This window comes from Arthrobacter jinronghuae, assembly GCF_025244825.1.
In the GTDB taxonomy this organism is placed as follows: Bacteria; Actinomycetota; Actinomycetes; order Actinomycetales; family Micrococcaceae; genus Arthrobacter_B; species Arthrobacter_B jinronghuae.
In genome coordinates, this window is sequence record NZ_CP104263.1 from 2402608 (window position 1) to 2517950 (window position 115343).

Annotated in this window: 101 protein-coding genes and 3 tRNA genes (2 of these 104 only partly in view); 41 read left to right on the top strand and 63 right to left on the bottom strand. The window is 66.1% G+C overall.

The features are described 5' to 3' along the window. Window positions 1–303, bottom strand: the 5' end (the start) of a protein-coding gene (locus tag N2K98_RS11295; protein ID WP_255797344.1) for a branched-chain amino acid aminotransferase. Its footprint begins 804 nt before the window's first position; the window shows 303 of its 1107 coding nt (coding positions 1–303); its start codon is at window positions 301–303; its stop codon lies off the left edge, out of view. A gap of 61 nt (window positions 304–364) precedes the next feature. Beyond that, a complete protein-coding gene (locus tag N2K98_RS11300) occupies window positions 365–1429 on the bottom strand; it encodes a 3-isopropylmalate dehydrogenase (RefSeq protein WP_255865253.1) in 1065 nt (354 codons plus the stop codon). A gap of 131 nt (window positions 1430–1560) precedes the next feature. Here N2K98_RS11300 and N2K98_RS11305 point away from each other — a divergent pair, with 131 nt between their 5' ends. From N2K98_RS11305 to N2K98_RS11330, 6 genes are all read left to right on the top strand, one after another. Continuing rightward, window positions 1561–2751, top strand: a complete 1191-nt coding sequence (locus tag N2K98_RS11305; RefSeq protein ID WP_255797342.1) for a sensor histidine kinase — start codon at window positions 1561–1563, stop codon at window positions 2749–2751. A gap of 5 nt (window positions 2752–2756) precedes the next feature. Then, the gene (locus N2K98_RS11310; protein WP_255797341.1) at window positions 2757–3479 is read left to right on the top strand and encodes a response regulator; all 723 of its coding nucleotides are present in this window, start codon (window positions 2757–2759) and stop codon (window positions 3477–3479) included. A gap of 4 nt (window positions 3480–3483) precedes the next feature. After that, the gene (locus N2K98_RS11315) at window positions 3484–3798 is read left to right on the top strand and encodes an MmcQ/YjbR family DNA-binding protein (protein ID WP_255797340.1); all 315 of its coding nucleotides are present in this window, start codon (window positions 3484–3486) and stop codon (window positions 3796–3798) included. A 68-nt stretch (window positions 3799–3866) separates the two neighbouring features. Then, complete coding sequence (locus tag N2K98_RS11320; protein ID WP_255865252.1) at window positions 3867–4637, top strand: ABC transporter ATP-binding protein; 771 nt, start codon at window positions 3867–3869, stop codon at window positions 4635–4637. 2 nt (window positions 4638–4639) lie between these two features. Then, complete coding sequence (locus tag N2K98_RS11325) at window positions 4640–7147, top strand: ABC transporter permease (protein WP_255865251.1); 2508 nt, start codon at window positions 4640–4642, stop codon at window positions 7145–7147. A gap of 111 nt (window positions 7148–7258) precedes the next feature. After that, window positions 7259–7771, top strand: coding sequence for a hypothetical protein (locus N2K98_RS11330; protein WP_255797337.1), 513 nt, complete (start codon window positions 7259–7261; stop codon window positions 7769–7771). A 60-nt stretch (window positions 7772–7831) separates the two neighbouring features. Here the strand turns inward: N2K98_RS11330 and metG are convergent, their stop codons facing one another. The 7 genes from metG to ilvD form a co-directional block, all read right to left on the bottom strand. Further along, complete coding sequence (gene metG / locus N2K98_RS11335) at window positions 7832–9391, bottom strand: methionine--tRNA ligase (protein WP_255797336.1); 1560 nt, start codon at window positions 9389–9391, stop codon at window positions 7832–7834. A 9-nt stretch (window positions 9392–9400) separates the two neighbouring features. Continuing rightward, the gene (locus N2K98_RS11340; RefSeq protein ID WP_255865250.1) at window positions 9401–10135 is read right to left on the bottom strand and encodes a hypothetical protein; all 735 of its coding nucleotides are present in this window, start codon (window positions 10133–10135) and stop codon (window positions 9401–9403) included. An 85-nt stretch (window positions 10136–10220) separates the two neighbouring features. Continuing rightward, complete coding sequence (gene serA, locus N2K98_RS11345) at window positions 10221–11816, bottom strand: phosphoglycerate dehydrogenase (RefSeq protein ID WP_255797334.1); 1596 nt, start codon at window positions 11814–11816, stop codon at window positions 10221–10223. 130 nt (window positions 11817–11946) lie between these two features. Further along, the gene (gene ilvC, locus N2K98_RS11350; RefSeq protein WP_255797333.1) at window positions 11947–12972 is read right to left on the bottom strand and encodes a ketol-acid reductoisomerase; all 1026 of its coding nucleotides are present in this window, start codon (window positions 12970–12972) and stop codon (window positions 11947–11949) included. A 48-nt stretch (window positions 12973–13020) separates the two neighbouring features. Further along, window positions 13021–13533: an acetolactate synthase small subunit gene (gene ilvN, locus N2K98_RS11355; protein WP_227918205.1), complete on the bottom strand. Its 513-nt coding sequence runs from the start codon at window positions 13531–13533 to the stop codon at window positions 13021–13023. Window positions 13534–13536: 3 nt separating this feature from the next. Continuing rightward, window positions 13537–15444 (bottom strand): acetolactate synthase large subunit, encoded by a 1908-nt coding sequence (locus N2K98_RS11360; protein WP_255797332.1) that lies wholly within the window; start codon window positions 15442–15444, stop codon window positions 13537–13539. Between the two features lie 343 nt (window positions 15445–15787). Beyond that, entirely contained in the window at window positions 15788–17491 is a 1704-nt protein-coding gene (gene ilvD / locus N2K98_RS11365) for a dihydroxy-acid dehydratase (RefSeq protein ID WP_255797331.1), read from the bottom strand. 150 nt (window positions 17492–17641) lie between these two features. Here ilvD and N2K98_RS11370 point away from each other — a divergent pair, with 150 nt between their 5' ends. Next, window positions 17642–18127, top strand: a complete 486-nt coding sequence (locus tag N2K98_RS11370) for a hypothetical protein (RefSeq protein WP_255797330.1) — start codon at window positions 17642–17644, stop codon at window positions 18125–18127. Window positions 18128–18138: 11 nt separating this feature from the next. Here N2K98_RS11370 and N2K98_RS11375 read toward each other — a convergent pair whose 3' ends face one another. Further along, window positions 18139–19104 (bottom strand): 2-hydroxyacid dehydrogenase, encoded by a 966-nt coding sequence (locus N2K98_RS11375; RefSeq protein ID WP_255865249.1) that lies wholly within the window; start codon window positions 19102–19104, stop codon window positions 18139–18141. A 124-nt stretch (window positions 19105–19228) separates the two neighbouring features. Here N2K98_RS11375 and N2K98_RS11380 point away from each other — a divergent pair, with 124 nt between their 5' ends. The 4 genes from N2K98_RS11380 (at window position 19229) to N2K98_RS11395 (ending at window position 22042) form a co-directional block, all read left to right on the top strand. After that, window positions 19229–19552 carry a hypothetical protein gene (locus N2K98_RS11380; RefSeq protein WP_255865248.1) on the top strand — a complete coding sequence of 108 codons (324 nt, stop codon included), beginning with the start codon at window positions 19229–19231 and terminating at the stop codon, window positions 19550–19552. 117 nt (window positions 19553–19669) lie between these two features. Further along, a tRNA-Lys gene (locus tag N2K98_RS11385) sits at window positions 19670–19745 on the top strand. 178 nt (window positions 19746–19923) lie between these two features. Continuing rightward, window positions 19924–19999: transfer RNA gene (locus N2K98_RS11390), tRNA-Lys, on the top strand. Between the two features lie 195 nt (window positions 20000–20194). After that, a complete protein-coding gene (locus tag N2K98_RS11395; RefSeq protein WP_255865247.1) occupies window positions 20195–22042 on the top strand; it encodes a tannase/feruloyl esterase family alpha/beta hydrolase in 1848 nt (615 codons plus the stop codon). 27 nt (window positions 22043–22069) lie between these two features. On the opposite strand, the gene N2K98_RS11400 is transcribed toward N2K98_RS11395, so the two are convergent. The 3 genes from N2K98_RS11400 to N2K98_RS11410 all read right to left on the bottom strand — a co-directional run bounded on the left by N2K98_RS11400 (window position 22070) and on the right by N2K98_RS11410 (window position 24722). Then, window positions 22070–22864, bottom strand: a complete 795-nt coding sequence (locus tag N2K98_RS11400; protein WP_255865246.1) for a GNAT family N-acetyltransferase — start codon at window positions 22862–22864, stop codon at window positions 22070–22072. Between the two features lie 33 nt (window positions 22865–22897). Further along, window positions 22898–24070, bottom strand: coding sequence for an RtcB family protein (locus N2K98_RS11405; RefSeq protein ID WP_255865245.1), 1173 nt, complete (start codon window positions 24068–24070; stop codon window positions 22898–22900). A 109-nt stretch (window positions 24071–24179) separates the two neighbouring features. Continuing rightward, window positions 24180–24722, bottom strand: a complete 543-nt coding sequence (locus N2K98_RS11410; protein ID WP_255865244.1) for a MarR family winged helix-turn-helix transcriptional regulator — start codon at window positions 24720–24722, stop codon at window positions 24180–24182. 149 nt (window positions 24723–24871) lie between these two features. On the opposite strand from N2K98_RS11410, the gene bcp reads away from it, so the two are divergent. The 5 genes from bcp to N2K98_RS11435 all read left to right on the top strand — a co-directional run bounded on the left by bcp (window position 24872) and on the right by N2K98_RS11435 (window position 29458). After that, window positions 24872–25339, top strand: coding sequence for a thioredoxin-dependent thiol peroxidase (bcp, locus tag N2K98_RS11415; RefSeq protein ID WP_229949412.1), 468 nt, complete (start codon window positions 24872–24874; stop codon window positions 25337–25339). A 58-nt stretch (window positions 25340–25397) separates the two neighbouring features. After that, a tRNA-Leu gene (locus N2K98_RS11420) sits at window positions 25398–25482 on the top strand. 235 nt (window positions 25483–25717) lie between these two features. After that, on the top strand, window positions 25718–27412 hold the full coding sequence (locus N2K98_RS11425) for an ABC transporter substrate-binding protein (protein WP_255865243.1): 1695 nt from the start codon (window positions 25718–25720) through the stop codon (window positions 27410–27412). 100 nt (window positions 27413–27512) lie between these two features. After that, window positions 27513–28517: an ABC transporter permease gene (locus tag N2K98_RS11430; RefSeq protein WP_255865242.1), complete on the top strand. Its 1005-nt coding sequence runs from the start codon at window positions 27513–27515 to the stop codon at window positions 28515–28517. A gap of 32 nt (window positions 28518–28549) precedes the next feature. Continuing rightward, on the top strand, window positions 28550–29458 hold the full coding sequence (locus N2K98_RS11435; protein ID WP_255797352.1) for an ABC transporter permease: 909 nt from the start codon (window positions 28550–28552) through the stop codon (window positions 29456–29458). Between the two features lie 108 nt (window positions 29459–29566). Here N2K98_RS11435 and N2K98_RS11440 read toward each other — a convergent pair whose 3' ends face one another. Further along, on the bottom strand, window positions 29567–30103 hold the full coding sequence (locus N2K98_RS11440; protein WP_255865241.1) for a tetratricopeptide repeat protein: 537 nt from the start codon (window positions 30101–30103) through the stop codon (window positions 29567–29569). 2 nt (window positions 30104–30105) lie between these two features. After that, on the bottom strand, window positions 30106–31827 hold the full coding sequence (locus N2K98_RS11445) for an ABC transporter ATP-binding protein (protein ID WP_255865240.1): 1722 nt from the start codon (window positions 31825–31827) through the stop codon (window positions 30106–30108). 125 nt (window positions 31828–31952) lie between these two features. Between N2K98_RS11445 and N2K98_RS11450 the strand changes: the two genes are divergently transcribed. The 3 genes from N2K98_RS11450 to N2K98_RS11460 all read left to right on the top strand — a co-directional run bounded on the left by N2K98_RS11450 (window position 31953) and on the right by N2K98_RS11460 (window position 38541). Continuing rightward, window positions 31953–33692 (top strand): ABC transporter substrate-binding protein, encoded by a 1740-nt coding sequence (locus N2K98_RS11450; protein ID WP_308219817.1) that lies wholly within the window; start codon window positions 31953–31955, stop codon window positions 33690–33692. Window positions 33693–33796: 104 nt separating this feature from the next. Continuing rightward, window positions 33797–35287: a malate:quinone oxidoreductase gene (locus N2K98_RS11455; RefSeq protein ID WP_255865239.1), complete on the top strand. Its 1491-nt coding sequence runs from the start codon at window positions 33797–33799 to the stop codon at window positions 35285–35287. Window positions 35288–35406: 119 nt separating this feature from the next. After that, window positions 35407–38541 carry an efflux RND transporter permease subunit gene (locus N2K98_RS11460; protein ID WP_255865238.1) on the top strand — a complete coding sequence of 1045 codons (3135 nt, stop codon included), beginning with the start codon at window positions 35407–35409 and terminating at the stop codon, window positions 38539–38541. Window positions 38542–38594: 53 nt separating this feature from the next. Here the strand turns inward: N2K98_RS11460 and N2K98_RS11465 are convergent, their stop codons facing one another. Then, window positions 38595–40319 carry an HNH endonuclease gene (locus N2K98_RS11465; RefSeq protein WP_255865237.1) on the bottom strand — a complete coding sequence of 575 codons (1725 nt, stop codon included), beginning with the start codon at window positions 40317–40319 and terminating at the stop codon, window positions 38595–38597. A 600-nt stretch (window positions 40320–40919) separates the two neighbouring features. On the opposite strand from N2K98_RS11465, the gene N2K98_RS11470 reads away from it, so the two are divergent. Beyond that, window positions 40920–42044 (top strand): LLM class flavin-dependent oxidoreductase, encoded by a 1125-nt coding sequence (locus tag N2K98_RS11470; protein ID WP_255865236.1) that lies wholly within the window; start codon window positions 40920–40922, stop codon window positions 42042–42044. Between the two features lie 9 nt (window positions 42045–42053). Beyond that, on the top strand, window positions 42054–42509 hold the full coding sequence (locus N2K98_RS11475; RefSeq protein ID WP_255865235.1) for a MarR family winged helix-turn-helix transcriptional regulator: 456 nt from the start codon (window positions 42054–42056) through the stop codon (window positions 42507–42509). Here N2K98_RS11475 and N2K98_RS11480 read toward each other — a convergent pair. The 3 genes from N2K98_RS11480 to N2K98_RS11490 are packed head-to-tail and all read right to left on the bottom strand — an operon-like array spanning window position 42506 to window position 45881. Next, the gene (locus tag N2K98_RS11480; protein ID WP_255865234.1) at window positions 42506–43969 is read right to left on the bottom strand and encodes an MFS transporter; all 1464 of its coding nucleotides are present in this window, start codon (window positions 43967–43969) and stop codon (window positions 42506–42508) included. The two genes, N2K98_RS11475 and N2K98_RS11480, sit on opposite strands and share 4 nt — an antisense overlap. Further along, window positions 43969–45369: a M20/M25/M40 family metallo-hydrolase gene (locus N2K98_RS11485; RefSeq protein ID WP_255865233.1), complete on the bottom strand. Its 1401-nt coding sequence runs from the start codon at window positions 45367–45369 to the stop codon at window positions 43969–43971. Before N2K98_RS11485 ends, N2K98_RS11480 begins: the two co-directional genes overlap by 1 nt. Window positions 45370–45404: 35 nt before the next feature. Next, on the bottom strand, window positions 45405–45881 hold the full coding sequence (locus N2K98_RS11490; RefSeq protein ID WP_229949435.1) for an Lrp/AsnC family transcriptional regulator: 477 nt from the start codon (window positions 45879–45881) through the stop codon (window positions 45405–45407). 185 nt (window positions 45882–46066) lie between these two features. Here N2K98_RS11490 and N2K98_RS11495 point away from each other — a divergent pair, with 185 nt between their 5' ends. The 6 genes from N2K98_RS11495 (at window position 46067) to N2K98_RS11520 (ending at window position 51984) form a co-directional block, all read left to right on the top strand. Then, window positions 46067–47503 (top strand): amino acid permease, encoded by a 1437-nt coding sequence (locus N2K98_RS11495; RefSeq protein WP_407079985.1) that lies wholly within the window; start codon window positions 46067–46069, stop codon window positions 47501–47503. Between the two features lie 106 nt (window positions 47504–47609). Beyond that, on the top strand, window positions 47610–48629 hold the full coding sequence (locus tag N2K98_RS11500; RefSeq protein WP_255865231.1) for a thiamine pyrophosphate-dependent enzyme: 1020 nt from the start codon (window positions 47610–47612) through the stop codon (window positions 48627–48629). A gap of 133 nt (window positions 48630–48762) precedes the next feature. Continuing rightward, the gene (locus N2K98_RS11505; RefSeq protein WP_255865257.1) at window positions 48763–49728 is read left to right on the top strand and encodes an alpha-ketoacid dehydrogenase subunit beta; all 966 of its coding nucleotides are present in this window, start codon (window positions 48763–48765) and stop codon (window positions 49726–49728) included. Continuing rightward, a complete protein-coding gene (locus N2K98_RS11510) occupies window positions 49721–50050 on the top strand; it encodes a biotin/lipoyl-containing protein (RefSeq protein ID WP_227918229.1) in 330 nt (109 codons plus the stop codon). The genes N2K98_RS11505 and N2K98_RS11510 overlap by 8 nt, the downstream gene beginning before the upstream one ends. Window positions 50051–50053: 3 nt before the next feature. After that, a complete protein-coding gene (locus N2K98_RS11515) occupies window positions 50054–50866 on the top strand; it encodes an alpha/beta fold hydrolase (protein WP_255865230.1) in 813 nt (270 codons plus the stop codon). A 152-nt stretch (window positions 50867–51018) separates the two neighbouring features. Beyond that, entirely contained in the window at window positions 51019–51984 is a 966-nt protein-coding gene (locus tag N2K98_RS11520; protein ID WP_255797311.1) for a serine/threonine-protein kinase, read from the top strand. 73 nt (window positions 51985–52057) lie between these two features. On the opposite strand, the gene N2K98_RS11525 is transcribed toward N2K98_RS11520, so the two are convergent. The 5 genes from N2K98_RS11525 to N2K98_RS11545 all read right to left on the bottom strand — a co-directional run bounded on the left by N2K98_RS11525 (window position 52058) and on the right by N2K98_RS11545 (window position 59088). Then, complete coding sequence (locus N2K98_RS11525) at window positions 52058–52228, bottom strand: hypothetical protein (RefSeq protein WP_255789884.1); 171 nt, start codon at window positions 52226–52228, stop codon at window positions 52058–52060. 98 nt (window positions 52229–52326) lie between these two features. Next, the gene (locus N2K98_RS11530) at window positions 52327–53661 is read right to left on the bottom strand and encodes an MFS transporter (RefSeq protein WP_255865229.1); all 1335 of its coding nucleotides are present in this window, start codon (window positions 53659–53661) and stop codon (window positions 52327–52329) included. A gap of 98 nt (window positions 53662–53759) precedes the next feature. After that, window positions 53760–56825 carry an AAA family ATPase gene (locus tag N2K98_RS11535; protein ID WP_255865228.1) on the bottom strand — a complete coding sequence of 1022 codons (3066 nt, stop codon included), beginning with the start codon at window positions 56823–56825 and terminating at the stop codon, window positions 53760–53762. Beyond that, the gene (locus N2K98_RS11540) at window positions 56822–57985 is read right to left on the bottom strand and encodes an exonuclease SbcCD subunit D (protein WP_255865227.1); all 1164 of its coding nucleotides are present in this window, start codon (window positions 57983–57985) and stop codon (window positions 56822–56824) included. The genes N2K98_RS11535 and N2K98_RS11540 overlap by 4 nt, the downstream gene beginning before the upstream one ends. A gap of 98 nt (window positions 57986–58083) precedes the next feature. Next, window positions 58084–59088 carry an aquaporin gene (locus N2K98_RS11545; protein WP_255865226.1) on the bottom strand — a complete coding sequence of 335 codons (1005 nt, stop codon included), beginning with the start codon at window positions 59086–59088 and terminating at the stop codon, window positions 58084–58086. Window positions 59089–59860: 772 nt separating this feature from the next. Between N2K98_RS11545 and N2K98_RS11550 the strand changes: the two genes are divergently transcribed. Continuing rightward, a complete protein-coding gene (locus N2K98_RS11550; RefSeq protein WP_255865225.1) occupies window positions 59861–60901 on the top strand; it encodes an ADP-ribosylglycohydrolase family protein in 1041 nt (346 codons plus the stop codon). Window positions 60902–60937: 36 nt separating this feature from the next. Here N2K98_RS11550 and N2K98_RS11555 read toward each other — a convergent pair whose 3' ends face one another. From N2K98_RS11555 to rph, 4 genes are all read right to left on the bottom strand, one after another. After that, window positions 60938–61954: an exonuclease domain-containing protein gene (locus tag N2K98_RS11555; protein WP_255865224.1), complete on the bottom strand. Its 1017-nt coding sequence runs from the start codon at window positions 61952–61954 to the stop codon at window positions 60938–60940. Continuing rightward, window positions 61947–62645: a DedA family protein gene (locus N2K98_RS11560; RefSeq protein WP_255797304.1), complete on the bottom strand. Its 699-nt coding sequence runs from the start codon at window positions 62643–62645 to the stop codon at window positions 61947–61949. Before N2K98_RS11560 ends, N2K98_RS11555 begins: the two co-directional genes overlap by 8 nt. A 95-nt stretch (window positions 62646–62740) precedes the next feature. Beyond that, complete coding sequence (gene rdgB / locus N2K98_RS11565) at window positions 62741–63385, bottom strand: RdgB/HAM1 family non-canonical purine NTP pyrophosphatase (RefSeq protein ID WP_255865223.1); 645 nt, start codon at window positions 63383–63385, stop codon at window positions 62741–62743. Further along, entirely contained in the window at window positions 63386–64159 is a 774-nt protein-coding gene (gene rph / locus N2K98_RS11570; RefSeq protein WP_229949457.1) for a ribonuclease PH, read from the bottom strand. A 155-nt stretch (window positions 64160–64314) separates the two neighbouring features. Here rph and N2K98_RS11575 point away from each other — a divergent pair, with 155 nt between their 5' ends. Then, window positions 64315–65721 carry an alpha/beta fold hydrolase gene (locus N2K98_RS11575; protein ID WP_255865222.1) on the top strand — a complete coding sequence of 469 codons (1407 nt, stop codon included), beginning with the start codon at window positions 64315–64317 and terminating at the stop codon, window positions 65719–65721. Window positions 65722–65729: 8 nt separating this feature from the next. On the opposite strand, the gene N2K98_RS11580 is transcribed toward N2K98_RS11575, so the two are convergent. The 4 genes from N2K98_RS11580 to clpS form a co-directional block, all read right to left on the bottom strand. Beyond that, complete coding sequence (locus N2K98_RS11580; protein WP_255797301.1) at window positions 65730–66581, bottom strand: MBL fold metallo-hydrolase; 852 nt, start codon at window positions 66579–66581, stop codon at window positions 65730–65732. Further along, window positions 66578–67579, bottom strand: coding sequence for a glutamate racemase (gene murI / locus N2K98_RS11585; protein ID WP_407079838.1), 1002 nt, complete (start codon window positions 67577–67579; stop codon window positions 66578–66580). Before murI ends, N2K98_RS11580 begins: the two co-directional genes overlap by 4 nt. Window positions 67580–67673: 94 nt before the next feature. Further along, complete coding sequence (locus N2K98_RS11590; RefSeq protein ID WP_255865220.1) at window positions 67674–68231, bottom strand: DUF2017 domain-containing protein; 558 nt, start codon at window positions 68229–68231, stop codon at window positions 67674–67676. A 48-nt stretch (window positions 68232–68279) separates the two neighbouring features. Beyond that, window positions 68280–68588 carry an ATP-dependent Clp protease adapter ClpS gene (clpS, locus tag N2K98_RS11595; RefSeq protein ID WP_255797298.1) on the bottom strand — a complete coding sequence of 103 codons (309 nt, stop codon included), beginning with the start codon at window positions 68586–68588 and terminating at the stop codon, window positions 68280–68282. An 87-nt stretch (window positions 68589–68675) separates the two neighbouring features. Here clpS and N2K98_RS11600 point away from each other — a divergent pair, with 87 nt between their 5' ends. Both N2K98_RS11600 and N2K98_RS11605 read left to right on the top strand, forming a co-directional pair. After that, window positions 68676–70001, top strand: a complete 1326-nt coding sequence (locus N2K98_RS11600; RefSeq protein ID WP_255865219.1) for a nicotinate phosphoribosyltransferase — start codon at window positions 68676–68678, stop codon at window positions 69999–70001. Between the two features lie 3 nt (window positions 70002–70004). Beyond that, window positions 70005–70622 (top strand): isochorismatase family protein, encoded by a 618-nt coding sequence (locus N2K98_RS11605; RefSeq protein WP_255865218.1) that lies wholly within the window; start codon window positions 70005–70007, stop codon window positions 70620–70622. 78 nt (window positions 70623–70700) lie between these two features. On the opposite strand, the gene N2K98_RS11610 is transcribed toward N2K98_RS11605, so the two are convergent. The 7 genes from N2K98_RS11610 to N2K98_RS11640 form a co-directional block, all read right to left on the bottom strand. Continuing rightward, entirely contained in the window at window positions 70701–72497 is a 1797-nt protein-coding gene (locus tag N2K98_RS11610) for a DEAD/DEAH box helicase (RefSeq protein WP_229949470.1), read from the bottom strand. 166 nt (window positions 72498–72663) lie between these two features. Further along, a complete protein-coding gene (locus N2K98_RS11615) occupies window positions 72664–72972 on the bottom strand; it encodes a DUF3039 domain-containing protein (RefSeq protein WP_227918249.1) in 309 nt (102 codons plus the stop codon). 24 nt (window positions 72973–72996) lie between these two features. Further along, window positions 72997–74571, bottom strand: a complete 1575-nt coding sequence (locus tag N2K98_RS11620; protein WP_255865217.1) for a transporter — start codon at window positions 74569–74571, stop codon at window positions 72997–72999. Continuing rightward, window positions 74553–75326 (bottom strand): ABC transporter ATP-binding protein, encoded by a 774-nt coding sequence (locus N2K98_RS11625; RefSeq protein ID WP_255865216.1) that lies wholly within the window; start codon window positions 75324–75326, stop codon window positions 74553–74555. The genes N2K98_RS11620 and N2K98_RS11625 overlap by 19 nt, the downstream gene beginning before the upstream one ends. 28 nt (window positions 75327–75354) lie before the next feature. Then, the gene (locus N2K98_RS11630) at window positions 75355–76458 is read right to left on the bottom strand and encodes an NADH:flavin oxidoreductase/NADH oxidase (protein ID WP_255865215.1); all 1104 of its coding nucleotides are present in this window, start codon (window positions 76456–76458) and stop codon (window positions 75355–75357) included. Between the two features lie 16 nt (window positions 76459–76474). Then, window positions 76475–77437 carry a tetratricopeptide repeat protein gene (locus N2K98_RS11635; RefSeq protein WP_255797292.1) on the bottom strand — a complete coding sequence of 321 codons (963 nt, stop codon included), beginning with the start codon at window positions 77435–77437 and terminating at the stop codon, window positions 76475–76477. A 52-nt stretch (window positions 77438–77489) separates the two neighbouring features. After that, window positions 77490–79184 carry a hypothetical protein gene (locus tag N2K98_RS11640; protein ID WP_255865214.1) on the bottom strand — a complete coding sequence of 565 codons (1695 nt, stop codon included), beginning with the start codon at window positions 79182–79184 and terminating at the stop codon, window positions 77490–77492. A 292-nt stretch (window positions 79185–79476) separates the two neighbouring features. Here N2K98_RS11640 and N2K98_RS11645 point away from each other — a divergent pair, with 292 nt between their 5' ends. Next, entirely contained in the window at window positions 79477–80823 is a 1347-nt protein-coding gene (locus tag N2K98_RS11645; protein WP_255865213.1) for an AI-2E family transporter, read from the top strand. Between the two features lie 4 nt (window positions 80824–80827). On the opposite strand, the gene N2K98_RS11650 is transcribed toward N2K98_RS11645, so the two are convergent. After that, a complete protein-coding gene (locus N2K98_RS11650) occupies window positions 80828–81172 on the bottom strand; it encodes a hypothetical protein (RefSeq protein ID WP_229949483.1) in 345 nt (114 codons plus the stop codon). Between the two features lie 40 nt (window positions 81173–81212). Here N2K98_RS11650 and nucS point away from each other — a divergent pair, with 40 nt between their 5' ends. The 3 genes from nucS to N2K98_RS11665 all read left to right on the top strand — a co-directional run bounded on the left by nucS (window position 81213) and on the right by N2K98_RS11665 (window position 83611). After that, window positions 81213–81908, top strand: coding sequence for an endonuclease NucS (nucS, locus tag N2K98_RS11655; protein ID WP_229949485.1), 696 nt, complete (start codon window positions 81213–81215; stop codon window positions 81906–81908). Between the two features lie 49 nt (window positions 81909–81957). Then, window positions 81958–83175, top strand: a complete 1218-nt coding sequence (locus N2K98_RS11660) for an N-acetylglucosamine-6-phosphate deacetylase (RefSeq protein ID WP_255865212.1) — start codon at window positions 81958–81960, stop codon at window positions 83173–83175. Window positions 83176–83407: 232 nt separating this feature from the next. Then, entirely contained in the window at window positions 83408–83611 is a 204-nt protein-coding gene (locus N2K98_RS11665; RefSeq protein ID WP_146361532.1) for a cold-shock protein, read from the top strand. 76 nt (window positions 83612–83687) lie between these two features. On the opposite strand, the gene murA is transcribed toward N2K98_RS11665, so the two are convergent. The 13 genes from murA to N2K98_RS11730 all read right to left on the bottom strand — a co-directional run bounded on the left by murA (window position 83688) and on the right by N2K98_RS11730 (window position 96462). Further along, window positions 83688–84953 (bottom strand): UDP-N-acetylglucosamine 1-carboxyvinyltransferase, encoded by a 1266-nt coding sequence (murA, locus tag N2K98_RS11670; RefSeq protein ID WP_255865211.1) that lies wholly within the window; start codon window positions 84951–84953, stop codon window positions 83688–83690. Between the two features lie 105 nt (window positions 84954–85058). Next, on the bottom strand, window positions 85059–85487 hold the full coding sequence (locus N2K98_RS11675; protein WP_255865210.1) for a DUF2550 domain-containing protein: 429 nt from the start codon (window positions 85485–85487) through the stop codon (window positions 85059–85061). A 9-nt stretch (window positions 85488–85496) separates the two neighbouring features. Continuing rightward, complete coding sequence (locus tag N2K98_RS11680; RefSeq protein ID WP_227918261.1) at window positions 85497–85790, bottom strand: F0F1 ATP synthase subunit epsilon; 294 nt, start codon at window positions 85788–85790, stop codon at window positions 85497–85499. Between the two features lie 5 nt (window positions 85791–85795). Further along, a complete protein-coding gene (atpD, locus tag N2K98_RS11685) occupies window positions 85796–87259 on the bottom strand; it encodes a F0F1 ATP synthase subunit beta (RefSeq protein ID WP_255797283.1) in 1464 nt (487 codons plus the stop codon). Between the two features lie 77 nt (window positions 87260–87336). Then, window positions 87337–88230 (bottom strand): F0F1 ATP synthase subunit gamma, encoded by an 894-nt coding sequence (locus tag N2K98_RS11690; protein WP_229949496.1) that lies wholly within the window; start codon window positions 88228–88230, stop codon window positions 87337–87339. 99 nt (window positions 88231–88329) lie between these two features. After that, window positions 88330–89967, bottom strand: a complete 1638-nt coding sequence (atpA, locus tag N2K98_RS11695) for a F0F1 ATP synthase subunit alpha (RefSeq protein WP_255797282.1) — start codon at window positions 89965–89967, stop codon at window positions 88330–88332. Between the two features lie 100 nt (window positions 89968–90067). Continuing rightward, window positions 90068–90883: a F0F1 ATP synthase subunit delta gene (locus N2K98_RS11700; protein ID WP_255797281.1), complete on the bottom strand. Its 816-nt coding sequence runs from the start codon at window positions 90881–90883 to the stop codon at window positions 90068–90070. Further along, entirely contained in the window at window positions 90883–91431 is a 549-nt protein-coding gene (locus N2K98_RS11705; RefSeq protein WP_255797279.1) for a F0F1 ATP synthase subunit B, read from the bottom strand. The genes N2K98_RS11700 and N2K98_RS11705 overlap by 1 nt, the downstream gene beginning before the upstream one ends. A 44-nt stretch (window positions 91432–91475) precedes the next feature. Then, window positions 91476–91697 carry an ATP synthase F0 subunit C gene (gene atpE, locus N2K98_RS11710; protein ID WP_227918267.1) on the bottom strand — a complete coding sequence of 74 codons (222 nt, stop codon included), beginning with the start codon at window positions 91695–91697 and terminating at the stop codon, window positions 91476–91478. Between the two features lie 72 nt (window positions 91698–91769). Further along, window positions 91770–92573: a F0F1 ATP synthase subunit A gene (gene atpB / locus N2K98_RS11715; RefSeq protein WP_229949509.1), complete on the bottom strand. Its 804-nt coding sequence runs from the start codon at window positions 92571–92573 to the stop codon at window positions 91770–91772. 353 nt (window positions 92574–92926) lie between these two features. Then, window positions 92927–93409, bottom strand: coding sequence for a hypothetical protein (locus N2K98_RS11720; protein WP_255797277.1), 483 nt, complete (start codon window positions 93407–93409; stop codon window positions 92927–92929). A 126-nt stretch (window positions 93410–93535) separates the two neighbouring features. Further along, window positions 93536–94531, bottom strand: a complete 996-nt coding sequence (locus N2K98_RS11725; RefSeq protein ID WP_255865209.1) for an MraY family glycosyltransferase — start codon at window positions 94529–94531, stop codon at window positions 93536–93538. Beyond that, complete coding sequence (locus tag N2K98_RS11730; protein ID WP_255797274.1) at window positions 94531–96462, bottom strand: polysaccharide biosynthesis protein; 1932 nt, start codon at window positions 96460–96462, stop codon at window positions 94531–94533. The genes N2K98_RS11725 and N2K98_RS11730 overlap by 1 nt, the downstream gene beginning before the upstream one ends. A gap of 157 nt (window positions 96463–96619) precedes the next feature. On the opposite strand from N2K98_RS11730, the gene N2K98_RS11735 reads away from it, so the two are divergent. The 3 genes from N2K98_RS11735 to N2K98_RS11745 are packed head-to-tail and all read left to right on the top strand — an operon-like array spanning window position 96620 to window position 99484. Continuing rightward, window positions 96620–97519 carry a glycosyltransferase gene (locus tag N2K98_RS11735; protein ID WP_255865208.1) on the top strand — a complete coding sequence of 300 codons (900 nt, stop codon included), beginning with the start codon at window positions 96620–96622 and terminating at the stop codon, window positions 97517–97519. Between the two features lies 1 nt (window position 97520). Beyond that, the gene (locus tag N2K98_RS11740) at window positions 97521–98513 is read left to right on the top strand and encodes a glycosyltransferase (RefSeq protein ID WP_255865207.1); all 993 of its coding nucleotides are present in this window, start codon (window positions 97521–97523) and stop codon (window positions 98511–98513) included. Continuing rightward, a complete protein-coding gene (locus N2K98_RS11745; protein WP_255865206.1) occupies window positions 98510–99484 on the top strand; it encodes an NAD-dependent epimerase/dehydratase family protein in 975 nt (324 codons plus the stop codon). Before N2K98_RS11740 ends, N2K98_RS11745 begins: the two co-directional genes overlap by 4 nt. Here the strand turns inward: N2K98_RS11745 and N2K98_RS11750 are convergent. The 9 genes from N2K98_RS11750 to argS all read right to left on the bottom strand — a co-directional run bounded on the left by N2K98_RS11750 (window position 99481) and on the right by argS (window position 111491). Continuing rightward, window positions 99481–100197 carry an L-threonylcarbamoyladenylate synthase gene (locus N2K98_RS11750; RefSeq protein ID WP_255797269.1) on the bottom strand — a complete coding sequence of 239 codons (717 nt, stop codon included), beginning with the start codon at window positions 100195–100197 and terminating at the stop codon, window positions 99481–99483. The two genes, N2K98_RS11745 and N2K98_RS11750, sit on opposite strands and share 4 nt — an antisense overlap. After that, window positions 100194–101114, bottom strand: a complete 921-nt coding sequence (gene prmC, locus N2K98_RS11755) for a peptide chain release factor N(5)-glutamine methyltransferase (protein ID WP_255865205.1) — start codon at window positions 101112–101114, stop codon at window positions 100194–100196. The genes N2K98_RS11750 and prmC overlap by 4 nt, the downstream gene beginning before the upstream one ends. Continuing rightward, window positions 101101–102180 (bottom strand): peptide chain release factor 1, encoded by a 1080-nt coding sequence (gene prfA, locus N2K98_RS11760; RefSeq protein WP_229949524.1) that lies wholly within the window; start codon window positions 102178–102180, stop codon window positions 101101–101103. The genes prmC and prfA overlap by 14 nt, the downstream gene beginning before the upstream one ends. Before the next feature lie 145 nt (window positions 102181–102325). Beyond that, window positions 102326–104554, bottom strand: a complete 2229-nt coding sequence (rho, locus tag N2K98_RS11765; protein WP_255865204.1) for a transcription termination factor Rho — start codon at window positions 104552–104554, stop codon at window positions 102326–102328. Window positions 104555–104947: 393 nt separating this feature from the next. Then, window positions 104948–105952 (bottom strand): homoserine kinase, encoded by a 1005-nt coding sequence (thrB, locus tag N2K98_RS11770; protein ID WP_255865203.1) that lies wholly within the window; start codon window positions 105950–105952, stop codon window positions 104948–104950. Window positions 105953–105963: 11 nt separating this feature from the next. Continuing rightward, window positions 105964–107091, bottom strand: a complete 1128-nt coding sequence (gene thrC / locus N2K98_RS11775) for a threonine synthase (RefSeq protein ID WP_255797265.1) — start codon at window positions 107089–107091, stop codon at window positions 105964–105966. Between the two features lie 3 nt (window positions 107092–107094). Continuing rightward, window positions 107095–108390, bottom strand: a complete 1296-nt coding sequence (locus tag N2K98_RS11780; protein WP_255865202.1) for a homoserine dehydrogenase — start codon at window positions 108388–108390, stop codon at window positions 107095–107097. 23 nt (window positions 108391–108413) lie between these two features. Then, window positions 108414–109838 carry a diaminopimelate decarboxylase gene (gene lysA / locus N2K98_RS11785; RefSeq protein WP_255865201.1) on the bottom strand — a complete coding sequence of 475 codons (1425 nt, stop codon included), beginning with the start codon at window positions 109836–109838 and terminating at the stop codon, window positions 108414–108416. Window positions 109839–109841: 3 nt separating this feature from the next. Next, on the bottom strand, window positions 109842–111491 hold the full coding sequence (argS, locus tag N2K98_RS11790; RefSeq protein ID WP_255865200.1) for an arginine--tRNA ligase: 1650 nt from the start codon (window positions 111489–111491) through the stop codon (window positions 109842–109844). Window positions 111492–111668: 177 nt separating this feature from the next. Here argS and N2K98_RS11795 point away from each other — a divergent pair, with 177 nt between their 5' ends. Genes N2K98_RS11795 through N2K98_RS11805 form a run of 3 tightly spaced genes read left to right on the top strand, consistent with a single transcriptional unit; the run spans window position 111669 to window position 114527 of the window. Then, window positions 111669–112133 carry an FMN-binding protein gene (locus tag N2K98_RS11795; RefSeq protein WP_255865199.1) on the top strand — a complete coding sequence of 155 codons (465 nt, stop codon included), beginning with the start codon at window positions 111669–111671 and terminating at the stop codon, window positions 112131–112133. Between the two features lie 10 nt (window positions 112134–112143). After that, window positions 112144–113013 (top strand): FAD:protein FMN transferase, encoded by an 870-nt coding sequence (locus tag N2K98_RS11800; protein ID WP_255865198.1) that lies wholly within the window; start codon window positions 112144–112146, stop codon window positions 113011–113013. After that, the gene (locus N2K98_RS11805; protein WP_255865197.1) at window positions 113010–114527 is read left to right on the top strand and encodes an FAD-dependent oxidoreductase; all 1518 of its coding nucleotides are present in this window, start codon (window positions 113010–113012) and stop codon (window positions 114525–114527) included. The genes N2K98_RS11800 and N2K98_RS11805 overlap by 4 nt, the downstream gene beginning before the upstream one ends. Window positions 114528–114696: 169 nt before the next feature. Here N2K98_RS11805 and N2K98_RS11810 read toward each other — a convergent pair whose 3' ends face one another. After that, a protein-coding gene (locus N2K98_RS11810; RefSeq protein WP_255865196.1) for an HNH endonuclease crosses the window boundary here: on the bottom strand, window positions 114697–115343 show its 3' end. The gene runs 1222 nt beyond the window's last position; the window shows 647 of its 1869 coding nt (coding positions 1223–1869); the start codon falls outside the window, past its right edge; its stop codon occupies window positions 114697–114699.

Here is a 115343-nt window from a genome sequence, read left to right on the forward strand (position 1 = left end):
GGCTTCCGGCCGGAAACTCACCACTGAACCGTCTGCATGGCGGTAAACCTTCAGTCCCTCGAAAATCTCCTGGCCGTAGTGCAGCACGCCGGCGGCAGGGTCAATGGAGATGGGACCGTAAGGCTCAATGCGCGCGTTCTGCCACTCCTGCTCACCGGATTCCCCCGCCTTCCAGTCAATGACGGCGGTGTGGTCGGTGAAGTAGTCGCCGAACCCGGGGTTTGCCAGGATGGCTGCACGCTCGGCGGCGGGCTTGGGATGGGTGGAAAGCTCCTGGGAAAATTCCAGTGCGCTGACGGTCATGATTCCTCCACTGTGAACGGCAAAAACCCGTTCTACGACTGCTTATTGGCTATCAACGAGCTTATGACACCGCGGCGGCGATGGCATCGCCGACCTCGGCGGTGGTACGCCGCGTTCCGTCCCGCCCGGAAAGATCCTTTTCCACTGCCCGCTCCACCTTGGCTGCTTCATCGTCAAAGCCCAGGTGCTGCAGCAGCAGGGCCGCCGAGAGGATGGCTGCGGTGGGATCAGCCTTTTGCTGACCGGCAATATCGGGTGCGGACCCGTGGACCGGCTCGAACATGGACGGGAAGGTGCGGTCCATGTTGATGTTGCCTGAGGCCGCCAGGCCGATACCGCCGGTGATTGCAGCCGCCAGGTCCGTGATGATGTCGCCGAACAGGTTGTCGGTGACAATCACGTCGAACCGTGACGGATCGCTCACCATGAAAATGGTGGCGGCGTCTACGTGCAGATAGTCGTGGGTGACCTCGGGGAACTCGTGCGCCACCTTCTCCACCGTGCGCTTCCAGAGCCTGCCGGCGTTCACCAGCACGTTGTGCTTGTGTACCAGGGTGAGGTGACGGCGCGGCCGGGCGGCGGCCCGCTGGAAGGCATCGCGGACGACCCGTTCCACGCCGTAGGCGGTGTTCAGGGATACCTCGGTGGCGATTTCCTGCGGGGTTCCTTCCCGCAGCACTCCCCCGTTGCCGGCGTAGGGACCTTCGGTACCTTCGCGCACCACAATAAAGTCGACGTTGCCGGGGGCAGCGAGCGGGCTGTGCACACCCGGATACAGGCGGGACGGCCGAAGGTTGACGTAGTGGTCCAAGCTGAACCGCAGCTTCAGCAGCAGTTCGCGTTCAATCAGCCCGGACGGGACGAGCGTGTCCCCCGGTGCAGCCCCCACTGCACCGAACAGGATGGCATCGTGTTCCTTGAGTGCTTGCAGGGTGTGCTCCGGAAGCGTCTCCCCGGTTTCCAGCCAGTGCTCGGCTCCCAGCGGGTATTCCGTCAGCTCGAACCGGACGGGGCTGCCGCCGGTGACTGCCAGCAGCACTTTTACTGCTTCGGCGGTGACTTCGGGCCCAATCCCGTCTCCGGGGATGACGGCCAGGGAAATGGTTCGGGGTGTTTCTTCACTCATGCTGCCCATCCTAGGAAACCGGTCCAGATACCGGGCAACCCGTCCCGCATCGTGGACACCCGCGCAGCACCCCGGGAGTTCAGCCCCCAGTATGACGCGCTGACGCCCGAACACCCCTACAGTTGGTTTCCATGCTCGTGCACCGACGACTCTATGCCTGGCTACAGGCGAACCCCGGGAAAGTGAATTTCTGGCAGGCAATCGCTGCCACCCTCATCTTCGCCGTCCCCTTCCTGCTGACGGGAAGAGGGCAATACGTCGAATTCTTCCTGTCTGCGGTCATCTGCATGGCCTTGGGCTGGCGCCGCAGCCACCCGGTGGCGGCAGCTGCCGTCCAGGCTGCTGCCTGCATCCTCCAGCTGTTCCTCGTACCGGTCACCGGCCTGCCCGCTGACATCTTTGTGCTCGTTACCGTGTACTCCCTGGCCGCCTTCGCCCCGCGCTGGGCGAGCCTGGCCGGGCTGGCCCTGGCCGTCGTCGGTGGGGCACTCTTTATTTTCCGCTATTTCCTTTTCCCCGAGCCCGTCCTGCGTGATCCGATGATCAATGCACTCGACCTTGTCGCCATCGAAGCGGTGGTCCTGGTGGCTTGGACGTTCGGTGACCTGACCCGCACCCGGCGGCTGGCCGTGCAGGCGCTCCAGGACCGCGCGCATCGGCTGGAAGTGGAACGCGAACAGGAACGGCAGCTCGCCGCCGCCGATGAACGCAGCCACATCGCGCGCGAAATGCACGACATCGTGGCGCACTCGCTCTCCGTGATCATCACCCAGGCCGACGGTGCCCGGTATGCGAGCGCCGAGGACCCGGAGATCGCACCGAAGACACTGGGCGTCATTGCCGAAACCGGCCGAAGTTCCCTGCGGGAGATGCGCCGCCTGCTTGGCGTATTGCGAGGCGACGAAGCCGCTTCCACCCGCCCCCTCCCGTCCCTCGCCGACATCGAGGAACTGCTGGAATCCGTCAAACGGGGCGGACTGGACACCGCCCTCAGCATCACGGGAACGCCGCGGCGCTCCTTGCCTCCCGGCGCGGAGCTGACCGCCTACCGCGTGATCCAGGAATCCCTCACGAACGTACTCAAACACGCAGGACCGAAGGCGAGCGCGAAGATAGCCCTGCACTGGACTCCTACCGGACTGGAAGTGGGCGTCCTCGACGACGGGCTGGGCGCGGCGTCGGCCCTAAACGACGACGGCGCCGGGCAGGGCATCAAGGGCATGGCCGAGCGGCTGTCCCTCTACGATGGAACGTTGAAGGCCGCCCCTGCGGCCGGCGGAGGATTCCGCGTTGAAGCATTCATTCCCTACACGGAGGCTTAGCACCAGTGCCGGATTCCCCCTGGACGGCAGCGTCCGACCCGTCCACCCAGCCCGCAGCCCCCATCCGGGTACTCCTCGTGGACGACCAGCAGCTGGTGCGCGGCGGTTTCCGGATGCTGATCAATTCCCAGCCGGACCTCAAGGTTGTTGCCGAAGCCGGTAACGGGCGCGAGGCCCTGGCCGCGCTGGCAGCCGTGTCCGCCGACGTCGTACTGATGGACGTGCGTATGCCCGGGATGGACGGCATCGAAGCCACTTCCCGGATTCTGGACTCAAACAACGGCGGCGGACCGAAGGTCGTAGTCCTGACCACCTTCGACCTGGACGAATACGCCCTCACCGCCATCCAGGCGGGGGCCAGCGGTTTCCTGCTGAAGGACGCACCGCCCGAGGAGCTTTTGGAGGCCGTCCGGACCGTGTACCGCGGGGACGCCGTCATTGCACCGTCCACCACGCGCCGCCTGCTGGACCACGTTGCTCCCCTGCTGCGTACGGCCGGTGCCCCGGGCAGCCGGCATGCCGACGCCGTCGCCTCCCTGACCCGGCGCGAACACGAGGTGTTCACCCTGATTGCGCAGGGCCTGTCCAATCCGGAAATCGCGGCGAAGCTGTACCTGTCCGAGGCCACCGTGAAAACCCATGTGGGCCATATCCTGGCCAAGCTGGAGGCCCGGGACCGGGTACAGGCAGTGGTCATTGCCTACGAGACGGGGATCGTCGCACCCTAGGGAGATGGTCACGGTAGACGACGTCCGCTCCATCTGCCTCTCCCTCCCCGGCGTGACAGAACGCCTCAGCTGGAAGCAGCCGGCCTGGTTCGCCCGGACGTTGATGGCCCGGATGTGGGAGGAAGACGTCCTGACGGTCAAAAGCGCCGAACGTGAAGCGCTGGCAGCCCTGCAGCCGGACCTCTTCTATTGGACGCCGCACCACGACCGGTCCCCCTTGCTCCTCCTGGCGAGGCTGGAGCACCTGCCTCCGGATGAACTGTCCGAGCTGCTCCGCGAGTCCTACCGGCTGGCCGGGCCGCTTCCACCCACGGGATGAGACACGGAGGAAAAGGACCCGCCTGCCCTCCGATGTAACCGCATCCACCCCGGCAATACTGTGGCGGTATGACATCACTTGCACAGCATTCCCCTGCGGCGGGCGCCGGAAAACCGCGTCTCGCATCCGCCGCCCAGCTCCTGAACAAGACCTACGGAACCGGTGACACCCGCGTCCACGCCCTGAAGGATGTGGACGTAAGCTTCGAGACCGGCACCTTCACCGCCATCATGGGTCCCTCGGGATCCGGCAAATCCACCCTGATGCACTGCCTGGCAGGCCTGGACACCGCGGACTCGGGCCGTATCTGGATAGGCGGCACCGAAATCACCGGGCTGAAGGACGCCGATCTGACCCGCCTGCGCCGCGACAGCGTGGGATTCGTTTTCCAGTCCTTCAACCTGGTGCCCACGCTGACTGCGGAGCAGAACATTACGCTGCCGGTATCCCTGGCCAACGGCACGGTGGACCGAGAATGGCTGGACTTCATCACGGAGACCCTGGGGCTCCGGGACCGGCTTCGGCACCGTCCCCATGAGCTTTCCGGCGGACAGCAGCAGCGCGTGGCTGTGGCCCGTGCCCTGTTGACCCGCCCGCATGTGCTCTTCGGCGACGAGCCCACCGGCAACCTGGATTCCAAGTCCGGTGCCGAAGTACTCTCGCTCCTTCGACGCTCCACCAAAGAGTTCGGCCAGAGCATCATCATGGTCACGCACGACCCCGTGGCCGCTTCCTATGCGGACCGCGTGGTCCTGATGAACGACGGCGAGCTCGTCGGGGAACTGGCGCAGCCCACCCCCGAGTCCGTGCTCGCCGCCCTCACCCAGCTGGGGGCATAGGCATGCTGCAGGTAGCCCTGGCGCAGGTGCGCCTCAATGCCCGGCGGTTTATCGCCGTTTCCCTGGCGGTGCTGATTGCCGTCGGCTTCCTCACCGCCACCCTCATCATCAATTCCTCGTCCAAGGCCTCACTGACGCAGAGCGTCGGCGAGGCGTACCGGAACGCCGATCTGCTCGTCACCAGCGATATGTACAGCGCGGATGCGGCCGTATTGGACGAAGACACCGCGGCCTTGGTCCGCGACACCCCCGGCGTGGACGGCGTCTACGCCGCCCGGCAGGCGTTCGTCACCTTCGGCGAGGACCGGGACAGCAATTTCGCTGAGCTAAGCAACACCTCCGACTACGCCGGCCTCTTCCCCGTGGAAGTGCTGCAGGGCACGCTGCCCGCTGCGGACAACGAAGTGGCCGTGGACAAGGACACCGCGGAACGCCACGAGCTGGCCGAGGGATCGGTACTGCCCCTCACCGCCTTTATCGATGACCCGACAGGTGAGCAGCATACGGCCGAGCTGACGGTCACGGCTTTGGTGTCCCCGTCCAAGGATCCACGGGCCCTGGGCACTCCGCAGCTGTATTCAACCTCTGCCACGGTGGCAGGGTTCGCCGAGCCGGAGTCCGGTTTCAGGAGTATTCAGGTGGCAGTTGCCGAAGATGCCGCAGTTGAGGACGTCCGCGCGGCACTGCAGCAGGACGTGAGCGGTATGGAGGGTGTGTACGTCCGCACCGCGCAGGAGCAGACAGACGAAATGGTTGCTTCCATGACCGGTGGGGACGATATCCTCACCACCATCCTGCTGGCCTTCGCTGCCGTGGCCCTGCTGGTCTGCGCCCTGGTGGTCTCCAATACCTTCTCGGTGCTGGTGGCCCAGCGCACCCGCGAACTCGCCCTCCTCCGGTGCATCGGCGCCGCCCGCTCGCAGATCCGCCGCTCCGTCATTGTGGAAGCGCTGATCGTGGGCATCGTGGCCTCAGTTGCCGGAGTCCTCGCAGCCGTTGCACTTGTTGGCGGCATTATTGCCTACCTGAAGAACATTCCGGAGAGCGGCTTCGCAACGCTGGCGGTCTCCCCGCTGTCCGTCGTCGCCGGACTGGGTGTCGGCATCGCCCTGACAGTCCTGGCCTCGCTGGTTCCGGCACGCGCCGCCACAGCCGTTGCACCCTTGGCAGCCCTGCGCCCGGCCGACGACGTCCGCGCCGGGACCCGGCGCGGCCGGGTGCGCCTGGGTATCGGCATGGTCTTGCTCGCCGGCGGCGCCGCGCTGCTGGCCTTCGGAGCAGTGAAAGGCAACCTGCTGATTGCCCTGCCCGGCGGCATGCTCAGCTTCGTAGGTGTGCTCATGTGCGCCACCCTCTTTGTTCCGTCCCTGGTACGCACCGTCGGCAGGATCGCTGCGCCGTTGGGTGTGCCGGGCAAACTGGCGGCGCTCAACGCCGTCCGCAACCCCCAGCGCACCTCCGCAACCTCCTCCGCCCTGCTGATCGGCGTCACCCTGGTGACCATGATGATGACCGGCGCTGCAACCGTCCGGACCTCCTTGGACGACGTGCTGGCCGCAGAGTACCCGGTGGACGTCAGCATCGACGGGCCCACCGATGAGTCGCCTTTCACTTCCGCAGACGCAGAAGCTGCACGTGCCGTGCAGGGCGTGCAGGAAGCGGTGCTGGTGCCTACGGCCGGCATGACCGAGACGGAATACGGACCTGACGGTGTGTATGCCCTCGACCCTGCCGACGCCGCGAAGGTACTGCAGGATTCCACCCTTGCGCTGGAGGCCGGCGTTATCCTGATGCCGCAGGGAACCACGGAGAAAACCCTTACGGTTCAGGGGGCATCCAAGACCGTCGAGCTGAAGGTGGTGGTGTCGAGAAGCAGCCAACTGCGTCCGCTGATCAGCACCTCCACTGCCGAAACCCTGGGCGGTATGCCGGCCGCGGCAGAAGACATGTATCCCCCGCAGCCGCAGCTGTGGCTGTCAGTGGTTGACGGCCTGAATACCAACGAGTTGATGGATCTGCGCACCGATCTCGCCGCGGCGGTGGACGTGGACGACTACGCCGTCTCGGGTTCGGCCATTGAGCGGGGGGCTTTTGAGCAGGTCATCAATGTCCTGCTGATGGTGGTCACCGGGCTGCTGGGAGTGGCAGTGGTGATTGCCTTGGTGGGCGTGGCCAACACCCTCTCCCTGTCTGTACTGGAACGCACCCGCGAGTCTTCACTGCTGCGCGCATTGGGCCTGACCCGGGGACAGCTGCGCGGCATGCTTGCACTGGAAGCCTTGCTGATTGCCGGGGTGGCTGCCCTGATGGGCAGCATCCTGGGCTCGCTGTACGGCTGGCTGGGAGCGGAATCCGCGCTGGGTTCCTTTACCACCGTGGCGTTGTCGCTGCCCTGGCTGCAGCTGCTCGCCGTCCTGGCCGTAGCGCTCCTGGCCGGACTCGCTGCCTCGGTGCTGCCTGCCCGCCGCGCGGCACGGCTCTCCCCCGTGGCCGGGCTGGCAGCGGACTAGGTCCTCGCGGTCCGGGCGCCGATCTGCAAGGATACTGAACAGGATGAATTACTAAGCAGGCTGATTTCAGCCGCCACCACGAGATGCATCCGGACAACGTGAGGAGAGCACATGCAGCAGTCCCAGACGGAACACGAATCACTGGCGGCCTACCTTGACGACCATCTGGTCGGGGCAGAGACGGGCGTCCGTCTTTTCACCGCCGCCCAGCGCACCTGGGAGGGGTCGCCCTATGAGGAAACCTTCGCGCGGCTCGCGGAAGAAATTTCGGATGAACGCGACGAACTGGAATCCCTGATCCACGCGCTGGGCTATTCGCGCAGCAAGGTGAAGGCGGCTGCGGCCATGGTCGGAGCCGCGGCCGGCAAGCTGGGTCCGCTGAATCCGCTCAGCACCGGCGGCGGCGCCACGGGACAGCTGGAGCTGGAGTCCCTGCAGTCGCTGGTGCGGATGAAGGAATCCCTGTGGCGGACCCTGCTGGTGCTTTCGGCCAAGGACCACCGGTTCAACACGGCCCGCCTGCAGGAACTTACGGAAACGGCCCGCCGGCAGCAGGAAGACGTAGCCGCCGTAATGGAGCAGACGGCCGCGCAGCGGTTCCTCGGCTCCGCCGAGTCCATCTGACCTGCTCAGTAGAACAAGAACACCCCCGGCAACCTGCCGGGGGTGTTTTGCTGTCGCAGCCTATTCGGCCGGCTCCTCGTACTTCGGGAAGATGGGCGTCGGAGCCGGCAGCTCGGTGCCCGGCACCAGCGGCGCGGCGATCGCACTGAACTGCCGGGCGGCGTCGTCGTCCTGGCCCAGGACCGTGAGCAGCTTAGCCGCGCTGCCCGGCATCACCGGCTGGATCAGGATCGCCACGATGCGCAGCACCTCGAGGGTCACGTAGAGCACGGTGTTCATGCGCTCGACGTCGGTCTTCCGCAGCACCCAGGGTGCCTGATCGGCGAAGTAGGCGTTGGTGTCGCCGAGGACCTTCCACGTGGCTTCCAGTGCACCGTGGAAATCCTGGACGTCGTAGGCCTCACGGGAAACCTGCAGCAGGTTCCCGGCCGCTTCCAGCAGCGCAGTGTCCTCAGGGGTGAACGCCCCGGGCTGCGGTACCGCTGCACCGCAGTTCTTGGCCACCATGGACAGTGAGCGCTGGGCCAGGTTGCCCAGGTTGTTGGCGAGGTCGGAGTTCATCCGGCCGACGACGGCGTCGTGGTTGTACGAGCCGTCCGCGCCGAAGGGCACCTCGCGCAGCAGGAAGAACCGGACCGAGTCCAGGCCGTACTGCTCGGCCCAGGCCTTCGGTGCCACCACGTTGCCCAGCGACTTGGACATCTTGACGCCCTTGTTGTGCAGGAAGCCGTGGATCATGATGCGCTTGGGCAGCTCCAGCTTCGCGGACATCAGGAATGCCGGCCAGAAGATGGCGTGGAAGCGGGAGATGTCCTTGCCGATCACGTGTACATCGGCGGGCCAGTACTTCTTAAAGGCTTCACTGTCCGTATCGGGGAAGCCGACGCCGGTGAGGTAGTTGGTCAGCGCGTCCACCCACACGTACATCACGTGGTCCGGGTTGCCGGGAACCGGGACGCCCCAGTCAAAGGTAGTGCGGGAGATGGAGAGGTCTTCCAGGCCGCCCTTGACGAAGCTGATGACTTCGTTGAACCGCGAGCGCGGCGCAGCGAACTCCGGCTGCGACTCGTACAGGTCCAGCAGCCGGTCCTGGTAGGCGGAGAGGCGGAAGAAGTAGCTCTCCTCCTCCGTCCAGGTCACCTCGGTGTCCGTTTCCTTGGAGTAGCGGACGCCGTCCTCGCGGACCTCGGTTTCGTCTTCGCTGTAGTAGGCCTCGTCCCGGACGGAGTACCAGCCGGAGTACTTGGAGAGGTAGATGTCCCCGTTGTCCTCCATCCGCTTCCAGATGGCCTGGGCCGCGGCGTAGTGGTCCGCATCGGTGGTGCGGATGAACCGGTCATAGGAAGTGCCCATGTCCGCTTCCATCTGCTTGAAGGCGGCGGAGTTGCGGTCCGCGAGTTCCTTGGCGGTAACGCCTTCCTTGTCCGCGGACTGCTGCATCTTCAGGCCGTGCTCGTCCGTGCCCGTCATGAAGAACACGTCGTAGCCGTCCAGCCGCTTGAAGCGGGCCATGGCGTCCGTGGCGATGTGCTCGTAGGCGTGACCGATGTGTGGTTCGCCGTTGGGGTAGGAGATGGCCGTGGTGATGTAGAACGGGGTCTTGGAATCGGAAGAAGTCACATAAGAAAATTACCCTGTTTTAGCGGGACTTGTCGCTTCGGCGCCGGTACGGCGGGCCAGGCCCAGAAGGACGAGGGTGTAGAAAAGGCTAATGGTGCACGCCGTACCGACGAGGCTGCGGTAAGGCACCCAGGAATCCCCCTGCGGCAGGATGACGAACTCGGCCCCGATGCACGCAGCCAGAAGCACCGCAAGGAAAATCTCCACCGCCATCCTGAGCCTGCACTCCCGGTAGCGGCGCAAGAGCAGGAGCCCCAGGGGCAGTAAGGGCATAACCCACACCAGTTCGTTGAACCAGACCGTGGCGATCAGCAAATACCCCGCCGCACCTGTTCCAAGACAGACCAGGACGAATTTCCATCCCTTCGGAAGTCCGCCTGGAACCCCGTAGAGCGCGGTCAACAAGGCCCAGGGCGGCAGCAGCGCCGCCACCAATTCCATAGAGCCGGTCTGTGCCGGGACAAGCCACAGCAGCAGGCCAAGCGGAGCCAGATAAACCGTCAGCCGGATTCCGGCGGCAGGCGGCCGGGCAGGCGCAAAAACCATCAGCCCGGTCAGGACCACTACCAGGGCGAAAACCATCCGGTTGACCAGGACAATTGCGCCTTCGTCGTCCAGCGGCCAAATGAACTGCGTGTTGAGGAAGACGGCCGCATAGGAGCCGATTCCCACCAGCAGCAGGGCGGCCGTGGTCCAGGGCCGTTCGCGGGGTGGCGTTGGCTGCTCCCCAGGGGACTGTGACATGGCACTCAGCATAGCCAGAAGGCCGGCCCCGTTCGGGACCGGCCTTCCCGCTAAACTGCGTTGCCCTGCGGACTGCGAGGTGCTGCTAGTCCTGCAGGTCCACCTCGCGGGCCACGGTGGCGCCGATTTCGAGTTTCAGTGCTTCCAGCACATCCTGCGGCACGGAGGAATCCACGGTCAGCAGGGACAGGGCCTGGCCGCCCTCGGAGTTGCGGGCCACCTGCATGCCGGCAATGTTGATGTCCTTCTCCCCCAGCACCCGGCCCAGTGCGCCGATGACGCCGGGACGGTCCTGGTAGAGCAGCACCACCAGGTGCTCGCTGATGGGGATTTCGAGGTCGTACCCGTTCACGCCCACGAGCTTCTGGATCTGCTTGGGGCCGGTAAGTGTGCCGGCCACTTCCAGCCGGGTGCCGTCGGACAGGGCGCCGCGGATGGTCAGCAGGTTGCGGTAGTCGTCCACGTCCGGGGTGGTCAGCAACCGGACCTCGATGCCGCGCTGTTCGGCGAGGACCGGAGCGTTCACGTAGGAAACCTGCTCGGACACGATATCGGTGAAGATGCCCTTCAGCGCCGCCAGTTCCAGTGCCTTCACATCGAGGGCAGCGATTTCTCCGGCTACTTCGATGTCGATGGCGGTCACGGAATCCGAGGCCAGGGCGGTGAAGATCCGGCCGAGCTTTTCGATCAGCGGGATGCCCGGGCGGACGTCTTCGGCGATGACTCCGCCGGCCACGTTCACGGCGTCGGGCACCAGTTCTCCGGCCAACGCCAGACGGACGGACTTCGCCACCGAGATGCCGGCCTTTTCCTGCGCTTCGGCGGTGGAGGCGCCCAGGTGCGGGGTGACCACCACGTTGTCCAGCGCGAAGAAGGGCAGGTCGGTGCTGGGTTCCTTGACGAACACGTCGACGCCGGCGCCGGCGATCTTTCCTGCCTGCAGTGCCTCGAACAGGGCTGCTTCATCCACGAGGCCGCCGCGCGCCACGTTCACCACGTAGGCGGTGTCCTTCATCTTTTCGAATGCCTCGGCGCCGAGCATGCCCAGGGTTTCGGGGGTCTTGGGCATGTGGATGGTGACGAAGTCGGACTCGGCGAGCAGTTCGTCGAGGGACACCAGCCGGACATTCAGCTGGGCGGCACGTGCGGAGGTGACATACGGGTCATAGGCGAGGATCTCGGTGCCGAAACCCTGCATCCGGGCGGCCACCAGTGCGCCGATACGGCCCAGTCCGATGATGCCGATCTTCTTTTCGAACAGTTCGGTGCCGCTGTACTTGGAACGCTTCCACTCGCCGTTCTTCAGGGCGGCGCTGGCCTGAGGGATGTTCCGGGCCAGGGACACGATGTGCCCCACCGTAAGTTCCGCCGCAGAGATGATGTTCGACGTCGGCGCGTTGACCACCATCACGCCGGCCTGCGTGGCGGCCTTGATATCCACGTTGTCCAGGCCCACGCCCGCCCGGGCAATCACCTTGAGGTTCCTGGCGGCGGCGATCGCCTCGGCGTCCACCTGCGTGGCGGAACGCACGAGGATGGCGTCGACGTCGGCAATCGCGGACAGGAGCTGGGAGCGGTCGGCGCCGTCGGTGGTCCGGATGTCGAAATCGGGGCCCAGGGCCTCGACGGTGGCGGGCGAGAGTTCCTCCGCAAGGAGTACGACTGGTTTGGTGGCAGACACCGGTGACCTCTTTACACTTGGAATATTTCTTTGCACTGGAAGAGTTGCTGGGTTTTCACGCAGGAGGCCGGACCCGTGGGGCCCGGCCTCCTTGCCGATTTGGCCTGCTTTTCGAGCTTAGCGCGCAGGGCTAGCGGGCTACCGAACCCTCGGTGTAATCGTCGTCGTTCTTGATCCAGGAGAAGAGCTTGCGCAGTTCGCGGCCGGTGGATTCGATGGGGTGGTCCTCGCCCTTCTTGCGCAGGGCCTTGAACTCGGGAGCGCCGGCGTCCTGGTCATCGATGAAGCGCTTGGCGAAGGCACCGTTCTGGATGTCCGCGAGGACGGCCTTCATGTTTTCCTTCACGTGCTCGTCGATGACACGCGGGCCGGAGACGTAGTCGCCGTATTCGGCTGTGTCGGAGACGCTCCAGCGCTGCTTGGCGATGCCGCCTTCCACCATCAGGTCCACAATCAGCTTCAGTTCGTGCAGCACCTCGAAGTACGCGACCTCCGGCTGGTAGCCGGCCTCGGTCAGGGTTTCGAAGCCGTACTGGATCAGCTGCGACGCGCCGCCGCAGAGCACTGCCTGCTCGCCGAAGAGGTCCGTTTCCGTTTCTTCGGTGAAGGTGGTTTCGATGACACCGGCTCGGGTGCCGCCGATGGCCTTGGCGTAGGACAGGGCCAGTTCCTTGGCGGTTCCGGAGGGGTTCTGCTCGACGGCGATCAGGTCCGGGACGCCGCGTCCGGCTTCGAATTCGCGGCGCACAATGTGGCCCGGGCCCTTGGGTGCCACGAGCGCGACGTCGACGTCGGCCGGCGGCTGGATGTAGCCGTAGCGGATGTTGAAGCCGTGGCCGAAGAACAGGGCGTCGCCGGCCTGCAGGTTCGGGGCGATTTCCTCCGCGTAGACGAACCGCTGCACCTGGTCAGGCGTAAGCACCATGATCAGGTCCGCTTCGGCGACGGCGTCCGCCACGTTCAGCACGCGCAGGCCCTCGGCCTCGGCCTTGGCACGCGAGGCGGAACCTTCCTTGAGGCCCACGCGGACGTCCACACCGGAGTCGCGCAGGCTGAGGGCGTGGGCGTGGCCCTGGCTTCCGTAGCCGATGACGGCGACGGTACGGCCCTGGATGATCGACAGGTCAGCGTCGTCGTCGTAATACATGTCAGTCACTTTGGTTATCTCCTACTGGTTTCTAAGGACAAGGGTCTGTGGTGGAACTCAGGCGCTGCGCAGCGCGCGGTCGCTCATGGATTTTGAGCCGCGTGCAACGGCGAGGGTTCCGGATTGGACTATTTCGCGGATGCCGAAGGGCTCGAGCACCGAGAGCAGTGCGTTGAGCTTGTCGGCGGTGCCTGTTGCCTCGACGATGAGCGAGTCGGTGGAGACGTCCACTATCGAGGCGCGGAACAGCTCGGCTGCCTGGGTTACCTGCAGCCGGGTTGCGGCATCCGCGCGGACCTTGACCAGGATGTGGTCCCGCTGCACGGAAGAATCTGGAACCAGCTCGACAATCTTGATGACGTTGATGAGCTTGTTCAGCTGTTTGGTGACCTGCTCGAGCAGGTCACCTTCGGCGTCGACCACCACGGTGATGCGGGACATGCCCGGCACCTCCGACGGGCCCACGGCGAGGGAATTGATGTTGAATGCCCGGCGGGCGAACAACGAGGCGACCCGGGTCAGCACGCCGGGAACATCTTCTACCAGCACGGAAAGGGTGTGGCGGGCCATCTCCTAGTCCTCCTCTTCCCAGGTGGGAGTCATGTTGCGGGCAATCTGGATCAGGTCATTGCTGACCCCGGTGGGGACCATCGGCCACACCATCGAGTCGCGGCTGACCACGAAGTCAATCACGACGGGGCGGTCATTGATCTCCAGCGCCTGCGCGATGGTCGCGTCGATATCCTCGTCGCGTTCGCAGCGCAGGCCCACGCAGCCGTACGCCTCGGCCAGCTTGACGAAGTCCGGGATCCGCACGGTGTCATGCCCGGTGTTCAGGTCCGTGTTGGAGTAGCGGGACTCGTAGAAGAGGGTCTGCCACTGCCGGACCATGCCCAGGGAGGAGTTGTTGATGATGGCGACCTTGATCGGGATGTTGTTGATCAGGCAGGTGGCCAGTTCCTGGTTGGTCATCTGGAAGCAGCCGTCGCCGTCGATGGCCCAGACCACCCGGTCCGGTGCGCCCACCTTCGCGCCCATGGCTGCCGGCACCGAATAGCCCATGGTGCCCAGGCCGCCGGAGTTCAGCCATGCCCGGGGGCGCTCGTACTTGATGAACTGCGCGGACCACATCTGGTGCTGGCCCACGCCGGCCACATAGACGCCTTCGGGGCCGGTCATCGCACCGATGCGTTCGATGACTTTCTGCGGGGCAATCAGTCCGTCTTCGGGAGTGGTGTAACCGATCGGGTAGGTTTCGCGCAGCCGGTCCAGCACGGCCCACCAGGCCGAGATGTCGGGTTTCGCGGTTTCGAACTGTCCGCGCACGGCGTCGGCCAGTTCGGGGATGATTTCCTTCACCGAGCCGACGATCGGCACATCCGCCGGCCGGTTCTTGGAGATCTCTGCCGGGTCGATGTCCGCATGGATGACCTTGGCACCGGGTGCGAAGGAGCTCAGCACCCCGGTGACCCGGTCATCGAAGCGGGCGCCGAGGGTGATCAGCAGGTCCGACTGCTGCAGGGCGGTCACGGCCGAAACCGACCCGTGCATCCCCGGCATGCCGACGTGCAGTTCGTGTGAATCGGGGAAAACGCCGCGGGCCATCAAGGTGGTGACCACCGGGGCGCCCACCAGTTCGGCCAGTTCGAGCAGCTCTGCCGAGGCGTTGGCCTTGAGCACACCGCCGCCCACGTAGAACACGGGCCGCTGCGAGGCGGCAATCAGGCGGGCAGCCTCGCGCACCTGCTTGGAATGTCCCCGGACCACCGTCCGGTAGCCCTGCAGATCGATCTTCGGCGGCCAGGAGAAGGTGGTTTTCGCCTGCTGCGCATCCTTGGCAATGTCCACGAGGACCGGACCGGGACGGCCCGACGTCGCAATGTGGAAGGCTTCGGCCAGCACGCGGGGAATATCGGCCGCGTCCGTCACCAGGTAGGAGTGCTTGGTGATGGGCATCGTGATGCCCACGATGTCGGCTTCCTGGAAGGCGTCGGAGCCGATGAACGCGCTGGAGACCTGCCCGGTGATGGCGACCATCGGAACCGAGTCCATGTGCGCGTCGGCAATGGCGGTGACGAGGTTGGTGGCCCCGGGGCCGGACGTCACGATGCAGACGCCGGCGCGTCCGGTCACCATGGCGTAGCCTTCGGCCGCGTGACCGGCGCCCTGTTCGTGGCGGACCAGGATGTGCCGGATCTTCGTGGAATCCATGAGCGGGTCATAGGTGGGCAGGATGGCGCCGCCAGGCAGTCCGAAGACTTCGTCGACGCCGAGTTCCTCGAGCGAACGGACGATGGCCTGGGAACCGGTCATCTCGGTGGGCGGAACAGTGTTGTTGGGCCCCTGGATGCGCTCATCCGCGGCTTCCGGATGCGCAGACACGGAACTGGCTACGTCTTTGGTCTTGGCTGCCGCGGCGCGTGCAGCGGCATTTGCCTTCGAGGCCATCAGCGAAGGGCTGATTGGCGATCCCTTACTCATCGGAACTTCCTTTGCGGATGCTAATCCATGGTCAATGCGGTCATGCGACGGCCGTCCCGGGTTGTGCCCGGTACGGCTTCTGTGTTCAGCGAAGCCAAAACTGGCGATGCCAATAAAAAAACCCCTCGTGCCTGTTGGCTCCGTAGGGGTTCGCGCGTGACGTCTTAGACAAGTCGGGCTGTTACGCCACGCGCTTGATAAGGACGACGGGTACGATCTGCATACCGTTCAGTCTTGCGTTCCCCTACGGGGGTGTCAATCATATGAGACGTCCGTCTCACTATCTGGACCTAGCGTGCCCCAAGCGGAAGGCACTCCGATGCCTTCCGCTTGGGGCAGGGTTTCAACCGCAGTAGGCCCCCGTGGACGCGGAGTTCACCATCTTGGCGTACTTGGCCAGGACACCCTTGGTGAACTTCCCGGGCAGCGGCTGCCAGCCGACCTTGCGGGCTTCGAGCTCGTCCGGGTCCACCAGCAGGTCGAAGCTGCGGGCAGCAATGTCCACCCGGATCCGGTCGCCGTCCTTCACGAAGGCGATGGGGCCGCCGTCGACCGCTTCGGGTGCCACATGGCCGATGCACAGGCCCGTGGTGCCGCCGGAGAAGCGGCCGTCGGTCAGCAGCAGGACATCCTTGCCCAGGCCCGCACCCTTGATGGCGCCGGTGATGGCGAGCATTTCGCGCATGCCCGGTCCGCCCTTGGGGCCCTCGTAGCGGATGACGACGACGTCGCCGGCGTGGATTTCTCCGGCATTCAAGGCGTCAAGGGCACCCTGTTCACGCTCGAAGACGCGTGCGGTGCCTTCGAACACGTCGGCGTCGAACCCTGCGCTCTTGACCACGGCGCCTTCCGGAGCCATGGACCCCTTCAGGACGGTGATGCCGCCGGTCTTGTGGATGGGGTTGTCCATGGCTCGCAGGACTTTCCCGTCCGGATCCGGCGGGTTTATGGCCGCGAGGTTCTCCGCGACGGTCTTGCCCGTGACCGTGAGGCAGTCGCCGTGGATCAGGCCGGCGTCGAGCAGTGCCTTCATGATCACGGGCACGCCGCCGATCTTGTCGACGTCGAACATGACGTACCGGCCGAACGGCTTCAGGTCGCCCAGGTGCGGAATGGTGTCGCCGATCCGGTTGAAGTCCTCGAGGGTGAGGTCCACTTCCGCTTCGCGGGCGATGGCCAGCAGGTGCAGCACGGCGTTGGTCGAGCCGCCGAAGGCCATGGTGACGGCGATGGCGTTTTCGAAGGCTTTCTTGGTCATGATGTCGCGGGCGGTGATGCCCTTGCGCAGCAGGTTGACCACTGCTTCGCCGGACTTGCGGGCAAACTCGTCGCGGCGCCGGTCCGCGGAGGGCGGCGCGGCCGAACCGGGAAGGGACATGCCCAGTGCCTCGCCGATGCAGGCCATGGTGTTGGCGGTGTACATCCCGCCGCAGGCACCTTCACCGGGACAGATGGCCCGTTCAATGGAGTCGAGGTCCTTCAGGCTCATCTTGCCTGCGGCGCAGGCACCCACTGCTTCGAAGGCGTCAATCAGGGTGACTTCCCGCTCGCTGCCGTCCTCCATCTTGGCGAAGCCGGGCATGATCGAGCCGGCGTAGAGGAAGACGCTGGAAAGGTCCAGCCGTGCTGCGGCCATCAGCATGCCGGGCAGGGACTTGTCGCAGCCGGCAAGCAGCACGGAGCCGTCCAGGCGTTCGGCCATCATCACCGTTTCCACCGAGTCCGCTATGACCTCGCGGGACACCAGGGAGAAGTGCATGCCTTCGTGGCCCATGGAAATACCGTCCGAGACGGAAATGGTGCCGAACTGCATGGGAAAGCCGCCGCCCGCATGGATGCCTTCCTTGGCGCCGGTGGCGAGGCGGTTCAGGGAAAGGTTGCAGGGAGTGATCTCGTTCCAGGAACTGGCGACGCCGATCTGCGGCTTGGCGAAGTCGTCGTCGCCCATGCCTATGGCACGGAACATACCGCGGGCAGGTGCCGCGTGTATGCCGTCCGTAACGACTCGGCTGCGGGGTTTGATGTCCGGTGTGTTGTCCACGCTCATGGGTAGATCGTAGGACCTAAGCCCGCCGGGGTGGGCTCTGTGACGGACATTGGCAACTGTTGTTACGGCCTGTGAACGGCAGATGAAGATCAGAGGCAGGGGCCCGTACGGGCTTCCCGAATAGGGGGACGGTGTTCATAGACTGGGGGTATGACATCGGATACAGGGTCCACGGATCCGGGCGTACATACTGCAGACACGGATACTGCAGACCCAGGAACCCCCGCCAGTGACCAGCTGAAGCGGGTGCTGCGCCGGGTCTTCGAATCCCAGATTCCCAATTACGGTGACTACAACCTGGTGCTGGCCACGCCGGGGCTCGACGGAGAAACGGGTTTTTATGTGCTGGGCTACCGGTGGCGTCCGGCGGAGGTTGTGTTCGCTCCGTTCGACGTCGATACCCTCGCCGGGCTGGAAGCGCCCACTTCGGTGAACACCACCAATCTCAGCCACACCGACGAGCTGGACACGGACGCGTACGAGGTGGGCACGAGCACCGGGCGGGTCTTCCAGTTTGCCGTGGAAGCGCAGGCTGCTCTGCCGGCCACGGCTTCAGCGGGCGAGCGCCTGCTGGAGCAGTCCGCCGACTGGGAAGATTTCCGCTCCTTCGTGGACTCCTACCTGGAACTGGCCTGACACAGGTCCGCCTACCCCCACGGGCCGGGGCGGACGAGGTTCAGCGGTTCCTTTCCTGCTGCCAGCCGCTGCACCTGCTTGCGCAGCAGGGCCTTGATCCGGGGCTCGAACGCGGCGGTGTTTCCGCCCCAGTGAGGAGTGATGATTGCCCCCGGCGCCTGCCGCAGCGGATGCTCCGCCGGCAGGGGTTCCGGGTCGAAGACGTCAAGAGCGGCCCGCAGCCGGCCGGACACCACTTCCTTGGTGAGGGCCTCACTGTCCACCACGGCACCGCGGGCAACATTGACTACCAGCGCCCCGTCCGGCAGGGCAGCGAGCACGCGGGCGTCGATGAGGTGGCGGGTCTGCTCGTTCAGCGGCGTGATGACCACCAGGATCTCGGCCGTGGCCGCCAGTTCGGCCAGCTCGTCCGTACCGTGCACGGCGCCGTCGTCATCCGTCCGGGCGGTGCTGCCCACCCGGGTGAGTTCGACGTCGAACGGGTGTAGCCGTGCGGCAATCTCCCGGCCGATGCCGCCGACCCCCACGAGGAGCACGCGGCGGTCCGCCAGCCCCGGATACCGGATCGATTCCCACCGGCCCTCATGCTGGGCGCTGAGCGCGGTATCGATCCCCCGCTGCGCGGACAGGATCAGGGTAAGGGCCATCTCGGCCGTCGCGGCAGCATGGACGCCCGCGGCGCTGGCGATGGCTGTCCCCTCGCCGACCAGATCGGGCAGTCCGTCGTAGCCCGTCGACTGCGCCTGCAGGAGCAGCAGGTCAGGCACCCGGTCCAGCGCGTCTGCGTAGTCGGATCCGTTGGCGTAGGGAAGCACCACCGCATCGATCTCTCCGTACGCCACCCCCTCGGGCTCACCGACCAGGTCCCAGACGGCGGCCTTCATGCCGTCGGGCAGCGGCTGCAGGGCTTCGAGAAGTTCGGGCGTGGGCACGGTCAGGGTGCGCACCGGGACATTGCGGGATTCAGTGTCGGCCATGCCAGCCAGCGTAACGGGTGTCACTGCGGGAGCGGGACGGTGGCCGGGGTCCTTCGCTATGGACAGCGGCAGGTGCCGGCCGTAACGTGAAAAACGTGCCTTCCGACGATCAAAGGAGGCCGTTGTGGCCCGGAAATCTTTTCTCTTCACAGCCCTCGGGGTTGGGTCCGTCGCGGCTGCCTGGGCCGCCTGGACGGTGGATCGGATGCTGGTCCACGGTGCGGTGAGGACCGCTGCGGGTATCGACACCGCCGGCGTGCCGGACCCGGACCTGCCGGTTACTCCGGTTCCCGGCGATGCCGTTACTACAGTGACCACCGGGGACCCGGCGTCGAACCTGCCCGCCCGGACGTGGGTGGTGGACAGCAGCGGTGCCTGGGACGGGAATCCGGGCGAATTGGTGGTCCTCCCCCATCCAGGCGGGACGCCGGAGCGGAACGCAACGTGAGAAGGGGCACAAAAGCCGCCGGGATTTCGTTCTCCGGCGGAACTGCTGGTAGTGTTTCATGTCGTTGCTGATGCGGACTGCGGAAGAAATGCCGCCGGTTTCCATCACCTCGAATACGCACCTCTAGCTCAATTGGCAGAGCAATTGACTCTTAATCAATGGGTTCCGGGTTCAAGTCCCGGGGGGTGCACCAACTACCCCGTCCGATCAGGCTCCACGCCTGGCCGGGCGGGGTTTTTTGTTGCCCGGGGCCGGCCGGGACAGCCCTGCAGGCCGGATTTCACGGACACTGTTCCCACGTGGTAATGTTTCATGTCGTTGCGGAGAACGAACCGCGCCTCACGGCGAAGGTCTTCCTTCCAACAAAGTGCGCACCTCTAGCTCAATTGGCAGAGCAATTGACTCTTAATCAATGGGTTCCGGGTTCAAGTCCCGGGGGGTGCACCAACGAAAACCCCGTCTGACCAGGCATTGCGCCTGGCGGACGGGGTTTTTCTTTTTGCCTTCGGGAATCTCCAACCGGCCCGCACACCGTCAATGTCGGCGAACAGCTGTTACGGATCGTCAACAATATTGGTACCGTGCGGCCCGTGGCAGCGTTGCCACGGTCTTGGGGGAGGCCTCTACGTCAAAGGAGACCTGATGCACCGATCCGGATCCACCACTCACTCGCTTTTCCTTTCCCCGCAGCACCCTCACTCCGAACGTACGAAGCGGCGGCCGGGGCTTAGCGCCTTCCTGTGCTTCCTGGCCGTGCTTGCGGTGTCCCTCTCCCCCGTGCCGGGCGCCGCGGCTGACCACCGCAGGCCCGCACCTCCGCCAGCCGTCACAGCGGAAGGGCTCCGGGTGCTGCCGGCGGTCGCGCCCGTCATGTCCTGCGGCGACGTTACCGGAGTGGACCTGCGCCGTGCGGCCGGAGCAGAAGTGACCATCACCTCCGCCGTCGTCGTCAGCGAAAACACTCCGAACCCCTACTGCGAGGTCCGGGGCACCATCGCGCCGGCCAACACGATAGTGGTCCAGCTGCCGCTGGAGGGATGGACCCAGCGCTACCTGCAGACCGGCTGCGGCGGTCTCTGTGGCAACGCCAGCATCAACTACGGCCAGGCGGCGGAATGCCCGGTGGTGGAGGACGGCACCGTTGCCAGCGCCACCACCGACATGGGACACCAAGGGCAGAATGACGGGTCCTGGGCGGCAGGCAATCCACAGGCGCAGATCGACTTCGCCTACCGCGGTGTACACGTCACCGCCCTGACGGCGAAGGCGCTGATCACGAAGTTCTACGGCCGCTCCCCCGCCTACTCCTATTTCACGGGATGCTCGGACGGCGGACGGGAGGCACTGATGGAGGCGCAGCGCTTCCCGGACGACTTCGACGGGATTGCAGCCGGCGCCCCGGCGAACAATATGGCCGTGCAGAACACCTATCACCACGCCTGGAATGTCCTCGCCAACAAGGACGCCGACGGCAACGACATCCTGCTCGCCGGGAAACTGCCGCTGATCCACGACGCGGTCCTGACGGCCTGCGATACGTTGGACGGTCTGGCCGACGGCGTCCTCGACGACCCGCGCGCCTGCGGCTTCGACCCGGCGTCGCTCATCTGCGCAGCCGGACAGGATCCCGCAGCCTGCCTGTCCGCTGCCGAGGCCGATGTGGTCCGGAAGCTGCATGACGGGGCCGTAGACGACAAGGGCAGGCGGTTGGAACCGGAAATCTCGCACGAGTGGGGCTCGGAACTGGCGTGGACGCTCTTTGTTCCCGTGGCTCAGGGCGATCCGGTGTCCAGTGAGCAATTCGCCCTGTCTTACCTGCGCTATCTGGCCGATCCGAACAACCCCCGGCCGGACTTCGAGCTGACTGATCTCGAATTCACCAAGGAGGCCTTCTGGGAAACCATGCAGTCCTCCAGCTACATGTCCGCCATGGATCCGGACCTCGGAGCGTTCAAGCGGAGCGGCGGCAAACTGCTGCTGTGGCACGGCTGGAATGACCACCACATTTCGCCGCAGTCCACGTTGGCCTACTACGACGCCGTCCGCGGGACCATGGGCAAACATGCCGTCAACGACTTCGCCAGGCTCTTTATGTTCCCCGGCGTCGAACACTGCAGCGGCGGCGAGGGACCGGACAGCTTTGACGTCCTGACCCCGGTGATGGCCTGGGTGGAAAGCGGCCGGGCGCCGGCGTCGATTATCGCTTCGAAAATCGAAACTGCCGACGACGGCGCGGAGACGGTTTCGCGCACCCGGCCCGTCTACCCGTATCCCGCCGTGGCCCGCTATGACGGTTCGGGCAGTACCGACGACGCCGCGAACTTCGCTTCCTACACGCCGAAACGGGAGATCGGGCCGGACTACAAGTGGCTGGGGTCGCGGCTGTATTCCTCGGACTACCAGACGTGGTGCCGGGCCGAGGGAACGGAACTCGTCTGCGGTCAGCACCGCGGCGGCCGCAACTGGCTTTCCCGGGAGGCCGGCCGGTAGTAGCGGCCAGCGCTCCGGCTCCTGCAGCTACGCCGCCGCACTCCAGAGATAGGGGGTTGTGGAGGACACCTTCAGGAAGCCGGAGCGTTCCAGGATCGGGCGGGAGTACTCGGTGGAATCGCTGTGGATCAGTGTTTTGCCCGCTGCCAGCGCGGAGCGGGCGCGGGCTGCAGTGAGGGCGCGGTAGATGCCCCGGCCCCGCCAGGGTGCCAGCGTTGCGCCGCCCCAGATACCTGCGAAGTCCGTACCCGGAACCGGCTCCAGCCGGCCGGCGCTGATGATCGTGCCGCCGCTTTCAGCCACCCAGAGTTCCATCCCGTCGCCGCGGGACAACCGCCGCAGGAGGGAGTCCGCCGTCGCTATGGAGACCGGATCGCCGAATACCCCGTCCGCCATGGCACTCATGGCGCGGACGTCTTCCTCTTCCGTGACGCGGCGGAGGGCAACCCCTTCGGGCAGCGGGACATCAACCGCCAGGTCTGCCGCGCGGCCGAGCATGATGGATTCGGGTTCCTCCGGTTCGAAGCCGTGGTGCAGCAGCGCTTCGTGGAGTCCGGGGGCCCGGTCGTGGCCCCGGGTTTTCCACTCCACTTTCCGGATCTGCGGGTCGCTCCGGTAGTGCGTGAGGGCACCGGCCACCCAGCCGGCAATGGTCGCGGCGTCCGCCCCGTCCAGGCCGGCATAGGTGATGAAGCCCCGGCCGCCGTCGAACGTCACCAGGCGCAGCGGCCCCAGCCGTTCGACGGCGACTGCACCGGGGGTTTCCGCGTCGGTGCGCAGCTGCCGGTCGTAGGCGGCAAGGAGCTCTGTGGGTGTGGTCATGGGTCCATACCCTACCTTCGCTGGCGCCCGTGCTTAGTTTCCCTTCACATTCACGATCTGCCGCAGTACGTGCTTCACCGTGACCAGGTCCTTCGCGTCCGCCATCACGGCGTCGATGTCCTTGTACGCTGCCGGGATCTCATCAATGAATGCGGGGGTGTCGCGGAACTCAATCCCCTTCATTGCCTTCCGCAGCTGCTCCTGGCTGAAGGTCTTGCGCGCCCTGGTCCTGGAATACTCCCGCCCGGCGCCGTGCGGTGCGGAGTTCAGCGACGGCGCGTAACCCTTGCCTTCCACCACGTACGACGCCGTACCCATGGATCCCGGGATCAGTCCCGGACGCCCCGGCGACGCGTCAATGGCACCCTTCCGCGAGAGCCAGACATCCCTGCCGTAGTGGTGCTCAACCTCGGTGTAGTTGTGGTGGCAGTTGATCCGTTCCCGCTCCTGCACGGCCTCCCCAGCCCAGGCACTGAAACATCCCACGACCCGGTCCATCATTTCCTCGCGGTTGAGCAGGGCGAATTTCTGCGCCCACATCAGTTCGGCAATGTACCGGTCGAACTCCTCTGTCCCCTCTTCGAGGTAGGCCAAGTCCCTGTCCGGCAGGTCGATGGACCGCTTCCCGCAGTAGTTCTGGGCTGCCCAGATGTGCTGCTGGGCGATCTTGTTCCCGACGCCGCGCGAGCCTGAATGCAGGAACAGCCAGACGGCGTCCTCTTCGTCCAGCGACACTTCGATGAAGTGGTTCCCCGACCCCAGCGTGCCCAGCTGGAGGCGCCAGCCCTTGAGGTACGAGGCGGGGTCAAAGCCGGCGGCAGCGGCGTCGTCGGCCAGTTCCTCCACCCGGAGACGTGCCGAGTCTGTGAGGCTGCGGTTGTTATTGCCGGCCGAAAGCGGAATGGCATGTTCTATCGATTCACGCAGGATCCGGCGGTTTCGGCCGGCAATATCCGAGGCGAAAAGCTGGGTCCGGACGGCGATCATGCCGCAGCCGATATCGACGCCCACCGCCGCGGGGATGATTGCCCCCAGCGTGGGAATCACGGATCCGACAGCTGCGCCCTTCCCCAGATGCGCGTCCGGCATGGAAGCCAGGTGCGGATAGATGAACGGCATCCTGGATGTCTTGACGTTCTGCTCCAGGGTGACGTCGTCAATGACGCTCGCGAAGTTGAGGTATTTGTCGTTGACCTGCTGTTCCACGGCCGCCCTTTCGTCAGTGTGCTTACCATCGAGGCTAACGGCCAAACGAAAGAAGAGGCACATCCGGCGGATGTGCCTCTTCTTACATATTCGGCTGCCGCTCCGGCGGTCAGCGGCTGTCGGCCTGGGCTTCCGCGGCTTCCGCAGTCTCCATGGCTTCCGCACTCTCCGGCAGCATCACCAACCCGCTCTCGGGCGGGACCGGAAGTCCGGGGACGTCGACGGCGACCTGCCACCGCGGGCTTCCCAACTCGCTGATGACCTTACGCAGCTGGCTGCGCAGCGCCTCGGACAGCAAGTCACCACCGTCAAGGAGCGTGCGCTCGATGTTCTGAGCTTCGTGGAGCGCTTCCTTGCCCTGCTCGGTGATAGTCACCATGTGGCTGCGCTTGTCGAGGTCATTGCGCACACGGCTCACGTGTCCGTGGGTCTCCAGGCGGGCCAGGGTCTTACCCATCGTCTGCGCCTGCACACGTACCAGCTGCGCCAGGCGTGCCTGCGTCATTGGTCCCTGCGAGTCAAGAACACCCAAGGCGATGACGCCTGCGTGGGTCAGGCCAATGCTGACCAACCGCTCGTTCCAGGCATGCTCTACAAGGCGTGCAGCTGTAGACAACAGGCGCCCGGTGGGCCAGCGCTCCATATCCGGCATAAAATAAAACTCTTCCTCTCGGCGACGGATCCGCCCGCACAGACAGTTTGCTGATTACGTCCCGATCCACAGTCTAGGATAGCCACCGCACGCTGGAAATGTCGCGTTTTGGCGCACCAGCGACGAAATCGACACCAAGGAGAGACCTAATGCCCCGTCTGAGCCCGGACGAAACCGCACCGGAATTCGCGCTTCCCGCCGCCGATGGGACAACCGTGTCACTGGCGGACCTGCACGGCAGCAGCACCATCGTCTACTTTTATCCGGCCGCGGCCACACCCGGCTGCACGAAGGAGGCCTGCGACTTCCGTGACAACCTGAACAGCCTCAAGGGCGCCGGTTACACCGTTCTGGGCATCTCCCCCGATCCGGTGGAGAAGCTGGAGAAGTTCGCGGCCTCCGAGAACCTGAACTTCCCGCTGCTCTCCGACGCCGACCACGCCGTGGCCGAGGCCTATGGCGCATGGGGCGAGAAGAAGAACTACGGCCGCACCTACGAGGGGCTGATCAGGTCCACCGTGGTGGTGAACCCCGAAGGCAAGGTTGCCCTCGCCCAGTACAACGTGAAGGCCACCGGGCATGTTGCCAAGCTCCGGCGTGATCTGGGGCTCGACTAACCTCGGGTAGACTAAAACCGGTTTCCCGGCTGCGCAGTAGAGCCGGCAGGGGAAATCGGCGCGAGTGGCGGAATTGGTAGACGCGCTGGATTTAGGTTCCAGTGTCTTCGGACGTGTGGGTTCAAGTCCCTCCTCGCGCACCAAACACTAAAGCCCCGGTCTTCGGACCGGGGCTTTTTCCGTGCCCGGAGCCATCTCCTCCCGCCCTGGCGTTGCCGAATCGTGACCACGCCGACGGTGACGAATGTCACGTAACAGAAACACTTCCGCATTAGGCTCTGTCCATACGTGTGCGTCCAAAGGACGCATCCGGGCTGGTTTTCCGGCCGCAGGCAGCACTCGCACAGTGTTCATCCGCCCTTGAGGAGTACCCAAAACATGTTTTCAGCAGACAGCGTCCGGAAGGGCCGGGCCGCCAAGAAGCGCGCGTCCGCCCTTACCGCCGGCCTTGCCCTGAGCGCGCTTGTGCTTTCGGGCTGCGCCCAAAGCAACCGCGAGGAAGGGGCCGACGGCGGCTCCAGTGAGGTGGACGGCACGTTCGTTTTTGCCGCTTCATCCGATCCCAAGTCCCTGGACCCCGCCTTCGCCTCCGACGGCGAGTCCTTCCGCGTCAGCCGCCAGATCTTCGAAGGCCTTGTCGGCGTCGAACCCGGCACCGCAGACCCGGCACCGCTGCTGGCGAAGTCGTGGGAAGCTTCGGAAGACGGCATGACCTACACCTTCACCCTCGAAGAAGGCGTCAAGTTCCACGACGGCACCGATTTCAATGCCGAAGCGGTCTGCGCCAACTTTGACCGCTGGTACAACTTCACCGGCATCCAGCAGGCCGAAAGCCAGGCCTACTACTACGGCATGTTGTTCAAGGGCTTCTCGGATACACCCGAAGAGGCAACCTACAAGTCCTGCGAAGCGTCCTCGGATGCCGAAGCCGTGATCACGCTGAACAAGCCCTTCGCCGGTTTCGTTGCGGCGCTCTCGCTGCCCGCCTTCAGCATGCAGAGCCCGTCCGCGCTGGAGGAGTTCGGCGCCAACAACTCCTCCGGAACGGCCGAAGCTCCCGAACTGACCGAATACGCCAAGGAACACCCCACCGGCACCGGTCCCTACAAGTTCGACGGCTGGGACGTGGGTAACCAGCTCACCCTGTCCCTGAACGAGGATTACTGGGGCGGCGACGACGCGCAGGTCACCGACATCATCTTCCGCGTCATCGACGATCCGCAGGCCCGCCGCCAGTCGCTGGAGTCCGGCGACATTGACGGCTACGACCTCGTGGCCCCTGCCGACACCGAGGCACTGGCCGAGGCCGGATTCAACGTGGTCCAGCGCGATCCCTTCACCATCCTGTACCTGGGCATCAACCAGCAGGTGCCCGAGCTGTCCGACCCCAAGGTCCGCCAGGCTATTGCGCACGCCATCGACAAGGAAGCACTGGTCAGCCAGACCCTGCCCGAGGGCACCAAGGTTGCCACCCAGTTCATCCCCGACGTCGTCAACGGCTACAACGAAGACGTCACCACGTACGAATACGACCCCGAGAAGGCCAAGTCCCTGCTGGCCGAAGCCGGCTACCCGGACGGCTTCACTGTGCAGTTCAACTACCCCACCGGCGTTTCCCGGCCGTACATGCCCACGCCTGAGCAGGTCTTTACCAACCTGAGCGCGCAGCTGGCCGAAGTCGGCATCACGGTCACCCCTCAGTCGGACAAGTGGTCCCCGGACTACCTCGACCGCGTGCAGGCAGGCTCCGACCACGGCCTGCACCTGCTGGGCTGGACCGGCGACTACAACGACACGGACAACTTCGTAGGCGTGTTCTTCGGCCAGGAGAAGCCCGAGTTCGGTTTCAACAACCCGGAGATCTTCAACGCCCTGGAAGAAGCACGCCAGGTGTCCACCCTCGACGAGCAGACTCCGCTCTACGAGCAGATCAATGAGGATATCGCCCAGTTCGTGCCGGCCATCCCGCTGGCCCACCCGGCGCCGTCGCTCGCGTTCTCCGAGCGGGTGGAGTCCTACCCGGCCAGCCCGGTGAACGACGAAGTCTTCAGCGAGATCAAGCTCACCAAGTAACATCCCGCGGAGGCCGGGGACCCTCAGGGTCCCCGGCCTCCTACGCGCCTCGCCTTTTCCTCCCCAGATCCTCCAGCCCCACGGCTGGGAAAGGACACTCGTGCTACGAGTCATCGGCAAACGCCTTCTTATGCTGATCCCCACCCTGATCGGCCTTTCGATCCTGCTGTTCCTGTGGGTCCGCAACCTGCCCGGCGGTCCGGCCACCGCGCTGCTCGGTGACAAGGCCTCCCCCGAAGCCATCGCCAACATCAACAAGGCCTACGGCTTTGACCGCCCGCTGATCGAGCAGTACTTCACCTACGTCGGCAAGCTCCTTAAGGGCGACTTCGGCACCTCAATCGTCACCGGGCGCCCGGTGCTGGAGGAATTCGCCACCCGTTTTCCCGCCACCGTGGAGCTGGCGGTCGTGGCGCTTGTCTTCGCGATCGGCATCGGCATCCCGCTGGGTTACCTGGCCGCCCGCCACTACGGACGTTTCTGGGACCACTCCTCGGTGGTCCTGTCCCTGATCGGCATCACCGTCCCGGTGTTCTTCCTGGCCTTCATCCTCAAGTGGGTGCTGGCTATCCAGCTCGGCTGGTTCCCCACAGACGGACGCCAGGATCCACGCATCGATGCCACGCATGTCACTGACTTCTACGTTTTGGACGGCCTGCTCACCCGGGAATGGGATGCGTCCTGGGACGCCGTTATGCACCTGGTGCTACCCGCCATCGCACTCGGGACCATTCCGCTGGCGATCATCGTACGCATTACCAGGGCATCGGTCCTGGAGGTCCAGGGTGCCGACTATGTCCGCACGGCCCGCGCCAAAGGATTGATGGAGAAGACCATCCGCGGCCGTTTTGTGCTGCGCAACGCCATGCTGCCGGTAACCACCACCATCGGCCTGCAGACCGGCCTTCTGATTTCCGGCGCCGTCCTGACCGAGACGGTCTTCGCGTTCAGCGGTATCGGCAGGTTCCTGAGGGACGCGATCTTCGCCCTCGACTATCCCGTCCTGCAGGGCTTCATTGTCTTCATAGCCGTGGCGTATTCACTGATCAACCTGCTGGTTGACGTGTCCTACGGCTTCATCGATCCAAGGGTGCGTGTCCAGTGAGTACTACTCTGCCTCCCGCAGCCGGCGGGTCCATCCTTCCCGAAGGTGCTCCCACCGCCAAGCCCGTCACCGGAAGCGGGATGTGGAAAGACGCTTTCCGCCGCCTGCGCCGCAACCCGGCCGCCGTCGCCGGCGCCGTCATCGTGGGGCTGTTCATATTGGTGGCCATCCTCGCCCCGCTGCTTGCCCCCTTTGGCGGCGACGACCTCCCCGGCCGTACGGAGATCACCCCCACCAACATCCCCGGTCCGGGAGACATTGACGGTTATCCCCTGGGCCTGGACCGTTTCGGCGGCGATGTCCTCTCCAAGCTGATCTGGGGCGCCCGGGCGTCACTGATCATCGGCGTAGTGTCCACGGCGCTGGGCCTGGCCGGCGGAGTGCTGCTCGGCGTGATTGCCGGCGGCCTGGGCGGCTGGGTGGACAGCGTGATCATGCGCTTCGTCGACATCCTGCTCTCCGTGCCGAACCTGCTGCTCGCCGTGAGCATTGCCGCCCTCCTGGGCCAGAGTTCCCTGGCAATCATGATTGCCATCGGTGTCTCCCAGGTGCCTATCTTCGCCCGGCTCCTGCGTTCGTCAATGATCTCCCAGCGCAGCGCCGACTACATCCTGTCTGCGCAGACCCTGGGGCTCAGCCGGCGGACCATCACCATGAGCCACCTGCTGCCCAACAGCATGGGTCCGCTGATCGTGCAGGCCACCCTCACCCTGGCGACAGCGGTCATCGACGCCGCCGCGCTGGCCTTCCTGGGCCTCGGCGGCGGCCTGCCGCAGACCGCCGAGTGGGGCCGGATGCTTACCTACGCGCAGGCCGAACTGGCCGTGGCACCGCAGCTGGCCTTCCTGCCGGGTATCTGCATTGCCATCACCGCGCTTGGCTTCACCCTGCTGGGCGAGTCACTGCGTGAGGCGCTGGATCCCAAGACGCGGCGAAAGTAACCGTCGCGGACGGCAATGCCTCCGTCAACAAAGAAGGGCCCTCCCAATGGAGGGCCCTTCTTCGTTGTCCGGCTTTGGTGTCCGGTACCTTTTGGTGTCCGGTACGGGTCAGGCGCGGTGGCTGTCCCCGGCGTCGAGCGATGCGAGGTAAGCGGCGTTGCCGTGCAGCGCCGGGAGATACCGCTCCAGGTCCTCCGACGACACATTCTCCGCAAGCAGGACCAGAAGACCGGCTAGCGCCGCGTTCACCTTGCCCGCCGCATGCAGGGTCAGTGCCTCGAAGACCCCAAGCGACACTGATGCGGGAAAGCTTTGCCGGGCGCGGGCAAAGAGCGCCAGCGATTCCTCCGAGCGGCCGAGCAGCCGGAGGGTGCTGCCGTACTGCAGGTAGCAGCGCCGCAGTGCGTCTCCCTCCAGCCCCAGGGCCAGGGCCCGCTCGTAGAATCCGGCGGCCGTTGCCTCTTCACCTGCCGTGTCATAGGCGCCGCCGACTTCATAGAGGACGCGGGCATTGTCCGGATAGCGCTCAAGGACGTCCAGCATCGCCGCGATGGTGGGGGCCATGTCCTCCCGGTTCCGGGCCGCGAGCAGCTGCTCCAGTTCTGCGTCCAGGTCCGCTGCGGAACCCTTCTGCGTGTCTGCCATGGTCAGGAAGCCAGCTCGCCGTCGATGTTGAGCTCGTTGCCGGGAATCGAGGCCAGGAGTTTCCGCGTGTAGGGGTGGCGGGGATTGGAGAAGACCTCCTCGGAGGTGGCGGCCTCCACCAGCTCCCCGTCCTTCATCACGCACACATAGTCGGAGATCAGCCGGACAACCGCCAGGTCATGGGAAATGAACAGGTAGCTGAGGCCGAACTCGCGCTGCAGATCCCCCAGCAGCTGGAGGATCTGCGCCTGCACCAGGACGTCCAGCGCCGAGACCGGCTCGTCGCAGACAATCAGCTCGGGCTTCAGCGCCAGCGCACGCGCGATGGCCACGCGCTGCCGCTGCCCGCCCGACAGTTCGGCGGGGTAGCGGTGCAGCATCTCCGGGGGCAGCGCCACCTGCTCCATCAGTTCCCGGACGCGGCGCTGGCGTTCTGCCTTGTCTCCGCGCCGGTAGGTTTTGAGCGGCTCTTCCAGGATCCGCTCAATGGTGTACATGGGATCCAGGGAGGAGTAGGGGTCCTGGAAGATCGGCTGTACCCGCTGCCGGAATTCACGCAGCTGGACCTTGTCCAGCGTGGCAACATCCATGCCGTCGAAGGTCATGGTCCCGCTGGTGGGTTCAATCAGTTTCAGGAGCATCCGCGCCGTGGTGGTCTTGCCCGAACCGGACTCCCCCACGATGGCCACGGTGCGGCCGCGGGGAATGTCCAGGGTGACGTTCTTGGCGGCATAGAAATCGTCGGAGCGGCCGCGGATCTTGAACACCTTGGTCAGGTCGCGGAATTCCACGATGTTGTCCGGTGCGGTCTCCGTCCCGGCGGGGGCGGCAGCCAGTTCGCCGGCCGCCGACGCCGCGGATGGGGTCCCGCTCCTGGAGCCGGCATGTCCGGCAAAGGCACCCGGGCTTAGCCGCACGGCTGCCACGCTGGGGGCTGCACGGACCAGGGACTGGGTGTACGGGTGCTGCGGGTCCTCCAAGAGCTGGCGGGCGGGACCTGTTTCCACTACCTCGCCGCGGTGCATAACCACCAGCTCGGAGGCGCGCTCGGCTGCCAGTCCCAGGTCATGGGTGATCAACAGGACGGACGAACCCAGTTCCTCCGTCATCCGATCAATCTGGTCCAGGATGGTCCGCTGGACAGTGACGTCCAGGGCACTGGTGGGTTCGTCGGCAATCAGCAGCCGGGGACGGCAGGCCAGGCCGATGGCAATCAGCGCACGCTGGCGCATGCCTCCGGAGAATTCGTGCGGGTACTGCTTGGCACGCTCCGCGGCGTTGGGCAGCCCGGCTGCGGTCAGGACCTCCACTACTTTCCGGTCCACGTCCTTGCTCGTCGCCATACCGTGCACCAACAGGGTTTCGGCAACCTGGGTGCCGATCTTAGTCACCGGGTTGAGGTTGGACATCGGATCCTGCGGCACCAGGCCGATGGAACGCCCGCGGATTGCCCGCATCTTGGATTCCGGCAGACCCACCAGTTCCTGGCCGTCGAAGCGGATGCTGCCCGAAGCCACGGTGCCGTTACCGGGCAGCAGCCCGATGACGGCCATCGCAGTAGTGGATTTCCCGGACCCGGACTCCCCCACGATGGCCAGTGTCTTTCCTGCCGGGAGGGAAAAACCGGCGTTGCGCACGGCCGGAACTTCTCCATCCATGGTCCGGAAATTAACCGCGAGGTTGCTCACCTCGAGCAGGGGCGAATCAGTGCTCAAATCAGTCATTTCCCCATCCTGCCCCACTCTCGCCCCTTGTGACGCGTGTCTCACAGCTGTTTACCGGTTTTTAATCATTTAGAATGAAGAATCACTAAAAAATGAGGGATGGAGCGTCCCGGAGGAGTATCACCGTGACCAAATCCGGCACCGTTAAATCCGGCACCGCAAAATCCGGCACCGCGAAAGATCCAGACACCGGATCCGGCGCTCCCGCCCTTTCCCGCCGCTCCGTCATCCGTGCAGGTGCGGTGGCTGCGGCCTTCATGCTCGCCGGCTGCACAGCCGAAGCGGATTCGCCTTCCCCTTCCCTCACTCCCACGGCAACCGGCCCGGCCGGCCCCAGCGAGCGGTTCACCTTCGCGACGGCGGCCCGCCCGGTCACCCTGGACCCCGCCCTTGCCGCGGACACCGAGTCCTACCGGGTCACCCGGCAGGTTCTGGAAGGCCTGGTGGGTGTGGACGCCCTGACCTCGGCCCCGACACCCCTGCTGGCAAAGAGCTGGACCAGGTCCGAGGACCGCCGGACCTACACGTTTGAGCTGCGGCGTGACGTCACCTTCCACGACGGGGAACCCTTCAACGCAGAAGCCGTACGACGGAACTTCGAGCGCTGGTACACCCTGCCGGAATCCGTGCGCAACGATTCCCTCATGTATCGATCCGTCTTCCGAGGGTTCTCGGACTCCCCGAAGACCGCGGTCTACCGCGAATGCGTGGTGGAGGACGAGTACACGGTGCGGGTGGAGCTTACCGAGCCGCTCGACAGCTTCATTTCCGCCCTGGCCGCTCCGGCGTTCGCCATGTCCTCTCCGAAGGCCCTGGCTGACGCCTCGGCCGATGACCTCACCCAGGAACGCAACGGCCGGAATATCTCGGCCTACGGCGCTCATCCGGTGGGTACCGGGCCGTTCCGTTTCGTCAGCTGGAACGAGGACGTCGTGGAGCTGGCAGCGTACCCGGAGTACTGGGGCGAAGCCGGACAGATCGGCACGGTTGTCTTCAAGACCGTTTCCAGCCCCGAGGGCCGGCTGCGGGCCCTGAAGAAGGGCGAGGTGGACGGCTATGACCTGGTGACCGTCAACGACGTCGGCGATCTGGCCCGCAACGGCCTGCAGATCCAGCAGCGGGACCCCTATTCCATCCTCTATCTGGGCATCAACTCCAATTTCCCCGGGATGGACAATGTACTGATCCGCCGGGCGGTGGCCTATGCCATCGACAAGCCCGCCGTATTGGACGGCCTGTTCCTCAACGGCACCAAGCCCGCAAACCAGTTCCTTCCGCAGAAGCTGGGTCTGACCTCGGACACCGTCACCGGCTACGGGTACGACGTCGACAAGGCCCGTGAGCTGCTCACGGAAGCCGGCTATGACGGCCGCGAACTGCCCTTCTACTACCCCCGCCGCGTCACCCGCAGCTACCTGCCCGCCCCGGAAAGGGTCTACGCCAGGCTCAGCAGCCAGCTCACCGCGGCCGGGTTCAACATCCGGCCGGTCCCGGTGGACTGGTCCGAGGGCTACCTCGACAAGGTCCAGGGCAAGGAGGACCGGGCCTTCCACCTGCTGGGACTTGCCGGGACCTATGAGGCCGGGGACAACTTTGTCGGGACCCTGTTTGGCCGGTATACCGACGAGTTTTCCTATAACGATCCCGAGGTTTTCAGCGGCATCGACAAAGCGCGGGGCCTCGTGGAAGGCCAGGAACAGACCGACGCCTACCGGGCCATTACCGACCGGATTTCCGAACGCGTGCCGGCGGTGCCCCTCGCCTTCCCCATTTCGGCCCTCGCATTGTCCCCCCGCGTGGCCGGCTATCCCACCAGCCCTGTCCTGCACGAAGTATTCAACCGGATAACGCTGGCGGATCGCTGAGTTAGCCCCCTCCCGTCCAAGGGCTAAGTGCAGCGATAATTTTAGGAAGACATGTGGTCGGGGATACGCTTCTAGGGCTAGCGCCCACGCGACTGGAGAACAAGTTGACTGCTAATAGCCCGGCGGATAATTCCGCAACGAAAACTGATGTACTGCTGATCGGCGGCGGCATCATGAGCGCCACCCTTGGTGCGTTCCTGAAGCAACTCCAGCCAGATTGGGACATTTCCCTCTACGAGCGCCTTGACCGGGCGGGGCTGGAAAGCTCCGATCCCTGGAACAACGCGGGAACCGGCCATGCCGCGCTCTGCGAACTGAACTACAGCCCGGCCGCTGCCGACGGCTCCGTTGACCCGGCGAAGGCGGTGGGCATCAACGAGCAGTTCCAGGTTTCCCGGCAGTTCTGGTCGCATCTGGTCTCTGCAGGCCACATCTCCAACAACTTCATCAACCCGCTGCCGCACATGAGCTTCGTCTGGGGTGACGCGCATTCCGAGTACCTGCGCCGCCGCTACGAGTCGCTGAGCGCGCAGCCCCTGTTCAAGACCATGGAGTTCTCCGAGGATCCGGCCAAGCTGGCTGAATGGGCACCGCTGATCATGGAAGGCCGCGACCCGTCACAGCGCGTTGCCGCCTCCCGCGTCGCCGGTGGCACCGACGTCGATTTCGGTGCGCTGACCCGTGAACTGACCAACTACCTGGGCGCCAACGGCGTAAACCTGCACTTCGGCCACGAAGTCGGCAACGTGTCCCGGTCTTCCACCGGCGGCTGGGATGTCAAGGTCAAGGACCGTGCCAGCGGCACCACCCGCACCGTCTCGGCCCGCTTCGTCTTCATCGGCGGCGGCGGAGGTGCCCTGCACCTGCTTCAGGCATCCGGCATCCCCGAGGGCAAGGGCTTCGGCGGCTTCCCCGTCTCCGGCCAGTTCCTGCGCTCCACGGACGAATCCATCATTTCGCGGCACAATGCCAAGGTGTACGGCCAGGCCTCGGTCGGCGCTCCGCCCATGTCGGTCCCGCACCTGGACACCCGTTTCGTCAACGGGAAGCGTTCGCTGCTGTTCGGGCCGTACGGCGGCTTCTCGCCCAAGTTCCTGAAGACCGGCTCCTACCTGGACCTGCCCCTTTCGGTCCGTCCGTCCAACCTGGTGCCCATGCTGGGCGTAGCCAAGGACAACATGAGCCTGGTCAAGTACCTCGTCACCGAGGTAATGAAGACCCGCGAAGGCAAGACCCAGGCCCTCCAGGAATTCATGCCCTCCGCGAAGACCGAGGGCTGGGACCTCATCACCGCAGGCCAGCGCGTGCAGGTGATCAAGAAGGATCCGAAGAAGGGCGGTGTGCTGCAGTTCGGCACCGAACTCATCACCGCTGCCGATGGTTCCATCGGCGCCCTGCTCGGTGCCTCCCCCGGTGCTTCCACGGCACCGCCCATCATGATCAACCTGCTCAAGCGCGCCTTCCCCCGCCAGTTCGACGGCTGGGAGCCGAAGATCAAGGAAATGATCCCGGGCTACGGCGTCAAGCTCAACGAGAACGAGCAGCTGGCGGCAGAGATCGAAGCCGACACCAATAAGGTCCTGGGACTTTCCTAGCACCTGCAGTATCCGCGGCGCAGGTTCCCCTTCGGGGCGGACCTGCGCCGCACAGCGATTCACGACGTCGGCACGGGCCGCGTCGCCCAACTCCAGTTCGCCCTTCCTAAGGCAGGATCATGGACCGTTTGGCCAAGCTGTCCCTCTCCAACAGGGCGCTCATTGCCCTGATCACGGTTTTTGTGGCTGTTTTCGGAGTCATCTCCATGGGCTCCCTGAAACAGGAACTGATCCCGTCGCTGGAGTTCCCGCAGATCAGCGTGATCACCGCCTTGCCGGGCGCTTCCCCCGATGTGGTTGATGCCCAGGTCAGCGAGCCGCTGGAAGGTGCGCTTACCGCCGTCGAAGGCCTCGAGTCTTCCTCGGCTACGTCCCGGTCGGGGATTTCCACGATCAGCCTGACCTTCGCCTACGGAACCGATCTGGACCGGGCACGCGGCCAGGTGGACCGGGCCATTTCCAATTCCCGCCAGCTGCTTCCCGACGATGCCAATCCGCAGTCGCTGGCCGGAAGCATCAGCGATTTCCCGATTGTCTACCTTGCGGTGTCCTCGGATGAACCGCTGGCCGAGCTCAATGCAGACCTGCAGCGACTGACCGTTCCCCGCCTGCAGAAGATCGAGGGCGTACGCACCGCAGAGGTCACCGGCGGCGCCACCCGCCACGTGGCCATCCTGCCCGACGACGCCGCGCTGGCCGCCTCCGGGGTCACCCCCTCGGCCATCGTCGATGCACTGGAAAACAGCGGTGCCCTCCTGCCGGCCGGAACGGTCCAGGAAGAGGGACGGACACTGTCGATCCAGGTCGGCGCTCCGCTGGACAGCCTCGAGAAGATTTCCGGCCTGCCGGTCGAGTCCTCGGGTTCGTCACCGGGCAGCACGCCGGTCACCATCGGTGACGTGGCCTCGGTGGATGTCACTGAGGATGAAGCCAGCTCCATCACCCGGACGAACGGTGAGGCCACCTTGGCCGTGTCCATCACCAAGACCCCGGCCGGGGACACCGTGGGCATTTCCCACGAAGTCATGGACCTGCTGCCCTCGCTCCAGGACGAACTGGGCAACGGCGCAGTCTTCACGGTGATCTTCGACCAGGCCCCGTTCATCGAAAAGTCCATTTCCGATCTCACTACAGAGGGATTGCTCGGCCTCGGCTTCGCCGTGCTGGTGATCCTGGTCTTCCTGCTCTCCCTGCGTTCCACGCTGGTCACGGCCGTGTCCATTCCACTGTCGCTGCTGGTGACCTTCATTGGGCTGCTGGCGTTCGGGTACTCGCTGAACATCCTCACCCTCGGTGCGCTGACCATCGCGATCGGCCGCGTCGTGGATGACTCCATTGTGGTGATCGAGAACATCAAACGGCATCTGGGCTACGGCGAGGACAAACGCAGTGCCATCCTCACTGCCGTCCGCGAAGTTGCCGGCGCCGTGACGGCGTCGACCCTCACCACTGTGGCGGTGTTCGCGCCCATCGCCTTTGTCGGCGGCCTGGCGGGCGAGCTGTTCCGTCCCTTCGCGGTGACCACGACGCTCGCGCTGCTGGCCTCGCTGCTGGTGTCCCTGACGATTGTGCCCGTCCTGGCCTATTGGTTCCTGAAGTCCTCCCCTCCGGTTGCCGATCCGGCCGCCTATCGTGCCGAGGCCGAAGAACGCGAGTCGCGCACCCTCCTGCAGCGCGGCTACCTGCCGATCCTGCGCACTACCCAGCGCCACCCCGTCTACACGGTTACCGCCGGGCTGATCATCCTGGTGGCTACGGCGGCCCTGACTCCGCTGCTGCCCACCAACCTTCTGGGCGACACGGGACAGAACACCTTCAGCGTGCGGCAGGAGCTGCCGGCCGGCACCTCCCTCGAACGGACTTCCGAGGCCGCTGCCGACGTTGAGGACATCCTGGGCGGGATCGAGGGTGTCAGAGACGTCCAGGTCACCATGGGCACCTCCACCTCCGGGCTTGCGGCGTTTACCAGCGGCGGCTCCTCGGTTGCGAACTTCACCGTCATCACCGAGGAAGGTGTGGACCAGGTGGCCCTGCGGGATACCGTGCGGTCTGCGCTCGAGGACGTGGACGACGCCGGCGAGGTCACCCTGGGCAGTACCGGCGGCGGTTTCGGCACGTCCAACACGGTGGATATTTCCCTGTCCGCCGGGGACCCGTCGGAACTGCAGCCGGCCAGCGATGCCATCGTCGAGGCGATGTCCGACCTGCCCGGCGTAGCCGAGGCGAGCAGCAACCTTTCTTCCTCCCAGCCGGTGGTTCAGATCAGCATCGACCGGGGCAAAGCTGTTGCTGCCGGCCTGAACGAGCAGCAGATCGCCGGGCTGGTCGCTTCCACCATCAGCCCGCTTCCGGCGGGAACGGTCCGTCTGGGTACCGATGACCTGCCCGTGCTCATTGGTGAAGGAACTCCCATCACCTCATTGGAGCAGTTGAACGGCATTTCCGTGCCGGCCGGATCCGGCTCCGTGCCGTTGAGCACGCTGGCCACGGTGGAAGAGGTGGAGGTGCCGACGTCGGTCTCCTCCTCCGGCGGCGAACGCACTGCCGTTGTCTCCGTTTCTCCCGACGGCGACAACCTTGGTGCCACCATCACCGAAGTCCAGTCACGGCTTGCGGAAGTCGACCTTCCGACCAGCGTTACCGCCGAGCTCAGCGGTGCTGCCACCCAGCAGAACGAATCCTTTACGCAGCTCGGCCTGGCTCTGCTTGCAGCCATTGCCATTGTCTACGTGATCATGGTGGCGACGTTCAAGTCCCTGCTGCAGCCGCTGATCCTGCTCGTCTCCATTCCGTTCGCTGCCACCGGTGCCGTCCTGCTGCTGCTCTTGACCGGCGTTCCGCTGGGACTTCCGTCTCTGGTGGGCATGCTGATGCTTGTGGGCATTGTGGTGACCAATGCGATTGTGTTGATGGACCTGATCAACCAGTACCGGCAGCCTCGGGGCAACGAACCCGGCATGAACGTGGAGGATGCCATCTTCCGCGGCGCCCGCCAGCGTCTGCGTCCGATCCTCATGACCGCTCTGGCCACCGTCTTTGCGCTCACTCCTATGGCTCTGGGCGTCACGGGCGAGGGCGGCTTCATTTCCCGCCCGCTGGCCATTGTGGTGATCGGCGGGCTCATCTCCTCTACCGCCCTGACTCTGATTCTGGTGCCGGTCCTCTACCGATTGGTGGAAGGGTCTCGCGAGAGGCGGCAGCAGCGGAAGGAGCAGAAGCTGGTGCAGGTGAGCGAGGCAGAGTCTCGCGCCTAGCCGGGATTAGCCCCGTCTGGACGCCGATGCAGGCGCAGCCGTGCGGGGCGGGCTCAGAACGGCGGCACCATCTCCGATTCCTGCCGCGGAACCATGGTCTGGTCTACGGCCGCTTGCGGTGGTCCGAGTTCCAGGAACGGCTCGGTCCGGTAGACGCGTCCGGTCGGCGAAGTCCACTCGATCACCCCGGGTTCGGGCTGGCACGCTTTCCAGAAACCCAGGGTCTTGAACCTGTGGTGACGACGGCACAGATGTTCCAGGTTTCCCTGGTCCGTGGGGCCACCTTTCGCCCAATCGATGGTGTGGTCGATATCCGAGTTTGCGGTGCTGACCCGGCAGCCGGGGAACCGACAAGTTCCATCCCTTGCGCGGAGCCACCGGCGGAGCCCGGCCGGGACTTTTCGGCGTCGTCCTACCCCGAGTATTTCTCCGGTCTGCGGGTTTTGGGCGAGTCCGGTCCATCCGGTCGCGTTGCGGGCGAGCCTGCGGGCTTCTTCGGCGCTGATGGGTCCGTAACCGTGCAGCTCGGCGGGTTGGTCGTCGGCACCGAAGAGGGTCTCTGCGTTGATCAACACCATGATTTCCGCGCGGGGAACGATTCCCTCGTCCGGTCCTACGCCATCTCTACCGGTTCCGCGCGCACCTGTTGCTGCACCGCCGCCGGTTCCGCGCGTACCTGATGCCGCACCGCCGCCGGTTCCGCTCTCACCGACTGCCGCGCTGGCATCCGTGACACGGGTTGAGCCAAGGCTGCCCATCAGCAGCTGCGCCAGAATGTCCGCACGCAGCTGATCCGTGGAACGGGAATCTCCGGCGGACTGCTCTCCCCGGGCCGCATTGCTGAGCGTTGTGTAGATCTGCTGGGCTTCTTCTGCCCGCAGGTGCGCGGAGAGACAGGACATGCCGTCCTCTTCCCGATCCAGAGTGACTTTGCGCTGCTCGAACGCGGTCAGGTGCCGTTTGCTGACAGTTTCGGGAAACTTCCTCTCGCGCAGCCGTCGTGCCTTGGCGGAGAACTGCGCCCGGGTCTGACCCTCCGCAGCGGCCAGCAAGTCTGCTTCAAACTCAGGAAGCTTGGAGGCGGGAACATTCTGGCACTGGTCCAAGACCACCTGCGCATGCTGGTACGAGAACCGTCCCTCTTCCAGCCCGGCCAAGGTCGCCGTATGGGTGCCGCACAGCTGCCCGGCCTCACTGAGGAGCCGCTGACCGGTCACCTGCGGAACGTTCAAAATGGCGGCGCATTCGGACGCTGCCAGGCTGAACGCCATCCCGGGTTCGAGCCTCCCCGACGCAGCAAAAAGGCTGTCCCGGAAGATTTCGTCCATCCGGTTCACCAGACGCGCCTCCTGTGCCTGCACCCAGGACATCAGATGCGCCATCCGGGACAGGGCATCGCCCACCATCTGCTCGTCAAAGGCTTCAAGGTTCTGCAGCGCCAACGTCCCGGTAAACCCATCCGGGTAGGCCTCAGCAGGACTCCCCTGAGAACCGGCAGTGGCGGCCCCGGAACACTCCGGGTCGGCTTCGCAATCGGCGGTGGCAGGAGCCCCTGATTCGGCGGCGGGAATTCCGGGATCGGCTGGCTCAGCGCCGGATGGCTCGGGAAGGTCGGGCCCGGCATCAGGAACAGGGTTGTCGGCTGACCGGGCGTCACCTTCGGCGTCAGCCTCGGCGTCAGCCTCGGCGGTGGCAGCAGAAGCAGGGGTACCCGCGGCAGCGGCCCCCGCAGGGGCGGCAGGGCCGGCAGGCTCGACAGCAAGTTCCGCGCGATACACCGCCAGAGTGACGGGAGCGCAGGGCGCCTCCGTGTCGCCGGCCTGCCCTTCCGGCGCCTGGTTCCTGCCTGGTTCTTCAGTTTTAGGTTCGGTATTCCCGAGCTGATCCATACCTCAGGATTTCATCCGGCACTGACATTCCAAGGCCGAAAACAGGCGCAAAACGGCCTCTCCTAAAAACCCGATTACCCGTCTTTTCGCGCGGACTACCTACCCTGAAAACCGGCCCAGTCGAGGAGTTGGCCGAGTCCAGCGGCACCAATCGAACCGCCACACCGGCGTCGTTCCCACCGGCGTTGCACCCACCTGCCGCGACCCTCCCCCGCAACGTGACCGAGCCGGCTTCCGGCCGCACCCCAACCGCACCCGACACTGCAAGCAACCCAACCAAACCCAACCCCGCCAGCAACGCCGCGGAACCGACTCCGAACCTCCCGGAACCGGACCCCGGGAATGAACCGCACCCACCCCGCACCCGCACCCACCGAACCGGAGCCCGAATCGGAGCCCGGACCGGGAATGAACCGAATCCCGTAACGGTTAGGTGAGATGTATGCATATGCATATACTTTAGAAACACCCGAACTTCCGGAGGCAACCATGCAGATCGGCGTCTTCAGCGTCAGCGACATCACCCGAGATCCCGTCACCGGACGAATCCCGACGGAGGCGGAGCGCATCAAGGCCGCCGTGGCCATTGCCCGCAAGGTCGAAGAAATCGGCATGGATGTCTACGCCACCGGCGAGCACCACAATCCGCCGTTCTATGCCAGCTCCCCCACCACTCTGCTGGGCTACATTGCCGCACAGACGGAGCGGATCATCCTCTCCACCACCACCACGCTGATCACCACCAATGACCCGGTGAAGATCGCGGAAGACTTCGCGATGCTCCAGCACCTCGCGGACGGCCGGGTGGACCTGGTTCTGGGCCGCGGCAACACCGCGCCTGTCTACCCCTGGTTCGGCAAGGATCCGCAGGACTCGGTGGAACTGACCGTAGAGAACTACAACCTGCTGCGCCAGCTGTGGGACAACGAAACCGTGAACTGGCAGGGCAAGTTCCGCACCCCGCTGCACAACTTTACGGCCATACCTCGCCCGCTCGACGACGTCGCCCCCTTCGTCTGGCACGGCTCCATCCGCACACCGCAGGTCGCCGAAATCGCCGCCTACTTCGGAGACGGATTCTTCGCCAACAACATCTTCTGGCCGAAGGAGCATTACATGCAGCTGATCGGCCTGTACCGCGAGCGCTACGAACACTACGGCCACGGCCGCGCCGATCAGGCCGTTGTGGGACTCGGCGGACAGTTCTTCATGCGGAAGAACTCCCAGGACGCCGTAAACGAGTTCCGCCCGTACTTCGACAACGCCCCGGTGTACGGCCATGGGCCAAGCATGGAGGACTTCACTGCACAGACCCCACTGACAGTCGGCAGCCCGCAGGAGGTACTGGAGAAGACGCTGAGCTTCCAGGAGTACTTCGGCGACTACCAGCGCCAGCTGTTCCTGATCGACCATGCAGGACTGCCCCTCAAGACGGTGCTGGAGCAGCTGGACCTCTTCGGCGAATACGTACTGCCGGAACTCCGGAGGGAATTCGATTCCCGCCGTCCGGACGACGTTCCCGAAGGACCTACCCACGCCGCACGGGTGGCAGCACGGAAGGCGGATGTGAAGCCTGCCTCGTCATCTGCATCGCCGTCTCCTGCGGTTCAGTAGGCTGGGACAATGCACTCAACAAACGACGTCACGGCGAAACAGGCAGCCGAAGCGTGGGAATCCTTGTTCCGGGTCCAGGTCGGCGTCATGCGGCGGCTGCAGCGGGATCCGGAATTCCGGGAGCTCACCATGCGGGAGTACGACGTCCTGTTCAACCTGACGCGTTGCCCCGGCGGCTGGATACGGCTCAACGAGCTCAACGAGCACCTGCTCATCAGCCAGCCCAGCCTGAGCCGGATGGTGGACCGCCTTGAAGCCCGGGGCCTGGTGCAGCGCCGGCCGGCACAACAGGACCAGCGAGGCGTGGAGCTCTCGCTGACCGATGAGGGGCGGGCCGTCCAACGGCGCCTGGGCCGCATCCACGTACGCGGAATCCACGAACTGCTGACGCCGGCCCTGGACAACGCTGAGCTGGCACGCCTGAAGGAACTGACGGACAAGGTCCTGGCCAGCCTGACGGACTAGGCGGCCGCCTCCGTCAGCGGCGGATCGGCGAATGCCAGCCGGGGCACCAGCAGCAGGAGGGCCGCGGCAATAAACGCAGTCACTGAACACACTGCCCAGACCGTCAGGTAGCCCTGCAGCGGTGCCACCGTCCCGGCGTCGGCGGCTGAACTCGAGAGAGCGTCCGCAGCTGCGCCGGCCAGCGCAATTCCGAAGACCGCCGAAGCGAAGGACCCGCCGATGGTCTTGGTGGTGTTGGTCAGCCCGGTTGCCATCCCGGTTCTGTTCAGCGGCGCCGCCGCGGCAGCAGCCGAGGGAAGCGCAGCCACCAACGCCCCGGAACCCAGCCCGGCGACCACCATGTTCATCAGCGCCTGCGGCAGGGTGTCATGGAAGGGCAGGAAGAGCCCGTAACCGACACCGACCAGGAGCGACGCACCTACCAAGGTGTTCCTCGGGGTGGTCCTCCGGGCTGTCAGGGGGAAGAGCAGCGCGCCTGCGAGCAGGGCGAAGACGTAGGTGCCGATGATGATGGACACCTGCGACGCCGCCAGTCCCAGGCCGTAGCCGTGCAGTCCGGGATCGGTGCGGGCGAACGTGGACATGGGTGCCTGGGCGCCAAGCACCGAAATGCCGAACAGCCCCGCAGTCAGCTGGACCGGCCACATGGACGGGCTGCGCAGCATCCGGAAGTCCACCAGCGGATCCTTCTGCCCGAGCTCGTAACGGACAAAGGGAATGAACGCGGCGGCACCGGCTGCAAGGACGGCCCACACCCACCAGGTATCCGGACCGTTGATCCGCAGGAAGGTCAGTCCGGAGGTAAGCAGCAGCAGCCCGACCGCCAGCAGGACGAAACCGGTGCGGTCCACGGTCCCGCCGTCCAGGGAGCTGGATTCCGGCACTCCGAAGTGCACGGCGAAAATGCACAGCGTCACCGCGGCGGCGGGCACGCACAGCGTGAGCCAGAGCGGGAGGTGCTCCACCAGCACGCCGCCCAGCAGGGCTCCGCCGATCACGCCCAGCTCGAGTGCGCCGACCAGCAGGCCTGCCGCCTTGCGGGTCAGCACGGCCCGGTTGGGGGTGTGGCGCACCCGGCTGAAGATCAGGGCGATTTCCATCGGCAACCAGACCACATAGAATCCCTGGAGCGACCACGCGGCCAGGAACGTCCAGAAGTCCGGTGCCACGGCAACTCCCCAGGAAGCCGCCGCCGTCAGGACCGTGGAGACCAGCAGGATGCGCTTGTGCCCGTAGATGTCCCCCAGCTTCGCCAGGATGGGCACGGCCAGGGCGCTGAGCATCAGCTGGGCGGATTCAAACCAGTTGACGTCGCCGTCGTCGATCCCCAAATTGCGGGCAATGTCAGTGAGCAGCGGCGTGTAGTAGCCCTGCAGGATGCCGCTGGTGATTTCCACCAGCACCAGGAACCCCACGAGGGGGCCGATCATGCGCAGCCCGGGCAGGGACGGCGCGGACATCAGAGCGCACCCATCAGGGCCTTGTAGAACGCGATGCCCTCACCGAACGTTTCAATGCCCAGCCGTTCGTTGTCGGCGTGGATGCTGGCCCGGTCCGCAGCACTCATCCGGAAGGGGGCGAAACGGTACACCGCATCGCAGATGGAGGTGAAGCGCCGCGCATCGGTTCCGCCCAGCATGATGTACGGCACCGGGACGGCATCCGGGAAGCAGGTCCGGATGGTGTCCTCCAGCAGGGCGAACTGGGCGTTGTCCGTTGCGGAAACCGGCGAGGGCTCATTGCCCTCCACCACGCGCAGGCTCACCTGGGGGTCCCGGATGATCGACCGCAGCCGCGACACCGTAGAGGCCACCGTCTCACCCACGGCCACCCGGATATTGGCATTGGCCGTAGCGCGCGTGGCCAGGACATTGGATCCCTTGCTTCCCCGCAGCTGGGTCACGGCCACCGTGGTGCGGGTCATGGCGTTGGGCTCCCCGCCGAGCAGGCCGAACACCCGGGTGAGCGCGCCGCGCAGGTGGGCGGCGTTGCCCAACACCAGGCGGAGCGGCAGCGGCGCCGAGCCGGACAGCCGCTGGACCATTTCCACGCTTACGTCCGGAAGGGACGCCGGGAAAGGACGGCGGTCCAGGCGGACGACGGCGCGGGCCAGCCGAGCGGTTGCGCCCATCCGGTTTGGCGTGGACGCATGCCCGCCGGCGTCCTCGACCGCCAGTTCGACGTCGAGGATGCCCTTTTCGGAGACGCCGACGACGGCGAGCGGCGCAGACACGAACGGGAAGGCACCCGAGGCGACCGCTCCCCCTTCATCCAGCACCAGCCAGGGACGGATGCCGCGTTCCGCGAGCAGGGCAGCGGCAGCAGCAGCCGTATCGCCGGCTGTTTCCTCGTTGTTGCCGAACGAGAAGTAGATGTCCCCTGCGGGTGCGAACCCCTCGGCGAGCAGCTGTTCAGCCGCTTCGAGGACGGCAGCCAGTGCACCCTTGTCATCGAGGGCGCCGCGGCCTTCGATGGAGGTTTCCGTGACCGTGCCGGCGAACGGCGGGTAGTCCCAGCGAGACGGGTCCTCCACAGGGACCACGTCATAGTGGGCCATCAGCACCGCGGGACCCCTGCCGTCCGCCGGATCCCCCGCCGCAGCTTCCGGTGAGGCCTCCGGTGACGCCGTCCCGGGCCAGCGGTACAGCAGCCCGAATCCGTTGACCCGTTCCAGCTGCAGGGCGGCGGAAACCAGGGGGAAGAGTTCCGGAAGCGCTGCAATAAAGGCTTCGAACTGGTCCGGCTCCATTTCCTCGGGCACCCGCGAGGAAACGGTGCGGTACGTCAGGAGCCGGGCAAGCTTCGGGGCGGCCGCGCGGCCGAGTGCAGCGGCGGATAGCGCCGTGGGAGAGCTGAGCATGGGGCGAGTGTAACGGCTGTGCGGTGCATCACAGCTTAGGCTTCCGGTGTTGCTGCGGCATTCAGCAGGGGCAGCATCCGCCCCTGGAAGTGCGTGTTCAGCACAATCACCGAGGAGGTCCGCAGGACGGTGTTCGTGGCGACAATCGCGTCAATCACCCGTTGCAGGTCAGAATTGGACCGCGCCGCCACGCGCGCCAGCAGGTCGCTCTCCCCCGAGACGGTATGCACCTCCTGGATTTCCGGAATCCTGGACAGCGCCGCGACCACTGCGTCGTGGCCGGTGTCCTGGCGGATGGTGAGCGAGCAGTAGGCGACGACGTCGTACCCCAGGGCTTCGGCGTCGATCCGCGGACCCCACCCGGCAATTACGCCGGTCTCCTGCATCCGGTCCAGGCGTGCCTGCACGGTGGCCCGGGCAACGGCGAGCCGGCGCGAGGCTTCGAGCACCGACATACGCGGGTTGTCGGTAAACAGGGTGACGATACGGGCGTCCAGCGCGTCGGTGGGCATGGGGTCCTTTCCGGGACTAAGCACAGGCAGTGTACAAATTGTAAAGGCAGCACGGCCGACTGCCGGAACAGAGGACACACAAACCGGCCTTAAGATGGAATCCGGTGTACAGACCCGCGGCAGCATCCCTGCCGGCCGGCGCCCGCACCGGCAGCCCATCCGTTCGTTCTAAGGCCTCCCCTGTTATGCCCAGTTCCGCCCGCCCGTCCAGCACTGATACTGCACTTCCGGCCGGGGAACCGTCCGGAGCGAAGAAGATGCAGCCGAGGCACCTTGTCCTGATGAGCCTCGGCAGTGCCATCGGCACCGGCCTCTTTGTAGGGTCCGGCGAAGGTATTGCAGCGGCCGGTCCCGCAGTGCTGATCTCCTTCCTGATTGCCGGAACCATGGTGATTCTCATCATGCGCATGATGGGTGAGATGGCGGCGGCAGATCCCAGCAGCGGTGCGTTTTCCGTGTATGCCGAGAAAGCCCTGGGGCGCACGGCGGGCACCACGGTCGGGTGGATGTGGTGGTTCCAGATCGTGATCGTCATAGCCGCGGAGGCCACGGCCGCCGCGGCCATCGTCGCTTCCCTGATCCCCGGCGTCGAGCAGTGGATGCTGGCGCTGGCGTTCATCATCGTGTTTACCGCCGTCAACCTGGCCGGGGCTGCCAGTCTGGGTGAATTCGAGTACTGGTTTGCCATCCTGAAGGTTGCGGCCATCATCATCTTCCTGGCGGTCGGCGCCGCCTTTGTGGCCGGACTGCTTCCGGGCGTCCCGTCGCCGGGCACCTCCAACCTCTTCGACAACGGCGGCTTTATGCCCAACGGGCTGACCGGGGTGGCCTCGGGACTGCTGCTGGTGGTTTTCGCTTTCGGCGGCACCGAGATCATCACCATCGCGGCGGCGGACACCGAAGAGCCGTCCAAGAACATTGCCGGAGCCATCAACTCGGTGATCTGGCGGATCCTGGTCTTCTACATCGGTTCGGTGCTGGTGATGGTCACCGTGCTGCCCTGGGACAGTGAAGCGCTGAGCACCGGGCCGTTCGTAGCCGTCCTGCACGCAGCGAAGGTGCCCGGCGCGGACACGGTCATGGCCGTCGTCATCGTCATTGCACTGCTGTCCGCCATGAACGCGAACCTGTACGGCGCGTCCCGGATGATCTACTCCCTGGGCGAGCGCGGCCGGGCTCCGGCCGCCCTGGGCCGCCTTGGCTCCGGCGGAGTGCCCCGCCGGGCCGTGCTGGCGTCCGTGGTCTTCGGCTTCATCGCCGTGGTGCTGAACTACCTCTACCCCGACACGGTACTGATGATCCTGCTCAACACCGTCGGTTCCACCTGCCTGGTGGTCTGGGGCATCTCCATCGTTTCGCAGATCATCCTGCGGCGGCGGGCGGAAGCGGCCGGCGTCGAACTCACGTTCAAGATGTGGGCCTTCCCCTGGCTCTCCTACTTCGCGCTGGCACTGCTCGCAGGAATCGTGGTCCTGGGCTTCTTCGACCCCGATGTGCGGATCCAACTGCTGGCGACGGCGGCCCTCAGCACCGTGCTGGTACTGCTGGCCTGGTCCTTCGAGCGGCGCAGCGCCGCCAAGGCCCGCACCGCACCCGCGGACCGAGGCAACCAGGCCGGATAGGCAAACTGCCAAGCACAGGCGACTGCCGAATGCCACATTTGTACAGACTGTGTCATGTTCGGGGCGCTGTTTGCTCACTGTGGCGTGAACCACTAAATTGCGGACTATGGACAATAATCTGCAACCTGCGGCCCTGTCGGCGGAGGAACTCCGGGAGCTGTACCGCCTGGTCACCGCCGTCCGGCAGCTGGACCTCGCCGCGATCGCCTGGCAGCGCCAGGGCATCATCCCCGGGTATGCCCCGGAGCTGGGCCAGGAAGCCGCCCAGGTGGGCAGCGCCTTCGCCATGGACCCCGAGCATGACTTCGTTTTCCCCACCTACCGGGAAATGGGGGTGGCGCTGACCATGGGCGTGGACATGACCGCCTACATGTCCACCCACAAGGCCAGCTGGCACGGCGGCCTCTACAACCCGGTGCAGACCCGGCTCGCCCCGATCCAGGCAGTGGTCGGCGGATCAGTGCTGCACGCCGTGGGCTGGGCCCACGGGCAGACCCTCGCCGGGAACCCCGGTGTTGCCCTGACCTACTTCGGCGACGGCGCCAGCTCCCAGGGCGACGTCCATGAAGCAATGAACTTCGCCGGCGTCCTGAAGGCGCCGGTCATTTTCTTCGTCCAGAACAACGGCTGGGCCATTTCGCTGCCCACCGAGGCCCAGGTGGCCGGCGGAACCGTCGCCGCCCGTGCCGCCGGGTACGGCATGAAGGCCATCACCGTGGACGGCAACGACGCCGCCGCCGTCGTCCTCGCCACGCGCGAGGCCGCCGCTCACGCCAGGGCCGGACACGGGCCGGTACTGATCGAGGCCATGACCTACCGCCGCGGCCCGCACTCCACCAGCGACGATCCCGGCCGGTACCGGAGCCTGGCGGAGGAACGGCGCGACGAAGGCGCGGATCCGGTCCAGCTGCTGGCAGACCGGTTGCTCGCCGACGGGATAGCCGACGACGCGTTCCTGGACACCGCGCTGCAGGATGCCAAGACCAACGCGGACGCCGTCCGCGAAGGTGTCATGGCGCTCGGCCCGCGTCCCGGACGGGAAATGTTCGACTTTGTTTTCGCCGAGCCCACCGAAGCACTCAAAGCCCAGGCCCGCGCCTGGCGGGAGGAATCCGAACATGTCTGAGCAGCTAAGCGACGCCGTGGCGTCCTCCGACCTGGAAGCCGCTGCCCGGAACACGGAGCAGACCGCCGCGCAGGAGCAGTCCCCCCTGGCCCCGTCCCCGGAGGACGGCGACGGCCGGGTGGAAAACCTCTCGATGCAGGCGGCCCTCAACCGTGCCCTGGCCGAAACACTGGCCGAGGATCCTCGGGCCGTTGTCCTGGGCGAAGATGTGGGACGGCTCGGCGGTGTCTTCCGCATCACCGACGGCCTGCAGCAGCGCTTCGGCGCCGACCGCGTTTTCGATACCCCGCTGGCGGAGTCGGGCATCCTCGGCATGTCCGTGGGGCTGGCCATGGCCGGTTTCCATCCGATCCCGGAGGTGCAGTTTGACGGTTTCGCATATCCGGCGGTGAACCAGATAGTCACCCAGCTGGCCCGGATGAACTACCGCAGCCGGGGCACCATGCCCATGCCGGTGACCCTGCGGGTACCCAGCTTCGGCGGCATCCGCGCCCCCGAGCACCACGGCGAGTCGCTGGAGGCGCTCTTCGCCCACGTTCCGGGATTGAAGGTGGTTTCCCCGTCCAGCCCGCACGAGGCCTACCATCTGCTGAAGCATGCCGCAGCCGTTCCGGACCCGGTGATCTTCATGGAACCGAAGTCCCGCTACTGGCAGAAGGGCGACGTGTTCCTGGACGACGCCGGCCCTATGGAGGGTGCCAAGGTGGTCCGTCCGGGCAAGCACGTCACGCTGGTGGCATGGGGTGCCATGGTGGCCCGCTGCCTCTCCGTGGCCGAGCTGGCCGCCGAGGACGGCATCGAGGTGGAGGTCCTGGACCTGCGGTGGCTCAAGCCGATCGACGCCGAGGGGCTGGCCGCCTCCGTCGCCCGGACCCGGCGCGCCGTCGTCGTCCACGAAGCGCCGCTGACCTCCGGTCTCGGCGCCGAAGTGGCCGCCCTGATCACGGAACGCTGCTTCGATACCCTGCGCGCTCCGGTTGGGCGGGTCACGGGATTCGACGTACCGTATCCCTCAGGCGATCTTGAAGACGAATACATCCCGAACATCGACCGCATCCTGTTCGGGATCCAGCGAGTATTGGAGTACCGGCGTGGCTGAAATCCCCTTCCCCCTTCCCGACCTCGGCGAAGGCCTGATCGAGGCCACCGTGCTGGAATGGCTGGTGTCCGTGGGTGATCAGGTGGAACGCAACCAGCCGCTGGTCGAGGTGGAAACCACCAAATCCGCGGTGGAGCTGCCTTCCCCGCAGGCCGGCCGCGTTGCACGCACCTACGGCGAGCCCGGGGAAACGATCAACGTGGGCGAACCGCTTATCGTCTTCGAGGTTCCGGACAACACCGCCGGCATCGTAGGCACCGTGCCGCAGGAAGCTCCGGCACGCCGCCGGGTCCGGCTGACCGCCGCACTGGACGAGGACTAGGCAGTGGCCGACTACGGCTCCCTGGTGGAAGGCACCGATCCCCGCCTTTCGGTGGAGATTATCGACCCTGCCGGCGGTGCTGCGGGCACGACGGCGCTGCGTCCCGTCCTCCTGCTGCACGGCTTCGCCTCCAGTGCGCAGTTGAACTGGCACGACTCTGGATGGATCACCGCACTGACCGCCGCGGGGCGCCGGATCATTACCGTGGACCTGCCCGGCCACGGCGGCAGTGCAGCACCGGAGGACCTCGATTCCTACCGCCCCAGCCGCATCCGCGCGGACCTGCTGCAGGTTCTTCAGGACGCCGGCGTGTCTCCGCTGGCCGACGACGACCCGGCCAGCGGCCTGGACGTGGTGGGCTATTCCCTCGGTTCCCGCCTCGCCTGGGAGTTCGGTGCGACCCAGCCCGAACTCGTGCACCGCATGGTGCTCGGAGGGCCGGGAAGCGGAGACCCGCTGGCGGACTTCGATCTCGATGCCGCCCGTGAAGCAGCGGCGGGCGGGGCGCCGGTGGCGGATCCCCGCACCGCCGAACTGCTGCGCATGGCCCAGCTGGTTCCGCAGAATAACCTGGCCGCCCTGTTCCGGATGATCGAAGCCATCAAGGAGGAACCCTTCTCCCCCGCAGCGGCGGTTCCTTCCATGCCGCTGCTCCTGGTTGCCGGAGAACGCGACGACCTCGCGGCGACAGCGCCCAAGCTGGCCGCCCTGAGCGGACAGGCCGAGCTGGTATCGCTTCCCGCCCGCACCCACACGAACGCCATAACCTCCCGGGCGTTCAAAAACGCTGCAGTGGAGTTCTTGGCCGGCGAATAACAGCTTGGTTACGGCGGCGGGTTATTCCGCCAGCATTTCCGGGTGCACGCTAAGATGAAAAGGCTAGGGGGCTAGCCGGACATTGATCAGCCTACTGATTAATGTTCCGCGAGATTCCCTGCTTCATCTTTGACCCTCAAGGGAGGACACCCGTGGATGTACTCCTGGGGCACCGGTACCGCACCACCGAACTCATAGGGTCCGGTGGTGCTGCTGCCGTCTACCGTGCAGTCGACGAGAACCTTGGGCGGGAAGTAGCCGTCAAGCTTTTCAACGCCGGGTTCCGAGAGGATGACGAAACCCGCCGCCAGCAGATCGAAATGCAGCTGCTGGCAACCCTGAACCATCCGGGATTGGTCACCCTGCTGGACGCCGGCGTCAACGTTGATGACGAGGGCCGCAGCTCCAGCTTCCTCGTGATGGAGCTGGTGGACGGACCGGACCTGCGCGGCACGCTCAAGGAAGGCCCCCTCTCCTCCTCGGCAACGGCGGCGCTGGGCGCCGATCTGGCCGACGCGCTGAACTACGTGCACAGCAACGGCGTGATCCACCGCGACGTAAAGCCTGCGAACATCCTGCTTTTCCCGCAGGAAGACATGGACACCCGCCTGTACCCGCGGCTCACCGACTTCGGGATCGCCAGGATGGTCGAGGCCACCGTAGCCACCGCCAACGGCGCGACCATCGGAACCGCGAACTACCTGAGCCCGGAACAGGCGCAGGGGGCTGCCGTGGATCCGCGGACCGACGTCTACTCACTGGGCCTGGTGCTCCTGGAATGCCTTACCGGGGAAAAGGCATTCCCCGGCCCGATTGTGGAAGCAGCCGTGGCACGCCTGCTCCGTGACCCCGAGATTCCCGAGTGGGTGGGACCGGATTGGACCGGCATCCTTCGGGCCATGACATCCCGCCTTGTGGACGCACGCCCCGAGGCACACGAAGTGGCAGTGGCGCTTCGTTCCCTGGCTTCCGAAGCCATGGTGCTGGACGGACCTGTCCCGTCGCCGGGCAGCTCCGCGTTCGGCGATCCGGACACCGGAGAATCCGCAACGGGCGGCGCTACCACGGGCAACATCTATATTCCGGCCCCGCCGCAGCACGCCCCCAGTCTGGGCTAGGCCGGGCTATCCTGGAGAGGCACAAAAACGGATCGGTCCCGAGGGACCGATCCGTTTTTTATAAGTCAGAAGGCTACTTGCCGTCGTCGGCCGCTTCATCCTCTTCGGGCTCAAAGTTCGAGGCTTCTTCGGTGCTCGCGGCAGCGATCCCGTCCTCGCTCTGGGGGATGGTGCCTTCGGGGCCGCCCTGCGAACCCGTCTTCGACTGATCCCCCTGGCCGGCTTCCTTTTCGGTATTTCCCATGGTGTTTCTCCTTTGTGGTGCTCGCTGGCCTACTTATTCGATACTAGGCCAACTGTGGCCCGGCCAACACCTGCCGATGGGTTCGGCAGCCGCCCTGTTCAGGCCGCAGAACGTTTGCGGGCTGCGCGGACAGCGACCAGGCTCAGCAGCAGCAGGGCTGCCGCTGAAGCAGTCGGAACGATGAAGGCGTGGCTGTGGCCGAAGGAATCCGCCAGTCCGCCAGCCACGGAGGAACCCAGCGCCTGGCCGGTGACGACGCCGCTGGCCAGCAGGGTCATTACGGTACCCATCAGCTCGCGCGGGGCCACGATGGCGCCGATGCCGAAGATGCTGACCATGGTCGGCCCCACGGGGAGACCCAGAATCAGCAGCACAACAACCATGGTGCCGATGCTCGAGGGCAGGAACAGGAGCAGGGTGAACGCCAGCATCGCCGCGGCGCACAGGACCCAGCGGCCTGCAGTGCCGAACCGCTCAGGCCAGAAGGCCACGGACAGGGCAGCAACGGCGGAACTCAAAGCCATGGCCGCGTAGATCAGGCCTGCGGAAGTGGCCATGCCGAAGCTGCCGGCGAACGCCGTGAGGCTGGTCTGGGTGGAACCGAAGAACGACCCCATGGCGACCATGCCGAGTACCGGAACCATGATCAGCAGCCACTGCGGACGTTCCCGCGGGGCCGGCGCTTCCGGATCCGGCACGCCCGGCGCTGCTCCCTTGCGGGCGATCTTCGGGCGGCGCGAGGTGGGGACAACGTGTTCCACGGTGTGGTGTACGGCAAAGGCGGTCACCATGGTGATCGTCAGCACTGCCGCCAGCACAAGCGGCAGCCAGGGGGCGACGGCGGCGGCGAGCAGGCCCACGAGGGCCGGACCGAGCACGAAGGTCAGTTCGTCAGCGGTTCCTTCGTAGGCGAGGGCGGTGTCCATCTCGCGGCCCTGCGGACGGCGGGCGGTCATTGCCATCCAGCGGACGCGTGCCATGGGCCCCACCTGGGGGCAGGAAGCACCCATAAACAATGCGGCCGCCAGCATCCAGAACGGCGCGTCGGCCGGATCCAGGAGCGCAGCGGATAGGAGGAACAAGCCGATGGCCACGGGGTTCAGGACGGCGGTGCCCAGGAGGACGGGGCGCTGTCCGATCCGGTCCGCGAGGTACCCCAGCAGCGGGGCACCCACCGCGGAGCCGACGCCGACGCCGCCTGCGGCGAGGCCGCCGAGCGCGTACGAGTCGGAAACCTCGGTAATGAGGGTAAGTGCACCGACGGTGAGCATGGCCAGGGGAAGCCGTGCAAGGAAGGCGATGGGGAAGAATGACTTGCCGGCCAGGGCGAAGATGGCCTGGTAGCGGCCGCCGGCGGACGGAGTCTTCGCCGGGTCGGCAGGCATGGAGTCAGGGCTTGGTGCCTGAGTGGGGGTGGAGGTGTCTTGGGTCATGGTGCGGTATCCAGATACGTCGAACCGCGCACCGTCCCCCCTCCCGGTGCGCACAACCCTTGTAACCCGTCGATTTTACCCATGCCGGGCCGGTGAACCTAACCGGGAACGCCGGCGCTGTAACGGACCGAGGAACCGTTGCGGCCTTTGAGGATCTGGAGCTGCGCCGGGATCCGTTGTTTCATTTCCGCCACATGGCTGACGAGCCCGACCACGCGGCCGCCGTCGCGCAGTCCTTCCAGCGCGTCCATGACCTGTTCCAGGGACTGCTCGTCGAGGCTGCCGAACCCTTCATCCACGAACAGGGTTTCAATGTTCACCCCTCCCGCTTCCTGCTGGACCACGTCGGCCAGCCCCAGGGCCAGGGCCAGGGAGGCCATGAAGCTTTCGCCGCCGGAGAGGGTGGAAGTATCCCGGTGCTGTCCGGTCCACTCGTCAGTGACGTGCAGGCCCAGGCCTGCCTTGCGGTTTCCGGACTTGGAATCGTTGTGTACCAGCGCGTACCGGCCTCCGGTCATAGCCGCCAGCCGTTCCGTGGCAGCCGCTGCCACCTGCTCCAACCGCGCTGCCAGGACGTAGGTACTCAACGTCATCTTGTATTGGTTTTCGCCACCGCCCCGGGCAGTGTCTGCCACCGACTGCAGCAGGTCCCGCCGGGCGCGAAGGGGCGCGGTGCGCTTAAGCGCCGCCTCCAGCTCGGCAGAGTATTCCGCGAGCCGCACCGCCGAGCCTTCCAGCAGTCGGACGAGCAGGGCGGCCTCTTCCTGTTCCTTCCGTGCAGCCGCGGCCGCGTCTGCCGCCTCCGCCACGTCTTCCTCGTCCGGCACGGCCAGCGGCTCCCCCGCGGCGTCGTCCGGGCCGGCCGCTGCCTGGGATTCCCGCCGCAGCAGCAGCCTGCGGCCCTGCTCTTCCCAGTCCGAAACAGCCGAGGCATAGGCGTCTGCGGTGGCGGCGTCGAGCAATGCAGCCGTAACCTCGGCCGCCGAGGCAAAGGTCGTTCCAGCCAGGGCTGCATCCAGTTCAGCGCTGACCCGGTCCAGCTCCTCTTCGGCCGCGGCGAGCGCGCCGGCTGCCTCGCGCGCGGCGGCGGCGAGCTTCGCGAACAGAGCCAGGGACTGGACCCGTTCGCTGATGCTCGGGAAGCCCTGGAGCGCCTCCCGTAGGCGCTCCGACAGTTCCGCCGCCTGTTCGCGGGCCGCCGCGGCACGGGAATCCGCCTGTGCCGCGGAAATGAGCGCCTCGGACCGGGCAGCCTCGGCGGCCGCGAGTTCAACAGCGATTGCGGTGAGCCGGCGGTCTGCTTCGGCCAGCGCCCGGACGGCCCCGCGGGCATCCTCCAACTCTGCGCGGGCCGCATCGAGCTGGTCCTGTGCGGAGGCGGCATCCCCTGCACCCCCGCGGGCACGAAGGGCTGCAGCCTCCTCGGCAGCGGTACCGGCCAAACGCCGGGCTTCTTCGTAGGCCGCTTCGGCCTTGCCCGCGCGTGCCTTGGCTGCCTGTTCGGCTTCGCGGGTGACCGGAGCCTCCCCGTCCGGCAGCTCTGCCGGACGCGGGTGCTCGAGTCCCCCGCACACCGGGCACGGCGTGCCGTCTGCAAGTTCCTGTGCCAGTTCCGCAGCTGCCTGGTCCAGGCGTGACTGCAGCAGATCCTGCCACCGCTGCCGCAGATCCTGATACTCCTGGCGGGCGTCGGCAGCCGCCTTCTCCGTCACCGCTGCACGCTCGTTTGCCGCGGCATAACTGCTGATGGTCGCGACCAGTTCTTCGGCGGCGGCCAGGGCTGCTTCGGCCCGCGCTTCGCCTTCCGCCAGCCGTCCCAGCGCGGCGGCTTCGCCGGCCAGCTCCGCCTCTTCCGCCCGCAGGGAGTCCAGCGATGCGTCGGCGTCGACGGCCTGTACCCGGAATGCTTCGGCAGCGTCCGTCTCCGCTCCGGCGCGGGCGAGCAGGGCTTCGGTGCGTTCTTCGTCTTCTCTCGCAGCACGCGCAGCTGCGAGATCCGCGCTGACGCGGGCCTCCAAACCGTCCGGCAGCGGTGTCTCTGCGGCCGACGACACGGTGTAGGACGCCACAGCGTAGGCAGGGGCCAGCACATGGTCGGCCAGCGCCTGCAGGGTCACTGCGGCTTCGGTGCGGCGGTTTTCCGCCCGCCCGGCGGCGGCTTCCTGAGCCCGTACGCTGCCTGCCAGCAGGGAAGCGGCAGCGTGGGTCGCAAGCGCGGCCCGCTGGGGCTCAATCTCCGCTTCGGACGCGGCATGTTCTGCTTCGTCCCGGATCAGCTGCTGCAGGGCCACGCCGCGGGCACGGCGGTGCTCGAATTCCTGCAGGTGCTTCTCGGCGCTTTCCCGCGCCGTCATCAGCTCCGCGAGTTCCTTGCGGGCGGCGGCGGTCCGGGAGTCGAGCTCCGCCTGGAACTGTTCGAGCTCCGTTTCCCCGCCCTCGGCCTCACCGCCGTCATCCGGCCCGCTGCCGTCTGCCGTTTCGCCGCGGTAGCGCCGGATTTCGTCACGTGCACGACGCAGCACATGCTCGGACTGCTCCTGCGCCGTCTCAAAGCGGTCGGTGGCTTCGACAAGCTCGGCCTTAAGGCGACGTTCAATGTCTTCAAACCGGGAGGTGCCGAAGAGCTGCTGCAGCAGCTGCTCGCGCGAGGCCGCATCGGCGCGCAGGAAGGCCGCAAAATCCCCCTGCGGCAGCATCACCACGCGGGTGAACTGGTCCCGGTTCATCCCGAGCAGCTCGGTGATCTCCGCAGACGCTTCGTCGTTGCGGGATGACTTCTGGACCCAGGCGCCGTCAACAAACTCGCGCAGCAGCGTCTTGGCCTGCTCGGTGACCGTGCCCTTCCCGCCCGCGCGCTTGGCCGGACGTTCCCACTGAGGGCTCCGGACAACTTCGAAACGACGGACCCCGGAACTGAACTCGCAGACCACTTCGGGCGGGGTGTCCTGGGCAGCGTGGTCGCTGCGCAGCCGGCGTCCCTGCTGGCGGGCACCGGGGACGGTGCCGTAGAGGCCGAAGCAGATGGCGTCCAGCACGCTGGTCTTCCCCGCCCCCGTAGGTCCGTTCAACAGGAAGAGCCCGTGGGCGCCCAGCTCATCGAAGTCGATAGCCTGCCGGTCTGCGAACGGACCGAAGGCCTGCATTTCCAAGCGGTGGATTCTCACTGTGCAGCCTCTGCTTCGCGGACCTTGTTCAGGATTTCGATGAACAGGTCCTTTTCCTCATCCGCTGCACTGCGCGAGCGGACATGCTCAAGGAAGCCGCAGCAGATGTCGAGATCGTCGGTGGCCTTTGCCAGCCGCTGGCTGTATGTCTGGGCCGGTCCCCGGGCGCCGCCCTCCGGGTCAAAAGCCAGAACCAGGGTGTCGGGGAACCGCGTGCGGAGCAGCTCCATGGCCTTGGCCGGCCGCTGGCTGTCCGTCAGGGTGACCTGGCAGTAGGCTTCCTCGGCCTCCGCAAGGTCCGGGTCCGCCAGCAGGTCCTCGAGCTTGCCGCGCAGCACCGCCAGCCGGCGCCGGGCCGGCCAGGTGACCGCCTCCACGGAAGCGAGGCCGCCGCCGTCGAACTCCAACAGCCATCCGCCCTTGGCCTGCCGTGCCTCGGAGAAGGAATACGGGATCGGTGAGCCGCTGTAGCGGACCGTGGGGCTGAGCTGCTGGCGGCCGTGCAGGTGTCCCAGGGCTGTGTAGGAGAACTCTTCGAAGAGGTCCAGGGGGACGGCCCCAAGGCCGCCCACTGCCAGGTCTCGTTCGCTGTCGCTGCTGATGCCGCCGCTGGCGAACGTATGGGCCGTAACCACGGAAGCGACGGGTTCGCCCGCACGTTCACGGGCAAGGATGTCTTCGCGGATCCGCTGTACGGCCGCCGCGGTGACGGAGAAGTGGTTCGGGACCTCAACCCCCAGCTCCCCGGCGGCGAGGCGGGGCTCGAGGTACGGGATGCCGTAGATGGCCACCGGCCTGCCCTCGGCGGGCAGGATCACGGGCCGGGCAATGTCCTCATACCGCGTGCGCAGGTGCACGCCGGCCCGCTCGAAAAGTGCGCTGCCAAATCCCAGCCGGGCGGCGGAATCATGGTTGCCGCTGGACAGCACCACCACCGCGCCGGCCCCGGTGATGCGTTCCAGTGCCGAATCCAGCAGGCGCACGGTGTCCACCGCCGGAAGCGCACGGTCATACACGTCCCCTGCAATCAGCACGGCATCCACGCGCTCTTCCCGGACAGTGTCCACCAGGGCGTCAATGAAGTCCGCCTGGGCGTCGAGCATCCCCACGCCGTGGAAGGAACGGCCCAGGTGCCAGTCTGAAGTGTGCAGTAAACGCATGTCTTAAAAACTACAGCCCGGCTCCGACAGTTAACGGATCGGGGGCAGCGGCGCGTGCCGCTGCCCCCGGGGGGTCCTGCTGTTTAGTGCTTAAGCTCCTAGGCGCGGTTGCCCGGCGTGCCGTCCTCCGGACGGGTTGTGCCGGTGCCGTCTGCGGGCTTGTCGAAGAAGCCTCGGGCTTCCTCGTCCACAACCGGCGTCGTGCTCCCGGCATCGGATGCCGGCTTGGTGGCAACGGGCTTCACGGTGTCGGTGTCGTCCGCATCCTCGTCCAGGGCGGCGGCAGCATTGTTGCTGTGTGCGTCAATGGTCATGTCGACGCTGCGGAAGATGAGGCCGGCAATCACTGCGCCGAGCAGCGGTGCAACCCAGAACAGCCACAGCTGCTCCAGTGCCCAGCCTTCGGAGAAGATGGCGACGGCGGTGGAACGGGCCGGGTTGATGCCGCCGTTGGTGACGGGAACAAGGACGGTCAGCAGGACGGCGTAGGTCACGCCGACGGCGAATGCGCCGGAAACGGCGAGGGACTTGCGGGAGCCCGTGCCTGCCTTGCGGGATGCTGCGCCGAGGAAGACGGCGGTCAGCAGGGCCGCGCCAACGACCTCCATGAGCAGCGCGCTCGGAAGCGGGAAGAGATTTGTCGAGTGCTCCCCGTAACCGTTGGCCGTGCCGGTCAGGAACTGGCGGGCCTGCTCACCGATCTGGTCATGGCCGGTGATGACCACCCAAAGGATTGCAACACCGAGTACGGCGCCCACCAGCTGGGCCAGGATGTACGGCAGGACGAACTTCCACGCCGTGCGTCCGGCCACTGCACTGCCGAGGGTGATCGCGGGGTTGAAGTGGCCGCCGGAAATGAAGCCGAAAGCCGCCATGGCACCTGCAAGGGCCAGGCCGAAGGCCAGCGGCGAGCCGATGCCGCCGCCGGCGGTGTTGCCGAAGATGGCAATCCCGATGCCGACGAAGAGAAGCAGGAACGAACCAATAGCCTCGGCTACCGTCCGTCCGACAAACCCGTAGTTGTAGCCACCGTTCGCAGGCGCTGCATCGCGGGCGGGCACAACGGCTCGGGCTCCGCTGAGTGGTAAGGACTCAGATGACATGGAAGAAGGATTCCTAACGTGTGGGTGGCGACGCCGGATTCACGGCCGCCGGTATAAGAACAGAAGTGGTACTGCGACATGGCCTGCACCGAACGGTGCGGAAGCGGACATGCGCGAACTCACTACAAACTACCCCACCGTGTCAGCGCAGGCTGTGAACTTCCTGAATTTGCCCTGTTTACGCCAGGGACACAGGGGCCCACCCGGTGATACTGCAGCATGTCCGGATCCCCGCAGATTGTCCCCGCAGTGTGTCCGAATCCCCGCAGTATGTCCGGATCCCCGCACCGCGCGGCGCAGGAATTGTCACAAACCGCTGGGATCGCGACAAACCGAAGGGCTTTTTCCGACCGAGGCGCTCTGCTGTTGCCAGTGGGACCACCCGAGAGCACTCCAGCCCCACATGCTGGGACGCTGTGCTGCCTGGACCCGGCCTCGAACACAGGGTCCCACCCGGTGGTTCTGCTGTTGCCAGTGGGACCCCAGGTGAGCACTCCAGCCCCACATGCTGGGACGCTGTGCTGCCTGGACCTATCCCCGGACACAGGATCCCACCCGATGGTGCTGCTGTTGCCGGTGGGAGCATACCAGGGCACTTGGTCCCCACATGCTGGGACGCTGTGCTGTCTGGACCATGCCAGCCCCCGTCCCTGCCCCAGCCCCACATGCTGGGACGCTGTGCTGCCTGGACTATGCCAGCCCCACACCCGGCCCCAGCCCAGGGAACCGCAGCCCGACGGACCGCTCCGGACCCAGCGCCTATGCTGGAGGAGTGATCCCCGAACCCGATTCCGCCCCTGTTTTCCTCTCCTCCGCTGCCCTGTCGGCAAAGATCCGCGGCTGCCTGCTCGGCGGCGCACTGGGCGATGCGGCAGCCGCAGCCTCCGGCCCCGCATCCGCTTCCAGCACGTCGATCACCGCGGACACCCAGCTGGCCCTGTATTCCCTCGACGGGCTGCTTGAAGCCATTGAATGGGCAAATCAGGGAGTAGGAGCGGACGAGACGGCATGCATCTGGCTGGCCTATCTCCGCTGGATGCGAGGCCGGGGCCTGCCGCTCCCCGAGAACGGTCCGTCACCGCTGCCCCGCCCCATTGATGCGGAGCCGCTGCTGCAGCCGGCCGGAACCGAGGGGGACGCAGACCTGGATCCCGACGTCCTGCAGGCGCTCTCCACGGGGGAAATGGGTACCCGCCAGCGCCCGCTCAACACCGGAGTCAACACTCCTGCCGCACTGGTGCGCTCGGCTCCGTTCGGGCTGCTCCCCTACGTCGAGACGGAAACCGTCTACAAGCTGGCCCTTGACGCTGCCTCGCTGACGCACGGACATCCTTCGGCTAGGCACAGCGCCGCGGTCTTCGCTTCGATGGTCCACGGCCTGCTGGCACCGGGGGCAAAGCTCCGCAGCGCGGCAACGGAGGCACTGGCGCAGGCCCGGGCCAACGGAGTTCCGGAGCTCGCGGACCGGCTGCAGGCGGTACTGGACGACGACGGCGGTGCGGGCGCAGCAGCGGCCGGCACCTCGGGCGGAACACCCACATCGGAAGAAGCCCTGGCGATCGGGCTGCACGCCGCACAGGCCGTGGAAGACGCAGCGGACGCAGCTGCGGGAGACGGGAACCTCAGTGCCGCAACAGGAGCTGCCATCCGGGACGCCGCAACGGCGGGCGGCACACCGGCCGCCGTCGTGACGGGAAGCCTGCTGGGGACCCGGTACGGCACCCTTCCGGAGACCGACCTTGAGACGCTGCGGGAACGCGGCGTCATTGAAAAACTGGCCTCGGGGTTCGTTGCCGCCACGGTCGCGCCCTAGGAGACCCCTAGGAGACCCCTAGGAGAATTACTGCCGCTACTGTGATGCCCGCGGCCAGATGCCGCCGAGGGTCTGCAGGAATTCGGCTTCGGACAGGACTTCAATGCGCTGGCCGCGCTCGTGCAGGTCCAGTACCCGCCGTGCCTTGCCGGTCAGGCGTCCGCTGCGCAGGTCCCCGGGCTCGAAACCGTCGCCGACCACCAGCACACTGGTGGCGCGGGTGACGTTGCTGGCAGTGCGGGCGCCGACCTCTGCGGCCCGGTCCTTGGCGGTCTGCCGGGCCATGCCCAGGTTGCCGGTGAACACAACAGTCTGGCCGAACAGCGGATGCGCCGGGTCCGCCAGCGGATTAGGCGGCGGATTCTCGCCTTCCGAAGGCCAGCCCTGCCAGACGCCGCCTGCCGCAGCCGGCGTACCGGTACCACGCGCCAGTGCGTCCCGGGTGGCTTTGGAAAGCGGATGCTGCCCCGGCACGTAGGCCGGGAGGTGGGACGCCGGCCGGCCGTCGCGCAGGAAAAACTCCGGCATGGACTGTGCTCCGCTGCGCCGGGCAATATCCACCATGATCCCGGCACAGGCGCGTGCGTCCTCGGTGGCGTCGTGGTGGTTCAGCAGGGGCACTCCGGCCGCTTCCGCGGCGAAAGGCAGCGAATGCGAAGGCAGCTGGTAAGTACGCCGTGAATGGACCACTGTGCAGGTGTAGTCATACGCCGGTCCGGCCAGCTCGGAAACCTCAAGCGCGGAACGGATAACGCCCAGGTCAAAAGCGGCATTGTGCGCCACGAGCAGGTCATCGCCGATGAAGGCGCCGATCTCCGGAAAGAGTTCACCGAAGCGCGGAGCCCCCGCCACCATTTCGGGTTCAATGCCGTGGATCCGCACGTTGCGCGGGTCAAAGTAGTCGTGCCCCTCCGGAGGCCGCATCAGCCAGGACGCTTCCTCGACAACCTGGCCGCCCCGGACCTTTACAAGCCCAACGGAACAGGGCGAACCCCGGAAACCGTTGGCTGTTTCAAAATCTATTGCGGTGAAACAGAGCCCTGCCTCAGGCATTGCCGCGGGCCGCCTGCTTCCGCCTCGAGCTACGCACCTTGGAAACCACGAACCATACAGCCGCAGCAATTACCGCCACGATAACGATCTTCTGGAAAACGCCGGCGTACTGTTCCACGATGTGCCAGCTTTCGCCCAGGTAATAACCGGCCGCGATGAAGATTGCGTTCCAGATCAGGCTGCCCGCAGTGGTAAGTGCCGTGAAGGTCAGCAGGTGCATCCGTTCGATGCCGGCAGGAATCGAAATAAGGCTGCGGAACAGCGGGATCATCCGGCCGAAGAACACCGCCTTGTTCCCGTGCCGCCCGAACCAGGCCTCCACTTTGTCCACGTCCTCCAGGTCCACCAGCGGCACCTTCGCGACCAGCCGGCGCATCCGGTTCCGGCCCAACCATGCGCCGAGGCCGTAGAGTGCCAGGGCGCCGACGACGGAGCCCAGCGTGGTCCAGAAGAGCGCGGCGGCAATGGAGAAGTTGCCCTGGCTGGCGGTGAAGCCGGCCAGCGGCAGGATGATTTCGCTCGGCAGCGGGGGGAAAAGGTTTTCCAGGGCAATGGCCAGCCCTGCGCCGGGAGCGCCGATGCTTTCCATCATGCCGACCGCCCAGTCCGCCACACCCCCAAGGGCTGAGGGGTCGCCTGAGGCTTCGGCGAGGACGGAGGTGGCTGGGGTAACGGCTTGTGTAATAGTCATCTCGCGCTCAATTCTGCCCTAGGCCCCCCGGCGGGGAAGAATCGGAGCTGCCTTGCCCGGCGTGTTTGGGACACATCACACAACCCGGCCGCGGGTCAGGAAACGTGCGAAGTCCCCTCTGCCAGCGCGAGGACGATGGCAGGCAGCAGGGCGCGGAAGGCCTGGCCGCGGTGGCTGATTGCGTTCTTTTCCGTACTGCTCAGTTCCGCGCACGTGCGGTCCAGTCCGGACGGCTGCAGGATCGGATCGTAACCGAAGCCGCCCGCTCCCCGCGGCGCTTCCTGCAGTGTTCCGCGCAGCTCGCCGCGTTCCACGGTCTCGCCGCCGTCGGGCAGGGCCAGGGCAGCAGCGCAGACGAAGGCCGCTCCGCGGTGCTCGGCGGGAATGTCACTCAGCTGGGCCAGGAGCAGTTCGAGGTTCGCGGCGTCGTCGCCGTGCCGGCCGGCCCAGCGTGCCGAAAAGATCCCGGGCGCTCCCCCCAGGACGTCAACGGCCAGCCCGGAATCGTCCGCAACGGCGGGCAGGCCGGTGGCTGCGGCTACCGCATGGGCCTTGAGCAGGGCGTTCTGTTCAAAGGTCACGCCGGTTTCGGCGACGTCGGGGACACCGGCCGCGGCGGCGTCGATCACCTGCGTGTCAACGTCGAGGCCGGGCACCTGCCCGCGGAGCAGTTCCCGCAGTTCGCGCAGCTTGCCCGGGTTGCGGGTGGCCAGGACCAGACGCGCTGTTGGCTGCGGCATTTAGGCCAGGCCCAGGGTCTGCCGCTGGATGACGGCCAGTTCTGCGGTACCCGCCAGGGCCAGGTCGAGGAGGGCGTCGAGCTCGGCGCGGTCGAACGGAGCGCCTTCCGCGGTGCCCTGGACCTCGACGAATTTGCCCGAACCGGTAACCACCACGTTCATATCGGTTTCGGCCCGGACGTCTTCCACGTACGGCAGGTCCAGCATCGGCACCCCGTCGATGATGCCCACGCTGATCGCCGCTACGGTGTCCAGCAGCGGGTTGGCGTTGCGGGCAATGAGCTTGTTTTCCTTGGCCCACGCCACGGCGTCGGCGAGGGCCACATAGGCGCCCGTGATGGCGGCGGTACGGGTGCCGCCGTCGGCCTGCAGGACGTCGCAGTCAAGGACAATCGTGTTCTCGCCCAGGGCCTTGGTGTCGATGATGGAACGCAGCGAGCGGCCGATCAGCCGGGAGATCTCGTGCGTGCGCCCGCCCAGCTTGCCCTTGACCGATTCGCGGTCGTTGCGGGTGTTGGTGGCGCGCGGGAGCATGGCGTATTCGGCGGTGACCCAGCCCTTGCCCTCGCCCTTGAGCCAGCGCGGCACGCCGGGAGTCAGCGACGCGGTGCACAGCACCCGGGTGTTGCCGAACTCGATCAGTGCCGAACCTTCGGCCTGCTTCGACCAGCCGCGGGTAATGGTGATGCTCCGCAGCTGGTCGGGGGTACGGCCGTCGGAGCGGACGGCTGCAGAGGGTGAAGTGGAAACAGGGCTGTTTGCGGCGGTTGTCATGGGCCCAGTCTATCGGCCGGACAGTTCGCGGCCGGCGGGCGGGCGCCGACGATAATGCGCTTCCACCCTTCCCTGTCCGCTGCGCGGCTCCTAGGGTGGCGCCGTACCGTCAGACCCAGACCTCCTGCAATGACGCAGAAAGGATCGGCACACACATGCGCAGACTTTCATCTTTGGGGGTTGCCGTTTCGCTGGCCCTGGCAACGGCCCCGGCAACGGCAACAGCGGCGGAGCCTGACGTCACGGAGCTCGGGGGGACACTTCCCGGCGGGGCAACGTGGGCAGCACAAATGCCGGAGGACTGGAACGGCAAGCTGGTGCTCTACAGCCACGGCTTCCGGCCCGGACCCGACAACCCGGCGGAGGACCCGGGCTTCGAATCCACCGCGCAGGCGCTGACTGCCCGGGGATTCGCGGTCGCATCCTCGTCCTATGCATCCGCCGGCTGGGCACTCGGCACAGCGGTCGAGGACCAATTGGGCACCTTGGCCGCCTTCTCGGCCGCGGCGGGCGAGCCGGTCCGGACCATCGCCTTCGGCACCTCGATGGGCGGCCTGGTCAGCAGCCTCATCGCCGAAACCCCGGACAGCGGCGTGGACGGTGCGGTGAGCACCTGCGGGCTGCTCGGCGGCGGAATCAACCTGAACAATTACCAGTTGGACGGCATCCACGCGCTCGCCGAACTGCTCCTGCCCGGAACGGACCTGCAGTTGACGGGATTCCGCACCGCCGAGGAAGCGGGCGTCACCATCGATGCCCTGATGGGTGCGGTACAGCAGGCACAGGCGACGCCGGAGGGCCGGGCCCGGCTGGCACTGGCGGCGGCCCTGATGAACACACCAACCTGGTTCAGCGGAGACATGGAACCGGATCGGAAGGACTTCGCCGCACAGCAGGAGGCGCAGTACAACTGGCTGCTGCAGACCATCCCGTTTGTGGTCGGCTCGCGTGCCTCGATTGTCAACGCCGCAGACGGTGACAGCGGCTGGAACGAAGGGGTGGATTACCGTTCCCTGCTGCGGGACTCGGCGCAGCGGCAGCAGGTCAAGGCGCTGTACCGCAGTGCCGGCCTGGATCTGCGCCGGGACCTGCATACCCTCACCTCCACCGCGGACATTGCGCCGGATCCGGAAGCCCTGGACTGGATGGACCGCACCTCGACCCCGCACGGAGACCTCCTGATGCCGGTGCTGACCATGCATACCCTGGCCGACATCCTGGCGCCGGTTCAGTACATGGAGGAGTACGCGGAGACGGTTCGGGACGCCGGGGCCGGTGCGCTGCTGCGCCAGTCCTACGTCGAACGGACCGGGCACTGCACCTTCACCGACGCGGAGCGGGTCGGCGCCGTGCTGGCCATGGACGAACGCCTTGACACCGGACGCTGGGGAAACCTGGCCGAGCCCCGGCAGCTTGACCGGGCAGCCGAATCACTGGGACTGGGCGAAGCGGACTTCATCAGGTACCGTCCCGAAGAATTCGTCAACGACCGGAGCTACCCGCAGGATCCCGGCTCCGGCCACGGACATGGACACGGGCACGGACATGGAAAGGGCCGCTGACGGCAGGCCTATCCCGCTTCCCTCGCCCCGCCCTGCACGGCGAGCGGCGCGGTGAAGGGGCTGCCGACGTCGTAGGAGACACCGGCCACGGCGACGGCGAGGTCCCCGCTGTAGGTTCCGCGCGCTTCCGAGACGCTGACGCTGGCGTCGTTCCAGACCGGCAGGTGCGTGAGGAGCAGCCGCCGGGCCTGCGCTGCGGTGGCTGCTTCTCCGGCGCGGCGGCCGGTCAGGTGCACGCCTTCGATGGCGTCGTCGCGGCCCTCATGGAACGCAGCTTCACAGAGGAAAACGTCGGTGTCTCGGGCAGCATCTTCCAGCCCGGGGCAGGAATCCGTATCTCCGGAATAGGCCAGGGTCCGGAGTACGGGTTCGCCGTCGGCGTCCACGGTGCGGGCCTCCACGCGCAGGGCGTAGGCCTCTTCGGCCGGGTGCCGCACCGGATAGGGGGTCACGGTGAACGGCCCGATCTGCACTGCACTGCCGGCGGTCCAGTTGGAGAACTCGAAATCCTCGTGCATGCCCGGATCCAGCTCCAGCCCGTAGGCCGTTGCCATCCGGTCCGCCGTTGCCGCCGGGCCCCAGACCTTGATCCGGTCCCGGTTCCAGCCGGAGGGATCCCAGTGCACGGCTACGTGGAGGCCGCACAAATCCATGCAGTGGTCCGGATGCAGGTGGGTCAGCAGGACGGCGTCGATGTCCCGCAGGTCCATGTAGCGCTGCAGCGCACCCAGCGAACCGTTGCCGAGGTCCAGCAGGATCCGCCAGTCGCGGACGCCGTCGTTGGCGGTCACGAGGTAGCACGACGCCGGCGAGGCCGGGCCGGGGAAGGATCCGCTGCAGCCCACAATGGTCAGTTTCATACCGTGCCGTTCCAGGAAGCGCCGCTGTGCGCCTCCGTGCGTTCAGGGGCATCAGCCCGGGCTGCGGCAATCATCTGCGGGGTTACCCGCGCCATGCTGCCTGTGGGGTAATGCGCGGCCACATGTTCCACCTGCTGGACGCTGAGCACCTCGGGACCCAGGAAACGCCGGGCAAGCAGTTCGAAGGAGGCGGAGTCACCGGTGGCAACAAAGGTATGCTGCGGCGCGGTCTGCGAGCGCCGTTCAATCCCGTGCGAGATCAGGGCGCGGTAGACATCCTTCGCGGTTTCCTCGGCACTGGACACGAGCGTGACGCCGTCGCCCATGACATAGGAAATGACGCCGGTGAGCAGCGGGTAGTGCGTGCAGCCAAGGACCAGGGTGTCCACGTCCCGGTCTTTCAGCGGAGCCAGGTATTCCTCCGCCGTGGCCAGCACATCGGGACCGGACGTGATGCCGGCTTCGACAAACTCCACGAACGCCGGGCAGGCCACCGAAGACACCTGCAGGTGCGGGGCCGCGGCAAAGGTGTCGTCGTAGGCCCGCGAACCAACGGTGGCAGCCGTTCCGATGACGCCGATCCGTCCGGTCCGGGTAGCAGCCACCGCGCGGCGGACGGCCGGCTGGATGACCTCGATGACGGGGATGCCGTATCGGTGCGTGTAGCGCTCACGGGCGTCGCGCAGGACGGCTGCGGAGGCGGAGTTGCACGCAATCACCAGGAGCTTGACGCCGGAATCCACCAGTTCGTCCATCACACCCAGCGCTTTGGCCCGTACTTCGGCGATCGGCAGGGGGCCGTAGGGTCCGTTGGCGGTATCCCCCACGTACATGACGGCTTCGTTGGGCAGCTGGTCAAGGACCGCGCGTGCCACTGTCAGCCCGCCGACACCGGAGTCAAAGATGCCGATCGGGGCGTCCGGGTCCTTGACCCGGACTGTTTCGTGCACAGACGTGCCCAGTGGATGGGTGGAGGGGCTGGCCGGGTTCGAACTCATAATGTAACGACCATAGTCCTCCCCCGCGCGCGGGCACATTCACCGCCCCGTGCCGTTGCTCACATAGTCGGCTGCCGGTGCCATGGAGTCCTAGTCAGTTCAGGGAGCCGAGCAGCGCCTGCATCAGTGTCTCCTGCAGCCATGTGACGAAGTTGTACACGAGTGCAAGGTAGCCGTCCAGGTCCTCCGCCTTGGACGGATCGGTGATGTCGTGCAGCCGCTCGGCGTCTTCATCATTTTCCAGGCCCAGGCGGTCGGCCAGCACCAGCCGGACATCGTTCAAGGCGCGGGCAAAGAGCTGCGCCTGCTCGGTGTCCAGTCGAAGCGGTGCCGTCTCCAGCTGCAGCGCGGCGGCGCGCAGGGCGGCTTGTTTTGATTCGCGCAGCGTCCGTTCCGTGAACCGCCGGAACTCCAGGGCGTCGTCGTCGTTCCCCGTGGTGCCGTTGGGGAGGAGCCTCAGCAGGGCGGAGTCATCCGGAACGGCCGCCGACGGGTCGATGCCGACCATGGCCGCGAGGGGATCGGCATCCGCGGCAGTGTCGGGTTCCAGCAAGGACTGCACATCGGAGAAGAGCTTGCGGAGCAGGTCCCGCTCCCCCGGTTCCAGGTTGGCGGTAATGCCCTTACGGGTGAGCTTGAAGCCGGTGGCCACGAATATCCGTTTCTGTTCTGTGTTCAGGGTCGGGCGGTGCAGGCGGCGCTAGGCCGCGTCCGCCTTCTGGAAGGTAGCCCACAGTCCGTAGGAATGCATGGCGACGGTATCGCGTTCCGCGGATTCCCGGGATCCGGTGGCCACTACGGACTTCCCGGCCTGGTGGACCTCCAGCATGAGCCTGTGGGATTTGGACTCCGAATAGCCGAAATAACTCTGGAAGACGTAACTGACATAGCTCATGAGATTAACCGGGTCGTTCCAGACAATCACGACCCAGGGAACGTCCGAAGACGTGAGGGTATCCGTCTCCTCACGTGTCAGGGTGTCGGTTCCGGGCGCGGTGCTGGTAGCCATGGGTCCAATTGTAGTGAGGAATCGGTTTGCGATCCTCCACCGTGCAGCCTTCTACTCAATGGGGATCCGCGGGTTAGAGTTTTGCCTGTGAACAGTCCCGCCGTCCGGCACACCCCGAATTCAGCCCTTTATACGGACCACTACGAGCTCACCATGCTCCAGGCCGCCCTCCACTCGGGTACGGCTTCCCGCCGGTCCGTGTTCGAAGTCTTTGCCCGGCGGCTGCCGGAAGGCCGCCGCTACGGCATCGCGGCCGGAACGGGCCGCATTCTTGAAGCCCTGGAGAATTTCCGCTTCGAACAACCGCAGCTGGACTTCCTGGCCAGGACCAACGTGGTGGACGAACGCACGCTTGAGTGGCTCGCGGACTTCCGCTTCTCCGGCAACATCTACGGCTACGCCGAGGGTGAGGCGTACTTCCCGCAGTCCCCCCTGCTGATCGTTGAATCCACCTTCGGCGAAGCCTGCATCCTCGAAACCATGATCCTGTCCATGCTCAACCACGACAGTGCCATTGCCTCCGCAGCATCCCGCATGACCTCTGCAGCCGACGGACGTCCCTGCATCGAGATGGGTTCGCGCCGCACCCATGAGGAAGCCGCCGTGGCCGCGGCCCGCGCGGCTGTGATCGCCGGCTTCGACAGCACGTCCAACCTCGAGGCAGGCCTGCGCTACGGCTTGAAAACCGTGGGCACGGCCGCGCATTCCTTCACCCTGCTGCACGATTCCGAGAAGGAAGCCTTCACCGCGCAGACGGCGTCGCTGGGCTTTGGCACCTCCCTCCTGGTGGACACGTACGACGTCGAGCAGGGGGTCCGCACCGCGGTGGAAGTGGCCGGACCGGCGCTGGGCGGCGTGCGGCTGGATTCCGGCGACCTTGTGGCGCAGGCCCGCTGGGTCCGCGACCTGCTCAACGAGCTGGGCAACACCAAAACGCGCATCATGGTCACGTCCGACCTCGATGAGTTTGCGATAGCGGCCCTGGCCTCGGCTCCCGTGGATGCCTACGGCGTCGGCACCTCCCTGGTCACCGGCTCCGGGGCGCCCACCGCAGGCATGGTCTACAAACTGGTCAGCCGCGAGGGAGAGGACCACGAGTTCGTCTCCGTGGCCAAGGCCGCGAAAAACAAGGTCTCGCTCGGCGGGCGCAAGTACGCACTGCGCCGGCTGGACGAACACGGCACGGCAACCGCCGAGGTGATCGGCATCGGCCACGCGCCGGCGGACGACGGCAACGACCGTACGCTGCTGCACCAGTTCGTGGCCGACGGCGAAGTCCTGCCCGGCTGGACGGGACCGGAGGCCGTGACGCGTGCTGCCCAGCGGCACGCGGCGTCCCTTGCCGAACTGCCAACCTCGGTGAACCGCCTGCAGCGCGGCGAGCCGGCCATCCCCACCGAATACGAGGAGTAAGCAATGGCCCGCGCCCTGATAATTGTCGACGTGCAGAACGACTTCTGCGAAGGCGGCTCGCTGGCTGTGGCCGGCGGGGCGGACCTCGCGGGGGAAATCACCGACTACGTGGAAACCTCCGCCGGCCGGTACGATCTGGTCGCCGCCACCCAGGACTGGCACATCGATCCCGGTGCGCATTTCTCTGAAATGCCGGACTTCGTGGACTCCTGGCCGAGGCACTGCGTGGCCGGCACCCCCGGCGCCCAGCCGCACCCGGACCTGGACACCGAACTGGTGGATGCCTTCTTCCGCAAGGGCCAGTACGAAGCCGCGTATTCCGGTTTTGAGGGCGTCCTGGCGCCGGATGTTGAGGTGCCCCTCGGGGAGCCGGAAGCCGAGCCGGAGACAGACGCCGAGACATTGAGCCTGGACGACTGGCTGCGGGACAACGACGTGGACGAGGTGGTGGTGCTGGGCCTTGCCGCTGACTACTGCGTACGCGCCACCGCCTTGGACGCCATCGCTGCCGGGTACACCACCGCGGTGATCCCGGAGCTGTGCCGCGGCATCAAGCGCGAGACCACGCTCGCGGCCTGGGCCGAACTCGAAGACGCCGGCGTGGAGATCATCGACCTGTAGCAAGGGCGCAAAGCGAGGGCCGGCCGCTGCTGCGGCCGGCCCTCTGCTGTTCCCTGTTGCTGTTCCCTACTGCCGGAGCTACTTCCGGCCGATGAACCAGTCCTGCAGCTTCTTCAGCCGCTTATTGAGCTGTTCCTCGTTGGCCTGGGCCACGGGCGGTCCGCCGCAGATCCGGCGCAGCTCGCTGTGCACCACGCCGTGCGGCATGCCGGAGCGGGCGGACCAGGCGGAAACGTTCTTCGCCAACTCACCCCGCAGTTCGGTCAGCCGGCGGTGGTCCACCACTTCCGGGGCTTCCGCGGGGGCTGCCTCAGCGGCGGCACCGGAACGGCGGCCCCTGCGGGAAAGCTGCTCATGCTGGCGCTGGCGCAGCAGCGTACTCATCTGGTCCGCGTCCAGCAGACCGGGGATGCCGATGAAATCCTGCTCTTCCTCGCTGCCCAGCGCACCCCCGGTGCCGAACTCGCCGCCGTCGAACAGTACGCGGTCGAAGGACGCCTGGGATTCCAGGGCCTCGAACTTCTGCTTGGTCAGCTCGCCGGAGGCCTTTTCCTCCCGGTTGGCCGCCTCCATCAGGCTGTCCTCGAGGCCGAAGCCTTCCTCCTCCAGATGGTTGTCCGGGCGGTCCAGCGCGTGGTCGCGTTCGACTTCCATCTGGTTGGCCAGCGCCATCAGGTTCGGCACGGAGGGCAGGAACACCGACGCCGTCTCGCCGCGCTTGCGGGCACGCACAAAACGCCCCACGGCCTGTGCGAAGAACAGCGGGGTGGCCGTGGAGGTGGCATACACGCCGACGGCGAGGCGCGGCACGTCCACGCCTTCGGACACCATCCGCACGGCTACCATCCAGCGCTGGGTGCCGGCGGAGAATTCCTCGATCTTTTCCGAGGCCTTGGCATCGTCGGACAGGATGACCGTGGGTGATTCGCCCATGATCTTCTTCAGCCAGCCGGCGTAGGCACGGGCGTCGTCGTGGTCCGTTGCGATCACGAGCCCGCCGGCGTCGGGCACGGACCGGCGGACCTCGGTGAGGCGGCGGTCCGCTGCGGCCAACACTGCGGGGATCCACTCTCCGGTGGGGTTCAGGGCGGTGCGCCAGGCCTGCGCCGTGATGTCCTTGGTCACCGCGGCTTCGCCCAGCGACGCAGCCATTTCGTCACCGGCGCTGGTCCGCCAGCGCATCTGCCCGGAATAGGCCATAAACATCACCGGGCGGACCACGTGGTCCTTCAGCGCCTGCCCGTAGCCGTAGGTGTAGTCCGCCTTGGACCGGCGGATGCCGTCCCGGTCCTCGACGTACTCCACGAACGGAATGGCGGCGGTGTCCGAGCGGAACGGCGTACCGGTCAGGGAAAGCCGCTTGACGGCCGGCTCAAACGCTTCGCGGATGCCGTCACCCCAGGACAGGGCGTCACCGCCGTGGTGGATCTCGTCCAGGATCACCAGGGTGCGGGCTGCCTCGGTCTTGGCACGGTGCAGCATGGGCTTGGACGCCACCTGCGCGTAGGTGACGGCCACGCCGATGAAGCCGTGCCCGTGCCGTCCGTCGGCGTTCTTGAAGTTCGGGTCGATGGCCAGGCCAACCTTCGCGGCGGCGTCGGCCCACTGCCTTTTCAGGTGGTCCGTGGGGGCGACAACGGTGATGCGGTTGACGATTCCACGCTCCACCAGCTCGTTGGCCACACGCAGGGCGAAGGTGGTTTTACCGGCGCCGGGGGTGGCGACGGCGAGGAAGTCGCTGGCATTGGATGCGAAGTACTTCTCCAGCGCCTCCGCCTGCCACTGACGGAGCTTCGGGGCGGTGCCCCAGGCGGCGCGCTCGGGGTAGGCGGGCGGCAGGGACGCACCGGCGCCGAACAGGGTTTCGGAACTCACGCGGGGAACGCAACCTTTCTCATTTCTCGATTGGTTGTTGCCGTGCGGGCACCGGACGGGCGCAGCGCTGAGCGACTGCGCACGGGCGCAGGCGTAAACACATAGGTCATGCAGGCATCAGGACTAACTGCCTTCACACAGGAAGGCTGGGAAACGGAGCGACGAACTACTTCTTGCCCTTGGGGTTGTCGCCTTCGGGACGCAGGCCCTCGTAGATTTCCTTGCAGGTGGGGCAGACGGGGAACTTCTGGGGATCCCGGCCTGGTGTCCAGACCTTGCCGCACAGGGCAATAACCGGTTCGCCCGAAAGCGCCGATTCCATGATCTTTTCCTTGCGCACATAGTGGGCAAAGCGTTCGCTGTCGCCGGGTTCCAGCTCTTCGCGCAGTTCTTCGCGCTCGATGGTGGCCGTGGACGTACCGTTGTCATCCAGGCGGCGGGGATCGTTTTCGAAAGGATCGGGAGGCAGGCTCATGCGTTCCATCTTAGTACCCGCCGACTACTTGTTGATGGAGACCTGCTGCAGCAGTTCCGGCCCGCGCGCGTCCAGCCACCGTCCGCCCAGCCGGATCCCGAGGATCAGCACCGCCGCACCCAGCAGCAGTCCCGCGAGCAGTGTCACAACTCCCCACAGAGTGCTTTCCAGCACGACGGCGAGCACTCCCGGAACGAGCACAGGGACCAGCAACGCAAAGGTCACGAGGCTGAAGGCACCCTGCACCAGCAGGGCCCGGCCGGTGGAACCGGGCGGGGTCTTGAATGCGTTTTCCCCCGGCAGCGGCACGTTGTAGGTGTAGCGCGCAGACACTGCGCTGGAGACCCCCAGCCCGATCATCAGGGCCGCCAGGGAAACCCCCAGGACGGGGGCTATGAGGTCAGCGTGCCCGGTCAGGGCCGCCGGCAGGACGGCTGCGGCAAGCACGGCCGGCACGCTCAGCACTGCGCAGGCGAGTGCCCGGCCCGCGCGGTCCGCCCGTCCGGACACGCCGGTGGCCAGATGCAGCGCGAACGCCGTGCTGTCATAGGAAACGTCCGCGCTGATGGAGAAGCCCAGCATAAAAGCCACGAGCGGGCCCAACGCCAGCGGCACCATCAGGCCCGCCTCCGCGCCGGCGTTGTTGCCCGCGAACAGCAGGACCACAACGAGCAGCGGGAGGATCAGCAGCGAAGCACTGTAGCGCGGGTCCCGCAGCCAGTAAATCAGCGACCGGGCGGCCACGGCACCGGTGGGAGTTGCCGGGAAACGGGCGAGCAGCCCCAGGCCTGCAGCCTTGCGCCCGGCCCCGGCCTGCGGCGGGCGGACCAGGGCCCTCAGCAGCAGGGTTTTCCAAGCCAGCACCAGCAGTGCCAGGAAGGCCGCGCTGATAAGGGTCTTCGCCGCAGCAGCACCGTAGTGGCCAATGGCAATGTCTCCGGGGACCGCCCACACCGCGCCCAGCGGCGTCCAGGACAGCACCTCGGCGAGGCCTGGAAGGAACTCTGCGCCGGCCCGGATCCCGTCGGCAACACCGGCAATGATGGGCCCCAGCAGAACAAGCGGAATGATCATCAGCAGTCCGGTGAATTCGCGGAACCTGCGGGAGCCGGTCAGGGAGACGGCTGCTGCCACGGCCACCCGGGCGGCGATAAGACACGTGAAGACTGCAACGGCCGAGAGTACAAGCGCTGCGGCCAGCGCAGCCGGCGAGCGGTACCAGCTTGCGGCCTGCGCCAGCACGGCAAGCAGCGTGACGGCGCCCGGAATGCCGATGAGCCCGCCCGCGGCCAGACCCGCGAGCAGCTGCGGCACCGGGACGGCATAGGTGGTGAAGCGCGCCGGGTCCAGGGTCAGGTCCAGTCCCGACGATGCCACGGGAATCACTGCCCAGGCAACCACGGCTGTGCTCCCTGCCAGGATCACCGCAGTCCGGGCAAGGGCCGGATCGGCTCCGAAAACGAACAGGGCTCCCGCCAGGACAACCAGCAGGGACAGCGCATACAGGCCGCCGAGTATGATCCCCACCAACTGCCAGGGACTGCGCTTCAAAGAGTTGCGCAGCAGCAGCAGCTTCAGCCTTAGAAGGTGCGCAACCATTCCAGCCCCTCCGCGCGGGTGCGCCCGCCGACCAGTGAAACGAAGCGGTCCTCCAGGCTGGTGTCGCCGCGGACCTCGTCCAGCGTTCCCGCGGCCAGCAGGTTTCCGCCGGCCACTACGGCCACGTGGTCGCACATCCGCTGGACCAGGTCCATAACGTGGCTGGAAACAATCACCGTGCCGCCGGCGGCGACATAGTCGGAGAGGATGTCGCGGATGTTGGCGGCCGAGACGGGATCCACTGCTTCGAACGGTTCGTCCAGCACCAGCAGGCGGGGAGCGTGGATCAGGGCCGAGGCCAGGGCCACCTTTTTGGTCATGCCGGCGGAGTAGTCCACCACAAGGGTGCCTGCATCGGCAGCAAGATCCATGGCGGCCAGCAGGTCCTTCGTGCGGGAATGCGCCGTTTCCCGGTCCATCCCGCGAAGCAGGCCGGCGTACGTCACCAATTGTTCGCCGGTCAGCCGGTCAAAGAGCCGGACACCGTCCGGCAGTATTCCCATCAACCGCTTGGCCTCCAAGGGACGGGCCCACACATCGGTGCCGTGTACCCAGGCGGAGCCCGCGTCCGGACGCAGCAGCCCGGTGGCCAGCGACAACAGGGTGGTCTTGCCGGCTCCGTTGGGGCCGACCAGCCCGTAGAACGAGCCCTGCGGCACTTCGAGGCTGATGCCGTTGACGGCAGTCTTCCGGCCGAACTGCTTGGCTAGTCCCCGGACGGCGAGAGCCGGGACGGGATCCGGTGTCGATGTCATGGCCATAGCCTAGCCACCGCCGTACCGGCTAGAACATGCCGCGACGTGCGGCCCGCTCGTACTGCGGCACCCAGGGCAGCTTGGCGTCCAGCTCCGCCGCTGCGCGCATCCACCAGTGCGGATCCCGCAGCGCGGCACGGGCAATGAGGACCGCGTCCGCGGCACCGGCCTGCAGGATCGCCTCCGCCTGCGTACCGGAATCGATGAGTCCGACGGCGGCGGTAGGCACTCCCGCGCCGTGCCGGACCGCTTCGGCATACTCCACCTGGTAATTCGGTCCGACGGGGATCGTGGCCCCGGGAACGGCTCCGCCGGTGGAAACATCCACCAGATCCACTCCGTGTTCCCGCGCTGCCCGCGCCAGGACGACCGAGGACTGGGCGTCCACTCCCCCGGGCATCCAGTCCGTGGCGGAGATCCGCAGCAGCAGCGGCATGGAATCGGGAATCACAGCCCGTACCGCGTCGACGACCTCGAGGGTCAGCCGGTTCCTCCCCGCCTCGTCCCCGCCCCACGCATCGGTGCGGGTATTGACCAGCGGGCTGAGGAACTGGTGCAGCAGGTAGCCGTGCGCGCCGTGGATTTCGATGGCGTCGAAGCCCGCGTCGACCGAGCGGACAGCCGCATCGGCGAAGTCGCGGATTATCTGCCGGATACCCGCTTCATCCAGGGCGGCGGGAGCCGCGTAGTTGCCGAACGGGCCCGCCGTCGGGCCGACGGTCTGCCAGCCGCCGTCGGACAGCGGCACGCTGCCGGTGCCGGCAGCGAACGGAGCATAGGTGGAGGCCTTGCGCCCGGCGTGGGCCAGCTGGATGCCGATGCGCGCCTGGACGGCGCCGTGCCGGTGCACGAAATCCGTGATGCGCTGCCAGGCCGCGGCCTGCGCCTCGTTCCAGATCCCGGCGTCCTGCGGGCTGATCCGTCCTTCCGGCTGGACCGCAGCGGCCTCGGTGATGATCAGGGCGGCCCCGCCGGCGGCGAAGGAGCCCAGATGCATCAGGTGCCAGTCATTGGGTACGCCGGGCGCATGGGCGGCGTCCGCGGAATACTGGCACATGGCGGCCACCCATCCGCGGTGGGCCAGCTCCATTCCGCGCAGGGTGACGGGGTCAAAAAGCGATGACGTATCCAAGGAAAGGCCCCGCAGCCTAGAACAGTGCCCGGGCGAGGGCGGAACGGGCCTTGGTGACCCGTGGATCGGCGATGCCCACCACTTCGAAGAGGTCAAGCAGCCGCAGCCGGGCTGTTTCACGGTCTTCGCCGTGCACCCTGCCGATCAGGCCGGTGATCCGGCGGAAGGCGTCCTCGACGTGCCCGCCGGCAATGTCCAGGTCCGCGACGGCAAGCTGCGCCTGCACATTGTCAGGCTCCTCGGCGCCCGCCCGGCGGACGGCCTCCGCGTCAGCGTCGCGAAGCCGGGCCATGAGTTCCACCTGCGCCAGGCCGGCCTTGGCCTCCGCGTCGGCAGGCTGCTCGGCAAGTGCCCGGCGGTAGGCCGCAGCCGCGGCGTCGTAGTCCTCGGCGTTGATGGCGTCGAAGGCTTCCTGGTGGAGCGGGGGCAGCGGCGCTTCCGGCGCCTCTTCCGGGGTACCGCCTTCAAGGGACCCGTTGACACCGTTGGCGGCGGCCACCTGCATCAGCTCGCCGACCAGGGCACGGATCTGTTCCTCCGGCATCGGCCGGTCCAGGAGCGGCACCGGCTGGCCCTTGATCACTGCGGCCACGGTGGGAACGGTGACGGCGGAGAAGGCCTGTGCAATCTGCGGGTAAGCTTCCGCGTCCACCCGTGCCAGCAGCATCCGGCCGTTCTGTTCCACGGCGATGGACGCCAGGATTGCGGAGACCTGCTGCGAGTCGGGGCTCGCATCGGAATACAGGTCAATGACCACCGGAACTTCGGCGGAAAGCTGGACAATCTGGGGGAAGGTTTGTTCCGAGACCTGCACCACGAACGGTGACGGCGCGGGAGCGGCTCCGGGGGCAGCTCCGCCCGGGGCTGCGGGGGCCGCCGGGGCCGTGGAACGTGCCTTGAGGGCGGAGAGGTCAACTGCACCCCGCAGGTTCATGGAGGAGGGGGCTGCCGGTGACGGGCGATGGTTCGGTGTGCTCATTTCTTCACCTTATTACGCCTCGCCCGTCCACCGGCAAGCCCAACGCTTCCTCCTACAAAAGGTTCGCGGACAGCAGTTCCTGCGCTGCACCCACTACCAAGGCCTGGCTGGTGCCGCCGGAAGCCGGAACGTAAAGCATTACGGCTTCGCCGTGGGTGACGTCGATGCCCTTGTCGGTGTTCGTCTCGCCGGTCAATGCCTGGTAGACGGTGCCTTCAAGGTTGACCGAGTCGCCGGCTTCCTTGGGTGTGCTGGAGAACGTGTTGGACAGGTAGCCGAACACGATGGCCCCGCCGTCCTCGGTCCGCAGTGCGTACGTTTCCTTCGGATCGGCGGCATGCTGGAACGTGTTGGTGGCGAACTCATTCTTCGGGTCGCTCTGCACCTGCTGCTGGAACTTGACCACGTCCTCGCTGAACCGGTTGGCGCCGAAGGTGTCCTTGTTCTCGCCCTCCGGATTGGTCAGGGAGTCTGCCAGCGCAGCGACGGCGTCCTGCGGCGACATGGCCAGTCCGTTGTCCGAGTCTGCGGGAATCTGGGCCGAGCCTTCGGTGGCAGCGGGCGGCTGCGGGAAGGTGCTGGCAGGCAGCATCTGGACAGCGGAAACGAGCTTGTAATTGTCCCTGGCCGAGTCCTGGACCAGCAGCAGCGCCTGGGGCACCGGGTTTTCCTCGCCCTGGGTCACAGCGACGACGGTGCGCGGCCAGTCGGCGGCGGTGCCGATCGACTGGGTCCGCAGCGTTTCCGCGGCCACCGGCACTGGGGCTTCATGGTCGGCGGACTTCGCGGCCACGGCGTAGTTCGCAGCACGCATGGCGTAGGCGGCCCCGCCGACGCGCGGCTTCAGCATCGACGCATCCTTGGCCGCGTCGCCCGCCTCGACCGTGCCGGCCACGGAATCCAGGATGCGGGTCAGCTGGGAATCCACAATTACCGGCTGGCTCCCGGCGGCGGACTCGTCGGCAGCCAGCGCCGCTGCGGGGGCAGAGCCCGCTGCCAGAACGGCGGCGGCGGCAGCGGCCAGGAAGGCCGGACGACGGCGGTTCGGGGCCGCGGCGGTGAAGGCCGACGTCGTTCCCGAGACGCTGGGCTGCTTGTCAGCAGGCCCGGTCTCCGGACCGGCGCTGCGGCGGCTGCTGCGTCGCGGACCGTCGGAGCCGCTGCGCAGGAAGGCGAGGGCCAGGCCCAGGACGGCCAGCAGGGCACCGATGACAATCAGCGGCACGGCGAACGGACGGGTGGCGTCATTCTCCCAGGTCAGGGTCACGTCGGTGGGGGCGGCAGCGGTGCCGTCCGTGGCGAGCAGCATCCGCCAGTCGCCCTCGCCCGGCGCCTCCCAGTCGTAGGACAGTTCGCCTTCACCGGACTCTTCAATGACCCAGAGGTCAGAACCGGCAGGATTCGGAGCGGTCTTGCCGGTCTTGTCGGTGCCGACGGTTAGGTCCGAGTTGCCGTCTCCCGGACTAAGCCGGGTGGCGGCGGCGTCGGCCACCCATGCCTGGACATCGTTGGCCCGGCCAACCGCCAGCGTGAAGGGAGCATCCGAACGGACGGTGATGTCCACGCCGTCGGAGTATTCGGCCAGCAGTTCCGGTTCCAGTACGGTGACCACGGCACCCGCGGTGCCCTCGGCTTCCATGGAAACCGACTGTGTCTCGGGTGGCGCCCAGAACGTGCGCTGGCCAATGCCTATCAGCATCAGCAGCACCCCGAGGACGATCAGCGGAACCGCAAATTTGTTTCGCACAACTTACCTATCTTCAGTCTGGGCAAATGACATGGCAGGGCGGCGGATTTTCCGAACCGGCAGGCCCGAACGCGGGCGCCGGAATGCGGCGGCTAATTCGCAGCTGGTCATTGATGTCCTGGCACTTGGTAACCCAATGGTAACGAAATCCCTCCAGAGCACCCATTCGGGTGATGAACCGGCGCGGTTACCGCCGGATGCGCGTAAGCGGAAAACGGTTTCGGCGGCGCGCCGGCTGGTAAGGTTTCGGTTCGTATCGGCAGCCCAATCAGGCAGAGGAGAAACGCGCGAAATGAGCGATAACGAGGACGTGCCCGTCCACGCGCCGCTCCCCGGCCCTGCGGACAAAAAAGCGGCGGACGGGAATGCCCCTGACGGGAATGCGCCCCGCACCCCTCTGCCCGGATTCCTTTCCACCGCTGCGGACCGTGTCCGCTACAGTCTGCGCCACGGCGTTCCCGGCGCCCGGCCGCGGCCGCGCTTCGAATTTCCGCCCGAGGACGCAGCCGGTCCGGAGATTACGGTCGACGAGGACGAGCGGCTTCCCGATGAACGGCTCAGCGTCAGCGGCAGCGGGCAGGGGCATGACCCGGAAAGCGGGAGCCTCCGCGCCCATCCCATCTACTTTGGTTTTATGCTCACGGTCGGCGTTGGCCTGGCCCTGCTGCTGTTCTTCGTCATCACCAACGTCGGCGAGCTGCTGGTCTGGATCGGCGCCGCCCTGTTCATTGCCCTGGGGCTGGATCCGGTGGTCCGCTGGCTGGCCGCGCGGCGGATCCCCCGCCCCGCCGGCATCGCCATCACCGTGCTGGTGCTCGCCGGCGTCGTTACGGCCTTCTTTGCGACGCTGATCCCCACCATCGTCAGCCAGTCGACGGAAATCATCGCCAACGCTCCGGGCTACATCAACAACTTCCTTGCCTCGGACTTCTTCGTCAACATCGACAAGCAGTTCCAGATCCGTGACCGCATCGAGCAGGAAGTCGGCAGCTTCTTCTCCAACAGCTCCGCCGTGGGCGGCATTTTCGGCGGGGTCCTCAGCGTGGGGACGGTGATTGCCAACGGCCTGTTCGGTGCCCTGATCATCCTGGTCCTGACCCTGTACTTCCTGGCCTCCCTTCCGTCGATGAAGAAGTGGGCCTACCGGCTTGCCCCGCGCAGCCGCCGCCGCCGGGTGGAGGCCCTCTCAGAGGAAATCACCGGCAGCGTCGGCAACTACGTGATCGGCCAGGGCCTGGTCGCGTTGCTGGACGCCACCTATGCCTTCATCGTGATGACCATCACCGGCGTGCCGTTCTCGGTGCTGCTGGCCTTCCTGGTGGCGCTGCTCGCATTCATCCCGCTGGTGGGCCCGCCCATAGCGCTCGTGCTGGTCTCACTGGTGGCCCTGACGGAGGGCTGGCAGACGGCGGTGGTCTTTGCCATCCTCTACATGGCCTACCTGCAGTTCGAGGCCTACTTCGTCTCCCCCCGCGTGATGCAGCGGGCCGTGGCAGTGCCCGGCGCCGTCGCCGTCATCGCCGTGATTGCCGGCGGCAGCCTGCTGGGAGTACTGGGGGCGCTGATAGCCATCCCGACGGCGGCCGCCACCCTGCTGCTGCTCAAGGAAGTCTTCATCGCCCGGCAGGACCGGCAGTAGCCCGTCAGTATCTGCGGCGGATCCGCCAGCAGTGGTTGTGCCAGTGCCGCCGACCCTCGACGGCTGTCTGGCGGCCCAGCAGCGAGTCTTCCTGCCACACGACGAGGTGCGCGGTTCCGGGCGGGATGATCTGCCCGCAGCCGGGGCACCGATAGTCCTTTGCGGCGTTGCCGGCCGTGATCTGCCGCACCGACCATTCGCCGTCGGGACCGCTTTCACGGCGCGGAATACCGGCACGCGTGCGTTCCAGATCCCCTTCCGGCGGGGCGGAAGCCCACTTGCGGCGGGCGTTCCGGCCGGCAGCACTGCCGGCGGCAGGCGTGCGGCGGGGATGGTTCGAACGGGGCATAGAAGTCATTTTGCCGCAGTTCAGCCGGTAAAGTGCAACTGTGCGTTTAGTAATAGCCCGATGCTCCGTTGACTACGTCGGCCGCCTCCGTGCCCATCTGCCCCTGGCCGTAAGGCTGCTCATGGTGAAGGCCGACGGTTCCGTCCTGATCCATTCCGACGGCGGATCCTACAAACCGCTGAACTGGATGAGCCCGCCGGCTACCATGCGCAGCCTCGAACCGGACGAGACGGACGCCGAAGCCGGCGTCACGGAAGTCTGGAACGTCCAAAGCGCGAAGACCGACGACCGCCTGATCATCAGCATCCACGAGCGGTTCTCTGACGTCTCCCATGACCTCGGAACCGATCCCGGCCTCATCAAGGACGGCGTGGAAGCAGACCTGCAGCGCCTGCTGGCCGAACAGATCAACCGCTTGGGCGAGGGCCACACGCTGATCCGCCGGGAATACATGACGGCCATCGGCCCCGTGGACATCCTGGCCCGCGACGCCACGGGCGCCACGGTGGCCGTGGAACTGAAGCGCCGTGGAGACATCGACGGCGTGGAGCAGCTGACCCGCTACCTGGAACTGCTCAACCGGGACCCCCTGCTGGCTCCGGTCCGCGGTATTTTCGCCGCCCAGCAGATCAAGCCCCAGGCCCGGGTGCTGGCCGAGGACCGCGGGATCACCTGCCTCACGCTCGACTACGACGCGATGCGCGGCGTGGATGACCGGGATTCCCGCCTCTTCTGACTCCCCCGCCCCGCTCCCGGCCGCCGGGCAACATGCCTAGAATCGGTGCATGAACCCCACAGCGCGCAGCCGGGACCGCGGCTACCTCCGAGGCAGCCTGCTGACCCCGGACGAGCTGGTTCCCGACGGCGCACTCGCGTTTGTCGGGGACCGGATCACCTACGCCGGCCCGGCCGGCGGTTTTGACGACGCCGGCTGGCCGGAGCCCGCGCCCCTGCCGGCCGGTTCGCTCATCCTTCCCGGACTCGTGGACCTGCACTGCCACGGCGCAGCGGGAAGCGATTTCACCAGCTCCGATGCCGGGGGAATGCGGCGGGCAGCTGCCTTCCTGCATTCGGCGGGAACCACCACGCTGCTCGCCAGCACGGTATCCGCGTCCCGTCCGGACCTGCTTGCTGCTGCCGCACGGCTCGGGGCCCTGGCGAGGGAAGGGCTCATTGCCGGAATCCATGCCGAAGGGCCGTTCCTCGCGCCGGAGCGCTGCGGCGCGCAGGACCCGAGGTTCCTGATCCCGCCGGACCCGGGCTTCGTGGATGAGCTGATAGAGGCCGCGGACAGCGAACTGGTCACCATGACCTATGCTCCCGAGCTCCCCGGAGCAGACGATCTGGTGGACCGCCTGGTCCTGCACGGCGTGACGCCGTCGCTGGGGCATACCGCCGCCGCGGACCCCGTTGCTGCCGAGTCACTGGAGTCCGCCCGGGAGGAAATGGAAGAGGCCGGCTTCGGCGGCTACGCTCCCCGCCCCACGGTGACGCACCTGTTCAACGGCATGGATCCGATGCACCACCGCTCCCCCGGCGCAGTCGCAGCGAGCCTGCGGTCCGCGCGCAGCGGGGCGGCCGTGGTGGAGCTGATCGCCGACGGGGCGCATCTGGACCCCGCCCTCGTACGCACCGTCTTCGAGCTTGTAGGCGGTGCCAACGTGGCCCTCGTGAGTGATTCCATGGCGGCCACCGGGCTGGGCGACGGCACCTACCGGCTTGGCTCTGCCGACGTCGTGGTGGGGAACGGGACGGCCCGCCTGCCCGACGGCACGCTGGCCGGCGGCACCGCCACGCTGCTCCAGTGCGTACGCACGGCTGTCGCTGCCGGTGTGCCGCTCGCCGACGCCGTGGGTGCTGCCACTGCGGTGCCCGCAGACGTGCTGCGGCTCGCCGATGAAGTGGGTGCCCTGCGCCGCGGTCTGCGCGCCGATGCACTGGTGGTCTCGCCGGACCTGGAGCTGCACGCGGTCCTGCGCTGCGGAACGTGGCTACCGGTTTAGAAAAGCACGGAAAAAAAGTTCCAAATATTTCGTTTCGACCATTGACCAGACATTTCGGTTATGCAACGCTGTTACCAAGTCTTTGTGTAGGTGTTTTTTCATGCTCGCAAGACCGTTGCGAGTGAGAAGCTCCTCAAGGAACTGCTGAACGGCAAGAACTTGGGCTTTCTTGCTTCAGTAACATATCCGGCACGGACTGTGCAGGTAAGTTCCACATTATGAGGAGAAACAAATGGCTCAGGGTACCGTCAAATGGTTTAACGCCGAAAAGGGCTTCGGCTTCATCACTCCGGACGACTCCGACGGCGACGTCTTCGTTCACTACTCCGAAATCCAGACCAACGGATTCAAGACCCTCGACGAAAACCAGCGCGTTTCCTTCGAGATCGGCCAGGGCGCCAAGGGCCCCCAGGCCACCGGCGTAACCGCCCTCTAAGGTTCCCGCACTTTCTTCGCAGGAAAATAAGGAAAGCCCCCGGCAAATGCCGGGGGCTTTCTAGTTATTGATTCCGCTACCCGCGCCGGCGGACCACGTTCGCACCGAGACCCCGGAGATTCTCCATGAATCTCTCATACCCGCGGTCAATATGGTCCACGCCCCGCACTTCCGTGGTTCCGTCAGCGGCCAGGCCAGCTATGACAAGGGCCGCGCCGGCCCGGATGTCGTTGGCCACCACGGGTGCACCGGAGAGCAGCTCGACGCCCTGGATCAGGGCGTGGTGCCCGTCGAGGCGTACCACCGCTCCGAGCCGCGCCAGTTCGGAAGTGAAGCCCCAGCGCGCTTCGAAAACGTTCTCGGTGACCATGCCCGAGCCGTTTGAGACGGCGTTGAGGGCCACCACGAAGGGCTGCAGGTCGGTCGGGAACCCGGGATACGGCAGTGTGGAGACATTGATGGGCTCCGGACGGGCCGGCCCCTTCACGGTGAAGCCGTCCTCCCCCGTGCTGACTTCACAGCCCGCCTGGGTGAGCTTGTCGAGTACCACGGCCAGCGCCGATGCATCCGCGGAACGCACCTCGATTTCCCCGCCGGTGATCGCTGCGGCGAAGGCCCAGGTGCCGGCGACAATCCGGTCCGGCACCACGCGGTGTTCCACCGGGTGCAGTTCCTGGACTCCGTCGATAACGAGCGTGTTGGTGCCCACGCCGCTGATCTGCGCGCCCATGCCGTTGAGCATGCGGGCAATGTCCGTGATTTCCGGTTCCCGGGCAGCGTTATCGACCACGGTGCGTCCGCGGGCCAGGGTGGCGGCCATCATGAGGTTCTCGGTGGCGCCTACGGAGGGAAAGTCCAGGATATGGTCTGCGCCGTGCAGGCCTTCCGGGACCGAGGCAACCAGGTACCCGTGGTCGATGCCGATCTCGGCGCCCATGAGTTCCAGCCCGGCGCGGTGCATGTCCAGTCCGCGGGAACCGATGGCGTCTCCGCCCGGCAGCGCGACCTCTGCGCGCCGGCAGCGGGCCACCAGCGGTCCCAGCACGGAGATGGAGGCACGCATGGCGCGGACGAGGTCATAGTCCGCCTGGTGGCCCAGCTCCTGCGGGACGTCTACGGCAACGGACGCGGCGTCGACGTCGTAATCCACCGAGCATCCCAGCCGGCGCAGCAGCTCCGCCATGATCCAGACATCCTGGATGTTGGGGACATTCGTGATGACGGATCGGCCCTGCGCAAGCAGCGTCGCCGCCATCAGCTTCAGGACGCTGTTCTTGGCACCCGGGACAGTAACGGCTCCGTGAAGGGTGGACGGGCCGGTAACAACAATGACGTCTTCCATTACTCCATAGTAGGCGGACGGGACAGGCACCCGCGGGCAGCAAAAAAGGCACAGGGACAATTCCCTGTGCCTTCTAAGCAAAGCTTTTTCCTGCCGGCCCGGCGCCTAGCGCCAGGTACCGATGCCGACCACGGGGCCGGCTTCCACCCATGAAGACAAGCCCGTATAGGCCTCGTATTTCATGGCCACCAGGATGATGCTGCCCTGGTAGTTCAAGTTGACGACGACGGCACCGGGCTGGATACGCGCACGCTCGGCTTCAGTGGGCTCCCGCCAGCCGGCCATCTCCAGCGAACTGCGCAGGAAACGGTACGGCGGACGCGGGCTCAGCGAGACCAGGCGCAGCCATTCCAAATGGGTGTCCGTATAACGGCAAACCCCCATCCGCCACCCCGCAGGGGGGAGGCAGATGGAGGCATCGAAGGTCCCCAGGGCGCGCCGCAGCTGGCTGCGGCGCACCCCGAAGAGCACTACTGCAAGGACGAGCAGCCCGAAGAGGGCGGCCAACGCAATGAACACATAGGAGCTGTCCATCGGAAGGAGTCAGCGGGTCCCGGCGGTTGCTTCGTTGGTCACCTTGGCATTGTCCGCCACGATGACCACCCGGTTGTTGTCCACGGAGAAGAATCCGCCGTCGACGCTTACCTCAATGCGGGAACCGGACACCGGTTCGATGGCCAGTCCGCCCTCTGCCAGGATGGCCAGCACCGGTGAGTGCCCGGGAAGGATCCCGATCTCGCCGTCGCTGGTGCGGGCCTTGACCATCTTTGCCGCTCCCGACCACACGAAGTGGTCGGCAGCAACAATCTCAACTTCGAGTTCAGCAGCGTCCGCCATGGGGCTCACTTCCCGGTCTGCTCTTGGATCTTCGCCCACTGACGCTCAACGTCATCCATGCCGCCGACGTTGAAGAATGCCTGCTCGGCAATGTGGTCAACGTCGCCGTCGCAGATGGCCCGGAAGCCTTCGATGGTGTCCTTGATGGAAACCGTCGAACCCTCAACACCGGTGAACTGCTTGGCAGTGTAGGTGTTCTGGGAGAGGAACTGCTGGATGCGGCGTGCACGCGACACGACGATCTTGTCCTCTTCCGAGAGCTCGTCGACGCCGAGGATCGCGATGATGTCCTGCAGTTCCTTGTTCTTCTGGAGGATCTGCTTGACGCGGATGGCCGTGTCGTAGTGCGCCTGGCCGACGTACTGCGGGTCGAGGATACGCGACGTCGAGGTCAGCGGATCCACGGCCGGGTACAGGCCACGGGAAGCGATTTCACGGGAAAGTTCCGTGGTCGCGTCCAGGTGGGCGAACGTGGTGGCCGGGGCCGGGTCGGTGTAGTCATCTGCAGGCACGTAAATGGCCTGCATGGACGTGATCGAGTGGCCCTTGGTGGACGTGATGCGCTCCTGCAGCAGACCCATCTCGTCAGCCAGGTTCGGCTGGTAGCCCACAGCGGAAGGCATGCGGCCGAGAAGGGTGGAAACCTCGGAGCCTGCCTGCGTGAAGCGGAAGATATTGTCGATGAAGAGCAGCACGTCCTGGTTCTGCACATCGCGGAAGTATTCCGCCATGGTCAGAGCGGACAGTGCCACACGGAGGCGCGTTCCCGGCGGCTCATCCATCTGGCCGAATACAAGGGCGGTGTCCTTCAGGACGTTCGCCTCTTCCATTTCAACCCAGAGGTCGTTGCCTTCACGGGTACGCTCGCCGACACCGGCGAATACCGAGGTACCACCGAAGTTGCGGGCAACACGGGTGATCATTTCCTGGATCAGCACGGTCTTGCCGACACCGGCACCGCCGAACAGGCCGATCTTGCCGCCCTTGATGTACGGGGTAAGAAGGTCAATCACCTTGATGCCGGTTTCCAGCATCTCGGTGGAACCCTCAAGGTCCGCGAAGTTCGGAGCCGAACGGTGGATCGGCCAGCGCTCAGAGATCTCCAGCTTGTCTTCGGTAACGTCCAGGGGCTGGCCCAGGACGTTGAAGATGTGGCCCTTGACGCCGTCGCCTACCGGCACGGAGATGGGAGCACCCGTGTCGTACACAGCAGCGCCGCGGACGAGGCCGTCGGTGGCCTGCAGGGAGATGGCACGGACGAGGTTGTCACCCAGGTGCTGGGAGGTCTCGAACGTGATGGTGCGGGTCTGGCCGTCGAGCGTCAGCTCGGTGGTCAGTGCGTTGTAGATGGTGGGGATTGCGTCAGCCGGGAATTCGACGTCGACAACCGGGCCGATGACACGGGCAATACGGCCGGTGGCACCCGAGGCTACGGATTTAGATCCGTGCTCGACAGTTTGGGCAGTCATCTCTCTCACTTCACTCAGTTAGATGGCGTGTGGACTAAGTTTTTTATGCGTTGGAACTTATCTTCGAGCGGGGCAGGCTAGGAGGCGCTGAGCGCGTCCGCACCGGCGACGATCTCGGAAAGTTCCTGGGTGATTTCGGCCTGACGGGCGTTGTTGCGAAGCCGCGTGTACTTCTTGATCAGGTCCGTGGCGTTGTCCCCTGCGGCCTTCATGGCGCGCTGGCGGGCAGCAAGCTCGGAAGCGGCGGCCTGGAGCATGGCTGCGAAGATGCGCGACTCGATGTAGCGCGGCAGCAGTGCGTCCAGGACCTTTTCCGGCTCGGGCTCGTATTCGTAGAGAGGCAGGAACTCAGCGTTTGACTGAGCTTCTTCCTCCACTACCTCCAGCGGCAGCAGTCGGATGACCGCAGGTTCCTGAATAACCATGGACTTGAAGCGCGTGTAGACGATGTGGATTTCGTCCACGCCGCCGTCTTCGTAGGCCGTGTTGAAGTCATCGAGGAGTGCCTTGCCGATTTCACGGGCTGTTTCGAACTCGGGTGCGTCGGTACCGCCGGTCCAGACCCGTTCTACTGAACGGTTCCGGAATTCGTAGTACGCCTGCCCCTTGCGTCCGACAAGGTAGGTCTTAACTTCCTTGCCCTCGTCACGGAGCAATTCATTGAGTGCTTCGCCCTGCTTGAGGACACCGGCGGAGTACGATCCGGCAAGACCGCGGTCGGAGGTCATGATGACCACGGCTGCGCGCCGGATCTGCTCCGGTTCGGTGGTCAGCGGATGATCGATCTCCGACTGGGATGCCACAGCAGAAACGGCACGGGTGATCGCATTGGAGTAAGGCAGTGACGCAGCCACACGGGTGCGCGCCTTTCCAATGCGAGAGGCAGCAATCAGCTCCATCGCCTTGAAGATCTTCTGCATCGACGTGGTCGACGCGATCTTCTGGCGGTAGACCCGAATTTGGGCTCCCATACTCTTCCTTTCAGTTCCTAGCGTTGAAGCTAGGGGCTAAGGCAATGGCCTAAGGTTCCGCTGCCGGACCCAGGGCCCGGCAGCGGAACTTCAAAGCCGCTAGCGCTTCTGCTTGACGATCTTTTCCTGGTCTACGGCGTCCTCGTCCAAGGCGGAGGTAGCTTCGTTGCCGGCGGCGACCATGCGGTCGTCACCTTCGCCGAAGAAACCCTGCTTGAACTTGGTGATGAGGCTCTTCATCTCATCAACCGTGGAATCCTCGAGCTTGTTCGTCTCGGCCAGGACGGTCATGACGGACGAGGAGTGGCGTACGTGTTCCAGGAACTCGGACTCGAAGCGGCGGACGTCCTCTACGGGGACGTCATCCAGGTAGCCGTTGGTGCCCATCCAGATGGAGACAACCTGGTCTTCCACCGGGTACGGGGCGTACTGGCCCTGCTTGAGCAGTTCCATCAGGCGTGCACCGCGGGTCAGCTGCTGGCGCGAAGCGGCATCCAGGTCCGAGGCAAACATGGCGAATGCCTGCATGTCGCGGTACTGGGCCAGTTCCAGCTTCAACGTACCGGAGACCTTCTTCATGGCCTTCTGCTGTGCAGCACCACCGACGCGCGAGACGGAGATACCGACGTCGACGGCGGGGCGCTGGTTGGCGTTGAAGAGGTCCGACTGGAGGAAGATCTGGCCGTCGGTGATGGAAATAACGTTGGTCGGGATGTAGGCCGAGACGTCATTTGCCTTGGTTTCGATGATCGGCAGGCCGGTCATCGAGCCGGCACCGAGCTCGTCGGAGAGCTTGGCGCAACGCTCCAGCAGGCGGGAGTGCAAGTAGAAGACGTCGCCCGGGTAGGCTTCGCGTCCCGGCGGGCGGCGCAGCAGCAGCGACACGGCGCGGTAGGCTTCAGCCTGCTTCGACAGATCATCAAAGATGATCAGGACGTGCTTGCCGCCGTACATCCAGTGCTGGCCGATGGCCGAGCCGGCGTACGGTGCCAGGTACTTGAAGCCGGCGGGGTCGGATGCCGGGGAGGCCACGATCGTGGTGTACTCCATGGCGCCCTTGTCTTCCAGCGTGCGCTTGATTTCAGCGATCGTGGAAGCCTTCTGGCCGATGGCTACGTAGATGCAGCGAACCTGCTTCTGGACGTCGCCGGAATCCCAGTTGGCCTTCTGGTTCAGGATGGTGTCAACGGCAATGGCGGTCTTACCCGTCTTGCGGTCACCGATGATCAGCTGGCGCTGGCCGCGGCCGATCGGGATCATGGCGTCGATTGCCTTGAGGCCGGTCTGAAGCGGCTCGTGAACCGACTTGCGCTGGGTAACGCCCGGTGCCTGGAGTTCCAGTGCACGGCGCGCCTCAGCGGCGATCGGGCCGAGGTCATCCATCGGCTCGCCCAGCGGGTCGACAACGCGGCCCAGGAAGGCGTCGCCTACGGGTACGGACAGGACTTCACCGGTGCGGTGAACTTCCTGGCCTTCTTCAATACCGGCGAAATCGCCAAGTACTACGACACCGATTTCACGGGTGTCAAGGTTCTGGGCGAGGCCCAGCGTGCCGTCCTCAAACCGAAGCAGCTCATTCGCCATAACGGAGGGCAGGCCCTCCACACGGGCAATGCCGTCGCTGGCGGTTGTTACGCGGCCAACTTCAACGCGCTCTGCGTTTCCGGGTTCGTAGGACGCCGCGAATTCGTTCAACGCATTACGGACGTCGTCGGCGTTGATGGTCAATTCGGCCATCTGCAGTCCCTGCTCTCCTATGTTGTGATCATCGCGTAAAAGCCGATGACCGTGATTGGTTCTCAAAAATTCTGACGGCCTTTTGGGGCCATCAAGGTGACTAGACGGCGAGCTTTCGGCGAAGTTCAGTCAGGCGCGTCGTAACGGTGGAATCAACTACTTCATCCCCCACTGTGACACGAATGCCGCCGAGAATCGCCGGGTCCACGTTGACGTTGATCTTCAGCTCGCGGCCATACAGTCCGTTGAGAGAGGACTGCAGACGCTTTTGCTGTTCCTGCGTCAGCGGGCGGCTGGACTGCACTTCTGCAATCCACCGCTGCTGGCGACCGGCTACCAGTTCCATGAAACGGTTGACCAGTGCTGCAGGACGCAGGCCGCGCGGGGCGGTTACTGCCTGCGTGACCAGCACCTTTGCTTCGGCGCCCATGCCCGGTACCAGCTTCTGCGCCAGTACGGACTTGGCCTCGGCCGATGCCTGCGGTTCCTGCAGGGCACGCTGCACCTCGTGGTTGGCTGCAACGGTCTGGTTGAAGCGGAACAAATCGCTTTCCAGTGCTTCAAGGCCGGCCAGGCCGGGACCCTTGTTCTCCGCGACAGCGGAGACAACCGTTGCACCCAGGGTTTCCAGGGCATCGCCCAGGTCACGCGAAGTGCGCCACCGGGACTCCACCAGAGAAGCAACCAGCTGCTCGGCGTCGGCCGAAACCTTGCCGCCGACCAGCTTGGAGACCAGGGCTGCCTTGGCAGAGGCTTCACGAGCCGGATCCGTCAGGGCACGCATGAGTCCAGCGTCGCTGTCCAGCAGGCCCAGAATTCCAAAGAGTTCCTCGGCCAGGGTCAGGGTTGCGCCGGGAAGCTTTGCTTCCAGCTTCTCCTGCGCCGCGGCCAGTGACTCGCTCGATATACCTGCCATTACTGGACCGCACCTGCGTTCTGGGTTTCCAGATCGTCAAGGAAGCGGTCAACCACACGGGCGGCACGAGCATCGTCAGCGAGGGACTCGCCGACGATCTTGCTGGCCAGCTCGGTGGCGAGGGTTCCTACTTCGCTGCGGAGGGAAACGACAGCGGCCTGGCGTTCCGCTTCGATGGCGACGTGGGACTGTTCCATGATGCGGGCGGATTCGGCGCCGGCCTTTGCCTTCAGGTCAGCGAGGATCTGGGCGCCTTCGGCGCGTGCTTCCTCACGGATCCGGTTGGCCTCGGTACGGGCATCGATCAGCTGCTGCTTGTATTCATCCAGAGCCGCGCTGGCTTCAGCCTGTGCGGCTTCGGCCTTCTTGAGTCCGCCTTCGATGGCCTCGGTACGCTCTGCATACGTCTTCTCGAACATCGGGACGACGAACTTGACGACGATGTACATCAGCACGGCGAAGCCAAGCAGTGTTACGAGGATCTCCCAGATGTTTGGGATCAGAGGATTCGCGCCTTCTTCAGCGGCGAGGATTAGTGCCTCGTTCATTTCAATCCGTCCTATCTACTTGGTTAGGAAAATACGCGCTGAAGTTAGAGAACGAACGCGAAAACCAGACCAAGGATAGCCAGTGCTTCGGTCAGCGCCAGGCCCAGGAAGGCGATCGGCTGAAGAACGCGCTGCGCTTCAGGCTGGCGGGCAACGCCGTTGATGTAGGCCGCGAAGACCAGGCCCACGCCGATGGCGCCGCCGATAGCGGACAGGCCGTAGCCGACGAGGTTGATGTTGCCTTCGATATCCAAAACACCAGTCATTTGGTTTTGTTCCTTTCAAGATGCCCATTGGGCAGGTTGCATGGTTCAGGGGGTTCCCCGGTAAGGGGAGGTTTAGTGTTCCTCGGCCAGGGAGCCTTGGATGTAGATCGCGGTCAGCAGGGTAAAGACGTAGGCCTGCAGGACCTGGATCAAAACTTCGAACAGGAACATGGCGACGCCGCCTACCAGGGTGAGCGCACCCAGCGGCTTCAACAGTCCTTCAGCCTCGAGCAGCAGGAACGCGGTTCCGCTGCCGGCAAGCATGATGATGAGGTGACCCGACAGCATGGTCGCGAAGAGTCGCAGGCTGTGCGTGATCGGACGGACCAGGAAGGTGGAGATGATTTCGATCAGCACCACGAGGGGCAGGATGGCCATCGGCACGCCGGACGGGACGGTGGCGAACTTGAAGTAACCCAGACCGTGCTTCCGGATCCCGACGATAATCCAGGTGAAGTAGACAATCGCGGCCAGTGCATAGGCCGTGCCCACGTGCGACGTGGTCGGCAGCTGGGCCAGCGGGATGGTGCCCCACAGGTTGTTGATCAGGATGAAGAAGAACAGCGCGAACAGCAGCGGAGTGAAGGACCGGAAGTCCTTTTCACCGATGATGTCCCGGCCGATCGAGTTGCGGACGAAGTTATAGCTCCATTCGCCCAGGAACTGCAGCCGGCCCGGGACCATCTGGCCCTTGCGGGCTGCGGCTACGAAGAACCACCCGATAAGGATGACGGAAAGGAGGATAAGCAGCATCTGCTTTCCGAATCCTTCACCGCTTTCGGCGCCCCAGGGAAGGATCTCAGGGAGGTGCATGTCTTCGAGGGTAGGTGCGACGAATCCCTCGTCATTGGAGGCGGGAAGCGCAAGCGCGATCAACGCGTTTCCTCTCTGCTGTGTCCATCGTTGGGCATATCATTGGTGGGCACGCATGATGTGCGCCCATTAATTCGGTTTTGTGAAATCAATTCGATTTATCCGTATCCGGCTGTTTTCCGCCCGTGACGGGTCGGTCTGCACCCGAGGTGCGCCTGTGCGCGGAGGCCACATAGTAGCCACTGACCGCGCCCAGAACGATACCGGCCGGTAAAATCCAGCGAGTTCCCAGGAGACTATCCAGGCTCCACCCTATCAAACCCAGGGCGATGATTCCCGCAAGGACATACTGGAGCAGAGCGCGCCGCCGGGAGGACGGTTCCTGGAACGCCGCAGGGCCGGACGAGGGCCGATTCTTAGGCATTTGCGCCTCCTTGGGGACTGGAATCGTCAGCATCGTTGTAAATCAGGTGACGGGTCCTCGAGAAGGCACGGATTTCCGCTGCCTGCCAGAGGACCACGGCGCCAACGGCAGTCAGGGCAAACCATTCCCGGTGCAGCCAAACAGGTGTTCCGAGCCCGAAAAGAATGACGGCAAAACCCACAACCTTTATGGCATAGGTAACCGCGAACATTCCGATGGCTCCGGAGGGATTGCTGCGTCCGACGACGTGGCCGACCAGGAGGCTGATTCCGAAGAATGCGGCAATGAGGAACCAGCCCAGAAGGGAGCTCGCCGCTGCAAACAGGTCCGTCGTGAGAGCCGCCGCGACTGCCGCCAAGACGGCGGCGGAGCCGGTCACGGCAAGGGCCTTCCCGAGGATCCCCAGCCAGGGGGCCTTCGTTGGCCCGGAGGGGGTCAGGTATCCGCCGGGGCGGGTACCGTCTGCGGATCTCATGGTGGAGGCAATCTTCCTTGCTGGTTTTGCTGGAGCCGGAGGGCTTCGTGACGGGGCGGGCTACCGCGACCCTTGAATTCTACAGTACATAGAAGACGTCCCCGGCAGGGCGTGCGCCGGCCCTGGTCAGGCCACCGTCCGCCGGGCGAACAGGCGCGGCGAGGCGAGGTAGAAGGCCAGGACCGCGACGGCGAAGAGGACCCCGGCTACCGTCGCACCGGTACCGGCACCGGCGGTGAGCAGCCCCGTAACTCCGACGGCCAGGGTGCAGCCGGTGACAATCAGCGACACCTGGACGTGGCTCAGGCCGGTGTCGGTCAGCCGCTGGTAGACGTGTTGGCGGTGCGCCGAGTACCACCGCTCCCCGCGGCGCATGCGGCGCAGGAGAGTGGTGAAGGTGTCCGCCAGATAGATAACGATCGGGAACAGGAGGTACTCCACGTAGACACCGGCCAGGAACGCGGCAACGGCAATACCGGCAATTGATGACCCCAGCAGGTAGCTGCCCACGTCTCCCAGGAAGACCTGTCCCCTGCCCAGGTTCCAGGGCAGGAAGGCGGCGAACGCCGCGGCCACCACTGCTCCGGTCACGGTCAGCCAGAGGTGGTCCGACAGCACGCCGCTGACGGAGTACAGGGCCCCCACGACCAGCCCGTGCAGCCCGGAGATTCCGTTGATGCCGTCCATGAAGTTGGCGACGTTGATGTAGGCGGCGATTGCAAGGCCGCCGACGGGGACCCACCACCAGCTCTGCTCCATGGTCCAGGCCAGGCCGGCCGTTCCAAGCAGGCCGATGGCCAGCTGGGTAGCCGCCCGCGTCCGGACGGAGACACCGCGCCAGTCCTCGATCCAGCCCAGCAGGGATGCCGCGCCGATCACGGCAATCAAGATGGCAAGCACGGAACGGTCAACGGCCACCAGGCCTGTCACCAGCGCCAGCAGGAGGCCGGCCAGGACGCCGGCGGCAGTGGTCCCGCCCACCCCGCGGATGACAGCCTTGGTATGCGAGGACCGCTCATTGGGGATGTCCAGGACACCCAGCCGGCGCAGAACGGGGATAAAAAGGAAGGGCAGCAGCAGGCTCGACAGGAAAGCCGCGGCGACGCACAGCGCCAGCAGCATCAGCCGGTCCGCCGTTCACTGTAGGGTTCCCCGGACTCATTCGCGGCGTCACCGGGGGCGCCGGGATGGCGGGCACCCGGAATCCGCACTATCTCGCCGGCGTCGGTTGCGGCCCCGTCCGTCGGCACGCTGCCGGGTTCGATCCCGCAGCGCCGCAGCCAGTCGGCCAGGTCCAGCTCATCGGGATCCAGCACGGCAACCGCGGCGTGGGATATCTTCGGATGCAGGGGACGGGAGTCCTCTTCTCCGGTGCCAACAAGGATCTCGTGCAGCTTTTCGCCCTGGCGCAGTCCGGTGAAGACAATTTCGATGTCCTTGCCGGACATCGCGATCATGCGGCGGGCGACGTCGAGGATCTTCACGGGCTCACCCATGTCCAGGATCATCACCTCTCCCCCGCGGCCGATTGCACCGGCCTGGATCACCAGCTGGCAGGCCTCGGGGATTGTCATGAAGAACCGGGTCACCTCCGGGTCGGTCACGGTGACCGGTCCCCCCTGCCGGATCTGTTCGCTGAAGAGCGGCAACATGGATCCCCGGCTGCCGATCACATTGCCGAAGCGCACGGAGACATACTGCTCGCCGGTGGCGCGGGCCATCCAGGCAGTCAGCTTTTCGGCCACGCGCTTGGAATGGCCGAGGACGGTGGTGGGGTTGGCTGCCTTGTCGGTGGAGATGTTCACGAAGTGGCGCACGTTCGCCTTGCGGGCTGCAGCCAGCACGTTCGCGGTGCCGATGATATTGGTCTTCCAGGCTTCCTGCGGGTACTGCTCGAGCAGGGAAACATGCTTCAGGGCTGCGGCGTGGAAAACGACGTCGGGGCGGCGTTCGCGGAAAATGCGGTCCAGCGCTTCGGGGTCGCGGATGTCCGCCAGGACCGTGTCCGGGCCGTCGAGCAGGCCGCGGCCGGTGATGGAAAGCTGGGTCAGCTGCAGGCCGGTCTCGTCCCGGTCCACCATGATCAGTTCGCCGGGATTGAAGGCGGTGATCTGGCGGCAGAGTTCGGAGCCGATGGAACCGCCTGCCCCCGTGACCAGGACCTTCTTCCCGGACAGGTAGCCGGCGACTTCGTCCACATGGATGTCGACCGGCCTGCGCCCGATGAGGTCTTCGACTGCCACATCGCGGAAATCGCCCAGGCCGGCGCCGTCACCCTTCGAGAGCATGTCCTTGAGCGGCGGAAGCACCAGGACGCGCAGGTCCAGGCCTTCGGCGAGATCCGAAATCTCTCGAACCTGCTTCGCTTCCACATCGGCAATGGCCACGACCAGCACCGTGGCGCGGGTCCGCTGCACCAGTTCGGGAAGGTCTACGAGTTTGCCGAGCACCGGAACAGTGGCCAGCCTCAGGTGCTTCTTGGCCGGATCGTCGTCGACCAGGCCAACCGGGTAGTACGGCGACTCCGGATCCTTCATCATCCGTGACACCAGGGAACCGCCAAGGAAACCCGCGCCGTACACGAGGGCACGCTGGGCTTCCTCGCCGGGCCGCGCCTTGCTCTCCACGTACATCCGCTTGAGGTACCGGATTGCCGCCATGAACAGGCAGGCGAAGGGGAAGGCGATCATTCCGGTGCTGCGCGGGATATCTATCACTAGCCCGAACAAGGCGCTTGCGAGGACCAGGATGGCGGAGACAATGAGCGTCACCACCGCGAGCAGCCGCATCTCGTGGAAACTGCCGAAGCTGTAGCGTCCGCGGTAGAGGGCAAACGAATAGCCGACTATCAGCTGGGTAAGGACCGCCACGCCGCAGAAGACGGCCAGGCCGCCCGGGTTGATCTGCTCAACCGTGAGTTCGTAGCGCAGCACCAGCGCGAGGCCGATGGACACGATCCAGGCCAGGGAGTCCAGCATGTACTGCGACCAGAGCCACAGGACGGGCTTTTCCTCCCTGGGAACGCGACTGTTGTCCGTAGGTTTTTGCCTCATGGTCCTCAACGGGTAGGTACCCGGCTTTCTTCTCGGTGATGCGAAGAGCTGGCGGAAGAATCCGGTGTAATAGACTGGAATCTATTCAGCATACTAACTGCACACCCTCTCCGGTTTCGGTTTTGGCCGATCCCCCGGGTTGCCTGAAAGGACCATCTTGCCGGACTCCGTGGCCGTAGCAGCAGTGACCTTCGACCGTCCCGACGACGTGAAGATCCTACTGGAGGCACTGGCCGCGCAGAGCGGCAACATCACGTCCGTGGCGCTGGTGGACTCCGGCAAGAGCCCGGTGTCGGATATCGCTGAAGCCTCATCGGCGCCGGTCAATTACATCCGGTCAAACACCAATCTTGGCGGAGCCGGCGGATTTTCGCTCGCCATCCTTTCAGCCATGGCGTCCGGAGCCGAGTGGATCTGGATCATGGACGACGACGCCCATCCCGAGGATCCCGAATGTGTCGCCACCCTGTTGGCTGCAGCGAAGGAACGCGGCCTCGACGTCGTCCTGCCGCTCGTGGTCGCCCCGGGGGCGCCGGACACGCTGTCCTTCCACTTCCGCCTGGACGGGAAGCTCACCCACGACCGGGCCGAAGTGGCTGCCCGCGGGTTCCTGCCCAATGTGGGGCATTTCTTCAACGGCGCCCTGATCCGGGCCGATGTGTTCTACCGGGTGGGACTGCCGGACCTCCGCCTGTTCATCCGCGGCGACGAGACGGACTTCATGATCCGGCTGCGCAGGGCGGGCATCGAATTCGGCACGGTCACCACGGTGGCCCTGACCCACCCGGCGGCCTGGGCCGAAGTGCAGCCCGTCCTGGGTGACCGGATGCACGTCCTGGTTCCCGAGACGCCGTTCAAGCAGTTCTACTTCTACCGCAACCGGGGCCACCTCACCCGCCGCTACACAAGGGTGAAGTCCTTCGTAGCCGACGCCGTGGGCTACCCCATCCACTTCGCTCGAACCCGGGATCCCCGCGGCTTCGCCAACTGGCTGCGCGCCTACGCGGCAGGCATCGGCGGGCGCCGCTTCGGTCCGCCGTCGGACTTCGGGTTCTGACATGGACGTCGTCCAGGAACCGGCCCCGCTGACGATCGTCATCACGACGTTCAACCGCTCCAGCTACCTCACCGCCCTGCTGGAGAGCGTCAAGCGGCTCGACCCCGCACCTGCGGCGGTTGTCGTGGTGGACAATGCCAGCACCGATGAGACGCCCGAGGTTCTGGAAGCGGCCCGCGCCGGGTTCCCCGTCCCGCTGGCCGTCCTGCGGCTGGAGGCCAACACCGGCGGGGCCGGCGGGTTTGCCGCCGGTGTCGAAGCTGCCCTGGACTCCGGCGCGCAGTGGCTGTGGCTGATGGACGACGACGTCGAGGTCCTCCCGGGTGCCGTGGCTGCGCTGCGCAAGTGGACCGGCAGTTACGACTGCATCCACGGCCGGCGGTTCGATGCCGGCGGGGCACCGTTCTTCTGGCAGCACCGCTTCGTCCCCTTTCTGGGCGTCCATCTGCCGGTGCCGGGCAACGTTTTCCGCGATTCCCCTGTTTTCGACACCAACGTGGGCTGCTTCGAGGGAATGCTGATCAGCGCGGATCAGGTGCGCCGGATAGGCCTGCCGGATGCCCGCTACTTCATCAACGGCGACGATGTAGTTTACGGCTGGCTTGCCTCCCTGGACCGGCCGGTGGCCTACGTCAACGACTTCGTCATCCGCAAGGTCCGGGTGCAGAGACAGATCGACCTCGGCATCCGGCACCTGAACGATTCCAGCGACCTTGGCCGCTTCACCGCCATGCGCAACCGCGGCCATACAGCCCGGTACCTGCAGGTCCACGGCCGGTATCACCGGTACGGATTCGGTCTGGGAACTTTCCTGACCGCCGGGAAGGAACTGCTCAGGCTGGTTGCCGTAGAACATTCACTTCGGGGTGCCGGGCGTCTCTGGGCCGGCTGGCGCGGTGCCCGACGCATCCTCCGGGACCAGACCTGGTCCCCGATGGCTCCGCTGTCCGCGTCCGGGCAGCCCTCACCGGAAACACGAAAGCAGCAGGTTTGAGCACTCCTTCTCCCGGCCCCGCCCCTTCCTCCGGCACACCCTCGGTGTGGGCGGTCCTCGGCGGCACCGGCTTCATCGGTTCGGCCGTCCGCTCCGCCCTGGCTGCGCGCGGGGTCGAGATCCGGGCCGTGTCCGCTCCCCGGCTGCGTACCGATGCTGCGGACGTAGCCGGTTTGCTGAAAGAGGCCGCAGCGCTGGACTCGGAACGCCGCCGGCTGGCCGACGCCTTCGCGGGGGTCGACGTGGTGGTTAATGCTGCCGGACTGGCGACGCCGGGAGCAGCGGACTCCCCCGAACTCCGGGGTGCGAACTCGCTGCTGCCTGCGTTGGTCGCCGATGCCGCGGACGCCGCCGGTGTCCGCCGGTTCGTACACCTGAGCAGCGCCGCGGTGCAGGGGCACCGTCCGTTCCTGGACGAAAGCCCGCACGTGGAACCCTTTTCGGCCTACTCCCGTTCCAAGGCGCTCGGCGAACAGGTCCTGTCCGCCCGGCACGGCGGGTCCTGCAGCGTTTCCACGGTGCGCGCCACCTCGGTCCAGGGACCGGGCCGGGCGACGACGGCTAAGCTAAGCCGGCTCGCGGCCTCGCCGCTGGCATCCGTCGCCGGGCCCGGAACCGCGCCCAGCCCGGTAAGTTCAGTAGATTCACTGGTCGACTTCGTCCTGCGGGTAGGTTCACACACCGGCCCGGTTCCTGCAGTGGTGCTGCAGCCCTGGGAACAGGCGTCGGTGTCCTCCGTGCTTGAAGCAGCGGGCGGCCGGCGGCCGGCACGTCTGCCGGTCTGGTTCTGCCGCACGGCGCTGCGGTCCGGCTATGCGCTCTCCTCGCTGGCCGGGGAGCGGCTGCACGGGGCACTGCGCCGGGTGGAGATGATGTGGTTCGGGCAGCGCCAGGAGCCCGGCTGGGCCGAGGCCACGGGCAACGTCCCGGAACCCCGCGTCCGCGAGGTCCTGGCAGCCTCCCGGAACTAAACCGGCTTCTGGTCTTTGGCGAGGGAAGGTGCGGTGCCGCCGGGTGCGGGTTCTTCGCCCAGATCCAGGATTCCCGGAACGACTTCGCGCAGGGCGGCAGTACTGATCGCACCGCTGCGCACCACCCGCATCGGTTCGCTGGTGGCGTCCACAATCGTCGAGGGCACTCCGTCGCTGCCGGCCACCGGACGGTGTCCGGCTTCCAGATAGACCTCCACGGATTCGCCCAGCTGTTCGCGTGCCTGCGCCGCGGTCTGTCCTGCAGGGGATCCGGTGCGGTTGGCCGAGGACACGGCCAGCGGCCCGGTGACGGCCAGCAGGTCCAGGGCAACCCTGTCATCGGGCATCCGCAGCGCCACCGTTCCCATGGTGTCGCCCAGGTCCCAGCTCAGGGACGGCTGGGCGTGGAAGATCAGTGTCAGCCCGCCCGGCCAGAACGTACGGGCCAGGCTGCGGGCGTCCTCGGAAATATCCGTGGCGAGGCCGTCCATGGTCTGCAGGCGCGGGATCAGCACGGGCGGGGGCATGCTCCGGCCGCGCCCCTTGGCTGCGAGCAGGGTAGCCACTCCCTGCGGGGAAAAAGCGTCGGCACCGATTCCGTATACGGTGTCGGTGGGAAGCACCACGCAGGATTTGGCGGCTATGGCGCGCTGGGCTGCCGCCAGGCCCTCGCTGAGTTCGTCGGGATTACTGCAGTCATAACTGGTGCTCACGTCTTCATTCTTTCACTAGGGCGCGTCTTCGGTGCGGGCCGACGGACGGCCGACGTCGCCCGCGGGCGGTCATTGAGGTCACGGTGGGACTGGACATCGGTCCAGGCCGGATCGTCGGCCAGCAGCCGGGCAATGGCCGGCGCCTGCACTTCGGCATGTTCCATCACGAAGTAGCCGCCTTCGGTAAGCAGCCGTGCCGCGGTCCGTGCCGCGGCCATCGGCAGTTCCAGGCCGTCCGCTCCCCCGCCGTACAGTGCCATGGCCGGATCATGCTCGGCGGCCTCGGGTTCGTTCGGGACGGCTTCGGCAGGGATGTACGGCGGGTTGGACACCACCACATCGAAGCTGGATTCGTGGCCGGGCAGGGCGGTCCGCAGGTCTTCCAGGACCAGGTGGACGCCCAGCGGAGCCAGGTTCCGTTCCGCCCAGGCGAAGGCGAGGGGGCTTAGTTCGACGGCGTGCACCTCGGCTGCGGGAACCTCGGATGCCACCGCAGCCGCGATGGCGCCGGAGCCGGTGCCGAGGTCCACGACCTTGGCCGGACCGGCCCGGCGCGCCGCATCGATTGCCAGCTGCGCCACCGTTTCGGTTTCCGGCCGCGGCACGAAGACCCCGGGACCGACCGAAAGCTCGAGGTACCGGAAATGCGCCTTTCCCGTCAGGTGCTGCAACGGCACCCGCGCGGCGCGTTCGGACACCAGTGCGGCGTAGCCCTGAGGTGCCGGCACATCGGTGAAGGCCAGCGCCCGGATCCGGCCGGGGGTTTCTCCCAGCAGGTGCGCCGCCAGCAGTTCAGCGTCCACCCGCGGGGACGGCACCCCGGCGGCGGCGAGTTCCGCCGTCGCACGACGCAGCGCCTCGGCAAGGGTGCCGCCGGCACCGGACGCGGAGCCGGTGAGGCTATTAGCTTTCGTCACCGATGGCGTCCAGCCGTGCCTGCTCGTCCATTTCAATGGCGGCCTGCACCACTGCTTCAAGCTCGCCGTTCAGCACGGTGTCCAGGTTGTAGGCCTTGTAGCCGGTGCGGTGGTCCACAATCCGGTTTTCCGGGTAGTTGTAGGTCCGGATCCGTTCCGAACGGTCCATGGTGCGGATCTGCGACTTCCGGATGTCGGAGTTCGCGGCGTCGATCTTCTCCTGCTCGTGCGCCAGGATGCGGGAGCGCAGCACGCGCATGGCCGCTTCGCGGTTCTGCAGCTGCGACTTTTCGTTCTGCATGGCCACCACAATGCCGGTGGGCAGGTGGGTGATGCGTACAGCCGAGTCGGTGGTGTTCACCGACTGTCCGCCGGGACCGGAGGAACGGTAGACGTCGATCTTGAGGTCGTTCTGGCTGATTGCGACCTCTTCGGGCTCGTCCACTTCGGGCAGCACCAGGACGCCGGCAGCCGAAGTGTGGATCCGGCCCTGGGACTCGGTGACGGGAACTCGCTGCACGCGGTGCACGCCGCCCTCGTACTTCAGGCGGGCGTACACGCCTTCGGCAGGATCGTTGGAGTTGCCTTTGATGGCCATGGCAACGTCCTTGTAGCCGCCCAGGTCCGACTCGGTGGCGGAGATGATTTCCGTACGCCAGCCGCGGTGCTCCGCATAGCGGGTGTACATGCGCAGCAGGTCCCCGGCGAATAGGGCCGCTTCGTCGCCGCCTTCGCCGCCCTTGACCTCAATGATGACGTCACGTCCGTCATTGGGGTCACGCGGGATCAGCAGGCGGCGCAGCTTCTCCTGCGCATCCTCCAGCTGCTCCTTGAGCACGGGCACCTCGGCGGCGAATTCCGGATCCTCATCCGCCATTTCGGCAGCGGCGGCAAGGTCATCCTCGAGTCCGTGCCAGCGGTTGTAGGCGTCCACAATCCGGCTCAGTTCGGCGTAGCGCCGTCCCAGCCGGCGGGCCAGGCCCTGGTCCGCGTGCACTGCCGGGTCGGACAGGCGCAGCTGGAGTTCAGCGTGCTCATCCAACAGGCCCTGAATGGACTCAAACATGTTTTAGATTCCTCTTTCGGCTGTGTTTCCCACAGGGAAGTTTATCGGTTCGCGCGCCCGTCGGTCCCCAGGCGTTAACGCACGAGCCGCCCAGGCTCCCTGCCCGCTGTTCAGCGGGAGGGAGCATGAGCGGCTCGTAAGGCAGCTAGTTGTCCTTGGTGCCCAGGGTGGTCTGCTGGACCTGCATCAGGAACTCGACGTTGGACTGCGTCTCCCGGATCTTTCCGGTGAGCAGTTCCAGCGCCTGCTGGGTGTCCAGGCCGGACAGGACCCGGCGCAGCTTCCACATGATCTTGACTTCATCCGGGGAGAGCAGGTTCTCTTCGCGGCGGGTACCCGACGCGTTGACATCCACGGCGGGGAAGATGCGCTTGTCCGCAAGGTTGCGGGACAGGCGCAGCTCCATGTTGCCGGTGCCCTTGAATTCCTCGAAGATGACCTCGTCCATCTTGGACCCGGTCTCCACCAGGGCCGTAGCCAGGATGGTCAGCGAGCCGCCGTTTTCGATGTTGCGGGCAGCACCGAAGAAACGCTTGGGCGGGTACAGGGCGGACGAATCCACACCGCCGGAGAGGATACGGCCCGACGCCGGAGCGGCCAGGTTGTAGGCACGTCCCAGGCGGGTCATGGAGTCAAGCAGCACCACGACGTCGTTGCCCATTTCCACCAGGCGCTTGGCGCGCTCGATGGCGAGTTCAGCGACGGTGGTGTGGTCATCGGCGGGGCGGTCGAAGGTGGAGGCAATGACCTCGCCCTTGACCGTGCGCTGCATGTCCGTAACTTCTTCGGGACGCTCGTCCACGAGGACCATCATGAGGTGGACCTCAGGATTGTTGATCGTGATCGCGTTGGCAATTGCCTGCAGGATCAGCGTCTTTCCGGCCTTCGGCGGGGAAACGATGAGGCCGCGCTGGCCCTTGCCGATCGGTGCCACGAGGTCAATGACACGCGGGCCGATCACCTTGGCGGACGTCTCCAGGCGCAGGCGCTCGGAGGGGTACAGCGGAACCAGCTTGGAGAACTCCACGCGGTCCTTGTTGTCCTCGGCGGGCTTGCCGTTGACGGAGGTGAGGCGGACCAGTGCGTTGAACTTCTGGCGCTGGTTTCCGCCCTGGTTTTCGCCTTCACGCGGGGCGCGGATGGCGCCGACGACGGCGTCGCCCTTGCGCAGGTTGTACTTCTTCACCTGGGCGAGGGAAACGTAGACATCGTTCGGGCCCGGCAGGTAACCGGAAGTCCGTACGAAGGCGTAGTTTTCCAGGACGTCGAGGATGCCGGCTACGGGCAGCAGGACGTCGTCTTCGGTGACCTCGACGTCGTCGACCTCGGGGTTCTGGTTGCGGTTGCGGCGGCGCTCGTTGCGGTCGCGGAAACGATCGTTCCGGTCACCGCGGTCGTTGCGGTCATTACGCTCGTTGCGGTTCCGGTTGCGGCGGTTGCGCCCGCGCCCGTTCTCGTCGCTGTCGTCGCGGTTGTTGTCGCGGTCGCGGTTGTTCTCGCGGTTGCCGCCGTTGTCGCGGTTGTTGTCGCGGTCCCGGTTGTTCTCGCGGTTGCCGCCGTTGTCGCGGTTATTGTCGCGGTTATTGTCGCGGTCCCGGTTGCCGCCGTTGTCGCGGTCCGAACGGTTGCGGTCACGGCGCTCACGGCGTTCGCCGCGCTCGTCGTCGCCCTGGGTCCGGGTCTCGGCGCCGTTGGCAACGCCGTTGCTGGAAGCAGCACCGTTGTTGTTGGCAGCACCGTTGTTGTTGGCAGCACCGTTGCTGGAGGCGTCCTCTGCAGGTGCCTCGGTGGAAGCGTTACTGACCGTGCCGTTGGACTCGTTGGAGTCGCTGCGGCGGTTGCGGCTGCGGCGGTTGCCGCGCTCGCGCTGGCCCTCTTCGCGTCCGTTGTCTTCGCGTGCCTCGCGGTTCCGGGCGGGAGCCGTCTCTGCTTCGGGCGAGGCGGCGGGTGCCGGTGCCTCGGCCGCTGCAGTTTCCGCGGGAGCGGAAGTGACGACGCCGTCACTGGCTGCACGCCGGTTGCGGTTACGGGTACGCGTCGGGCGGGTCGTTTCGGCCTCGCCGGTCTGCTCCGCGGGTGCTGCTGCCGCCTTCTCGGGCGCCGAAGCACCCTTGGCTGCGTCGTCGCCTGCCTCGCCGCGGGAACCGCGGACCGGCCGGTCGGCTACTGCGCCCCCGCGCTGGTGGTTGGAGATGGCTGTAACCAGATCTCCCTTACGCATGCGGGAACCGCCGGTGATGCCGAGCTGGCCGGCAAGCGCCTGGAGCTGCGCGAGCTTAAGGCCTGCAAGGCCTGCGCTCTTTGATGCGTTCTCGCCGGTTGAACCGGCGGATGCTGAATCCACGCCTGCAGTCAGGCTAGTGGTATCTGTCACGAAGGATCCTTCCCCCTCGTCGGGCGGTCCGGCGCAATGCCGGCCGCGGTGATTGGCCCTGGTCCCAAAATCAGACATTGGGTCAGGGTTCGCCTACTACCGGCCCGATGGCCGGAGAAAGGCGAATCTGCTGGGTGCCTTATGTAAAGAAGAATCCACGCAGAGTCTGGTCAGCTTCGCTGCCGAACACGCGGCATTCAAGCGGGACACGCCGCTTCTTGGCGGTTCCTTTGAAGGCTGCACCGGAGACTGTGCCTCCGCGGGTGGGCAATTGAATCAACGGAAATCACCGCGGGACGGGTGTAATCACACCTGACGGCGGCAAAGTGTTTTCAACGAAAGCCCGGGGCGGCCCGAAATGGACGGCTACCTACGGGAGCACAGGACGGAAAATTACCGCTGGTGCCCTTCCACTCTAGCACCATCTCGCTCCACGCCAAGCCGCAAAACACGCCAATTTTCGCCGAATTCCGCTGCCTGCAAATGTTTGGTCATCGCCTGCTCCGCTTCCAGGGCGGACTCCTCGCCGTAGGCAAGGCACATCACCGTGGGACCGGCACCGGAAATCACGGCGGCGAACCCCGCCGAGCGCAAGGACGAAAGCAGCCGGGCACTCGGCAGCATCGCCGGTGCGCGGAAATCCTGGTGCAGCGCGTCCTGCGTTCCCTCGAGCAGCAGCGACGGATCCACGGTCAAGGCGTGGATCAACAGTGCGGCACGGCCTGCATTGGCTGCGGCCGTCCGGTGTGCCACGGTGGCCGGCAGCAGGCCGCGGGCACTCTCGGTGGAGAGTTCAACGGCCGGTATTGCCACGACGGGAACCACATCGGGATGGACTGAGGCCCGCACGGAGCGGAAGACGCCGTCGTCTTCCCAGGAGATGGCGAGGTCGCCGACGAGGGCGGGAGCCACATTGTCCGGGTGGCCCTCGAGTGCGGAGCAACTGTGCAGCAGGCCTGCGGCATCAAGCCGCGCCTCGGCCGGCAACAGGGAATTCGCGGCGAGGACGCCCGAGACAATAGCCGACGCCGACGAGCCCAGACCGCGGCCGTGCGGAATAGCGTTTTCCGCGCTCAGGTGCAGTCCCTCCGCACGGTACCCGGCAGCGGCCAGGGTGGAGAGCAGGGTCCGGACCACCAGGTGCGAGGAATCCAGGGGAACGTTTCCGGCGCCTTCCCCGGCGACCTCAACGATGATGCCTTCCTCCGCGGACGTACGCACCCGCACTGTGTCATACAGCGTGAGGGCAAGCCCCAGGGAATCGAACCCCGGGCCCAGGTTGGCGCTGGTCGCGGGCACGGACACGGTCACGTCCTGCCCCGGCGCCACGATGAGGGAACCGGTGCGGGAGCCGGTGCGGGAATCAGACCGCTGTCCGCCGGGCAGATCCACCTGCATGCTTTCCCGCCCTACTTGCCGGATCCGGCGGGCTCTGCCGCTTCCAGGCCCAGCGCTGCTGCCACGCTCACGACGTCGAAGTCCACCTTGGTGGGTTCGACGTCGGAACCGTCGGCGGTGCGCAGTGCCCACTGCGGGTCCTTGAGGCCGTGGCCGGTAACCGTAATGACGATGGTCTTGCCTGCGGGGACTTCCCCGGCGGCGTGCTTTTTGAGCAGCCCGGCCACCCCGGCTGCCGAGGCCGGTTCCACGAACACGCCTTCGCGGGAGGAGAGCCAGCGGTGCGCGTCGAGGATTTCAGTGTCCGTGACGGCTTCGATCAGGCCGCCGGATTCGTCGCGGGCGGCAATGGCCTGGTCCCAGGAAGCAGGGTTGCCGATGCGGATGGCGGTGGCGATGGTGTCCGGATCGGTGACCGGGTGTCCCTTCACCAGCGGCGATGCGCCTTCGGCCTGGAAGCCCCACATGTGCGGGGTCTTGGTGGCCACCGGAGCCAGTTCCTCGCCGGCCACGTTGGTCCAGGGCTTCGCGTATTCGGAGTAGCCCTTCCAGTACGCGGTGATGTTTCCGGCGTTCCCGACGGGCAGCAGGTGGTAGTCGGGGGCATCGCCGAGGTAGTCCACCACTTCAAAGGAGGCCGTCTTCTGGCCCTCAATGCGTGCCGGATTTACGGAGTTCACCAGGAACACCGGGTAGGCCTCGGCAAGCTTGCGGGCCACCTCCAGGCAGTTGTCGAAGTTGCCGCGGACCTGCAGCAGCTGGGCGCCGTGCGCAATTGCCTGGCTGAGTTTGCCCATGGAGATCTTGCCGTCCGGCACCAGCACGGCGCAGGTAATGCCCGCCTGCGTGGCGTACGCGGCAGCCGAGGCGCTGGTGTTGCCGGTGGATGCACAAACCACTGCCTTGGCGCCGGATTCCACGGCTGCGGTCATGGCCATGGTCATTCCGCGGTCCTTGAAGGAGCCGGTGGGGTTCATGCCCTCGACCTTGAGGTAGACCTCGCAGCCGGTGAGCTCGGACAGCGCCTTCGCGCGGACCAGCGGTGTACCGCCCTCGCCGAGGGTAATGACCTCGGTGTGTTCGGTTACCGGAAGACGGTCAGCGTATTCGCGGATAACGCCGCGCCATTGGTGAGCCACGGCTCAGACTCCTTCTACCCGCAGGACGGATTTGACGTTCTTGATGACGTCCAGGCCCTTGATGGCCTCGACGGTGGCCGCGAGGGCGGCCTCGGAAGCACGGTGCGTGACGAAGCGCAGCTCGGCGCTGGCGCCTTCACCGTGGATGGTCTGCCGCATGGTTTCGATGGAGACTCCGTGCTCGGAGAACACCCGGGCGACGGCGGCCAGGACGCCGGGCTGATCGGCCACTTCCAGGCCGATCGAGTAGCTGGTGGTGACCTTTTCCAGCGGGAGAGCCGGCAGCGAGCCACTCGGACGGCCGGCGGGAACGGGACCGCCCAGGACGAGCCTGCGGGCGGCGGTGACGACGTCGCCCATCACCGCGGACGCGGTGGGTGCACCGCCGGCACCCTGGCCGTAGAACATCAGTTCACCGGCGTTTTCCGCTTCGACGAACACCGCATTGAAGGCGCCGTGTACGGCGGCCAGCGGATGCAGGCGGGGCAGCAGGGTGGGGTGCACGCGTACGCTGACGCCTTCGGTGCCGTCGGTGTCCGTAAACTTCTCGGCGATGGCGAGCAGCTTGATGACGAACCCGGCTTCCCGGGCGGCGCTGATGTCCTCCGCAGTAACCGAGCTGATGCCTTCGCAGGAAACGGCGGAGAGGTCGAACCCGGTGTGGAACGCCAGGGAGGCGAGGATGGCACCCTTCGCGGCGGCGTCGTGCCCCTCGACATCCGCGGTGGGATCCGCCTCGGCGTAGCCAAGCCGCTGGGCCTCGGCCAGGGCGTCGGCGAACTGGGCTCCGGTGGAATCCATGGCATCGAGGATGTAGTTGGTGGTGCCGTTGACGATGCCCATGACCTTGGTGATCCGGTCTCCGGAGAGGCTGTCCCGGATGGGGCGGAGGATCGGGATCGCGCCGGCGACGGCGGCCTCGTAGGAGAGCTGGACACCGGCGGCGTCGGCCTTCTCGTAGAGGGCGGCGCCGTCTGCGGCGAGCAGGGCCTTGTTGCCGGTCACGACGGCGGCGCCGGATCCCAGTGCGTTCAGGATCAGGGTGCGTGCCGGCTCGATGCCGCCCATCAGTTCAATGACGATGTCCGCGTCGCGGACCAGGGTCTCGGCGTCAGTGGTGAACAGTTCCGCGGGCAGGTCGACGTCCCGCGGCGCATCAACGTTGCGTACGGCGATGCCGGACAGTTCCAGCCGTGCGCCGAGGCGCGAGGTGAGGTCCGCGGCGTCGTCAATGAGGATCCGGGCAACCTGCGAACCCACGTTTCCGCACCCCAGCAGGGCTACTTTCAGGGTCTTCATATGTCGTGCCACTCCTCTAAGAATTAGGAAACGTCCCGGGCCAGCAGGTCGTCTTCGGTCTCGCCGCGGACAATCAGCCGCGCGGCGCCGTCCCGCACGGCCACTACGGGCGGCCGGGTCAGGTAGTTGTAGTTGCTGGACAGGACCCAGCAGTATGCACCGGTTCCCGGAACGGCCAGCAGGTCGCCGGCGGCAACGTCACCGGGCAGGTAGGCGTCCCTCACCACTATGTCGCCGCTTTCGCAGTGTTTGCCAACGACGCGCGAAATAACCGCGTCATCTTCGGAGGTCCGCGAGGCCAGCACGGCGGAGTAATCCGCGCCGTAGAGCACGGGCCGGGCGTTGTCGCTCATCCCGCCGTCCACGCTCACGTACCGCCGCGGCGAGGTGCCGCCGTCGGGCGTATCCACCCGGACCGTCTTGGTGGTGCCTGCCCGGTAGAGCGTGAAGGTGGTGGGCCCCACGATGGCGCGGCCGGGCTCGATGGAGATCCGCGGAACCGCCAGTCCCAGCTCGGTGCAGGTGCTGCCGACGACGGCGGCCATCGCGTTGGCGATCTCGGCCGGCGGACGCGGGGCGTCTGCCTCGGTGTAGGCGATGCCGTAGCCGCCGCCCAGGTCCAGTTCGGCCAGTTCGACGCCGTAGCCCTGCTTCACCTCGGCCAGGAAGCCGAGCAGCCGGCGGGCTGCGAGTTCGAAGCCGGCGGATTCGAAGATCTGCGAGCCGATGTGGCAGTGCACGCCGACCAGGTTCACGCCGTCGTGCTTGAGTGCGGTTTCCACGGCGGCCGTGGCCGGAGACATCCCGTCCAGCTCCGGATCAGCCACCATGGACAGGCCGAACTTCTGGTCCTCGTGGGCCGTGGCAATGAACTCGTGGGTGGAGGCATGCACTCCGGGGGTCAGGCGCAGCATAACGTTCGCGCGTTCACCGCGGGAGGCTGCCAGATTCCCGAGCATTTCCAGCTCGCCGAGACTGTCCACCACAATCCGGCCCAGCTCCATGTCCAGGGCACGGGTCAGCTCGGCCAGGGACTTGTTGTTGCCGTGCAGCCCGAGCTGGCTGCCGTGGAGTCCGGCGCGCCGGGCCACGGCCAGCTCACCGCCGGAGCAGGTATCCAGGCGCAGCCCCTCGGAGGAGACCCAGCGGGCCACTTCGGTGCAGAGGAAGGATTTGCCGGCGTAGTAGACATCCACTCCCCCGCACAGCCCCGCGAACGCAGCGTCGAAGGAGTCCTTGAAGTCCCGGGCACGGGCGCGGAAATCCGCTTCCGACATCACGAACACGGGAGTGCCGAATTCCTCGGCGATCCGGGAAACGGGGATGCCGGAGATTTCCAGCTCGCCGCCGTCACCGCGCACTACGTCCTGCGCCCACATCTGCGGGTGCAGGGCGTTGGAGTCCTCGGGGTGGCTCAGCCATGCGGGAGCCAAGGGTGAAGCAGTCATGAATTACATCCGTTCGGGTGCGGAGACTCCCAAGAGGCCCAGGCCGTTGGCCAGGACCTGGCGTGCGGCAAGGTTCAGCCACAGGCGGGTGCGGTTGGTGTCGGTGATTTCCTCGTCACCCTGGGGAGCAATGCGGCAGGCGTCGTACCAGCGGTGGTAGGTGCCCGCGATGACCTCGAGGTGGCGGGCCACGCGGTGCGGTTCGCGGAAGGCGCTGGCCTGCGCGACGACGCCGGGGTACTGCCCCAGTGCGGCGAGCAGTGCGCTTTCGGTGGGGTGGCTCAGCAGCGAGGCGTCAAAGGCGGAATCGTCGACGCCGGCGGCCTCGGCGTTGCGGGCCAGGGCGTGGGTGCGGGCGTGGGCGTACTGGACGTAGAACACGGGGTTCTCGTTGCTGCGCTTGGTCAGCAGGTCCAGGTCAACGTCGATGTTGGAATCTGCGGAGAAGCGGGCCAGCGTGTAGCGGGCAGCGTCCACGCCTACGGCCTCAACCAGGTCCTCAAGGGTGACCACGGTGCCGGCGCGCTTGGACATACGAACGGGCTTGCCGTCCTTGACCAGGTTCACCATCTGGCCGATGAGCACCTCGACGCACTCCGGGTCGTGGCCCAGGGCTGCTGCTGCTGCCTTCAGCCGTGCCACGTAGCCGTGGTGGTCTGCGCCCAGCATGTAGACATTCAGGTCGAAGCCGCGCTCGCGCTTGTTGTGGATGTAGGCAATGTCACCGGCGATGTAGGCGGCGTTGCCGTCCGACTTGATGACCACGCGGTCCTTGTCGTCGCCGAACGCGGTGGAGGTCAGCCACCAGGCGCCGTCCTTCTCATACAGGTTCTCGGAGCCCTTGAGCTGCTCCAGGAGCTTGGCCACCTGGCCGTTTTCGTGCAGCGAATCCTCGTGGAAGAAGACATCGAAGTCCACGCCGAAGTTGTGCAGGGATTCCTTGATGTCACCGAACATGAAGTCCACGCCTACGGCGCGGAAACGTTCCTGCGCCTCGGCGTCGGGCAGCTCGGTGATGTTCGGCTCTGCGGCCAGCACGCGGTTGGCGATGTCCACGATGTACTCGCCGGCGTAACCGTCTTCCGGGGCGGGTTCACCCTTGGCCGAGGCGAGCAGGGAGCGGGCGAAGCGGTCAATCTGCGCGCCGTGGTCATTGAAGTAGTACTCGCGGGTGACCTCCGCGCCCTGGGACTGGAAGACCCGGGCCAGGGCATCGCCGACGGCGGCCCAGCGGGTGCCGCCCAGGTGGATGGGCCCGGTGGGGTTGGCGGAGACGAACTCCAGGTTGATCCGGGTGCCCTTGAGGATTTCCGAGGTGCCGTAGGCGGGGCCGGCCTCGACGATGGCCTTGGCCAGTTCACCGGCCGCACCGGCGTCGAGGGTGATGTTCAGGAAGCCGGGGCCGGCAATGTCGACCTTGGCCACGCCGGCGATCTTTTCCAGCCGGCCCTTGAGGATCTCGGCGAACTGGCGGGGATTCATGCCGGCCTGCTTGGACAGCTGCAGGGCGATGTTGGTGGCCCAGTCACCGTGGTCCCGGTTCTTCGGGCGCTCCACGCGCACCTCCCCGGGCAGCTCGATGCTGAAGTCACCGGCATCGATGGCGTCTTGGAGGCAGGCAGTTACGGCGGAGGAAAGTTCTTCAGGAGTCACCGGTTAAGCATAGCCGGGTGCAGCACGGGTCCCGTTTTGTATGACAGGCCTTACGCTCTGCGGATCCGGCACCGGCACCAATGATGCGATGTAATGAAAGGGAACCGTTGAACTGAAGGACCGGTTTCCGCGCGTGTGCGTGCCCCGGACCGAAGCGCCCCCACTCCAAGGAGAAACGTGAACCGAGCGAGCAAGTCCCTGCTGAGTGCCGCCGCCGGCCTGTCCCTGCTGTCTGCCGCCGGCTGTGCCGCGGGCGAGGAAACCGCCGGCGCCGGCCAGGCCCCGGCTGAGCCCCCTGCGTCTTCCCCCGCCTCCGCCCCCGGCTCTGCAGCCGGTTCCGGAAGCTACGCCGACGGCGAGTACTCGGGCACCGGAAGCTACATCCCGCCGTCGGGCACTTCCGAAGACGTGGACGTTACGCTGCGGCTCGAGGGCGGCGTGGTGGCGGAGCTGGAGGTGGAGACCTCGCAGAAGAACCCGACGTCCAAGCAGTACCAGCGTGAGTTCACTTCCAATGTGAAGGAGCAGGTGGTCGGCAAGAACCTCGACGAGCTGGACGTGGACAAAGTGGCCGGATCCTCGCTGACCAGCGAAGGCTTCAACCGTGCCCTGGACGCCATCCGGTCCGAAGCCGCTTCCTAGGACAGCACCCGTGCACACACTGGGATTCGAGGCGATCGGTACGCAGTGGTCCCTGTCCACTGCCTCGCCCCTGGATCCCGGCACCCGGGCTGCAGTAGCGGACGTAGTGGAGAGCTACGACAGGACCTATTCGCGCTTCCGCTCCGATTCCACGGTTGCGCGGATGGCCGAGGCTGCGGGCAGCTTTATCCTGCCCGCTTCGGCCGTGCCGTTGCTGCGGCTCTTCGATTCGCTGTGGCAGATCACCGGGGGTGCGGTTAATCCGCTGGTGGGGCGCTCGCTTGAGGTGTTGGGGTACGACGCCGGGTACAGCTTCCTGCCCTCCGGCCCGCCCGCGCCCGCAGCGTCCTGGACGGACACCGTGTCCTGGAGCACCGACGGCCGGGGAACCGTACTGACCACTGCCGCTGAAGTGACCTTCGATATCGGTGCTGCCGGCAAGGGCCAGCTGGTGGACCTGGTCAGCGAGGTCCTGGAAACCGCAGGCCACCGGGAATACGTGGTGGATGCCGGTTCTGACCTGCGCCATGCCGGTGCCGCTCCCCTGCGGGTTGCGTTGGAACATCCGTATGACACGAAGCGGGCCATCGGGGTGCTGACCCTCTCGGACCGTGCATTGTGCGCCTCGGCCGTCAACCGCCGGCAGTGGGGAGACGGGCTGCACCATGTGCTCGATGCCCGCACCGGTTCCCCGGTGGACACGGTCGCGGCCACGTGGGTGCTGGCGGCGGACGCGATGACGGCGGACGGCCTGGCCACTGCCCTGTTCTTTGCCGAGCCGCAGGAGCTGAGCGGCACCTTCTCCTTTGACTATGTCCGGATGTTCACCGACGGCCGGGCCGACTATTCCCCTGCAATGGCTGGAGTCCTATTCCCATGAGCATTTCCGCCCCCGCTGCTCCCCGTACGCTGAACACCTTCCTGGGGCGTTGGACCATGTACCGGTTCACGGTCTGGGTGCTGCTGGCAATTGCTGCCTGGTCCTTTGTCCTTTCCTTCGCCGGAGTGCTCTTCTACACGCCAGCGGAGCTGGGAGCGACGGCGGTGACGGCGTTGGCCTCGACCCTGGTCACCAGCCGTGTGGCGGGGCTGCTGCTGCGTACCCGCCCGCAGACCGACTCCTCGCTGATTACCGGCCTGCTCCTGTTTTTCCTCTTCTGGCCCAGCACCGACGGTGTACAGCTGGGTTGCGTGGCCCTGGCCGGAGCAGTGGCAACGGCATCCAAATACCTCCTGGTGTTCCGGCGGCGGCACATCTTCAACCCGGCAGCGGCGGGGGCGTTTGTGGTGGCAGTAACCGGGCTGGGCGGTGCTGTCTGGTGGGTGGCGACTCCGGGCATGCTGATCGTTGTCCTTCCGGCCGCCGTCCTGGTGCTGTACCGGAACCGTCTGCTGCCGATGGCCGGGGTTTTTGCCCTGACTGCTGCCGTTGTTGTCCTGGCCCGCTTCCTCGCGGGCGGCGAGTCCGTCTCCTACGCCCTGGCAACCATCGTCGGAAGCTATCCTCTGGTGTTCCTGGCCGGCTTCATGCTTACCGAACCGCTGACCCTGCCTCCGTTGCGCTCCCAGCGTCTGGCGGAGGCCGTCGTCGTCGGCGTTCTTTTTGCCGTGCCGCTGTCCCTGGGTCCGGTGATGATGTCTCCGGAGCTGGCGCTGCTGATCGGCAACGCCCTCGCGTTTGCGATGGGCCAGCGCGGAGCTGTCCGGCTGCGGCTGCGCGAAACCCGGGAACTGACCCCTACGGCCCGTGAGCTGGTGTTCGAGCCGATACGTCCCGTCCGCTTCCGTGCCGGCCAGTACGTGGAACTTGCCGTGCCGCATTTTGAGCCGGATTCTCGGGGAACGCGGCGTATTTTCAGCATCACTACTGCGCCGTCGGAACCCGGCACAGTGGCGGTGGGGCTGCGCGTGGCCGAACCGGGCAGCACCTTCAAGACCGCTCTGTTGAAGATGCGCCCCGGAGCGGAGGTGGCGGCTACTACCGTTGCCGGGGACTTCCTGTTGCCGCGGGACAAACGGACACCGGTGCTCATGATCGCTTCCGGTATCGGCATCACTCCTTTCATCAGCCAGCTGCGGCAGGTCCGCGGTGAGGACCGGGACATTGTGCTGGTCTACGCGGCGTCCTCCGTTGAAGAGCTTGCCTATGCCGGAGAACTGCAGGATCTGGGGGTTCGGGTGCTGGTCTGCACGCCGTCGGATCCGGGGATTCCGGGCTGGACCTGGTTGGGTCCGGGGCTGCCGGACGCTGTGGTCCTGCGTACGGAGGTTCCTGACCTGGCAGCTCGGACGGCTTACGTTTCGGGTTCGCCCCAGGCGGTGGCTGCTGCCCGCAAGGCCGTCCGGAGTGCCGGCGGCAGGCGGGTCCGCACCGACCCGTTCCTGGGGTACTAAGGATCCGTTCCGGGGCTACTCAGCGGACAGCGTGCCGGCTTCGGCCGTCGCCACACCCGACTCCACCGGACTTCTGTGGTTCTTCACGGGCTTCCCTGGCCCCTCCGGCTCCTCGCGAGCACGGTTCCGATGACTTATGCGGCTACCCCCTCCTGTAACTGGTTACCCATCAGAAGGGCGGTGCCGCTTCTTGCCGGGATTCGGCCTTTTCATGGTTCGTTGGCGAATGGTTTGTTGCCGCATAGCCCGTCCGCCCATGATTCACCCTCGGGTCTGCTGCCGAATCCGGTGGGCCGAGTTCCAGGAACGGCTCGGTCCGGTAGACACGGCCGGTAGGTGAAGTCCACTCGATCACCCCGGGCACGGGCTGGCAGGCCTTCCAGAAACCCAGGGTCTTGAACCGGTGGTGCCGCCGGCAGAGATGTTCCAGGTTCCCGTGGTCGGTGGGACCACCCCGGGCCCAGTCGATGGTGTGGTCGATGTCCGCGTTCGCGGTGCTGACCCGGCAGCCGGGGAACCTGCAGGTTCCGTCCCTTGCGCGGAGCCATCGGCGGAGTCCGGCCGGGACTTTTCTCCGCCTTCCCACCCCGAGGATCTCACCGGTCTGCGGGTCCTGGGCCAGGCCCGTCCAGCCGACCGCGTTCCTCGCCAGCCTGCGGGCTTCTTCGGCGCTGATGGGTCCGTAGCCGTGAAGTTCCGCGGGTTGGTCGTCGGCTCCGAAGAGGGTTTCGGCGTTGATCAGGACCATGATTTCCGTCCGGGGTACGATTCCCTCGTCCGGTCCTGCACCGCCTCCCCCGGTTCCGTGCGCACCTT

Bases quoted from the DNA above. Each gene is read 5' to 3' on its own strand.
- N2K98_RS11300 (WP_255865253.1), bottom strand. From the start codon at position 1,429: ATGAGTGAAGAAACACCCCGAACCATTTCCCTGGCCGTCATCCCCGGA.
- N2K98_RS11305 (WP_255797342.1), top strand. From the start codon at position 1,561: ATGCTCGTGCACCGACGACTCTATGCCTGGCTACAGGCGAACCCCGGG.
- N2K98_RS11315 (WP_255797340.1), top strand. From the start codon at position 3,484: ATGGTCACGGTAGACGACGTCCGCTCCATCTGCCTCTCCCTCCCCGGC.
- N2K98_RS11320 (WP_255865252.1), top strand. From the start codon at position 3,867: ATGACATCACTTGCACAGCATTCCCCTGCGGCGGGCGCCGGAAAACCG.
- N2K98_RS11325 (WP_255865251.1), top strand. From the start codon at position 4,640: ATGCTGCAGGTAGCCCTGGCGCAGGTGCGCCTCAATGCCCGGCGGTTT.
- N2K98_RS11330 (WP_255797337.1), top strand. From the start codon at position 7,259: ATGCAGCAGTCCCAGACGGAACACGAATCACTGGCGGCCTACCTTGAC.
- N2K98_RS11340 (WP_255865250.1), bottom strand. From the start codon at position 10,135: ATGTCACAGTCCCCTGGGGAGCAGCCAACGCCACCCCGCGAACGGCCC.
- ilvN (WP_227918205.1), bottom strand. From the start codon at position 13,533: ATGGCCCGCCACACCCTTTCCGTGCTGGTAGAAGATGTTCCCGGCGTG.
- N2K98_RS11360 (WP_255797332.1), bottom strand. From the start codon at position 15,444: ATGAGTAAGGGATCGCCAATCAGCCCTTCGCTGATGGCCTCGAAGGCA.
- ilvD (WP_255797331.1), bottom strand. From the start codon at position 17,491: ATGAGCGTGGACAACACACCGGACATCAAACCCCGCAGCCGAGTCGTT.
- N2K98_RS11370 (WP_255797330.1), top strand. From the start codon at position 17,642: ATGACATCGGATACAGGGTCCACGGATCCGGGCGTACATACTGCAGAC.
- N2K98_RS11375 (WP_255865249.1), bottom strand. From the start codon at position 19,104: ATGGCCGACACTGAATCCCGCAATGTCCCGGTGCGCACCCTGACCGTG.
- N2K98_RS11395 (WP_255865247.1), top strand. From the start codon at position 20,195: ATGCACCGATCCGGATCCACCACTCACTCGCTTTTCCTTTCCCCGCAG.
- N2K98_RS11400 (WP_255865246.1), bottom strand. From the start codon at position 22,864: ATGACCACACCCACAGAGCTCCTTGCCGCCTACGACCGGCAGCTGCGC.
- N2K98_RS11410 (WP_255865244.1), bottom strand. From the start codon at position 24,722: ATGCCGGATATGGAGCGCTGGCCCACCGGGCGCCTGTTGTCTACAGCT.
- bcp (WP_229949412.1), top strand. From the start codon at position 24,872: ATGCCCCGTCTGAGCCCGGACGAAACCGCACCGGAATTCGCGCTTCCC.
- N2K98_RS11425 (WP_255865243.1), top strand. From the start codon at position 25,718: ATGTTTTCAGCAGACAGCGTCCGGAAGGGCCGGGCCGCCAAGAAGCGC.
- N2K98_RS11440 (WP_255865241.1), bottom strand. From the start codon at position 30,103: ATGGCAGACACGCAGAAGGGTTCCGCAGCGGACCTGGACGCAGAACTG.
- N2K98_RS11445 (WP_255865240.1), bottom strand. From the start codon at position 31,827: ATGACTGATTTGAGCACTGATTCGCCCCTGCTCGAGGTGAGCAACCTC.
- N2K98_RS11460 (WP_255865238.1), top strand. From the start codon at position 35,407: ATGGACCGTTTGGCCAAGCTGTCCCTCTCCAACAGGGCGCTCATTGCC.
- N2K98_RS11470 (WP_255865236.1), top strand. From the start codon at position 40,920: ATGCAGATCGGCGTCTTCAGCGTCAGCGACATCACCCGAGATCCCGTC.
- N2K98_RS11475 (WP_255865235.1), top strand. From the start codon at position 42,054: ATGCACTCAACAAACGACGTCACGGCGAAACAGGCAGCCGAAGCGTGG.
- N2K98_RS11480 (WP_255865234.1), bottom strand. From the start codon at position 43,969: ATGTCCGCGCCGTCCCTGCCCGGGCTGCGCATGATCGGCCCCCTCGTG.
- N2K98_RS11485 (WP_255865233.1), bottom strand. From the start codon at position 45,369: ATGCTCAGCTCTCCCACGGCGCTATCCGCCGCTGCACTCGGCCGCGCG.
- N2K98_RS11490 (WP_229949435.1), bottom strand. From the start codon at position 45,881: ATGCCCACCGACGCGCTGGACGCCCGTATCGTCACCCTGTTTACCGAC.
- N2K98_RS11495 (WP_407079985.1), top strand. From the start codon at position 46,067: ATGCCCAGTTCCGCCCGCCCGTCCAGCACTGATACTGCACTTCCGGCC.
- N2K98_RS11500 (WP_255865231.1), top strand. From the start codon at position 47,610: ATGGACAATAATCTGCAACCTGCGGCCCTGTCGGCGGAGGAACTCCGG.
- N2K98_RS11505 (WP_255865257.1), top strand. From the start codon at position 48,763: ATGCAGGCGGCCCTCAACCGTGCCCTGGCCGAAACACTGGCCGAGGAT.
- N2K98_RS11525 (WP_255789884.1), bottom strand. From the start codon at position 52,228: ATGGGAAATACCGAAAAGGAAGCCGGCCAGGGGGATCAGTCGAAGACG.
- N2K98_RS11530 (WP_255865229.1), bottom strand. From the start codon at position 53,661: ATGACCCAAGACACCTCCACCCCCACTCAGGCACCAAGCCCTGACTCC.
- N2K98_RS11540 (WP_255865227.1), bottom strand. From the start codon at position 57,985: ATGCGTTTACTGCACACTTCAGACTGGCACCTGGGCCGTTCCTTCCAC.
- N2K98_RS11545 (WP_255865226.1), bottom strand. From the start codon at position 59,088: ATGTCATCTGAGTCCTTACCACTCAGCGGAGCCCGAGCCGTTGTGCCC.
- N2K98_RS11555 (WP_255865224.1), bottom strand. From the start codon at position 61,954: ATGCCTGAGGCAGGGCTCTGTTTCACCGCAATAGATTTTGAAACAGCC.
- N2K98_RS11560 (WP_255797304.1), bottom strand. From the start codon at position 62,645: ATGACTATTACACAAGCCGTTACCCCAGCCACCTCCGTCCTCGCCGAA.
- rdgB (WP_255865223.1), bottom strand. From the start codon at position 63,385: ATGCCGCAGCCAACAGCGCGTCTGGTCCTGGCCACCCGCAACCCGGGC.
- rph (WP_229949457.1), bottom strand. From the start codon at position 64,159: ATGACAACCGCCGCAAACAGCCCTGTTTCCACTTCACCCTCTGCAGCC.
- N2K98_RS11575 (WP_255865222.1), top strand. From the start codon at position 64,315: ATGCGCAGACTTTCATCTTTGGGGGTTGCCGTTTCGCTGGCCCTGGCA.
- N2K98_RS11580 (WP_255797301.1), bottom strand. From the start codon at position 66,581: ATGAAACTGACCATTGTGGGCTGCAGCGGATCCTTCCCCGGCCCGGCC.
- murI (WP_407079838.1), bottom strand. From the start codon at position 67,579: ATGAGTTCGAACCCGGCCAGCCCCTCCACCCATCCACTGGGCACGTCT.
- clpS (WP_255797298.1), bottom strand. From the start codon at position 68,588: ATGGCTACCAGCACCGCGCCCGGAACCGACACCCTGACACGTGAGGAG.
- N2K98_RS11605 (WP_255865218.1), top strand. From the start codon at position 70,005: ATGGCCCGCGCCCTGATAATTGTCGACGTGCAGAACGACTTCTGCGAA.
- N2K98_RS11615 (WP_227918249.1), bottom strand. From the start codon at position 72,972: ATGAGCCTGCCTCCCGATCCTTTCGAAAACGATCCCCGCCGCCTGGAT.
- N2K98_RS11620 (WP_255865217.1), bottom strand. From the start codon at position 74,571: ATGGTTGCGCACCTTCTAAGGCTGAAGCTGCTGCTGCTGCGCAACTCT.
- N2K98_RS11625 (WP_255865216.1), bottom strand. From the start codon at position 75,326: ATGACATCGACACCGGATCCCGTCCCGGCTCTCGCCGTCCGGGGACTA.
- N2K98_RS11635 (WP_255797292.1), bottom strand. From the start codon at position 77,437: ATGAGCACACCGAACCATCGCCCGTCACCGGCAGCCCCCTCCTCCATG.
- N2K98_RS11645 (WP_255865213.1), top strand. From the start codon at position 79,477: ATGAGCGATAACGAGGACGTGCCCGTCCACGCGCCGCTCCCCGGCCCT.
- N2K98_RS11650 (WP_229949483.1), bottom strand. From the start codon at position 81,172: ATGCCCCGTTCGAACCATCCCCGCCGCACGCCTGCCGCCGGCAGTGCT.
- N2K98_RS11660 (WP_255865212.1), top strand. From the start codon at position 81,958: ATGAACCCCACAGCGCGCAGCCGGGACCGCGGCTACCTCCGAGGCAGC.
- N2K98_RS11665 (WP_146361532.1), top strand. From the start codon at position 83,408: ATGGCTCAGGGTACCGTCAAATGGTTTAACGCCGAAAAGGGCTTCGGC.
- murA (WP_255865211.1), bottom strand. From the start codon at position 84,953: ATGGAAGACGTCATTGTTGTTACCGGCCCGTCCACCCTTCACGGAGCC.
- N2K98_RS11675 (WP_255865210.1), bottom strand. From the start codon at position 85,487: ATGGACAGCTCCTATGTGTTCATTGCGTTGGCCGCCCTCTTCGGGCTG.
- N2K98_RS11680 (WP_227918261.1), bottom strand. From the start codon at position 85,790: ATGGCGGACGCTGCTGAACTCGAAGTTGAGATTGTTGCTGCCGACCAC.
- atpD (WP_255797283.1), bottom strand. From the start codon at position 87,259: ATGACTGCCCAAACTGTCGAGCACGGATCTAAATCCGTAGCCTCGGGT.
- N2K98_RS11690 (WP_229949496.1), bottom strand. From the start codon at position 88,230: ATGGGAGCCCAAATTCGGGTCTACCGCCAGAAGATCGCGTCGACCACG.
- atpA (WP_255797282.1), bottom strand. From the start codon at position 89,967: ATGGCCGAATTGACCATCAACGCCGACGACGTCCGTAATGCGTTGAAC.
- N2K98_RS11700 (WP_255797281.1), bottom strand. From the start codon at position 90,883: ATGGCAGGTATATCGAGCGAGTCACTGGCCGCGGCGCAGGAGAAGCTG.
- N2K98_RS11705 (WP_255797279.1), bottom strand. From the start codon at position 91,431: ATGAACGAGGCACTAATCCTCGCCGCTGAAGAAGGCGCGAATCCTCTG.
- atpE (WP_227918267.1), bottom strand. From the start codon at position 91,697: ATGACTGGTGTTTTGGATATCGAAGGCAACATCAACCTCGTCGGCTAC.
- N2K98_RS11720 (WP_255797277.1), bottom strand. From the start codon at position 93,409: ATGAGATCCGCAGACGGTACCCGCCCCGGCGGATACCTGACCCCCTCC.
- N2K98_RS11725 (WP_255865209.1), bottom strand. From the start codon at position 94,531: ATGCTGCTGGCGCTGTGCGTCGCCGCGGCTTTCCTGTCGAGCCTGCTG.
- N2K98_RS11730 (WP_255797274.1), bottom strand. From the start codon at position 96,462: ATGAGGCAAAAACCTACGGACAACAGTCGCGTTCCCAGGGAGGAAAAG.
- N2K98_RS11740 (WP_255865207.1), top strand. From the start codon at position 97,521: ATGGACGTCGTCCAGGAACCGGCCCCGCTGACGATCGTCATCACGACG.
- prfA (WP_229949524.1), bottom strand. From the start codon at position 102,180: ATGTTTGAGTCCATTCAGGGCCTGTTGGATGAGCACGCTGAACTCCAG.
- thrB (WP_255865203.1), bottom strand. From the start codon at position 105,952: ATGCAGGTGGATCTGCCCGGCGGACAGCGGTCTGATTCCCGCACCGGC.
- N2K98_RS11780 (WP_255865202.1), bottom strand. From the start codon at position 108,390: ATGAAGACCCTGAAAGTAGCCCTGCTGGGGTGCGGAAACGTGGGTTCG.
- lysA (WP_255865201.1), bottom strand. From the start codon at position 109,838: ATGACTGCTTCACCCTTGGCTCCCGCATGGCTGAGCCACCCCGAGGAC.
- N2K98_RS11805 (WP_255865197.1), top strand. From the start codon at position 113,010: ATGAGCATTTCCGCCCCCGCTGCTCCCCGTACGCTGAACACCTTCCTG.